Raw genomic sequence first — 81,691 nt, 5'->3', positions numbered from 1 at the left:
TTTGTGTCTGGTGTGTTGGTTTTTTTTTTTATGCGACTGGGGTGGCGCGTTGTAGGGGGCCCCGGCGCGGGGACCGCCGCGGGGGTCGCCCCCCCCGCGCGGCTGTCCCTCAGGGCTCAGGAGCTCCGGTTCTCCCGGTCGCCCGAACGCAGCTCCAGCGTGCAGCACTTCACGCTGCCGCCCGCCTTGAGCAGTTCGGAGAGGTCCACCCCGATCGGGTGGAAGCCACGATCACGCAGCTGTTCGGCGAGGCCCGTCGCGTTGTTCGGCAGTACGACGTTGCGGCCGTCGGAGGTGGCGTTGAGGCCGAAGACCGCCGCGTCGTCGTCCGTCGCGATGACGGCGTCAGGGAACAGCCGCTCCAGTACGGCCAGGCTTCCGGGGGAGAAGGCCGGCGGGTAGTACGCGATGGTGTCTTCGTCCAGTACGGTCAGCGCCGTGTCCAGGTGGTAGTAGTTCGGATCGACGAGCGTCAGGCTGATCACCGGACGACCGAAGAACTCCTGGGCCTCGCCGTGGGAGCGGGGGTCGCTGCGGAAGCCGGTTCCCGCGAGCAGAAGGTCGCCCACGAGGAGGTAGTCGCCCTCGCCCTCGTTGACCAGCTCCGCCGTGCGCGGCTCGGTGAAGCCGTGCGCGTGCAGCCAGTCGCGGTACGCCGGTGCCTCGTCGACGCGTTCGGCGTCACGGAAACGGGCGACGAGGGCTCGTCCGTCGACGACCGTGGCCCCGTTGGCGGCGAAGACCATGTCAGGGAGGCCCGGTACGGGGTCGATGAGCTCGACTGTGTGACCCAGCTCCAGGTAGACCTCGCGCAGCCGCTCCCACTGTGCGATGGCCAGCGGGGTGTCGACGGGCTTCCGCGGGTCCATCCAGGGGTTGATGGAGTAGACCACGTCGAAGTAGGTGGGCCTGCACATGAGGTAGTGCCGGGGACGTGCTGTGCGCATGGGTGTGAGTCCCTGAGGGTCGTAGGGCGTTCGAGAGCCGGCCACCCGTACGGGTGGGCGAGGCGCCGGGGGTCGCCCGAGCGTGCTCCGGCCGGTGCGGCGGCTGTCGGCGCCCCTCGTGGGGCTCCTCCGGTGGTGCCGCGGGAAACGCGCCCAGTAAAGCAAGGCTTACCTAAATATTGCAATGGCGCGCTACGATGGGCTTGTTGTCGGCCGGTCGTGGCTGTGACGCCCGGCCCACCCGCGGTGCCGCTCCGCCGGTGCGCGGAACGACTCATTCCATCCCGGCGCTCTCACACGGAAGGCGGTCGGCATGTCCAGGGACACGGATGCGCTCGCCGAGGACGGCCACCAGACCGTCTCCGAGCTGGACGAGGCGATCATCGACCTCGTCCGCCGGCGTACCGCCCTGTGCGGAGAGCTGGCGGCGCTGCGGCGAGCGGCGGGAGGCCCCGCGATCGAACTCGCCCGCGAGAACGCGGTACTGCGTCGCTATCGCGAGGCGCTCGGGCGCGAGGGCACGTCGATGGCGATGCTGCTGATCGAGCTGCAGCGGCGCACACGATCCGTCCCGGTGCCGACGGCGCGTCGGACACCCCTGGTCGAACGGCTCGTCCCGGCCGAGCGGCACTGAACCCGGCGGGCCCGGACCACCGACTGGGCCCGTGCGCCCGCCGAGCCCGTCGCGGACTCCTCCGGCGAGCCGCACCGCGTGGCCGGATGCGTACCCGTCCGCCGACGGGACGGCCAGTTGCGCGTCGTGCCCGCCTGGGGGCCAGGACACGACGCGCACAACCGCCACGACGCACCCCGCGCCGAGGCCGACGGGTTCGCCGTGATGACCGACGCCCGGGGAATCGCAGCCCCCTCGGCGGCGAGTTCGCGCCGCCCCGTCGTGTGGACCGCGCCGACGCCCTGCTGCGGCAGCCATGTGAGTGGACAGTTCGAGGTCCATCGCAGTCCGTCGCAGCGAGTTCGAGCACCTGGTCCGCGGCGAGCTCGGGGCGGTCGCCGCGGCCCGGGTGCTCTGGAGCGGGCCCCGGTTGTTCTGCTTCCGGGCCAGTCGCGCGGGGGCGTGAAAAGTGAACGGCCATGCGAATGCGCGACGACCTTCGAGCCGTGGGACTCGAGTCGGTTCTTTCCCGTGAGGCAGCCTTTCGACGGGTGGACAGGAAGCGGCGGTGGAGGAACCGTCATCCCGGGAATCGCCGGTCAGGCCGACCGGGGATTCCCGGCTGCCTTTCGCCGCGCGCAGACCATGCCACCAGCGGAGCAGCGGGAGCCGGAGGATCGCCGGCACCTGCTGGGCGGTCCACCGTCGTCACCTCTCGCCGAGGAACTCCCTGGCGCCGCGGAGTCCGATGCCCAGCCGGTGTTGCGTGGCTCGACTGTCGAGGCGCACGTCCAGTGCCCCCGGCGGCCGACGTGTCCGCACGGGCGGCCTGTGGGCAGCAAGGAGGGCGCGATGCCGTCGCGGCGGGCGATGAGCACGCCCGGCGAGTAGCGGCTGAGGGCATCGGAGCCGGCGAGGTGGAAGACGCCGGCCTCGTCCGAGGCCGAGAGCTTCCACGATCGGACCCGGCAGGGAGCGCGGAGCACGCCGAGGTGGCCGGAGGCCGTGGCGGCGAAGGTGCTCGTAGCCGAGCTCCATGACGACGTCGTCCCGGTGGGCGAGGCGCCACGACGCCTCGATCATGGCCGCACTCCTGTCGGACGGCCTCATGGCGTACCGCCACGGACCTTGTCCGTGAACCGGGCGCTGCGCGTCGCCGTCGTTCCTGGCGCCGCAACCACTGCTGTCGCCTCGGGCTTGAAGATCAGATCGTAGACCCGCTGCATGACGGCGACGTCGAATCCGGGATGGCCGTGCCCTCCGTGTTCGTGACCGTCGGCGTGGCCGCCCGGTCCATGCCCAGCGGTCGCCGGGCCCACCCACGGTGTCTCGACGCCGACCCATTGTCCTTGGGCGAACCACGAAACGGCTCCCACGGTCTTGCGGGTGACCTGCCCCGGATGCGCGGCGGCGTGCGCCGCGCACCAATCCTCGATGCGGTCGTCGACCCAGCCGTGCAGTCGCCAGAAGACGGGGTGTACGTGTGACGAGAACGTGTCGTTGAGATCGTCGTAGTAGAACGGCTCGCCGCTGCGCGTCGCCTTGATCCACTTGTCGGACGTATCGGTGGGCGGCCGCCCGCCCGGCAGCGGCATGAGCGGATTCTCGGGATCGGTCGGAAGCGAGGACCACCGGATGTGCATCAGATTGTGGATCAACCATTCGATCTTCGCGCCGAGCTGGTCGAGGGACAGTGTCGCAAGGTAGTGAGGATTCTTGAACCGTCGCTCGAGGAACGTCATCCGTGATTGCCAGTACTCGTCGCTCTTGATGGTTGCCAGTCCCTTGGAGGCGGCATCACCCTGCCCCTGATCCCATGCCTGGGGCACGGAAAATCCGTCGCGATTCCGTGACTGCCGGTTCGGGGAGGGAATGGACGTCCATGCCTGGATCATGGGCAGACCGTGTCCGCTCAGCAGCTTGCGGACTTCTTGGATCATCTGGCGATGCATGTAGAGAAAGTCCTCACCGGCGCCGTTGTCCGGCTCGCGCAGGTCGACGGTTCCGCGTGTGGGGATTTGGTTCGGGTGCGGCGGGGCCCAGCCGAGGTCGGTGATCTCCGCCTTGTCGCTGTCCGAAATATCGCCGTCGCTCGGGGTGGTCCAGTTGTCTCGCAGCCCGTGCCAGATCGCGTGGTGCAGGCGATGGGGCCGCGAGCCCAGCATTTCGAGCAGCTCGGGAGGGAGCGGGATCACCTCGCGCGCCTCGACGAACGCGGGGCGCACCATGATGAACGAGGCGACGCTGCCGGACCGGGCCGCGCGATCGAGCGTCTGGTTCGGCGCGAGGTCGTCGTGGTTCTGGCTGCGCACGACCGAGCCGACGATCGCGTCGATCTGCCGGCGGCCGTTCGGCCATTTGGTGGTGTAGTGCCCGTCGTACTCGTACAACCAGCCGTCGCTCGGCGTTTCGGGCAAGCCGTGGGCGTTCCACTTGATCCAGGTGACTCCGTCGCGATCCTCGATCTTGCCGTTCAGGCGCATGTCGAGCGGACTTTCGTCGGTGCCCATCTCGAACAGCCCTGTGAGCGCGCCCGTGACCGTTGGATGGAACGTCATCACTCCCTGGGCGAAGAGGTAACGGGACCACGTGTCGACGTCGTCCTTCACGATGTGGTCGGGGTCGAGGCCGGGCAGGAGGTCGGCTCGATTGGTGAAGCTGCGGTAGGTCCAGCTGCCGGCGACCAGGTCGTAGATCATGTTTATTCGCCCTTACTCGTATGACTGGTCCTCCACCCGCTGGAGCAGGCGCCGGTCGGACTCACCGCGGGGGACGCGGTATCAGTTCGTCGACGACGAAGTTGAAGTTTCCGGCGGGGCCCGCTTCCGACCTGATCAGGCGGTCGAGGAAGAGCGCGACCCCTGCCGTTCCCGTGGCGAAGTCGGCGCTCTCGCGGACCGCCTGCTCTCCGGGGAATCCCGCTCCCTCCGGGCAGTCGATGCGGAAGAGGAGGACGCCTTCCGCCACCGTCCAGGCGGCGTCGCGGTACTGCGGATCCCCGGTGAACTCCCCTACGTCGAGCAGCACGTTTCCCAGCCCCGACAGGCCGTGGAACAGTTGCGGGAAGACGGCGTACTTGTGATGGACGTTGTCGACGAGGGGCCCCAGCCACTGGTGGAGCCCGTCGTCGGGCCGGACGGCGAGGTAGCGGATCAGCGCGGTGAGGACGCCCGCCGAACCGGAGTCCCAGTAGCACCTCGGCACGATGCGGCCCGCCTCCGTCTCGTGGGGGACCATCGCCGGAAACCCCTCGAACTCCTCCCCGTGCCGGACCGCATGGGCCAGCTCGTGGTCGAGGGCGGAGCGCCCGAGCGCGAAGGCGCGCTCGTCCCGAGCCGCCCGGGACAGGTAGAGCAGGAACAGTGCGATTCCGCTGCCGCCGAAGGCGTAACCGAGAGGCACGTTGCCCTCCTCGTCCGGCCAGTAGGCGCCCTGGGGGCCGCGGACACAGGTGTCCGCGAGTCGCTCGCCCACCCGGACGGCGGCGTCGAGGAAGGAGTCCCCGTACCCGTCGAGCCAGAACCTGAGGCAGGCGATCCCGTAGCCCGCCGCCCCGAAGAGCACGTTCGGCGAGGCGCCGAGCAGGGAGTGCCGGCCGGCCCTTCGCATGAGGTCCGCGGCGGCGTCCGGCCGGCCGATCTCGTGAAGGACCCAGGCGATGCCCGCTTCTCCGAGATAGAGCCCCGGTGGGTACGACTCGTCGGTGACGTCCCGGTCGGCCATCCAGGCGGCCAGGTGGGGCGGAACCTCGAGCCCGGCGTGGTGCAACGCGTGCAGGACGCCCGCGGCGCCGTAGGCGACGGACAGCGGATTGGTCTCGAACACGGCGGGATCCGCGGGGAACAGCCTGTCGCGGCGTTCCGGTGTGGCCGTGCGTTCCAGATAGCGCAGCGCGGCGCTCCGGGTCTCTCCGGCGAGTTCGCGCGTGCCGCGCCTCGGCGGTCGGCGCGGTCCGCGGCTCCGTTCGGGGCCGCCCGTCGCCCGGTGGCCCCGCGGCGTCGGAGCCGGTCCGGTGACGGGGACGTCGGCCAGGGAGGCGATGACCTGGTCGATGTCGGGGGCGTGCCCGGAGGCCGACCGGTCCATGAGCTCGTCGAGCAGCCCCACGAAGCGGTCGGACAGCCTGAGGTCGTCGGTGAGGTCGGCGAGGAAGCGGCGGCGCGACGGCGGGTACAGCTCGGACATCCCGTTCGCCAGCAGGACGCTGCCGAAGACCACGGCTCCCAGCGCGTAGATGTCGTTGTCGCGGTCGCTGGTCCCCGACCGCACCGCCCCGGGCGCCGCCATTCCCGGAGTGTGGAGGCCGACGGACGGGTCCACGCCTTCCTCGACGGCGCATTCGAGGTCGATGACGCGGATCGAGGACGGCTCGGAGACGATGACGTTGCCGAGGGAGAGGTCCCCCAGCACGATGCCGCGGTCGTGCGCCACCTTGACCGCACGGGCCAGCTGCAGCCAGAGGCGGCGGAGGCCGGAGTAGTAGTCGTCCAGGACGGCTTCCGTGATGTTCGTCCGGTAGAGCGGGTTCCTCTTGATGCTGTAGCGACCCAGGTGGTCGCCGGGCAGGTACTCCTCCACCAGGAAGGCGTGTCCGCCCTCTTCGAACATCTCGACCGCGCGCACGTAGAGCCCACAGTCGGAGAGGCCCCGCAGGATGCGGTGCTCCTTCCGGAGCAGTCCCACAGCGTCGAGGCGGCCCCGTCCCACTTCGATGTGGGGCCGCGCTTCCTTGATCACGACGGTCCGGCCGGTGGCCCTGTCGTCGGCGAGGTAGACCCCGCCCCGGTTGGAGAAGTTGAGCGCCGACGTCACGCGGAAGCGGCCGTCGCAGAGCGCGGGCGTCGTTCCCCTCCGCGACGGCTGGGCCAGGACGTGCGGGTCGGTCAGCCAATCGGGCGGGTCCCAGTACGGGCGGCGGACGTCGGGCACGCACGCGCCGTGGGGGTCGACGATGACGAACTGGCGGCTGCCGTCCGGCTGCAGCAGGGTCCGCGGGCTGAAACCGCCGTACCGGTAGTACACGCAGGACGAATCCGGCCACCGTCGGTCGGAGAGGATGTAAGGGCCGGTGAATTCGCTCAGCTGGTCCGCCAGGGCGTTTCCCAGGCGGAGGAACGCCCGGTCGTCGGGCGGATAGAACGTCATGAACTTCCCGCTGGAACCGCGCGGCCACAGCTTGCCGTTGACCTCCGCCACCGTCTGCGCGTCCAGCAGGAACTTGAACGGCACAGACGCGTCCAGAGCGCAACGGATCGCTTGTTCCAGGCAGGCGAGGGAGTCCTGGGAGCGAACCGCCACATGGATCTTCCAGCCCTGCTCGGGCATGGAGACGCGGGGCGACTCCGCGACGTACCACAGACCGCTCCGGCGGACCGTCCAGTCGGGCGGCGCGAGGGCCTCGAACGCCTCGACGTGCTCCGGATCCGGCGTGTACCCGTCCGCGCTCTCGAACCACCTGGGGTGGTACCGCGAATAGGCGTAGACGATTTCCCAGTCGTGCATGGCACCGCCCCGTGCGGTCGTCGTGCGGCGTAGCCGTGCGTACGCGACGCCCCCGAGAACCGCGTGGATCGCTTCACGCCGCCGCTCGGGGGAGCCGCCTCAAGGGGGCGCCGTCACATGATGGTGCCTCCGCCGGGGCCGCCGCAGCTGTGGTGGTCGCAGGAGGTGAGGCTGACGTACGCAACCTCGTGTTGGAACTGCCGGGAGCTCTTCGCACTTTCGACCAGGATCTTCTGCAGTTCGAGGATCGAAGGCATCACCTGCTTGGCGAGTTCCTCTTCTGACTTTCCCGTACCGGTCGGTTCCGTCATCTCACCCACTCCTCGACGAATTACGGGTCGTCTTGAAAGTTGAACCGAGGATTGGTGGCGACCGACCCATCCGGGTCCGGTGGGCCGTCGGCTCTGGGCCGGACGCTCGACAGTCGCAGGCAGTCGTCGCTATCGGTACGACGCCACTTCCAGACTGCGCCACGTACCCTGCTTCCGCAATCTCAGGCCGGTCGTTGAACGCCATGGGACTCGTGCCGGGCCCGTTGGCCGAGCTGCCGGAAGAGGTGGGTCTCCAGCAGCTGGACTTCGACTGACAGGCGGGTGGCTCGGGCGTCGGTGTCGAAGTCGCAGGTCGAGGGGCCGTTTCAGAGAGATCTGAAACGGCCCCTCGATCGCTGGACGAGCCAGGTGACGGCTGTGGCGCAGGCGATCCCGAAGGCCAGGGAGACGACGAACGCCAGGTGCTTCGAGATGCCGTCGAAGACCGGGTAGACCTGCCAGTGCGTCAGATGGATGGCGAGCGAGCTGCCGGTGAGCAGGCCGGCGAGAGGGTTGAGGCGGTGGCTGCTCGGCAGGGTGGGGAACCAGACCAGGAGGACGAAGCCGGCGATGACGAACAGCTCACGGCGAGGCTCGCCGGGGAAGACCCCCGGGACCATGGCCAGCGCGGCGATCGTCACGAGGAGACGCTGGGGCAGGGGGGCGGGACCGCGCGGTCGCCCAGCCGAGGGCGAAGAGCCAGAAGACGGTGACCGCGTCGGTGATCTGGGCGCGGGCGGGCAGGCCCACGCGTTCGTAGCGGGTGAGGAGACCGACGGCGGCCAGGGCGACCGGCAGCCCGCAGGGGAAGCGGCGCTCCAGGCGGTGGACCGGAGGGAGGGCGAGGAGCCCCGGGAGGACGAGCAGGATGTGGACGAGGGCTTCGACGAACCAGAGGTGCAGACCGGGGCCCGTGTCCTCGGGCCACAGTGCGTTGTGGAGGAACAGGAGGTTGGACAGGTCGCAGTCGTCGCTGATGAGGAGCGTGAACGCGGTCCACGCCATGGTGGGGACGGCGGTGCGCGCGGTGCTCCGGGCCGTTCGGCCCATCCGCTCGCGGCGTTCGGCGGAGGGCAGCAGGAAGCGGGCGAAGTGGAAGCCCGCGACGGCGAGCAGCAGATGGGCTCCGCCGCGGATCTCGAAGATCCGGATGTGCGAGCCGACGAAGCGGGATGGCGATCGCGCGCAGGACGACGGTGGTCTCGACGGTCCGTCGCCACGAGCGGCCGCCCCGGCAGGCTGTGGCCTTCCGGCCGAGATCGCGGATCGGCGTCATGTGCAGGCCGGCCGGTCCAGGGCGCGTACGGCCCGGTAGTCGGGCTTGCCCGTGGCCCGACCACAGGTTGACGTACGGGTGACGTCGTAGATCAGGGGCCGTTTCGGAGGAATCCGAAACGGCCCCTCGACTGTTCTCGGAAGCCTTGCGGCGTCCGGGAGCGCCGGCACGAGGCCAGGGGACGGCGAGAGCGTGAGCGGTGACTCGCTCGGAGCAGGTAGCACGCGCGGACATGCTTTCCGGTGGTAAGTGGGGCTTCCCCTGTGTGAATGTGCGGCGGAACGGTGCGGAGGAGAGGGGCCGGACACGACGCGCGCCGAACCGATCGAGATCATCACGCGGCCCGGCCCCGCAGGTCAAGCCCTTGACAGCGACGCGCGACGCCGTCGTGACCCTCCGTGCGGGCGGCTGCCGGCCCCGGGATCACGCCCTCACCCGTCGCCGTCGCGCCGATATCGAGGCACTCGCGGAAGCTTCACAGAATCCCCAAGTGCGTGTCGTTGTTGACGGGTTCGTGGAGGGTGTGCAAATCTCTGCCCGCCCGGGGATCTCCGACACTCCGCCTCGGGCCGCACGTGACTGACCACACTTTGCGCCGGGAAGGGCAGCCCCTCTCAACCAGCAGTGTCCGAAACGCTCTTGACCGAGCGTCACACCCCCCATTCTCCAGCAGCATTTATCGCCTGCGCCAGCCTGCCCTCCACCACCGTGGAGACGCCGGCCGCGCTCAGCCGTGCTCCGAACCACACGAGGGAATCGCATGGGCAAGATCGCCGTACTCACCAACGACCTCCAGGCCGACGTCGTCCACAAGACGCCCGAGCGGACCGCCGCCATGGCCGAGGCACGGCCCCACTTCGTCCGCTTCCTGGAGGAGATGCGCCGCCGTGGGCACGGCATCTACCACCTCCAGCTGGTGAACCTCCCCGACGACCCGAACGTGGAGCGGGACTTCGACGGAACCCTGCCGCTCCAGCGCGGCAGCGAGGGCGCGGCCATCCTGGAGTACTTCCTGGACCCCGCCGACACCGTCGTGGAGAAGAACAAGGACAGCGGTTTCTACGAGACGGAACTGCACGACCTGCTGCAGAAGGACGGCGTGGACACCGTCCTCGTCACCGGCCTGCAGACGCAGATCTGCGTCCAGACGACCGCCGCCGACGCGTTCTTCCGCGGCTACAACATCTGGGTCCCCTCCGACTGCGTGGTGTCCGGCGACCCCGAAGCCCGCGACCGGTCCCTCGAGTGGCTCAGCGGTTACTGCGCCACCGTCGCGACCTCCGAGGAGATCCTCGCCACGCTGGACAGCGACGGCGAGCTCGCCCGCAAGGTCGTCAAGATCCTTCCGTAACACCTCCCTTCCACCGCGCGGCCTGCGCCCACCCCCTACGCCCCGAAGGGAAACCCGATGACCACCCCCACGACCGATCTCGGTGAAGTAGTCCTCGACCACGGCAGTGGCACGCAACTCAGCCACGAACTGCTCGCGCTGATCGTGGAGACGCTCGGCGATGTCTACATCGGCGAGATGGAGGACAGCGCGATGCTGCCCATCGCCACCGGGCAGATAGCCATGACCACCGACTCGTTCGTCGTCGACCCGCCCTTCTTCGGCAACGGTGACATCGGCAAGATCGCGGTCTGCGGGACCGTCAACGACCTTGCCGTGGTGGGCTCCAAGCCGCTCTACCTCACCCTCGGCATGATCCTGGAGACGGGCCTGCCGATCGCCCGTCTGGTGCAGGTCCTCACCTCGATCAGGGAGACCGCGCGTGAGGCCGGCGTCCGGATCGTCTGCGGCGACACCAAGGTCGTGCGCAAGGGCGAAGCGGATCAGATCTACCTCAACACCGCCGGGGTGGGGGTGTTCGAGCGGGCTCCGCTGAGGATGCGGAACGTCAGGCCGGGCGACCGGGTGATCCTCAGCGGCCCGATCGGCAACCACACCGTGCACCTCCTCTCGATCCGCGAGGGACTCGGATTCGAGCAGCGGGTCCTGAGCGACTGCGCCCCGGTCAACGGCATGCTCGACGAGCTCTTCGCCGCCGTCGACGAGGGCGACGTGCGCTCCGTGCGCGACGTCACCCGGGGCGGTCTCGCCGCGGTCCTGCACGAGTACGCGGAGGCGGTCGACCACACCATCCGCATCGAGAAGGACGCGCTGCCGATCCAGTTCGAGACCCTCATGGCCACGGACATGCTGGGCATCGACCCGATCCACTCCGCGAACGAGGGGTGCGTCTGCCTGTTCGTCGACCCCTCCGCCGAGCAGAAGGTCCTGGACGCCCTGCGCTCCCACGCGTACGGAACCGGCGCGGTCGCCATCGGCGAGGTCACCGAGCAGGACGGCGCGCTCGTCCTGATGCGGGACGCCGAGGGCCGCGACTCCGTGGTCGAGGAACTGCTCGGCGCCGAACTCCCGCGGCTCTGCTGACCGATGACCGCCACCGAACAGGATGTGTGCGGAGGCCCTCGACGGGGTGACTCCGCCACGACAGCGAGCGGGACCGCCGGAGACCCCGGCGCGACGCCCGTACGCCGCCTCGCCCGTGTCACCGGAGTGGTCCAGGGTGTCGGATACCGGCCCTTCGTCTACAAGTCGGCACTCGCGCACGGTCTGACGGGCTGGGTCCTCAACGACCCCGAGGGTGTGCTCACCGAGGTCACCGGCCCGCGCGCCGACGTGGAGGCCTTCCTCGCGGACCTCACCGACCAGGCGCCGCCGCAGGCGCGGGTCACCGGGGTCCACGTCGAGGAACTGCCCGTGCCGGCCGACCCGCCGGCCGAGTTCGTCATCCGGACGAGCGTGCACACGGGCAGCAAGGACACCATCGTCCCCGCCGACGGCCACGTGTGCGCGGACTGCCTCGCCGAGCTGCGCGACCCGGCGGACCGCCGGTACCGCTACCCCTTCATCAACTGCACCAACTGCGGTCCGCGTTACTCGATCGTGCGGGCGCTGCCGTACGACCGGGCGCAGACCACCATGGTGGACTTCACCATGTGCGCCGCCTGCGCGGCCGAGTACGGCGATCCGCTCGACCGCCGCTACCACGCCCAGCCCAACGCCTGCGCGGACTGCGGCCCCCAGCTCCTGTCGGCCGACGCCGCGGGGACGGCCCTGCGGGGCGAAGACGCGCTGGCGGCCGCGGTGACGGCGCTGCGCGGGGGGAGGATCGTCGCCGTCAAGAGCGTCGGAGGCTTCCACCTGGCGGTGGACGCCCGTGACGAGGCGGCCGTGCGCGGCCTGAGAGCGGGCAAGCGCCGCGACTCCAAGCCCTTCGCCGTCATGGCCCGCGACCTGGAGACCGCGGCCGGCTTCGCCGAGATCGGACCGGCCGAGGCGGACCTGCTCGCCTCGTCCTCGCGGCCCATCGTGCTCGCCCGGAAGAAGCCGGGCGGGCTGCCCGAAGCCATCGCACCCCGCAACCCGAACATCGGCGTGATGCTGCCCTCCGCGCCCCAGCACCATCTGCTGCTGGCCGAGGAGGGGCTGGACACGCTGGTCATGACCAGCGGAAACATATCGGGGTACCCGATCGCGTACCGCAACGAGGACGCGCTTGAGCACCTTTTCGGCATCGCGGACCTGATCCTGTACAACGACCGCGCCATCGAGACCAGGGTCGACGACTCGCTCGTACGGTGCTCCGACCACCCGGAGCTCGAAGGACCGCTGGTCAGCTTCCTGCGCAGGGCTCGCGGCTACGCCCCCTACCCCGTCGAGGTCGGCGTCGAGCTGGCCCCGATGGTCGCCTTCGGCGCCGAGCTGAAGACCACCGTGGCGCTCTCCCGGGGCACCCGGGTCTATCTGAGCCAGCACATCGGCGACCTGAAGAACGACGAGACCTGGGAGTCCCACCAGCAGACGGCACGCCATCTGGCCGCCCTGCACGAGCTGACGCCCCAGAACGCGGCCGTCGACCTGCACCCGCAGTTCCGGGCCACGCGACTGGCGCTGAAGGAGGAGGGCGCCGGTTACGACCGGGTCGTCCAGGTGCAGCACCACCACGCGCACATGGCCTCCTGCATGGCCGAGAACCGGCTGACCGGTCCCACCCTGGGCGTCGTGTTCGACGGCGCCGGCTACGGCCCGGACGGCACCACCTGGGGCGGCGAGTTCCTCCTGGGAAGCTACCGGGAGGCCCGCCGGGTCGCGCACCTGCGCACCGTTCCCCTGCTGGGCGGCGACCGCGCGGTGAAGGAACCGGTCAGGACCGGCTTCGCGCTCGCCCTCGACGCCCTGGGCGAGCCGGAGGCGGCGGTGGGCGCCTTCCCGGTCCTCGGACAGTGGGACGAGCGGCAGCTGCACGTCTTCGCCACCATGGCCCGGCGGGGCATCAACGCGCCGCTCGCCTCCAGCATGGGCCGGCTGTTCGACGGCGTCGCCGCACTCCTCGACGTCACCACCCACGCCGAGTACGAGGCACAGGGGCCGATCGAACTGGAGGGCCTCCTCGCCAGAGACCTCTCCATGACGGCCCCGGACCAGCGTTATCGCTTCGCGCTCGACGTCGCCGCGGAGACCGTCGAGATCGACCCCAGGCCCGTGGTGCGGGCCCTGGCCCGGGACCTCGCCGACGGCGTGGACCGCGCGGAGATCAGCAGACGGTTCCACTCGGGTGTCGTCGACATGGTCGTCGAGCGCTGCCTGGCCGTCCGCGAGACCGAGGACGCGGACGCCTTCGAGCAGGTGGTGCTCTCCGGCGGGGTCTTCCTCAACGAGTTCCTGCTCGTGAACTGCCTGGTGGAGCTGCGGCGCGCAGGGTTCCGCGCGTACTGCCAGCAGCAGGTGCCCACCAACGACGGGGGCATCGCGCTGGGGCAGATCATGGTGGCCCACGCCCGGCTCACGGCGTCCGACGAGGAGCCGCGCCGATGAGCGGACACGAAGGGACGGGCGGACGCGAAGGGACGGGCCCGGAGCACGTGGTGGTCCTGCACCGCTGGCGGGACCGGCACGCCCGGTACGCCGCCTACCTCGACCACCGGGCCCACCGGGTCACCTACGTCACGACGGAGCTCGGCCGGTCCTCGGTCCCCGAGGACGCGGCGGCGGTGCGGACCGTCCCCGCCACCGACGACCCCGTCGAGACGCGGACCGCGGTCGCCGAACTGATCGAGCGGTTCGGACCGGTGAGCCGTCTGGTGGCACTCAACGAGGGAGACCTCGACACCGCGGCCGAGCTGCGCGTCGCCTTCGGGCTGCCGGGGCAGACCCCGGCGGAACTGGAGCGCTTCCGCGACAAGCTGACCATGGTCCGCCTGGTCGACGCGGCCGGCGTGCGGGTCCCGGAGTACGCCGACGCCGACACGGCCGAGGACGTACGGGCCTTCGCCGAGCGCCACGGCTGGCCGGTGGTGGTCAAGCCACGGCGCGGCACGGCCAGCAGGGGAGTGCTCCTGCTGCACTCGAAGGACGAACTCGACGCTCACGCCGGTGACTTCCTCCCGGACCGGCACGAACCCCGCATCGTGCAGTCCTTCGTCGCCGACCCCGTCCTGCACGTCGACGGGCTCTGGACCGGCGCCGCGCTCGGTCCCTGGCGCGTCTCGCGGTACGTGAACAACTGCGAGGAGTTCACCAAGGGCAGCTTCCTGGGATCGGTCGAGGTCGACGATCCGGAAGTCCTCGGACCGCTGGCCGACTTCACCTCCGTGGCGGCCGAGGCGCTGGGCGACGGCCTCCCGTGGGTGTTCCACATGGAGGTGTTCCTGGGCAGGGCCTCCGACGGCTCGCCCCGGCCGGTCTTCCTGGAGGCGGGGGCGCGGGTCGGGGGAGGGGAGATCCCGTTCGTGTGGCGCGAGGTGCACGGCCTCGACCTGATGTCCGCGGCCGCGGACATCCAGCTGGGGCGCCCGCCCGCCGTGCCCGAGGTCGACCCCGAGCCCGCCGCGGCGGCCGGCCCGCCCGCGCGGGACACGACGCCTACGGACGGGCGGCAGCACACGACCGCGGGCTGGCTGCTGCTGCCGCTCCCCGTCCCGCCCCCGTGCGAGGTCACGGCGGTCAGCTGGGCCGCGGGGGCCGGCGAGGACGGCCCGTACGCGCACGTGGTGCCCGGACCCGGTCACGTGATGCCCGCCGTGGGCGGTTACGAACACGTCGCCGCGCGGTTCCGTTTCCGCGGAGAGTCCAGCCGCTCGGTGGAGGCCGCGATCCGCAAGACCGCGGAGTCCTTCGCCATGAGCTGCCGACCCCGGCCCTGCTGAATCCCCCCACGACAGAAAGTGTGAACCCCGGATGCAAGAGCGCCGACCCCGACTCGTCGTCGTGGGCAGCCGACTGAAGGCCTACCGCGAGTACGCGATGGCCTCCCTGGCCCGTGAGTACGAGATCTCCCTGGTGACCTCCCAGGAACTCACCTGGGAGAAGCCCTACGTCGCGTCCTTCCGGATCGCCGACACCACCCGGGCGGAGACCCTGCGCGAGGCGGTCGACGAGCTGCACGCGGAAGCGGCGGAGGCCGACGGGGCCGACTCCCCGGCCGGTCTGTTCACCTGGGACGAGCTCTCGCTGATCGCCACGGCCCGGGTCGCCGAGCAGCTCGGGCTGCCCCATCTCTCCGCCGCGGCCGCCGAGGCCTGCCGGGACAAGTTCACCACCCGGTCCCTGCTGGACCGGGCCGGCCTGCCCGGGGTCCGGCACCGTCTCGTGCACAGCGCGGAGGAGGCGGCCGCGGGCGCGGCCGAGATCGGCTACCCGGTCGTGCTCAAGCCCCGCTCCCTCGCCGGGAGCATGGGGGTGACGCTGGTGCGCGCCGAATCCGAACTGGCCGCCGCCTACGACCTGGTGGCCGGTACCACGTTCCCCGGCATCCGGACGGAGCGGGGCGTGCTGGTCGAGGAGTACCTGACCGGGCCGGAGATCAGCGTGGACAGCTGCGTGGTCGACGGCGAGGCGGAGCCGGTGTTCGTCGCCCGCAAGCGCCTCGGCTTCGACCCGGCCTTCGAGGAGGTCGGCCACCTGGTCGGTCCCTGGCGGCACGAGCCGTGGGCCGACGAGGTCGACGCCCTCGTCAGGGCGGCCCACCGGGCCCTCGGCGTCGACCGGGGCATCACCCACACCGAGATCCGCCTGACTCCCTCCGGCTGCCGCCTCATCGAGCTCAACGGGCGGCTCGGCGGCGACCTCATCCCGTACGTCGGCACCCTGGCCCGTGGCATCGACCTGACGGTCGCGGGTGCCGCGCTGGCCTCGGGCCGCACCCCGGACCTGACCCCCCGGCACGAGCGGTACGCCGAGGTGCGGTTCCTCTACCCGCCGCACGACGGCGTCCTGGAACGCCTGGAGCTCGGGCGGGCGGGAGAGGTCCCCGGTGTGACGGACGTGGTGCCGCTGGCCGGCCCGGGAGACGAACTCCTGCTGCCGCCGAAGGCGCTCACCCCCCGGACCGCCGCCGTCATCGCGACCGGTGACGACGAGACGTCCTGCACCACCGCGCTCGACCGGGCGGAGGCGGAGATCAGGCCGGTCATCGGCGGGTCCCCCCTCGACGGCCTCGGGGCACTCCTGGAGAACCCGGTCACCCGGCGCTACCTGGCGGCGGAGCGGGAGGCGGCCCACATGGTCGTCCCGGAGCTGCGCAACGACTGGAACAGCTACGGGGCGGGCGGCGGCAAGGCGCTGAACCGGCCGGTCTTCCTCGACTCCTCGGACCGCGTCCGGCTCGAAGCCGACCTCAACGGCCTGTTCGAGCTGCTGACCACCATCCCCGACCGTCTCTTCGACGGCGACCGCCGTGCCTTCGCCCGTGCCGTCGGCATGACGGACACCCAGGTCGACCTGGTGATGCGGGGAGCGGGCCGCCGGATGCCCGCCATGTCCCGGGCGGACATGTACCGCGAGCCGGGCGGCTTCAAGCTGATGGAGCTCAACACCGGCAGCTCCCTCGGTGGTTGGCAGATGGGCGAGTTCTCCCGCCCGGCTGACCGCAACAGGGCGTTCCAGGACTTCGCCCACCGGGAGCGCCTGACCCACCCGGACCCCATCGGACGGATCGCCGGCGTGCTGCGCGCCGAGGCCGCCGACGCGGGGTTCGAACTGCCCGCACGCCCGGTCCTCGCCCTCACCGAATGGCCCGACGGATACGCCTACACCAAGCCGTGGCTGGACTTCGTCGTCCCCGACTGGCTCCGTCACGGCTTCGACGCCGTGGTGTGCAGCCTCGCCGAGTTCGACTACCGCGACGGCGTCCCCCACGTCCACGGACGCAAGGTGGACGTGGTGTACCGGATCTTCCTGCCCGGGGAGATGGCCGACGAGCAGCGCAGCCGCGACCTGGTCGACCCCCTGCTCGACGCGGTCCACGCCGGGGACACCTTCCTGTTCGCCGGACTGGACTGCGAGCTGTACGGCAACAAGGGCAGCCTCGCCATGCTCAGCGACGAGCGCAACCGCGACGCCTTCACCGCCGGCGAACTCGCCCTGGTGGAACGGATCCTGCCCTGGACCCGCTTCCTGCGCGACGAGGCCGTGCACCGCGACGGCGACACCGTCGACCTGCTCCCGTACGTCCTGGCGCACAAGGACTCCCTGGCGCTCAAGCCCACGCTGCTGTACGGCGGCGTCGGCGTCATACCGGGCTGGTCGGTCGGCCAGGAGGAGTGGGAGAAGCACATCAGGGGCGCGGTCGGCGGACCGTTCGTCGTCCAGGAGCGGGTGCTGCCCGTCGCCGAACGCTTCCTGGCCGAGGACGGCTCCGGCTTCGAGCGCATGGTCGTCGCCTACGGCGTGCTCATGGTCGGCGGAGAGTACTCGGGCATGCTGGTGCGCGGGACGCCCGACCCGCGGGTCGGCATCGTCAGCATGTCCAACGGGGCCCAGATCGGCTGCTGCTACCACGTCACCGACGAGCCGGGGGGCGAGGCGTGAGCGCCCGTCGCCCCGGCGGACTGTGGCGGGACGGCGAGTTCCTCAAACTGTGGGGCGGCGAGTCGGTCTCGCTGATGGGAGCGCAGATCACCCAGCTGGCGCTCCCGCTGGCTGCGGTCTACCAGTTCCAGGCGTCGTCCACCCAGCTGGGACTGCTCAACGCGGCCGGCTTCGCCCCCTTCCTCGGGGCGACCCTGTTCATCGGGGTCTGGGTCGACCGCCGGCGCCGCAGGCCCCTCATGATCTGGAGCAACATCGGGCGGGGCCTGCTGGTGGGGAGCGTCCCGCTCTGCGCCTACCTGGACCTGCTGACGATCGAGTACCTGTACGTGACGGCGTTGCTCGTCGGCGTGCTGACCGTGCTGTTCGACGTCTCCTACCAGTCCTACCTGCCCTCGTTCATCAAGCGGGAGCATCTGGTGGAGGGCAACAGCAAGCTCCAGGCCAGCAGTTCCCTGGCGCAGATCGGCGGACCCGGCTTCGCCGGCCTGCTCGTCGGCCTGCTGACGGCACCGGTCGCCCTGCTCGCCAACGCCTTCTCGTACGTCGTCTCCGTGGCGAGCCTGCTCGCCATCCGGCGACCGGAGCCCGCCCCGGACGTCCCCGACGAGAAGACCTCCACCGCCCGGAGCATCGCCGAAGGGCTGCGCGTGGTGCTCCGCAACGGCTCCATCCGGGCCATCGCCCTGGAGGCCGGCACCTACAACTTCTGCTGGATGTCCCTGCAGACCGTCTTCGTGCTGTACGCGGCCCGGGAGCTGGGGATGAACCCCGGCACCATCGGCCTCGTCCTGGGCGTGGGCGCCGTCGGCTCGCTGGTGGGAGCGGTCGCCGCGACCTGGCTGAAGAACCGGCTGGGCCTCGGCCGGGCCGTGGTCGCCGAACTGGTGCTGTGCTGCGCGGCCCCGCTCCTCGTCCCGCTGGCCCCCGGCACGGGACCGCTGTCGTACGCGATGTACGTGACGGCCTTCGCCTGCTGCGGCATCGGCTCGACGATGTCGACCATCCACGTCGTGAGCCTGCGCCAGGCGATCACCCCGGACCGCCTGCTCGGCCGGGTGAACGCGGGCTGCCGGTTCATCGCGTGGGGGCCGCTGCCGCTCGGGGCCCTGGCCGGCGGACTCCTCGGCGACGCGATCGGCCTGCGCGACACCCTGTACGTGACGGCCTTCGGCTTCCTGACCGCGATGCTCTGGATCGTGTTCTCGCCCGTGCCCCAGCTGAAGGACTTCCCCGCCCAGCCGACCGCGGAGCCGGTCGACGAGAAGGCGTGACCCGCCCCGCTCTTCCCACCGCGCGGGAGCCCTTCCCCGGCTCTCCGCCGTCGCCGTACGCCGTCCTCGTCCCGAGCACGGCACACCCCATCGCAGAGGAGACCCCTCGTGTCCACGTCCGCACCCGGACCCCTGTTCCGGACCGCAGGAACCGCCGCAGGTCTGGAGAGCGTCCGGACCCTGATGAACGCGGCCCTCGACATCCTCCAGGAAGTGTCGGCACAGCGCACAGGACCCGTGGCCGCCGGCGGCCCCGAGGGCGCCAGGGCCGCCGCCCGGGAGGCACTGGCCGGCCCCCTGCTGCCGGAGGACGGCAGCGCCCCTGAGACGGCCCTGGCCGACCTCATACGTCCGTACGCGCAGTGGTCGGCCGACCTCACCCACCCGGCCGCCCTCGCCCGCATGCAGCCGCCCCCGATCGACGCCGCCGCCGTCGCCGAACTGGTCGCCGCGGTGCTCAACCAGTCCCTCCACGCGTGGGAGAGCGGCCCCTTCGCCCTGGAGCTCGACCGCTGGGTCGTCGCCAGGCTGGCCGAGCTGGCCGGCTACGACCCCGAGGAGGCGGGCGGCACCCTCACACCCGGCGGCAGCGTGTCCAACCTCATGGCGATGACCATGGCACGGGACACCGTCCTGGCGGAGAAGACCGGCGCGTACCCCTTCCTCGGCGGGATGCGCGCCTGCGCCGGGCAGCCCGTGGTGCTCTGCCCCGTCGGCGTCCACTTCTCCATCGAGCGGGCGGTGCGCCTCCTCGGCATAGGCGAGGAGAACATCGTCACCGTTCCGGTCGACAAGGCCGGCCGGATGATCCCCGAGGAAGCCGACCGGATCCTCCGCGAGCTCCCCGAGGACAGGATCGCCGTCGCCATGGTCGCGGTGGCCGGCTCCACCGACCTCGGCATCGTCGACCCGCTGCCGGAACTGGCGGCCGTCGCCCGGCGCCACGGCGTCTGGCTGCACGCCGACGCGGCGTACGGGGCCGGCGCCCTCTTCTCCCCCCGCCTGCGCGGCCTCCTCGACGGCCTCGCCGAGGCCGACTCGATCACGGTGGACCTGCACAAGTTCGGCTGGGCCCCGGCCTCCTCCGCCGTGCTCCTGGTCCGCCGGGCCGAGACGCTGCTGTCCTTCGGCCTCCAGCCCACCACCTGCCTCAGCGCGGACGACGACACCTGCGCCGGCTTCATCGGACTGCAGGGCAGCTCCCTGCAGACCACCCGCCGGTCCGACGCGCTGAAGATCGCGGTCACCATGCGCACCCTCGGCGCCAGGACCATGGCGGCCATGGTGGACACCTGCCACGACCTCGCGCGGTACGCGGCGGAGCGGATCGACCGCGAGGCGCGGCTCGAGCTCTTCGCCGAACCGCCGCTCACCTCGGTGCTCTTCCGCTACGTCCCGCCGCAGGGCGGCGACGCGGACGCCGACGCGTTCAACGGACGCCTGCGCCGCCGCCTCATGGAGGAAGGGCGCTCCCTCATCGCCCGCACGCACATCACGGGCGAGGACGGCGTCAGCCGTGTCTACCTGAAGCTGATGCTGCTCAACCCGGAGACCACCCCGGAGCAGCTCGACCACGTCCTGGACGACCTGCTGGCCGCCGCCGAGGAGCAGGAGACCGGAGAGCACGCGTGACGCCTCGCGTCACGCGCCGGGAGAGTCCAGTGGAGAGAGACCGGAAATGTCCGAGGTGAACGCCCCGCGTGCGGTGCCCGCGACCGGCCCTGGCGAGCCGGACCCCGTACGCGAATCCATGCAGGTGCTGCCGCGTGCGTTCGCGACGCCGCTCACCCTGCTGACCGGCCGGCCGTACGCGGGACAGCGCCCCGTCCGCCCCACGCCCACCCGGCACCTGGTGAACGCCCTCGTCTCGTGCGCCCTCGGCGTGGCCCTCGGGGTGACGGGCCTGGCGGCCGGCGGCCCGCTGCTCGCCCTGCTCGTGCCCGGCTGGGCCGCGACCCTGCACGGCGCCCGCAACCTGCGGATGATGATCTACCACCAGTGCGCCCACCAGAACATGTGGCGCAAGCGGAAGCCCGACGTACTGGTGGGCCGGCTCATCGCCGCGGCGCTCATGATCCAGGACTTCGACCGCTACAGCGCCGAGCACGTCGGTGACCACCACGCCGTGCACCACATGACGACCCGGGACCCCACCGTCCAGGCCTTCCTGGTGACCCTGAAGCTGCGGCCCGGCATGAGCCGTGGCCGGATGTGGCGCAGGGTGCTGGGCGTCTGCGTCTCCCCCTGGTTCCACGTCCGCTTCCTGGTCGCCCGGGTCCGCTCGTACTACACCTACGCCCCGCCCGCCTGGCGGGTCGGCACCACCCTGGTGTACGCGCTCGTGGCGGCGGTCGTCACGGTGCTCGGCCTGTGGGTGCCGGTCCTCGTCGCCTGGGTCCTGCCGATGACGCTGTTCTTCCAGATCAGCAACGTCTTCCGGCTCTGCGTGAAGCACAGCTTCCCGCAACCGGACCAGGCTCCCCGCCGCGGCAAGGAGTACTTCGCGAGCCTCACCAACGCGATCTTCGTCGGGGAGCGCGCGCCTTCGCCGCGGCTTCCGGTGCTGCGGCGTCACGCGGCCTGGGCGCGCTGGTGGTTCCGCATGCTGTTCGTCCACTTCCCGGCCCGCTACCTGGTCCTCACCGGTGACACGGTCGTGCACGACTACCACCACCGCTACCCCATGAGCCGGGAATGGGCCTCGTACCTCTTCGCGCGGGAGGAGGACCACCGGCGCGGAGCACCCGGCTGGCCCCCGTACCACGAGGTGTGGGGTCTTGTCCCGGCCATCGACCACGTCCTCGACTCGCTGCGGACGGCCGATCCCGAGGAGTTCGATCCCGATCGCCTCGCCGAGGTCAACCACCGCGCCCTGTTCATGGCGTTCGAGGACTGACCGACCACCCACGGGTCCCAAGGACACCGGAATCCGAGAGGAAGCTGCCGATGCACGCGCTGCCAGGCCGGGGTGAACGCCTCGTCGTCCTCGGCGTCGCCGAGAGCGACGCCCACGCCGTCGCCAACCAGCTCATCGCCCTGCAACTGCGGGACTACGGCTTCACCGTGGTCAACCTCGGGGTCTGCACCCCGCTCGGCGACTTCGCCGACGCCGTGGACGCACACCCGCAGGCCGAGGCCGTGCTCATCGGCAGCCTCAACGGTCACGCCCGGCACGACCTCCGGGATCTGCCGGCGCTGCGGGCCGCGGGCCGGCTCCGCCCGCCCGTGATCGTCGGGGGCAACCTGTCCGTGGGCAGCCGTACGACCGAGGCGGACCTGCGGCGCCTCCGGGACCTGGGGGTCGACCACATCCTGACCGACGGCAACGAGATCGTGCTGCTCCTCGACCGGCTGCGGAGCACGGGCAAGGCGGCCGAACTCCAGCATGACTGAGCTCGACGTACTCGAACTGGCCCCGGACGTCGCCGACTCGCTTCCCGACTGGTCCGAGGTCGTGGCCCACCTCGCCTCGCCGCGGCTGCCGCGCGTGGTCGACGTGCTACGGGCCGCGGAGGCCCGGGGCCGCCCCGCCGTACAGCCCCGCTGCGGGGTGGGCGGGCACGGGCCGATGAGGGAGCTGCTGCGCGAACTGGAGGGCGCGGGACCGGACATCCTGTCCGTCACGATCGACTCGCACACACGGCTGCGGAAGTTCCGCGCGGCGCGGGACGTCCTGCTCCGCGACCCGGCCGAGCTCAACGGCTATCCGCTGGTCACCCACGGGTGGCGAAGGGGCCGGGAGCTCGTCGGGACGGTGGGCGTGCCCCTGGAGGTGCGCCACGGTTCACCCGACCCCCGCGAACTGTTCGCCGTCTCCCTGGTCTCGGGCATCACCTCCTTCGAGGGCGGCGGCATCGGCTACAACCTGCCCTACTCCAAGGACGTTCCGCTGTCCCGCTCCCTGCGCGCGTGGCAGCGGGTCGACGCCGTGTGCGGCACGCTGGCCCGCTCCGGGGTCGTCGTCGACCGGGAGCTCTTCGGAACGCTCACCGCCGTGCTCGTCCCGCCGTCGGTGAGCCTCGCCATGACGCTCCTGGAAGGGGCCGCCGCCGTCGCGGAAGGCGTCCGCTGCCTGTCGATCTCCTATCCCCAGAGCGGTGAGGTCCACCAGGACGTCGCGGCCCTGCGCGCGACGCGCACCCTGGCCCGCCGCTACCTCGGCCCGGACGTGGAGGTCTATCCCGTCCTCCACGAGTTCATGGGAGTGTTCCCCACCACCCACGAGTTCGCGGGCGGACTGATCCTGCTGGGCGGGCTGACCGCCCGGCTCGGCGGCGCCACCAAGGTGATCACGAAGACGGTGCAGGAGGCGCGGGGCATCCCCGACGCGGCCGCGAACGCCTCCGGACTGCGCACGACGGCCTTCGGGGCGTCGGACCTGCTGGACTTCGTCCGCGTGGACGAGGACCGGGTGGCGGAGGAACAGCACTGGATCGAGCGCGAGGTGGCCGAGCTCGTCGAGCCGGTCCTCGCGGCCGGCAGCCTCTTCGAGGGCATCGAGGGGGCCTTCCGGGACGGCAGGCTCGACATCCCGTTCAGCGCCAGCGTCCACGCCCGCTCCGAGATCGTGCCGCGTCGCGACGCCCGCGGCGCGGTCCGGTACGGGAGCAGTGGGAACCTGCCCTTCTCCGGTCCGGTGCTGCGCCGCCAGGCCGCGCTGCTGCGCGACGCGGAGGGGACCCCGCCGCGCAGCCGGATGGCGGCGGTCCACGCCGACATCCACCACTTCGTCGCCAGGGAACAGTCCCTGTTCGCCCCCGGCCGCCCGCCCTCCGGCAGCCGTCGGCCCCCGCCCCCCGACCCCTCCCGCACATCGCTCTCCCTACCACCGATCGAGGTACCCATGACGAGCACCGCATCCGGCTTCTCCGCCCCCGTCCCCGCCGGTCTGCCCGATCCGGAGGCCGGCGCCCGCGTCGTCGCCGACGACCGGGCCCACCTGTTCCACTCCTGGGCCGCGCAGGGTGCCGTGAACCCGATGCCGGTCGCCGGGGGAGAGGGCCGCCACTTCTGGGACTACGAGGGCAGGCGCTACCTCGACTTCTCCTCGCAGTTCATCAACCTGAACATCGGTCACGCCCACCCCAAGGTCGTCGCCGCCATCAAGGACCAGGCCGACCGGATCTGCATGATCGCCTCGACCTTCGCCAACGACCGGCGCGGCGAGGCCGCCCGGCTGATAGCGGAGATCGCGCCGGGCGACCTCAACCGGGTGTTCTTCACCAACGGCGGAGCCGAGGCCAACGAACACGCCGTCCGCATGGCCCGCATCCACACCGGACGTCCCAAGATCCTCTCCGCGTACCGCTCCTACCACGGAGGGACGGCGACCGCGATCAGCCTCACCGGCGATCCGCGCCGCTGGGCGAACGAGAACTCCGGCAGCGCGTCGGGGAACGTCGCCCACTTCTTCGGCCCGTACCTGTACCGCTCCCACTTCCACGCGACCACGGAGGCCGAGGAGTGCGAGCGCGCCCTCGCCCACCTCGAACAGGTCATCGCGTTCGAGGGTCCGTCCACGATCGCGGCGATCGTGCTGGAGACGGTCGTCGGCACCGCCGGGATCCTGGTCCCCCCGCCGGGCTACCTCGCCGGGGTCCGGGAGCTCTGCGACCGTTACGGCATCCTCTACATCGCGGACGAGGTCATGTCCGGCTTCGGCCGCACGGGCGCCTGGTTCGCCGTCGACCACTGGGACATCACCCCGGACCTGATCACCTTCGCCAAGGGCGTCAACTCCGGTTACGTGCCGCTCGGCGGGGTCGTTCTCTCCGACGCCGTGCACGAGACCTTCCGCGACGTGGCCTACCCCGGTGGGCTCACCTACTCCGGCCACCCCCTGGCGTGCGCCGCCGCGGTGGCCACCATCACCGCGATGCGGGAGGAGGGCGTCAACGAGAACGCCGCGCGCGTGGGAGCGGAGGTCATCGGCCCGGGCCTCCGCGAGATCGCCGAGAGGCACCCGTCGGTCGGAGAGGTGCGCGGGCTCGGCGTGTTCTGGGCCGTGGAACTCGTCCGCGACCGGGAGACCCGCGAGATGCTCGTCCCGTACGCCGCCGGCGGTGAGCTGGCCCGCCCCGTGGACGAGGTGGTCGCCGCGTGCAAGGAGGGCGGCATGTGGCCGGTGTACAACTACAACCGCATCCACGTCGTCCCCCCGTGCACCATCACCGACGAGGAGGCCCGCGAGGGCCTGGCCATCCTCGACCAGGCCCTGTACGCCGCCGACAAGTACGTGGGCTGACCGCTCGCTCCCGAGTGGGGCGGACGTTTCCACGTCGCGGGTCAGGGGGCCGTTCCGGAGAGATCCGGAACGGCCCCTCGGCCGTTCCCGGGGACCGGCGGAGCCCGGACGGCGAGCGGAGGAACGCCGGGACGGCACCGGTTTCGAGGGCGCGGCGTTACACAGGCACGAGATCCGGGTCCTGTCGAGTGTTGCGTGTACCTCACCAGTGGGTGCTGTTCAAGGAGAGCCCCCGACGGCCAAGCTGAGCGGCGTGCTCCGGATCCTTGCGGACGCACTTCTGATCGAGTCGAGAACACGCCGTTGACGGCCAGAGCAGCGAACGGAGAACACTCGTGATTGTCGGAGTCCTCAAGGAAGCGCGGGCAGGTGAGAGTCGCGTCTCGGCCACCCCGGCCACGGTCGGACAGATCCGCGCACTGGGGTACGAGGTCGTCGTCGACCCGGGCGCGGGCGTCGCGGCCGGCTTCACCGACGGCGCCTACGAGGCCGCCGGTGCGACCGTCGGTGACGCGGCGGGCGCGGACGTGGTGCTGGGGGTCAACGCCCCCAGTCCGGCGCAGCTGGACCGGGTACGGCCGGAGGCGACGGTGATCGCCCTGTTCGCGCCGGCCTTCGACCCGGCGATGGTCGAGGATCTGGGCCGGCGTCCCTTCACGGCGTTGTCCATGGACGCGGTGCCGCGCATCAGCCGGGCGCAGTCGATGGACGTGCTGTCGTCCATGGCGAACATCGCCGGCTACCGGGCCGTCATCGAGGCCGCGCACGAGTTCGGGCGGTTCTTCACCGGGCAGGTGACGGCGGCGGGCAAGGTGCCGCCGGCGAAGGTGCTCGTCGCGGGCGCGGGTGTGGCGGGTCTCGCCGCGATCGGCGCGGCCGGGTCGCTCGGCGCGATCGTGCGGGCGACCGACCCGCGACCGGAGGTGGCCGAACAGGTCCGGTCGCTGGGCGGCGAGTACCTGTCGATCGAGTCCCCGGAGGTGGAGGTCTCCAAGACCGGCTACGCGAAGGAGATGGGCGAGGACTACAAGGCGCGTGAGGCCGAGCTGTACGCCGCGCAGTGCCGCGAGGTCGACATCGTCATCACCACCGCGCTGATCCCGGGCCGTCCCGCGCCGACGCTGATCACCGCGGAGATGGTGGCGAGCATGAAGCCGGGGTCGGTCGTCGTCGACATGGCCGCCGCCAACGGCGGCAACGTCGTGGGCACGGTGAAGGGCGAGAAGGTCCTCACCGAGAACGGTGTGACGATCATCGGCTACACCGATCTCGCCGGGCGGCTGCCGGCGCAGGCCTCGCAGCTGTACGGCACGAACCTGGTCAACCTGCTGAAGCTGATGACGCCCGGCAAGGACGGCCTCCTGATCCTCGACTGGGACGACCCGGTGCAGCGCTCGATCACCGTCGTCCGCGCGGGCGAGTCGGCGTGGCCGCCCCCGCCGGTCCAGGTCTCCGCCGCCCCGGCCCCCGTGCCCGCGGCGCCCGCGAAGGAGCCCGCGCCGAAGAAGGCGCCGATGACGCCGAAGCAGAAGTTCGGCGGCGTGGCCCTGGGCGCGCTGGCGCTGTTCCTCACCGCCGCCTTCGCCCCGGCGGCGCTGCTGCCCCACGTGACGGTCTTCGTCCTCGCGATCGTGATCGGCTACTACGTGATCGGGCACGTGCACCACGCGCTGCACACGCCGCTGATGTCGGTGACGAACGCGATCTCCGGGATCATCGTCGTCGGCGCACTCCTCCAGATCGGTCACACGAGCACGACGGTCACGGTGCTGTCGTGCGTGGCGATCCTGCTGGCCAGTATCAACGTCTTCGGCGGCTTCGCGGTGACGCGTCGCATGCTCGCCATGTTCAACCGGAGCTGACATGACTGCGACCCTCGCCGCCCAGGCGGCCTACCTCGTTGCCGCGCTGCTGTTCATCCTCGCCCTCGCAGGGCTCTCCAAGCACGAGTCGGCCCGGCTCGGCAACGCCTTCGGCATGCTCGGCATGGGCGTCGCGCTCGTCGCGACCGTCGTGCTCGCGGTCGACGGCGACATCAGCACCGCCGGCCTCGGCCTGATGGCCGTCGCGATGCTGACCGGCGCCCTCATCGGCCTGCGGCGCGCCCGCGGCGTCGAGATGACCGGAATGCCCGAACTCATCGCGCTGCTCCACTCCTTCGTCGGCCTGGCCGCCGTGCTCGTCAGCTGGAACGGCTACCTCAACGTCGAGCACGACCCCGACGGCCACGAGGCCACGGCCCTGGACGCGCTCGGCACCCTCGGTATCCACCACGCCGAGGTGTTCATCGGCCTGTTCATCGGCGCGGTGACCTTCACCGGCTCCATCGTGGCGTACCTGAAGCTCGCCGCGAAGATCGACTCCAAGCCGCTGGTGCTGCCGGGCAAGAACGCCCTCAACCTCGGCTCGCTGGTCCTCTTCGTCGCCCTGACGGTGTGGTTCGTGATCACGCCGGAACTGTGGCTGCTGATCACCGTGACCGTGCTGGCCCTCGCCCTGGGCTGGCACCTGGTGGCCTCGATCGGCGGCGGCGACATGCCGGTCGTCGTCTCCATGCTGAACAGCTACTCCGGCTGGGCGGCGGCGGCCTCCGGCTTCCTGCTCGGCAACGACCTGCTGATCATCACCGGCGCCCTCGTCGGCTCGTCCGGTGCCTACCTGTCGTACATCATGTGCAAGGCCATGAACCGCTCGTTCCTCTCCGTGATCGCCGGCGGCTTCGGCATCGAGGCGCCCTCGGGCTCGGACGTCGACTACGGCGAGCACACCGAGATCACCGCCGAGAGCGCCGCCGAACTCCTCACCGCGGCCCGCTCGGTGGTCATCACGCCCGGGTACGGCATGGCCGTCGCCCAGGCGCAGTACCCGGTCGCGGAACTCACCGCGAAGCTGCGCGCCAAGGGCATCGACGTACGGTTCGGCATCCACCCCGTCGCCGGCCGCCTGCCCGGCCACATGAACGTCCTCCTCGCCGAGGCCAAGGTGCCGTACGACATCGTCCTCGAAATGGACGAGATCAACGACGACTTCGCCAAGACCGACGTCGTCCTCGTCATCGGAGCCAACGACACGGTCAACCCGGCCGGAGCGGAGGACCCCAGCAGCCCGCTCGCCGGCATGCCGGTCCTCACCGTCTGGGAGGCCGGCAAGGTCATCGTCTTCAAGCGCTCGATGGCCTCCGGTTACGCCGGCGTGCAGAACCCGCTGTTCTTCAAGGAGAACACCGCGATGCTCTTCGGCGACGCGAAGACCCGCGTCGAGGACATCGTCGGAGCCCTCTGAGCCGGAGCCCTCCGAGAAGCACGACGAGCAGGGGTCTTGCCGTGAGTTCCCCGATGGCAGCCCTCCGCCATGGGCGGTCATCGGGGAACGACCCCCTATCGTTGTCCGCCCGGGTGATCCGCACCCGTACCGCACACAGTTCAGGAGCCCGCGTGCACCACTTCGATGTCGAGGCCCTGAAGGCGGGCCGGTGGCGCAACGGTGGAGGTGCCACGAGGGAGATCGTCTCGTGGCCGGTGGGTGCCGAGGAGTTCCAGTGGCGTGCGAGCGTGGCCGACATCGACCGGCACGGGCCGTTCTCGGCCTTTCCCGGTGTCGACCGGACGTTCACCCTACTGGCGGGCGACGGGGTGCGGCTGACGGCCCCGGGGACGTTCGACCGGACGGCGCGAGCGGAGGAGCCTCTCGGGTTCTCCGGTGACCTGGAGCTGACCGCCGAACCGCGTGGCGGGGCCTGCCGGGTGCTCAACATCATGGTGCGGCGCGGCCACCGGGCGGCACGGGTGGACCGGATCACCGGGCCCGTCGTGCCGCCCAGCGGCCACGCCGCGGTGTTCTACGTACTGCGCGGCCACTGGCGGGCGGGTACCGAAGGGCGCCCGCTGGCCGCGGGCCAGGGCGTGTGGTGGGACGAGAACGACGTCACGCCGGACCGAGCGGCCACACCGCTCTCGCCCGATGCCGTCGCCCTGTGGGCGGACATCGCGCCGGTGAGGTGAGTACGGTGGCCGTCGACGTCGCCCCCCACCCGCGGGGAGCGGAGCGAGAGGCCGTCGAGGAGCGGCGTCCAGTGCTCGCGACGAATCGCTTCGGAGAAACGGCATGCCCCGCACCACACCCCCGCGTCCCGCTGATGTCGAGGAGCTCTTTCCCCGTCTTGCCGAGTTCCGGCGGACAGCGACGCGACTTCACCCGCGCCCCGGCGACCCGAAGGCACGGGACAGCTCCGTCGCAGGCCCCATGCTGTGGCCGGCCGACGAACCCTGGCCCATGTGCACCGCCGTCCACCCCAGGGAAACCGGGCACCTGCTGGCCGACGTCCGACTCGCACGCCGTATCCATGCGGCTTCGGAGGGGCGGAAGAAGACCGAAGAGGAGATCGCTCTCCTCGGCACTCTCCGAGACGGGCCGCACGACCTCGGCATCGACGACGCGGACCCCATCCCGATGTCGGCCGTCGCGCAACTGTGGGCACGGGACATCCCCGACCTCACCGGGCCCGACGGATACGACCTCCTCCAGGTCTTCTGGTGCCCGTTCGAGGCGCACGGCCCCGACGCGAGCGTGGACGTCGTACTGAAGTGGCGCCGCAGCCAGGACATCGGTGCTGTACTCGGCGAACAGCCCGAGCCGCTCGTCGTCGGCTCACCCGAGTGCGTTCCCCAGCCCTGCGGCCTCCACCCCGAGCAGATCGTCGAGCACGAGTACCTCGGCCTGCTTCCCGAGGATCTGCGGGAAGCCATCGCGACGTGGGAGGAGGAGCTCATCGAGGAGGAAGCGGAAGCGGACTTCCCCACCGACTACTCCGGTGACCTGTCCCTCGCCCCCGGCTGGAAGGTCGGTGGCTTCGCCACCTGGCACCTCACCGGCCCGCGCACCGTCGACTGCACCGTGTGCGGCAGTCCCATGCCGCCGCTCCTCACCGCCCATCACGTCGAGTGGGATCCCGCCTCGGAGAGCTGGGCTCCGCCGGAAGACCGCCGCCCCGATCTGTACCGGCACGTCATCACCCCCACGGGCGTGTACCTGGGGCGCGGCCACCTGCGCGTCCACACCTGCCCCGCAGACGCGTTCCACCCCCATCGGCTGAGCTTCCAGTAGCAGGAGGGGAGAGGCTTCCGAGTCGGCAGGGACCCGAAGCCTCCGTGATCACGATGCCGCGGGGGTCTTCGCCGTGGGGGCCGCGAGCGGTGGACCCTGCTGGTAGAAGATGTCGATGTCCACCTCTTCGCCCCCGACGATCAGGGTGTCCCACGCTCCGCTCTCCCACAGCGTGCGCAGGGTCGACGAGCCGAGCGACTCCAGGTGGTTCCGGAGAGTCGGGTCGTCGGGCATGCCGGGTACGCGTGACGCCAGCCGGTCGCGGATCGACCGCAGTCGTTCCATGAGGGCGTCGATCTCCGCGTTCCTGTCGAGGTCCTTCCCCTCCCACTCCTCGATGCTCTGGGCGATCTTCTCCTTGATCGGGCGGCTGACGCCGTTCTCGTCGGTGGTGATCATCGTGTTCCAGGCGCGGCTCTTGTGCCGGTACTGGAGCATGGACATCGCCGCTTCGTGACGTGCGAAGTCGGCGTCGCGGAACGGCCTGCCCGTCCAGGCTCCGTTGAGGGACCGGGCCAGCGAGATGGCGGAACCCAGGCCGCTGTTGAGCCCGCGGCCCGGCCAGAAGTGGATGGCGTTGGCGGCGTCCCCGAGGAGGAATCCGTACGTTCCGGGGGAGGTGGACGTGGACGAGTGCAGACGAGTGGTGAACCTGGGGCGCTGCACCATGTCGAGCCGGAAGGCGGTGACGGCGCTCAGGTCCTTCTCGGCGACGCCGAACAGCGCCAACCCCTCCAACGCCCGCTTCCACAGGGCCGAACCCCTGACCATGGCCGGCAGGAAGAGCGTGCTGTGCGTCGAGCACTGGAAATCGCCATGGTCGTCGCGTCCCATGACGCACGGGCGTGAGGCGATGCACTCCTCGAACACGTGCCGGACCGGATCGATGCCGACCACTTCCGCGGCCTCGGCGTCGGTGAGCCGCATGTTCAGGAATCCCTCGCCGCGAAGGGCGTTGAGGAGAAACCGGTTCTGGGCCACGGTCAGCAGGACCGTCATGGGGTCCGTCAGGGTCGACTTGACGCGTAGCCCCAGGACGACGTCCTGAACATGCTGACCGTGCAGCGAATAGATGGACTTGTCGGCGTTTCCGAACTTGTCGGCGAAATACTCCCGCGTTCGGGAGCGGCCGCCCTCGCAAATGGCGAGTACGTGATCCCTGGTCCCGGACTTCTGGTGCTCGGCCGCGTCGAACGCGGCGGGGACCAGCCGGATACGGTCCGGCTTTTCGTTGGCCAGTTCGAGGAGCGTGTCCTCGATGTAGGCGATTCGGAGGTTCCTCGGGCTGTAGCCGCGGATCGAGTCGGGGCCGACCGGCCACATCTCGGAGTACGCGTCGCCGCGGAACAGTCGTCCCTGGACCTCGTCGGGGAGGTTCAGGTACTGGCGGCTCTGCACCGTGACGACCTGCTGCCGGCGTATGTTGCCCTGGCTTTCGCTCTTCCAGACGACCTTCGCCCCGTCCTGCGTCCAGCGGCCGTCGTACACGGTGATGGCGACACGATGCCCCATGAGGTGTTCCAGGAGCAGGGCGAAACTCAAGCCGACGGGGCCACCGCCCGAAACCGTGACGTTCAGTACCGGCCCCGCCGCCAGGGCCGCCTGGGAGGAGGGACCGAGCGGCCGCAGCACGGAGAGATCGAGGATGGTCTCCATCGCGTCGGCCGCTTCGAAACGGAACGTCTCGGTTCCGATCTCGATGAGATCTCCGGGCTGCAGTTCGTGCGAGGTCACACGCGCGCCGTTGACTTGTGTTCCATTACTGCTGCCACTGTCGTACAGCACGAATCCGTGGCCCTCGCGGCGTACTTCGGCGTGAAAGCGTGAGACGTTCCCGCCGACTATCACTATGCTGTTGTCGCCGTTGCGACCCAGTGTTACCGGTGTGGTACCGATCGGGAACTGCTGTCCAGCCAAGGAGCCTTGATGGCCGACAAGCCGAGGAGGCATGGGTCACCCAATTCCATAAGTCACGGATCCGATGACGAATTGTGAAACCGGTAACTGGAGGCAGCGCCCTGCGTCACACGCCGCGAGTTGCCCGGCACGCAGAGCAATCTTAATGTGGCCGCGACGCCGATGAGAAGGCGTACGGACCGACTGATCACCATACGGTGGTCATTCCGTGAAGATGTAACAGCAAAGGCCCGATGGGGCGGCTGAGTCACAGGTGAATTGTGCGGCAGGAATAGCGTGGCGTGTCCGAGCGGGGGAGCGGGCGCCGGAGTCGGCGAACCGGTCGTCCCTCTTACATGCTTCAGCGGTGATCCCTCCTTCCGGGAAGGAGGGATCAAGTCGAGACAAGCCCCGTTCCCGCCGTGGCCGTCCCGGCGTACCGGACCGCGGTCGACTCCGGGACGGACGGCACCACGCCGTACGCCGACGCGGAGGGCGACACCTGGACCGCCGACCGGGCGTGGCGCTTCCCTTCCCGTTCGGTGCCGGTCCCGACGGCGACGTCGTGCTCGCGGCGGGTGGTGTCGCGGCGGACGGGTGATGACAGCGGGGCGTCGGCAGCAATACCCGTGTGGGTGACTGTGGCGCGGGCCGGGCCGGGTCATGATCATCCGCATGAGGACATCCCTGATTCGCCGCGCGTGCGTGGCGGCCCTGCTCCTGACGACGGCGCTGACCCCCGCGGTGGCCGCCGCAGGCCAACCCGGCGTCCCCCCGGAGAAGTCGGAGCCGCCGCTGAAGGCCCGACTGCTCGGCGAGAAGATCGTTCCGTACAAGCTGGACTTCCAGGGCACCACCGTCGGCGGCCTCTCCGGCATCGACCGCGACCGGTGCACCGGCGAGTACGTGTTCATCAGCGACGACCGCTCGTACCTCCAGCCCGCGCGTTTCTACACCGCCAGGCTGGACGTGGGCGCCGACGGCGTGCGCTCCGTCGACTTCACCGGCACCCACGCGTTCCGCCAGCCGGACGGCTCGGTCTACCCGGCGCCGTCCGCCGCGGACGGCAAGGCCGTCGACCCGGAGGAGATCCGGGTCGACCCGGTCAGCTGCCGCTACTGGTGGGGGCAGGAAGGCGACCGGCCCACGGCGGCCGGCGCCCCGCTGATCCAGCCGTCGCTCCAGTTCGCCTCGCCCACCGGCACCTACCTCGGTCAGCTGCGGCTGCCGCCGAACTACGAGATCTCCGCGGAAGAGCGCGGGCCGCGCCGGAACCAGGGGATCGAGGCGTTCACCTTCGGCTCCCACGGGCGGGTGGTGACCAGCGCGATCGAGGGCCCGCTGATCCAGGACGGCCCGGTGCCCGACCTTCGCAACGGCGCGCTCGTCCGGGTCACGCAGCAGAACCGCGCGGGCCGGACGCTCGGTCAGTTCGCCTACCCCATCGAGAAGATCTTCGCCGAGTCCGACCCCGAGAGCCCGTGGGGCCCGGACACCGGCGTCCCCTCGCTCCTCGCCTTCCCCGACGACCCCCACCGCTACCTCGTGCTCGAACGCACCTGGGTCGCCGGCGCGGGATACAAGATCCGCCTGTACGACGCCACCACGCGCGGGGCGACCGATGTGCGGGCGATGGACTCCCTGGCCGGACAGCGCGTCGTACCGATGCGGAAGAAGCTCCTCGCGGACTTCGACACCCTGGGCCTGTCCACCGTCGACAACACCGAGGGCATGACGTGGGGACCCGCCCTGCCGTCCGGTGAACGCTCACTGATCCTGGTCAGCGACGACAACTTCGACAAGGAAGCGGTCACGCAGATCGTCGCCCTCGCCGTCCGCTGAACGGCCGCGACGAGCAGGGTCAGTTCGTGACGGACCGCCAGGGGGCCTCCGGGGATGGTCTGTCGGGCACCCCCTAAGGGGTGCCCGAGGAAGTCACCGAGGAAGTCACCGAGGAAGGCACCGTGGGAGTCACCGTGGGCGTCCCGGAGACGATCTCCGGGTTGAGCGCGTCGAAGTAGACCACGTCCGTCACGGGGTCCAGGTGGAACGTGCCGTGGTAGAGGGAGCGGGTGACAGCGCTGTCGTAGCCGGGGCTGCGCAGCCATCCGGCTCCGGCCGGCAGGAACTCCGCCAGGGCCTCCGGCGGTGGGACCGGGGTGGAGGGCGCGAAGTCGTGCCCGGACCGCGCGACGATCGCCCCGACCGTTCCCACGGGCAGGTGGGCGGTCCCGACCAGGCGGGTCCGCGGGTCCTGGTCGGGAAGCAGTTCGCGACCCGAGTCGTCCGGGTTGTAGGCCAGCCAGTGGGCGTCGGAGAGCCGGCCGATCGCGGAGAACCGGCGCCGGAGCGGTTCGAGGTCGGTCCGTACCTTCCCGTGCACGGGCGCGTCGCCGTCGGCGGCGGGCCCGCACGCGCCGGCACCGCCCCCCAGGACGACGACCCCGCCGAGCAGAAGCGCTCGACGACTCACGGATCGCGGCATTCCCATGTTCCCCACCCCTGGCTGTACTTCGGCTCTCGGGCCGGGCGAGCGGACGAACGGACCCCGGCCGGTAGACCGGCCCACAGCGTCCCGCACCACTCGCCACGCGCCCGGGGCAGGCCCGTCGACCGCCCCGGGGAACGGTATCCGCCCAGGCGGTGTCTTCACACGATCACCGCTTGTGGATCATGGTGGCGTGATGCGTCGCCATGAACTGTCCGATGCCGAGCGGAGTTCGTCCGGTCGTTGCGGGGGCATGAACGGCTGGACGACCGTCGGGCCCCGAACGGGATCGTGGGGAAGTTCCGGACCGGACGGCCTGACAGGACGTGCCCGATCGTTACGGGCCGCGGGCCACGCCGCGTACGCGTTTTCGCAGATGGGCGGCGGCCGGAACACCGACGCTCGCGGCCGCGCAGCCGCACGCCGTGGTGGCGCCCGCCCCACGCGGCGTCCGACACGGCATCGCGGGCGTGACAGCGACATCTGGTTTTGAGGGTGCCGCGGGTGGCGTAGTGTTGTGCCTACCGACGCGGGGTGGAGCAGCTCGGTAGCTCGCTGGGCTCATAACCCAGAGGTCGCAGGTTCAAATCCTGTCCCCGCTACTGACGTGACATGAGGCCCGGATCCTGTGGATCCGGGCCTCATGCGTGCGGTCCCCGGCGACCCGGACGGCAGGGTTGTCGTCACCGGGCTCAGCCGCCGGGCCGGCTGCTACGGGGGAGCGAAGGGGACGGTGACGGCGGGGTGGTCCTCATGGTCCGGTCGAGGGGTGTCGAGAGCGTTCACGCGGGTGGCCAGACGGCCGATCACACGGCTGGTGAGTGACCCGTCCGGCGTGGCCGTGCCCTCCGGGGGCAGGCGGACTTCGTCCTCGGTCGGGGGTTGCTGCCGAAATGCCGTGCTGTGTCCATGACCTTCCAGGCCTATTCGGAACGACGGGCGGCATCGGACCCGGGGGCTCGTGGGCCGCGGAGCGGGAGCGTCCGGCTGAGGACGAGGTTGGTGGTCGTGCTCCCGAACTCCGCCAGTTCGTCGACGATCTCCTCCAGGTGGGCCATCGACGCGGTCGCCACCTTCATGACGTAGCAGTCGTCGCCGGTGGTGCGCAGGCACTCCAGGATCTCCGGACGCTCCCCGAGCAGCCGACGCAGCGGCTCGTGCCGGGTCCCCGGGCCGGGGTACTTGAGCCGTACCACCGCCAGCACCGGGTGCCCGGTCCGCTCCAGATCTACCTCCGCCCGGTACCCCGTGATCACTCCGGCCGCCTCGAGGCGTCGCACCCGCTCCGTCGTCGCCGAGGTGCTCAGGTTCACCCGCCGCGCCAGCTCCGTGAACGCAATCCGGCCGTTCTTCTGGACCTCGTCCAGGATCGTCCAGTCCGTGGCGTCAAGACTCTCGGTCATGTGGTCAGATTACCGGGAGATCCACGGTGAAACCGCGCCGGTACCGGCAGGAATGCCTTCTGCCAGCCCTGTCTCCTGACTAGGCTCCATTGCATGAAGATCGGCGTCAACGTCCTCAACTTCGGCCCCGGAACCGACCCGGGAGTCCTGCGGAACTGGGCCCGGACCGTGGAGGGCCTGGGATTCGACCTGCTGATGGTCTCCGACCACGTCGCCATCACGCCCGACGTCGCCGAACGCTACCCGGCACCCTTCTACGAGCCCTTCACCACCCTGTCGTGGCTGGCGGGCCTCACCACCCGGATCCGGCTCGGCACGACGGTCCTCGTCGCGCCCTACCGGAACCCGCTGCTCACCGCGCGGATGGCGGCCAACCTGGACGAGCTGAGCGGCGGCCGGCTGGTCCTCGGCGTGGGAGTGGGCTGGGCACGGCAGGAGTTCGCCGCCCTCGGCATCCCGTTCGCACAGCGGGGACGGCTGACCGACGACCACCTGCGCGACATCCGGGCGGCCTGGGCGGACACCGCCTCCTACGGAGGCCGGAGGATTCCCCTGTGGGTCGGCGGCAACAGCGACGCGGGACTGCGCCGGGCCGTACGGCTCGGTGACGCGTGGCATCCGCTGCGCCCCACCCTGCCGTGGCTGCGCGAGGCCGCCGGGAGGGTGGAGGCGTACGCGGACGAGTACGGGCTCCCCGTCCCGGCCCTGGCTCCCCGGATCGCCCTCCGGCTCACCGCGGCGCCGGTCGACGGCCCGGAACGGATCGCCGGTGAAGGCACCGTCGACCAGGTCATGGGCGACCTCGACCAACTGCGTTCGCTGGGAGCCGAGTCCGTCGTCCTGGACACCTACCACGGCGACCCCGGCGAGACCTGCCGCCCGCAAGAGGCCTGGCAGGCCCTCGCCACGGTGGCCGCGCACACACCCCTCGACCGAACGGAGCAGTCATGACCACATCCGACGACCACGCCCTCCTCCGGCGGGCCATCGCGCTCGCGGCCGAGGCGCGCGCGAGCGGCAACCCGCCGTTCGGATCGCTGCTGGTGGGACCGGACGGGACGGTGCTGGCCGAGGAGCGCAACACGACCCTCACCGACGACGACGTCACCGCGCACCCGGAACTGAAGCTCGCGAGATGGGCCGCGCGGGAGCTGGACGCGGAGACGGCGGCGGGCACCACGATGTACACCAGCTGCCGGCCGTGCGGGATGTGCGAGGCGGTCGTCCGGCGGGCCGGGCTGCGACGGGTGGTGTTCGCCCTCTCCGACGAACAGCTCCTGGACATCAGGCCGGGCAGCGGCCTGCCGCCCGTGCCCGAGGAGGGCCCCGCGCTGTACGAGGAGGCGCGGGCCGTGTTCGAGGGGTACTACCGCTGACCCCTCCGGCCCGTCGGGTCCGGTCCGGCCCGGCCGTCCCGGGGGCCGGAGAGGTGGAGGGAGCGCAGGGCCGCCTCCAGGGCGAAGCGGTGGTCGGGGTCGAGGAGCCGGTCGCCGAAGTGGCTGTCCAGGTTCCGCAGCCGGTAGCGGACCGTCTGGGCGTGGACGCCGAGGAGTTCGCCGACCTGTTCGGCGGGAGCCCGGGTGGAGATGTGGACGCGCAGGGTCTCGATCAGCCGGTCGCGCCGGGTGCCGGTCAGGCCGTCGAGCGGGGCCAGTTCGCGGGAGGCGAGCTGGGCCACGAGGGCCGGATCGGACAGTAACCATAACGTTGTCAGGTGGTCCTCGCAGTGCACGACGGGGGCGTCCGCCACGACGCCCTCGTCGATGAGCTCGAGGACGCGCCGCGCCCAGCGGATGGAGTGGGCGGCCTGGCCCGGCGGCACGGTCAGGCCGACGACGGCGGGGGTGCCGGCCAGGGCGTGGCCGAGCATCGCGAGGCGCTCGGCGGTGAGCGGGCCGGGGATGAGCAGGTGCGGTTGGGGGAGGCCGAGGTCGGCGAGGACGTCCCGGTCGAGGCCCGCCTGGACGAGTTCGGCGACCGGCGGGCGGAGGGCGACCAGGGTGCATTCGGCGGGGAGCTGCCAGGAGGCCTCCTGGCACAGTTCGGCGATGGTCGCCCGGGGCAGCGGGGGGCCGGCGACGACGAGGTGCAGCAACTGTCTGCGGAGCGCCGCCACGTCGGTCGCCGCGCGGGCCTGGACCATGACGTAGCCCTCGCGGGACAGGGCTTCGAGCTCTTCGACGTAGGCGAAGAGGGCGTCGGCGAAGGCCAGGATGAGGGTGGGGGAGAGGTTGTACGTGCGGCCGATGCTCCTGGCCCGGCGCAGTGCGATGCGCGCGCCGAGGCGGTAGGCACCCTGCAGGGTGTCGAGGTCACGGCCCTCGTAGGCCTCGACCCGGCCGAACTTGCGCAGGAGTTCGTCCCGGAGGGCCGAGTGCGTCCCCGGGGTGGCGACCCGTTCGACGAAGGCCGCCAGGGCCTGCTCCACGCCCTGGCGGATCGCGTCCGAGTGGGGTCCGTTGAAGAGATGGGCGTACACGGGGTAGGCCCGCTGGATCTCCACGCCTATCTCCTTGATGAGGCCGGGGATCTCCGGCCTCATCAAGTCGGCGAACTCCCTGGGGAGCGGGTCGAGCGGTTCACCGGTGCTCGGTGACTGTGCGATTGCGGGCATGGACCGATCCCTTGCTCTCCTGCGCGACCGGTGGGGGGAGTGACGGCGCGGCCCCCCGACCTGGCGTGGTGGGCGCGGCCTCGGCCGTCAGACGCGTACCGACGTGGACTGCTGAAGCTAGGACACCTGGTGTGTGCTGTACACAACTTGCGCAAGAGTTGGCGTGCCGGAGCGGTGTGCGCCGCGGAGTAGGCCGGGAATCGCCCCTGGTTGGCCGTTAGTTGACCGTGGTCTTGAGCTGACCGCTACCGTCAGTTGACCGCGGAGTGCCAGTTCCGGGACATGACCTTTCCGGCGTCGGGGGCGACGACGCCCGGCGCGTAGAGGCCGGTCAGGTAGGTCTGGGTGTTGTTGAGCGTGAGGCTGTTCTTCCCGGCGGCGGACGGCAGACCCGTCTTGAGGTTGACCGCGCCGTCGATCAGGCCGAACAGCCCGAGGCCGCAGCCGCTGGCGCCGGGGACGGCGAAGGTCTTGTCGACCTGGGTGGAGCCGAGGAGGTTGAGGCGGCTCATGTCGCCTTCCTCGTTCGGGGAGCCGTCGCCGTTGAAGCGCTCGACGGCGAAGGAGGGTGACGTGGCGTTGCTCGGGCGGAGCATGATCGGGTTGGACTTCGTCCCGATGTAGCAGTTGCTGCCGAGGAACGGGTTCTGCAGGTGGATGCGGACCGGGATGTCGACGATCGGCATGTCGGTCAGGACGCCCGCGATCTGGTCGAAGTTCGCGGGGGTTCCGATCGACTCCACGGTGGCGGTGATCTTGTTGAGCCTGGCGTCGGACAGCTGCCGGCAGATGTCGGTGATGAACGGGATGTCGCTCGGGCACATCAGGCCGAGCAGACCGCCGGGGACGGTGGCGGAGTCGGCGATGATCGAGCCGGCGGCGGGGGCGACGACCGTGCTGGTGCCGTCGGCGTTCTGGACGACGCCGATCTGGAGGTCGGTCCTGCCGGTGATCACGGTCGTGTTGCCCAGCTTGATGGAGCCGCTGGCGGAGGAGGAGGAGACGCACTGCGGCGCCTTGTCGAGGCCGTCGGCGGCGAGGAGCGCCGGGGCGTCGACGGGGCAGCGGGTGAACGGCGCCCAGCTGCCGTTCAGCTGGGGGACGGCCGCGGTCGCCGTGCCCATGGAGGCGAAGGCGCCGAGCGCGGTCAGGGCGGAGAGGGTGGCGAGTCTCGTGCGGGAGGAGACGAGGGGCATGGCGGAGCCTTCCGTTGACGGGAGAGGGGAACGAGGGGCGGTGGGGATGGTGGGGGAGCGCCGGCTCAGCGCTCCGGCCTGGGGACGACGTACGGCTGGCGGTCCTCGGTGCACTGGCCCTCGGTGGGCAACTCGACACCCACGGCGCAGGTCTGGCCCTGGATCTGCTTGATGTGGTTGCCGGGGCCGGAGATGGACGCGGTGAGGAGCCGGTCGAGGTTCTCGCCGTCGGCGCCGCAGTTCTTGAAGGCGGGGATGGTCGCCTCGCCGGTGAGCGGACCACCGCTGGTGAGGACGTAGCCGGTGGCGTCGGTGCCGTTGATGAGCTGGCCCTTGCCCAGGAGCACCAGATGGTCCCCGGGGTACTTGGCCGGGTCGGGTTCGGGAGAGGTGAGCGGCTTCGCCGTACGGCACGAGGGGCCCACGTCCAGCCGGACGCCGTTGACCTGGACGTCGAGGACGCGCAGGACGAGGGGCGCGCGGACGTACGTCTCCGCGATGTTGTCGGGAAAGACGAGGAGGACGTCCGACTCGACCGTCATGGGGCCCGTCTGTTCCAGGACCATGGTCGCCGTGGCCGGCATGAAGTCGAACGTCAGGAAGGTGGCCTCGAAGGGCGGGGACTGCTTGCGGCCCTGGTACGAGAGCTCGGCGTCCGACTTCTGGAACATGTGTATGGTGCCGTCCGGCGGGAAGGCGATCTCCGGTGTGCCCTGCTCGATCAGGACGCAGGACACCGGGATGAGCGAGGCGCCTTTCAGTTTCCCCACGTTGGCGTAGCCGGTGATGTACGCGGTCAGCGACGTGGAGGTCGGCTCCTTCTTGACGCAGGGCGGTGCGGCCGGGCGTTCCGTCGGGGCGGCGTCGGGCGCGTCCGCCTCTGCGGTCCTCGGGCCCCGGTCCGGCCGTGGCCCGGACTCCGGGTCCTTCGAAGCCGTCCGCGGTCCGCCCGGGGGCGTCCCCCGTTCCACCGGGGGCGGCGGCAGCGCGGGCCCGGTCGAAGGGGCGGGGGACGAGGGAGAGGACGACGAGGGATCGGCCGACGGCGTGGGGGGCGTGCTTGGTTCTCCGGTGGCGACGGCGCCGATCGGAACCGTGGCCAGTACCCTGCCGCCCTCCGGCTCCTCGACGGGGGCGCAGGTGACGGAGACCGACGGCGGTGTGGTGGCCGTGCCGTCGGCCGCGCTCAGGGCGAGATCGACGCCGAGACCCCCGGCGGTGAGGGTCAGGTCGCCGGCGCTGTCCGTCGTCAGGAGGGGCACGTCGCCGGTCGTCGTGAGGGTGAGGGGTCCTTCGGCGGGTACGGCGAGGGGTTGCGCCGTTCCGCGCCATGTGACGTCCGTACGCTGCCCGTTCTGGTCCGCCCCGACCGTGAGCAGTGTCTCCGCCCGTACGGTGGCCGCCCCGAGCGAGGTCAGGTCGGCCGCGGCCGGGGCCGGGAGTTCCACCGTCGTGCTGACATCGGCCGGCCGGACCGCCTCGCCGACGGCCGCCCGGTCGGGGACGGTCGCCTTGATCCGTACCGTCGCGGGCTGTTGTCCGGAAGGCAGCGCGCAGAGGTAGGGCAGCTCGGCGTCGACCTCGTGCGAGCCCAGCGCGACGGCCGCCGCGGGGAGAAGGGGGGCGAGTGCCACGAGTGCGGCGATCGCCGCACCGCGTGCCTGGGTGCGGGAGAGTCGCGGGGCGGCTCGCCGGCTTCTCATCTGGTGCTCCGCTCGGATCGTGCGCGCGCGGGCGCGAAGGGGAAGGTGGTCGGGGGTGCGGACAGCCCGCGTCCGCCCGGCCGGGGTCGCCGGCCGGACGGACGCGGGTTCCTGCGCCCTACGGGTTGGAGCCGACGATCGTCGGGATGGTGACGGTGCCGGCCTTCTTGACGAGGTAGGTGCCCTTGAAGGTGGGCTTGGCACCGACCGGGACGGCGGAGCCGCAGTTGGTCGACGAGACGACCGTGAGCTCGCCGGCGAGGCTGTTGACGGCGAGCGCGCCCGTCGAGTTGGTGTACGTGCCGGAGGCCTTGCCCGTCACGCGGAAGACGCAGGCGCCGACGGTCACCTTGGCGTCGACGTTCCCGACGTAGCCCTTGGTGACGCCGGTGGCCGCGGTGTAGTCCTGCGCCACCACGGTCCAGGGGGTGGTCGCGACGGTGGTCACGTTGCCCAGGACGCTGGTGCAGGGTGCGCCGGTGGCGCCGAAGGCGATGGCGCTGATGGAGGCGACGGTCGCCGGGTTGCCGGTGGCGCTCTGCATCGTGCCCGAGGCGTTCGACTTCGTACACGTCATGGCGATGCCGTTGACGCTCAGGACGACGTTCCCGCTGTTGACCGCGGTGAAGCTGGACGGCGTCGGGTTGACGGTCCAGACCGTCGAGGGCACCGCGGAGGCGGGGCTCACCGCGAGGGCGAACGCGGCCGTGGCGGCTCCGGCGACGACGGCGATGTTTCTCATGGGCTTCTTCATGGCTCTGGGACTCTCCTTGGGGATTGACCGGCAGAGGGTGGCCGCGGTGGGGGTCGAGCGGCCGGCGGCCCGGTATTTCTCGGCCGCGAAACCTGACGTTACTTGCGGGAAACTTAGCTGAACAATGGCGCAGTCCATGATTCTTTGCAGATGCCTAATTGCCTGTCAGGCGGGTGAGCGGTGACGGTGACGCCCTTGGTTCCGCGGTGCGCAATGTCGACAATGATGATCGATCAGGCGGATTCGAGGAAAGACCGGTATTCGACGCTCTCCGACGGCCGGCGCGGTGTTCTTGCTCTCGCCGGTGACAAGTGGCGGAGGGAAACTGTCTCCCGGCTGACAACTGTTCCGAAGTTCGGTTCCGCCCCGGGAAAACTCGGAATCCGGTATTGCCGAAGAAGGTTACTCGGCCGTAGCGTTCCCGGGGCGGCGAGCAGTCGCAGGTCGGCGCAGCTCTGCAGGTTCGACCTGTCTCGGCGGAGACAAAAGGCAATCGTCGCCTTGTCTCCGCGGTGACAAACGCGGGAGCGGATCAAGGATTTTTCCGCCCGGCTATTGTCCGGGTGATCCGTACCGACTTAACGTGCGCCCGCGGCGCACGCCCGACGCACGCTTGCTGGAGGTGGGATGGGAATCGAAGTAGTCGTTGAGGGTCTGACCATGTCCTTTGGCAAGCAGAACATCTGGCAGGACGTGACACTGACCTTGCCGGCCGGAGAGGTGAGCGTGATGCTCGGCCCTTCCGGTACCGGAAAGACGGTCTTCCTGAAATCGCTCATCGGACTGCTGAAACCCCAGCAGGGACGTGTCCTCATCAACGGGGTCGACATGGTCAGCAGTCCCGAACGTGACATCTACGAGACCCGGAAACTCTTCGGCCTCATGTTCCAGGACGGCGCCCTCTTCGGCTCCATGTCCCTCTTCGACAACATCGCCTTCCCGCTGCGCGAGCACACCCGCAAGCGGGAGTCCGAGATCCGGCGCATCGTGATGGAGCGGATCGACCTCGTCGGCCTGCTCGGCGCGGAGGGGAAGCTGCCGGGCGAGATCAGCGGAGGCATGCGCAAACGCGCCGGCCTCGCCCGTGCGCTCGTGCTCGACCCACAGATCGTGCTGTGCGACGAACCGGACTCCGGTCTCGACCCCGTACGCACCGCCTATCTGTCCCAGCTCCTGATCGACCTCAACGCACGGATCGACGCGACGATGCTGATCGTCACCCACAACCTGGACATCGCCGCCACCGTCCCCGACAACATGGGGATGTTCTTCCGCCGCAACCTGGTCACCTTCGGTCCGCGCGAGGTCCTGCTCACCAGCGACGAACCGGTCGTGACCCAGTTCCTCGCCGGCCGCCGCGAAGGCCCCATCGGCATGTCGGAGGAGAAGGACGCCGCCCTGCTCGCCGCCGAGTTGGTGGACCCCGCCAACCAGCGGGCGGCCGGACCCCCCGTCATCGTCCCGCAGCTGGAACCGTCACCCGGCCTGCCGCCGCGCGCGGCCGTCGCACGACGACGGGAGCGGGTCCTCGGCATGCTCGACAGCCTGCCGCCCGCCGCCCGCGCCGCCATCCGCGACACCTACGCGCGGAGCGCCGCGGCGCCCACCCTGTCCGTGCCGACCCCGGGGAGCGTCTTGTGATCACCCCGACCACGCCGGCCCCGGGGAACGCCATGCCGACCTCCGGGAACGCCGAGCCTCCCCCTGGGAGCGGCTCGTGATCACCGGCGCGCTGCGGCAGACCGGCCGTCTCTTCGCCCTCACCGCCGAGGTGAGCCGGGCCGTCTTCCGGCGGCCCTTCCAGTTCCGGGAGTTCCTCGAACAGTTCTGGTTCATCGCGAGCGTCACCATCCTTCCGGCCGCCCTCGTCTCCATCCCGTTCGGCGCCGTGATCGCCCTCCAGGTCGGCTCGCTCACCCAGCAGTTGGGCGCCCAGTCGTTCACCGGCGGCGCCAGCGTCCTCGCCGTCATCCAGCAGGCGAGCCCGCTCATCGTCGCCCTCCTGATCGCCGGCGCCGGCGGCTCCGCGATCTGCGCCGACCTCGGCTCCCGCAAGATCCGGGAGGAGCTCGACGCGATGGAGGTCATGGGCGTCTCGCCCGTCCAGCGGCTCGTCGTCCCGCGCGTCCTCGCCACCATGGCGGTCGCCGTACTCCTCAACGGGATGGTCTCCGTCGTCGGCACCCTCGGCGGCTACTTCTTCAACATCATCCTCCAGGGCGGCACCCCCGGCGCCTACCTCTCCAGCTTCTCCGCCCTCGCCCAGCTGCCCGACCTCTACATCAGCGAACTCAAGGCCCTGATCTTCGGGTTCATCGCCGGCATCGTCGCCGCCTACCGGGGCCTCAACCCCCGCGGCGGCCCCAAGGGGGTCGGCGACGCCGTCAACCAGTCCGTCGTCATCACCTTCATGCTGCTGTTCTTCGTGAACATGGTGATGACGGGCATCTACCTGCAGATCGTCCCGCCGAAGGGGGGCTGACCGATGGCCTCCCCGTTCGTCTGGCTCGACCGGTCGGGTGACCAGCTCCTGTTCTACGTCAGGGCCCTGCTCTGGATCCCCCGGACGCTGCGCCGCTACCTCAAGGAGGTGCAACGGCTCCTCGCCGAGGTCGCCTTCGGCTCCGGCGGCCTCGGCGTCATCGGCGGCACCATCGGCGTCATGATCGCGATGACGCTGTTCACCGGGACCGTCGTCGGCCTCCAGGGATACGCGGCCCTCGAACAGATCGGCACCGCCGCGTTCACCGGCTTCGTGTCCGCCTACTTCAACACCCGGGAGATCGCCCCGCTCGTCGCAGGACTCGCCCTCTCCGCCACCGTCGGCGCCGGCTTCACCGCCCAGCTCGGCGCCATGCGCATCAACGAGGAGGTCGACGCCCTCGAAGGCATGGGCATCCGCTCCATGCCGTACCTGGTCACCACCCGCATCATCGCGGGGGTCGTCGCCATCGTCCCGCTCTACGCGATCGGCCTGCTCTCCTCCTACCTGGCCTCCCGCTATGTGACGGTCCTGTTCAACGGCCAGTCGCAGGGGACGTACGACCACTACTTCAACCTCTTCCTGTCACCGACGGACGTCCTCCTCTCGGTGTTCAAAGTGCTGATCTTCAGCGTGATGGTGATCATCGCCCACTGCTACTACGGCTTCCGTGCCTCCGGCGGCCCCGCCGGCGTCGGCATCGCCGTCGGCCGTTCCGTGCGCAACGCCATCGTGCTGATCAGCGTCACCGACTTCTTCCTGTCGCTGGCCCTCTGGGGCGCGACCACGACCGTGAAGGTGGCGGGGTGAGATGAGCGACTCAACGGCCGAGATCCTGCGCCGCCGGTTCGCCGGCGTCGTCTTCCTCCTGGTGCCCGCCCTGCTCGCCTGGCTGGCGGTCGCCGTCTACGACAAGAGCTTCACCGCGTCCGACCCGATCGTCGTCGAGACCGGCAACATCGGCAACGAGATGCACCTCGGCGCCGAGGTGAAACTGCGCGGCGTCGTCATCGGCGAGGTCCGCGCCATCGACGCCACCGACGGCGGAGCCCGGCTCACCCTCGCCATGCGGCCCGGAACCCTCCGCCACGTCCCCTCCGACGTACGCGCGCAGATGCTCCCCACGACGCTCTTCGGGGAACGGTTCGTGGCCCTCGTACCGCCCGGGAACCCCTCGGCGGGGACGCTGAGCCCCGGAGCCGTCATCCCGGAGGACCGGTCGAGCAACGCCGTCGAACTCCAGCAGGTCCTCGACAACGTCCTGCCCCTGCTCACCGCCGTCCAGCCGCAGAAACTCTCCGCGACCCTGTCGGCCGTCTCCCAGGCACTCGAAGGGCGCGGCGACAAGCTCGGCGAGACCCTCGCCCGACTCGACGCGCACCTGCGGAAGTTCAACCCCCAGCTGCCCACCCTCACCCGCGACCTGAAAGAACTCGTGAAGGTCAGCCACCTCTACGCGGACGCCGCCCCGGACATCGTCACCGCGCTCACCGACTTCACCACCACCAGCGGCACCCTCGCCGAGAAGGAGGGCGAGCTCGCCGGCACCCTCGGCGCCACCACCCGGACGGCACAGGACCTGACCGCCTTCCTGCGGCAGAACAAGGACAACATCATCCGGCTCAGCGCCACCGGCAGGCCCACCCTGGAACTGCTCGCCGAGTACTCCCCGTCCTTCCCCTGCACCCTGCGCACCCTCGCCCAGTTCGTGCCCGCCATGGACAAGGCACTCGGCAAGGGCACCGACCGGCCGGGACTCCACGTCGACGTGACCACCGTGCCCTCGCGCGGCGCCTACGTCCCCGGCCGTGACCGACCCTCCTACGGCTCCGGCGGCGGCCCCCGCTGCTACCCCGTGCCCTACCTCGGCGTCCCCGCCGCACCCGCCGCACGCGCCTCCGCCGCCGCCGACCAGCAGCTCGGACCGGCCAACTCCCCGCAGGAGAACGACCTCGTCAACGAACTCCTCGCCCCCGCGGCGAAGCAGCGGCCCGGCGACCTGCCGGACTGGAGCAGCCTCCTCGCAGGACCCGCGTTCCGCGGCGCGGAGGTGACCCTCCGATGACGACACGACACGGCCCCACGCGACGACGCGGCCTGACCGGGACACTGCTGAAGTCCCTCGCGTTCGTCCTCGTCACGGCGCTCGCCACCACCGTGCTCGGCTTCAGCATCGCCAACACCGGTGTCGGCTCCGCCACCCGTACGTACAAGGCGCTGTTCACCGACGTCACCGGGCTCGTCACCGGGGACTCCGTGCGCATCGCGGGGGTCAAGGTGGGCGAGGTGACCGACGTGCGCGTCGTCGAACGGCGCACCGCCCAGGTCACCTTCTCGGTCCGCGAGGACCGTTCCCTGCCCCGGTCGGCCACCGCCGCCGTGAAGTACCTCAACATGGTCGGGCAGCGGTACGTCTCCCTCGACCGCGGCAGCGGGGACGTGACCGGCACCCTGGCGGCCGGGGACACCATCCCTCTCGACCGCACCACCCCCGCACTCGACCTGACCCTGCTGTTCAACGGGTTCAAGCCCCTGTTCGAGGGCCTCTCGCCCGCCGACGTCAACGATCTCGCGGGATCCCTCGTGCAGGTCCTCCAGGGCGAGAGCGGCACCGTCGACAGCCTCATGCGGCACATCGGCTCCCTCACGAAGACCGTGGCCGCCAAGGACCAGGTCATCGGCCAGGTCGTCACCCACCTCAACACCGTCCTCACCACCCTCAACGACCGCGAGGCCGCCTTCGACGACCTCGTCGTCACCCTCCGGAAGCTCGTCACCGGCTTCAACACCGACCGCAAACCCCTCGGCGAGGCCGTCCAGGCCGTCGGCGACCTCACCACGACGACCGCCGGGCTCTTCCAGGAAGGGCGCGCCCCCCTCAAGAAGGACATCCGCGAACTCGGCCGGCTCTCGGGCACCCTCGGCGACCACACCCCCGCCATCGAGAGGTTCCTCGCCAACACCCCCGCCAAGATGACGGCGCTCGCCCGGCTGTCCTCGTACGGATCGTGGTTCAACCTCTACCTCTGCGAGGCGCGTGTGAGCGGCGTGACGGCGTCCGACGGGTCGAAGCCGCCGACCGGCATCGCCGTGACCGAACCGAGGTGCCGCGGATGAGCCCCCGCCGCCGGTTCACGCCGGTCAAGGAACGCAGTCCCGTCGCCGTCGCCGTCGTCGGCCTCCTCGTCCTCACGATGCTGGCCGCCCTCGCCTACAACGTGGACCGGCTCCCCCTCGTCGGCGGCGACACCGCCTACAGCGCCGACTTCTCCGAGTCCGCCGGGCTCGACGCCGGCGACGAGGTGCGCATCGCCGGGGTCAAGGTCGGCGAGGTCACCGGAGTCTCCCTCGACGGCCCCAAGGTCAAGGTGACCTTCGAGGTCGGAGACGCCTGGGTCGGCGACCGGTCGACCGCCGCCATCGCCATCAAGACCCTCCTCGGCGAGAAGTACCTGGCGCTCGACCCGCTGGGCTCCGCCCCGCAGGACCCCGGAACCCGTATCCCGCAGTCCCGCACCACGTCCCCGTACGACGTGACGCAGGCCTTCCAGGACCTCAGCGGCACCGTCGACGCCATCGACACCGAGAAGCTCGCGGAGAGCTTCGAGACCATCTCCGCCACCTTCAAGAACTCGCCGCCGCACGTGCGCAACGCCGCCACCGGCCTGTCCGAACTGTCGAGGTCCGTCTCCAAGCGCGACACCGAACTCGACCGGCTCCTGCGGGGCAGCGAGAAGTTCACCAAGACCCTGGAGGACAAGAAGTCCAGCTTCGAGACGCTCATCGAGGACGGCGGTTCCCTGCTCGGGGAGCTCAAGAAGCGCCGCGACGCCATCCGCGCCCTCCTCAAGGGCAGCCGCGACCTGAGCACCCAGCTCAGCGGCCTCGTCGGCGACAACGACCGGCAGCTCGGTCCCACCCTGAAGGCCCTCAGCCGCGTCACCGGCGTCCTGGAGAGGAACAGCGGCCGGCTCGACAGGACACTCGCCCTTGTCGGCCCGTACTACCGGCTCGTCGGCAACACCCTCGGCAACGGCCGCTGGTTCGACAGCTACCTGTGCGGCGTGGTGCCCCGCACCTATCTGCCCGAGGCCTCGCAGCCCAAGACCGGATGCCTGCCGCCGAAACATCCGGCGACGGCCAAGGGGAGCGGTGAACGATGACCAGAACCAGAAAACCCCTCGTCGCCGGGCTCGCCCTCGTGGTCCTCGCCGCCTGCGGTCTCGTCGCCGTACGCGTCCTCGACCCCGGAGGCACCCGCGTCACCGCCTGGTTCGACCGGGCGGTCGGCATCTACGCCGGATCCGACCTGCGCGTCCTCGGCGTACGGGTCGGAGAGGTGGAGTCCGTGGAGCCGCAGGGCACCCGGGTACGCGTCGGCCTCCGCCTCGACGAGGGCGTACGCGTCCCCGCGGACGCGCGGGCCCTCGTCGTCGCCCCCAGCATCGTCGCCGAGCGGTACGTCCAGCTCAGCCCCGCCTACAGCACAGGACCCGCCCTCGCCGACGGCGCCCAGCTGCCCGCCTCCCGCAACCGCGTCCCCGTCGAGATCGACCAGCTGTACGCCTCCATCACCGAACTCAGCGAGGCGCTCGGCCCCGACGGTGCCAACTCCGCGGGAGCCCTGTCCGAACTCCTCGACACCGGAGCGAAGAACCTCAAGGGCAACGGCAAGGCCATCGGCACCTCCATCGAGCAGTTCGGCAAGGCCGCCAAGACCCTCGACGGCAGCAGCGAGAACCTGTTCACCACCCTCCGACAGCTCCAGACCTTCACCACCATGCTCAAGGACAAGGACGGCGACGTCCGCACCGCGCAGGAACGCCTCGACGACGTCGTCGGTTACTTCGCCGAGAACAGGGACGACCTCGCCGGCGCCCTCAAGGAACTCGGCAAGGCCCTCGCCCAGGTCAAGACGTTCATCAAGGACAACCGCGGCGAACTGAAGAAGAACGTCGACCGGCTCGTGCCCCTCACCCAGGCCCTCGTCGACCAGCGCGCCTCCCTCGCCGAAGCGCTCGACGTCGCCCCGCTCGCCGCGGGCAACCTCGTCAACGCGTACGACCCGGACACCCGCACCATCGACGGCCGCGCCAACCTCAACGAGATCAGCATGGGCGGTCCCCTCCTCCCGCTGCCGGCGACCGGCGGCTCCGCGGCGACCGGCGGCTCCGCGGCGAGCAGCGGCTCCGCGGCGAGCACCGGAGAGGGGGAGCGGTGAGACGCGGCACCCCGCCCTCCCGGAAGGCCGTCGGCGCCGGAGCCGTCGGTGTGATCGCGCTCGGCCTCGGACTGGCCGTCGTCCTCGGCGCGCTCCCCGCGAACCCCGTCCGGTTCGACGGCATCGAGGACCTGCCGCTGCCCGGCGGCGCCGACCTCGGCTCCCGCCCCTACACCGTCACCGCCGAACTCGACGACGTCCTGAGCCTCGTCCCGCAGTCCGCGGTCAAGGTCAACGACGTCGCCGTCGGCCGCGTCACCGGCATCGAACTGGGCACCGACACCTGGACGGCCCGCGTCACCCTCCAGATCAACGGCGACGTCCGGCTCCCCGCCGACGCGAGCGCCCGCCTGGAACAGTCCAGCCTCCTCGGCGAGAAGTACATCCAGCTCGTCGCCCCCCGGAAGGACACCGGCGGACGGCTCGCCGACGGCAGCGTCATCCCACTGGCGCGCACCAGCCGCAACACCGAGGTCGAGGAGGTGTTCGGCGCACTGTCCCTGCTCCTCAACGGCGGCGGCGTCAACCAGCTCAAGACCATCACCAGAGAACTCAACTCGGCGCTCGGCGGCCGCGAACCCGAAGTCCGCTCGATGCTGAGACGGGTGAACACCCTGGTGACCACCCTGGACGCCCACCGCGGCGACATCACCCGCGCCCTCGACGGCGTCAACCGGCTCTCCGCCACCCTCGCCGGCCGCAGGAAGGACGTCGACACGGTCCTCACCGGCCTCTCGCCCGGCCTGAAGACACTGGAGAACCAGCGAGGCTCCCTGCTGACCATGCTGCGCGCCCTCGACACCCTCTCCGGCGTCGCCGTCACCACCATCGACGCGAGCAAGAAGGACATGGTCGCCGACCTCAAAGCCCTCGCGCCCACCCTGAAGGCACTCGCGGACGCCGGTGCCGACCTGCCCGAATCGCTCCAGGTCCTCCTGACGTACCCCTTCACCGACGAGGTGATGCGGGGCGTCAAGGGCGACTACCTCAACGCCTATCTGCACCTCGCCGCCGCCCCCGGGACCGAGGTGATCCCCCCGCTGATCCCCCGGGCCGAGCCCGCCCCCACCCCGCCGGCCCCGGCCCCGTCCTCCCTCCGACGTCCCGCGGCGGGCGACACCGCCCTGCCACTGCCACTGCCACCGGTCGCGACGGGAAGCCGGCCGGAGCCCGCCACCCCCTCCAAGGACGGAGGCGAGAACCCGTGATCACCCGTACCGTACGGCTGAAGAACCTCGCGTTCCTCGTCATCGCCGTGCTCGTCCTCGGCTTCGTCGGCGTCCGCTACGCCGACCTCGGCCGCTACGCCGGCGTCGCCGACCACTACACCGTCCGGGTCCACCTCGCCCGTACGGGAGGCCTGTTCACCCACTCCGACGTCACCTACCGGGGCGTCTCCGTGGGGCGCGTCGGAGCCATCGACCTCACCGCCGAAGGCGTCGTGGCCGAACTGCGCATCAAGAAGTCGGCCCCCCGGATCCCCGCCGACGCGCGGGCCGTCGTCGCCGGACTCTCCGCCGTGGGCGAGCAGTACATCGACCTGCGCCCCGAGAGCGACGACGGCCCCTTCCTCGCCGACGGAGCCCGCATCGAACAGTCCGACACCCAGGTACCGGCCCCCGTCACCGACGTGCTCGCCGGCATGAACGACCTCACCCGCTCCGTACCCCTGGAGTCCCTGCGCACGGTCGTCGACGAACTCGGCAAGGCCTTCGAGGGACACGGCGACGACCTCCAGATCCTCCTCGACAACGGCAGCGACTTCGTCCAGGCCGCCGACAGGTCGCTGCCGTCCACCACCCGGCTCATCGACGACGGAGAGGTCGTCCTGCGCACCCAGGCCGAAGAGAGCCGCGCCATCAGGGACTTCGCCACCGGCGCGCGCGACCTCGCCGCCACCCTCAAGGGCTCCGACGCCGACCTGCGCCGCCTCCTCGCCGTCACACCCGACGCGGCCGGCCAGGTCAGCGGCCTCCTGCGCGACCTCGACCCCAGCCTCGGCGTCGTCCTCGCCAACCTCCTCACCACGTCCGAGATCGCCGTCACCCGCCAGCGCGGCACGGAGGAACTGCTCGTGAGACTCCCGGCGGCCGTCTCGGCCGGAGCCACCGCCGTCGACGGCGGACGCCTGAACATCGGCATGGCCGTCACCTTCTTCAAGCCGCTGCCCTGCACCTCCGGATACGGCGGTACGCGCTACCGCAACGGACTCGACCTGGGGACCGCGCCCGCCCTCAACACCGGTGCCTCCTGCACCGCTCCCGCGGCGGCCGGCGTCAACGTACGCGGCTCGGCCCAGGCACCCAGGGGCGGCCGCGTGCCCGTGCCCGCCAAGCCCGGCTCCCTGCCCTCGGGCAGCGCACGCCCCACGACGGACACGCGGGCGACCCTGCCCGGCGCGCTCGCGCTGCCCGGCCAGGCCGGCGGACCGACCGACATGGCCGGTCTCCTCGGCCTGAACACCGGGAGCACGCGATGAGACGGGCCGGGGTCCTCGGCGCCGGTGCCCTCGTCGTCGCCCTGGGCTTCTGCGGAACCGGTGCGTGGACCTACGCGCAGGCCCGCACCGACCAGGAGCTCGCCTTCGGTCGCGAACGGGACACCGCGCTCGCCGAGGGCCGGCGGCTCGTCACCGTGCTGAACACGCTCGACGCCTCGACCCGCGAGCGCGCCGAAGCGGGCATCCGGGCCTGGCGCGACGCGTCCACCGGACCGCTCCGCACCGAACTGGGGCGCACCGAGCCCGCGGTGGGCGCCTCGGCGCGCGCCACGGTCACCGAGGCCGCCCTCACCGCGCTCGACGCGAGAACCGGTACGGCGAAGCTCATCGCGACCGTGCGCGTCGACGTCACCCCGCGCGGCGCCGCCGCGACCACCGACCGCAAGCGCCTGGAGGCCGTCCTGACGCGCACCGGCGAGGACACGTGGCGGGTCGCGGCACTGAGCGCGGTGCCGGTCGCCGGAGCCGAGGGGAGCGAGGACGAGTGACGCGACTGCTGCGCGGGGCGACCGCCCGGACACCGGGAACCGCCGGGGGAGAGCGCCCGGACGCCGCCCGGGACGAACCGCCGGAGCCGACCGAGAAGAAGGCGGGCACCACCGGGGCCGCGGCCGAGGACGGGGACGGGCCGGGGAGCGCGGCCGAGGTCGGGGACGGGCCGGGAAGCGCGGGCGCAGGCACGGACGGGGACGGGCCGGAGGCCGCGGACGTGACGGGCCGCCGGTCTCCCGCCTTCTGGCGGAAGGCCGCCCTCGTCACCGCCGTCGCCGCCCTGCTCCTCGGCGGCGGTGCCTTCTTCCACGCCGCCCACCAGCTCCGGTCGACCCCGTCCGCGCGCAACCTCGCGCTCACCGACACCGGGGCCACCACCCGCGTCAGCGGCGACGTCGGCGAAGGCCTCGCCCGGGTCTTCTCCTACGCCCCCGCGAGCGCCGACGCCGCCGAACGTTCCGCCCGCACCGTGCTGGCCGGACGCGCCGCCCGTCAGTACGGCGACCTGTTCGCCCAGGTCCGCGCGAGTCTGGTCGAGCAGCGCGTCACCCTCACCACCCAGGCCGTCCGCACCGGAGTGATCGAGCTCGACGGGGACAGCGCGCGCCTCCTCGTGTTCCTCGACCAGACCTCGCGGCGGGACAAGGCCCCCGCCACGTCCGCCGCGGCCCAGCTCACCGTCACCGCGAGGTTCCAGGGCGACCGGTGGCTGATCGTCGACATCAAGGCCCGCTGACGTTGAGCGGGAGACGGGAGCACCCCATGACACGCGTGCCGCGCACCCCGGCGGGCATCCGGCCGGCCCTGGCCGGCGCCCTCGCGCTCACCCTCCTCGCGGGTGGCTTCGCGGCCTGGGCCGGCCGGGACTGGTACGCCGCGGCCCACGACGACTCCGCCGCGTACGCCGTGCAGCGCGACCGGGCGCTCGCGGCGGGGGAGCAGGCCGTGCAGAACCTCAGCACGCTCGACCACCGGCGCGTGGAGCAGGGCCTCGACCTCTGGGAGTCCTCCACGACCGGTGAACTGAACAAGCAACTCGTCGAAGGGCGGGCCGAGTTCACCACCCAGGTGAAGACCGCGAAGACGGTGACCAAGGCCCGGGTGCTGTCCGGCGCCGTCACGGAACTCGACGACCGGGCCGGGCGGGCCCGGGTGCTCGTCGCGCTGCGGATCACCGTCACGACGCCCGACAGCAGGAGCACGGAGAAGGACAGCCGCATGCTGGGCGAACTCACCCGCACCGACGGCCACTGGAAGCTCAGCGGCCTGGGGCAGGCCCCCGTGGGCGGCACGGCGACCGGCTGACCGGGCCGTACCGCGAGAGCCACCCGCACCCGAAAGGACACGCACGATGCCGACGCCCCGCCACCACCTCAATCGCCAGCGCCGCCGCCAGGCCCTCGCCGACCAGCCGGTCCCCGCCTCCGCCGGGCCCGAGGACTCCGGCTCCCGGCCTTCCGCCGGCGGCAGATCCCGTACACCGGTGGGTCTCCTGGCCGAGCCCGCCCCACGGACCCGGCAGCGGCCGGCGGTGGCGTCCGCGCGAGGAACGACCGGAAGGCCGAAGCGGGAGACCGCCGACGAGAACGACGAGAACACCGGCCGCCCCGCGGACGGCACGCGGAGCGCGTCGACCTCCGCCCGTGGCGCCGGGGACGCCCGGGGTGCCGAGGCCCCGGCACGGCCGCGGCACCTCGTGCCCCTCGTGGTCCTGTGCGTCCTGACGCTCCTTCTCGGCGGCTTCGCCGGATGGGCGTACAGCAGGGCGGCGGAGCTCCGCGACGACCCCGCGCGCGGCAACACGGCCCTCACCGACCTCGCCCGCACCAGTGAGATCAAGGGTCAGACCGCGGCCGCCGTCGCCGCGCTCTTCTCGTACGACCACGCCGACACGGGTCCCTTCGAACAGGCCGGGAAGACCCTCCTCACGGGCAAGGCCGTCGCACAGCACCGGACGCTGCTCGGCGGGGTGCTCGCCCAGGCCGCCCGGCAGAAGACGGTGATCACCACGACGGTCACCGACAGCGCGGTCGAGCGGATCGACGGCGACCGCGCCCGGGTCCTGGTCTACGCCGACCAGAGCAGTGTGAGTACGGCCGGGACCGGCGGGAAGCAGCAGTCGAAGGCCCAGGACCAAGGGGTCTACGCGGGCGCGATGTTCGCCGTGGACGTCGTGCACCGCGACGGGCGCTGGCTCGTCGAGAACATCGACACCTTCGGCCGCTGAGCCCTCCCGACCCTAGGCCTCTCCGCCTTGAGGAGCCCGCTGCCGGCGCACCATCTCGGTGATCCAGACGGGCGCGTAGGGAGAGGTGCAGCCCGGTGACGTCGGATAGTCCTTGAGCACCTCCAGGCGCTCGCCGATGTCGAGAGCGCGGGCGCGGTGCTCGGGGTGTGCGATCCCGATCTGGGCCAGGCAGTGGTTCATCGCCCACTGGAGGCGGTCCGGGGCGTCCTTCATCTCCGCCTCGACGACGTCGAGCAGCCCCGCCAGGTCCAGGCCCTCGGGCTTCTTCGCCACGCGGTCGGTGGTCAGCGCCCAGCCGGCGCTCGCGACCACCGGATCCGGATCGGCGGACCAGGCGGGGCGCAGCTCCTCGGCGTGCGGACTCTTCCTGACCACGTAGTTGACGAGCCAGTCGTGCACCTTGGGGGCGCGCGCCTCGCGCACCATGGTGTCCAGCTCGTCCCGCCCGAACGCCTTCGGCCGGCAGATCAGGAGCGCGAGCAGCCGCGCCGCGGTGTCACCCGTCTCCCAGAGCCGGCACGCGAGCTCCTGCTGCGTCTTCAGCCGCTTCGCGAGCGCGCGCAGCCTGCTCAGGTTCACCCCGTGGTCGTCGCCGTGCCTCTCGTTCACCGCGCGTGCCTTCGGGTCCTCCAGGGAGGCCAGCTCGGCCATCACCTCGGCCACCGTCGTCCCGGCCTGCGTCGTCCCGGTCACTTCAGCCTCCTGTCCCTGGCGTACGGGGCCCACCCTACGGCGGAGGTCCGACAGCGTCCGGGTCGCGGCGGGCCGTGAGGGGGTGGCAGCCTACCAGCGAGGACGGGTCCAGGACGGAAATTCACACACTCTCCGCGCCCGACTGTGTTCATGCGGTAGTCATGGCGCCGGGAGGGAAACACCTTGATCTTCAGTCGCAGCCGCCGCCGGAAGTCCGCCCCCAGCACGGGTACCTGCCCCCACTCGTCCGGGGACCCGGCCGTCACCGTCCCCGAGCGTCCCGCCCCGCCGCCGCACCTCTCGGACCGGCAACAGGCGGAAAGGTTCATCCGACAGTTCCACGACGAGCAGCCGGGCGCCGGAGAACGGGAGAGCCGGGTCCGCGAGGTGCTCGCCGAGATCGACCGCACCGGAACCTACGAGCACACCCCGGCCGAGCTCGCCTTCGGCGCCCGCGTCGCCTGGCGCAACGCCGCCCGCTGCATCGGCAGGCTGTACTGGCGCAGCCTCGTGGTGCGCGACCTGCGGCACGTCACGTCCGCCGACGACATCGCCGCCGCGTGCTTCGAGCACCTGCGGCTGGCCGGAAACGGCGGCAGGATCCGCCCGGTGATCTCCGTCTTCGTCCCCGACCGGCCGGGCCGCCCCGCGCCCCGGATCGTCAACGACCAGCTGGTCCGGTACGCCGGACACCGCACGCCCGAGGGCAGCCGGTGCGGCGACCCGCGCGGCGCGGCCCTGACGGCGCACGCCCGCGACCTGGGGTGGAAACGGGACGAAGGGCACTTCCAGGTCCTGCCGTTGATGGTGCGGGAGCACCCGGGCGAGCGGCCGGAGTGGTACGAGCTCCCGGACGACGCCGTACGGGAGGTGCCGCTGACCCACCCCGAGCACCCCTGGTTCGCCGAGCTCGGCCTGCGGTGGTACGCCGTGCCCGCGATCAGCGACATGACGCTGGAGATCGGCGGCGTACGGTACCCGGCGGCGCCGTTCAACGGCTGGTACATGGGCACCGAGATAGGCGCCCGGAACCTCGCGGACGCCGAGCGGTACGACCTCCTTCCGGCGGTGGCCGACCGGCTGGGCCTCGACCGGTCCACCGAGCGCACCCTCTGGCGGGACCGGGCGCTGGTGGAGCTCAACCTGGCGGTGCTGCACTCCTTCCAGGAGGCGGGGGTGACGATGGCCGACCACCACACCGAGTCGCGACGGTTCCTCCGGCACATCGCCCAGGAGAGCCGCCACGGCAGGGCCACGCCCGCCGACTGGAGCTGGATCGTCCCTCCGGTGTCCGGCTCCGCCACCCCGGTCTTCCACCGGTACTACGCCCCGGTGGACCCGTCGCTCCGGCCGGCGTTCCTCCCGCGTACGTGAGCGGGGTCCCCGCCGTCAGCCGCTCGCTCCGGGGACCCAGTGGTTGTGGACCCGAAGGATCCGGGGCTCGCTCTGTGTCACCGGCCAGCCGAGTCCGGTCGCCACCGGCATCATGCGTTCGGCGAACGCGTTCATCTGCTGCTCGGACTCCCACACGTCGAAGACCTCCAGACCGTCGTCCGTCGCGACGCACGCGTGGGACACACAGCCGTCGAAGATGTCGGGCGTCTCCTGGAGCTTGGCGTTGAGGGTGTCGTACTGCTCGGTGGTGACACCCGAGAGGACGGCGTGCACGAAGATCGCCATGGCGGACTCCTCCTCATGAGGCGGGGCATCCCCCTACCAGCCAGCACATCACGACCCGCCGGGAACGGCATCCGATCAGGCCGGTGCTTGACCTCAACCCCGGTTGACGTACGAGAGTCGTGCCATCGAACGGCGAGACGAGGAGATGGCGATGACACAGCCCAGGATCCTGGTGACCGGCGCGACCGGAAAGGTCGGCGGCGCCGTGGTGGCCCAACTGCACGCGGCGGGCGTGCCCGTACGGGCGCTGGTACGAGGGGAGGCGGACCTCCCGGAGGGCGTGCGGGCGGTACGCGGCGATCTCGGTGACCCCGCGTCGCTGGGCACGGCTCTGGAGGGCGTCGACGCGGTCTTCCTGGTGTGGCCGTTCCTGAGCGCCGAGGGCGCGCCGGACGTGATCGACGCGATCGGGAAGCACGCCCGACGGGTGGTGTACCTGTCGTCCGCCGGGGTCGGGAGCGAGAGGGAGGAGCCCGGCGAGGCGATCACCATGTTCCACACGGAGCTGGAGCGGCTGATCGAGGCGTCGGGCCTGGAGTGGACGGCGCTGCGGCCCACCGGGTTCGCGAGCAACACGCTGGGCTGGGCGGAGGAGATCCGCGCCACCGGTGCGGTACGGGCGCCGCTGGCGAGGCTGGCCCGCCCGCTGATCCACGAGGCGGACATCGCCGCGGTCGCCGTCCGGGCGCTGACGACCGACGCCCTGCTCGACGCCCGTCTTCTGATCACCGGCCCCGAACCGGTCACCCAGGAAGGGCAGGTGGCGCTGATCGGCGAGGCGATCGGGCGGCCGGTCCGGTTCGAGGAGATCGGGCTGGACGAGGCCGTCGAGCAGATGAAGGCCGCAGGCTACCCGGCAGAGCTGGTGGAGGCCATCCTGCCGGCCCAGGCGAAGATGCTCGACGATCCGGAGCCGGTCAACGACGAGGTCGAGCGCATCACGGGCACCCCGGCCCGGTCCTTCCGGGAGTGGGCGGTGGACCACGCGGCGGACTTCCGCTGAGAGGGACGTCCGTACACGCCGACGCGGACGACCGTGCGGGTCGAGAGGGCATCTCGCGGCTGTGGCGTGCCGTCACCCGGAAGGATCCGCACCCCCGGCGGGTCGCCGGATCAGCGGCGCCCCAGGACCTCTGCGACCCGGGTGAAGCCCTCCGCACCGTGGCCGAGGCCCACCGTGCGGCGCGCCAGGCCCTCGGCGGCCCGCATCACGCTCGCGTCGATGCCGTGCGCCTCGGACGCGTGCACGATGTGCGCCATCGTCGACACCGCCGAGGTGAGCGGATTCCCCTCCCCGGAGTACGTGCCGCCCTCCACGTCCTCGGCCAGCTCCTGGAACAGCGGCGGCAGGATCGCGCCGATGCCCTGGGCGAAGGGTGCCAGATCGGTCGGGGAGATCCCCTCGGCGCGCGCCACCGCGAGGGCGTGGACATAGCCGGCCATCGACGTCCAGAAGATGTCGAGCAGCGCGATGTCGTACGCCGCCGCCCGGCTGATCTCCTCCCCGAGGTGGGTGTGGGTGCCGCCCAGGGCGTCGAGCACCGGCCGGTGCTCGTTGTAGAGCGCCTCGGGACCGCTGTGCAGGAACACCCCGGCCGGCGTCCCGATGGTGGGGGCCGGGGTCATGATGGCGCCGTCGAGATACCCGATGCCGTGCTCGTCGGCCCAGCGCCCGCTGTCCCTGGCCCGCTCGGGGGTGTCGGCACTGAGGTTCACGACGGTCCGCCCCTTGAGCGCGTCCGTCACGCCCCCCTGCCGCAGGACGGAGTCGGTGGCGTCGTAGTTGACCAGGCAGACCACGGTCAGCGGGCTCGCCGCGACCGCGTCCTCGGCGCTCGCGGCCGACAGGGCACCGGCGGCGACGAGGTCCCCGTCCCGGCCGGGCGTACGGTTCCACACGGTGGTCCGTACGCCCGCCGCCAGGAAGGCGGCGGCCAGCGCCCGTCCCATCGGTCCGAGACCGAGAACCGTGACGGCGTGCTGTCCGGAAGAGGGCATGGCGGAAGAAGACACGGATGAACTCCCTTGTAGAAAGGTGAAGGTAAGAAACGCCGGAGGAGAAGGAGAAGGACGCGGATGAATCGCGCCCGGGCCCAGGACACCAACGTCTGCGGAGTGAGCGCCGCGATCGTGGTCATCGAGGGCAAATGGAAGACGGCCTTGCTGTGGCTGCTCGAGTCCGGCCCGCACCGCCCCGGCGAACTGCGCCGGAAGCTTCCCGAGATCAGCGAGAAGGTGCTGACCCAGGCGCTGCGCGAGATGGAGGACGACGGCCTCGTGCACCGCGAGGTGTACGACGTCCTGCCCCCGAAGACCGTCTACTCCCTGACCGACTTCGGACTCGAACTGTCCGAGGCGCTCGCCCCGTTGTCCGACTGGGGGCACCGTCGCCTGGACCGGCTCACGGCCGTGCCCACCGCTTCCTGAGCGAGGCCCTGTCGTTCTTCTCCCTTCCTCCGGGCCGCTCCCAGCTTCGCCCGGGGCACGCACCCCCGTCGAGTACGCACAAAAAAGTGGGTATGCCGGGGAGCGCGAAAAGGGGGCCTTCCCGAAGGAAGGCCCCCTGAGCGCAGAGTCGTCGTGTCAGCCGCGCCGCTCCCCGAAGGCGTCCAGGAGGCGATCGGCGGCCAGGGTCGCCGTGAGCTCCCCGGCGCGGACCCGCTGTTCCAGGGCGGGCGCGAGGTCCCGGACCGCCGGGTCGGTGTGGAGGCGGCGCAGGAGTTCGTCGCGGACCATGGTCCAGGTCCAGTCGACCTGCTGGTCCTGGCGCTTGGCCGTGAGGCGGCCGGTCGAGTCGAGCAGGGTCCGGTGCTGCTGGAGCCGGCCCCAGACCTCGTCGAGGCCGGCGGACTCACGGGCGCTGCAGCTGAGGACCGGCGGCGTCCAGAAGGAGTCGGCGCCGTGCATGAGCCGCAGCGCGCCCGCCAGTTCACGGGCCGCCGCCCGGGCGTCCCGCTCGTGCGGGCCGTCGGCCTTGTTGACGGCGACGACGTCGGCGAGTTCCAGGACGCCCTTCTTGATGCCCTGGAGCTGGTCGCCGGTGCGGGCCAGGGTGAGCAGCAGGAAGGAGTCGACCATGTCGGCGACGGCGGTCTCGGACTGTCCGACGCCCACCGTCTCGACGAGCACCACGTCGTATCCGGCGGCCTCCATCACCACGATCGACTCACGGGTCGCCTTCGCGACACCGCCGAGCGTGCCGGCGGTGGGGGAGGGGCGGACGAACGCCGCCGGGTCGACGGCGAGCCGCTCCATCCGCGTCTTGTCGCCGAGGATGGAGCCGCCGGTGCGGTTCGACGACGGGTCGACGGCGAGCACCGCGACCCGGTGGCCGAGCCCGGTGAGCATCGTCCCGAACGCGTCGATGAACGTCGACTTGCCGACACCGGGCACTCCGCTGATCCCGATCCGCACGGCGTTCCCGCTGTGCGGAAGGAGTTCCGTCAGGAGCTCCTGGGCGAGTGCCCGGTGCTGGGGGCGGGTCGACTCGACGAGGGTGATGGCGCGGGCGACGAGCGCCCGCTTCCCCTCCCGTACACCCCGTACGTACGTGTCGAGCTCGATCACCGCTCGTGCCCGAGGTCGGCCGACAGACGTGTCACCAGGTCGTGGGCCGCGTCCGGGATCACCGTCCCCGGCGGGAACACGGCCGCCGCGCCCATCTCCAGGAGCGTCGCCACGTCCTGCGGAGGAATCACCCCGCCGACCACGATCATGATGTCCTCGCGGCCCTCCGCGGCCAGCTCCTCCCGGAGCGCCGGTACGAGGGTGAGGTGCCCCGCGGCAAGCGACGAGACCCCGACGATGTGCACGTCCGCCTCGACGGCCTGGCGGGCCACCTCGGCCGGGGTCTGGAACAGCGGGCCGACGTCGACGTCGAAGCCCAGGTCGGCGAAGGCGGTGGCGATGACCTTCTGGCCTCGGTCGTGGCCGTCCTGGCCCATCTTGGCGACCAGGATGCGCGGCCGGCGTCCCTCGGCCTCGCCGAAGGCGTCGACCAGGGCCCGGGTGCGCTCCACGGAGGGGGACTCGCCTGCTTCGGTGCGGTACACACCGGAGATCGTACGGATCTGCCCGGCGTGCCGCCCGTACACCTTCTCCAGGGCGTCGGAGATCTCGCCGACCGTGGCCATCGCGCGGGCCGCGTCCACCGCGAGTTCGAGCAGGTTGCCCTCGCCGCCGGCCGCCCGGGTGAGCGCGGCGAGCGCGTCCTGGCAGGCCTGCTCGTCGCGCTCCTCGCGCAGCCGCTTCAGCTTGGCGATCTGCTGGGCGCGGACGGAGGAGTTGTCGACCTTGAGGACGTCGATCTGCTCGTCGGTCGCGACCCGGTACTTGTTGACGCCGATGACCGGCTGCCGGCCGGAGTCGATCCGGGCCTGGGTGCGGGCCGCGGCCTCCTCCACGCGCAGCTTGGGGATGCCGGCGTCGATGGCCTTCGCCATGCCGCCGGCCTGCTCGACCTCCTGGATGTGCTTCCAGGCGCGCCGGGCGAGGTCGTGGGTGAGCTTCTCGACGTACGCGCTGCCGCCCCACGGGTCGATGGTCCGGCAGGTGCCCGACTCCTGCTGGATGAGCAGCTGGGTGTTGCGGGCGATCCGGGCGGAGAAGTCCGTCGGCAGGGCGAGCGCCTCGTCGAGGGCGTTGGTGTGCAGCGACTGGGTGTGCCCCTGGGTGGCCGCCATCGCCTCGACGCAGGTGCGGGTGACGTTGTTGAACACGTCCTGGGCGGTGAGCGACCAGCCGGAGGTCTGCGAATGGGTCCGCAGCGACAGGGACTTGGCGTTCTGCGGATCGAACTGCTTGACCAGCTTGGCCCAGAGGAGACGGGCCGCGCGCAGCTTGGCGATCTCCATGAAGAAGTTCATGCCGATCGCCCAGAAGAACGACAGGCGCGGCGCGAACGCGTCGACGTCGAGCCCGGCCTCCCGGCCCGCGCGGATGTACTCCACGCCGTCGGCGAGGGTGTACGCCAGCTCCAGGTCGGCCGTGGCCCCCGCCTCCTGGATGTGGTACCCGGAGATGGAGATGGAGTTGTAGCGCGGCATCCGCTGCGAGGTGTACGCGAAGATGTCGGAGATGATCCGCATCGACGGCCCGGGCGGATAGATGTACGTGTTGCGGACCATGAACTCCTTGAGGATGTCGTTCTGGATGGTCCCGGCGAGCTTCTCGGGCGGAACGCCCTGCTCCTCGGCCGCCACGATGTACAGCGCGAGCACGGGCAGCACGGCGCCGTTCATCGTCATCGACACCGTCATCCGGTCCAGCGGGATGCCGTCGAACAACTGCCGCATGTCGTAGATCGAGTCGATGGCCACACCGGCCATGCCGACGTCACCGGTGACCCGCGGGTGGTCGCTGTCGTAGCCGCGGTGGGTCGGCAGGTCGAAGGCGACCGACAGGCCCTTCTGGCCGGCCGCGAGGTTGCGCCGGTAGAAGGCGTTCGACTCCTCGGCCGTGGAGAAGCCCGCGTACTGCCGGATCGTCCACGGCTGGTTGACGTACATCGTCGGGTACGGGCCGCGCAGGTACGGGGCCATGCCCGGGCGGGTGTCCAGGAAGTCCAGGCCCTCCAGGTCCTGCCCGGTGTACAGCGGCTTGACGCCGATGCCCTCCGGGGTCTCCCAGAGCAGGTCGTCGCCGCCCGTGGCCTTCTTGACGGCCGTGCGCCACGCGTCGGGACCGCCGTCGGCGGTCGGCGCCCCGAGCTCGATCCCGGAGAAATCGGGGATGGACATCAGGACACTCCCATGCGGTCGAGGGCGGTGGAGAGCAGGGCGACGGCGTCACAGCCCGCGAAGAGGTACGAGTCGACACCGGGGTGATCCCCCGGGCGACCGGCGAGGAGGACGTGCTCGGCGCCCGCCGCGCGCAGCTCGGCCGCCACGGTCCCGGCCCGCTCCGCGTACAGCGCGTCGCTGGAGCAGAGGCAGACCTCGCGGGCACCGCTCTCCTCGAACGTGCCCTCGGTGACCGTCTCGATGCCGCCCGCCTGGAAGAGGTTCGCGGCGAAGGAGAGGCGGGCCGAGTGCGCCGCCGCCGGGCCGAGCGCGGCCAGATAGACCCGGGGCCGGGCGCCGGTCGCCGCCAGGTGGGCGTCGGAGCGGGCGCGCAGCGTCTCGAAGGCCTCGTCGCGCCGGACCCGGGGAAGGCCACCGGCCGGCGGCGCGGGCGCGGGCGCGCGCTCGACGGGCTTCTCCCCGAGGTTCGGGAACTCGCTGACGCCGGTGATCGGTTCGCGTCGGGTGGCGAGCTTCGCGCTGCGAGCCGACCAGGTCTCGGCGAGCCGCTCACCGATCGTCCCCGACCGCAGCGCGGCCTCCTGGCCGCCCGCCCGCTCGATGTCCTGGAAGAACTCCCAGGCCGCGTGGGCGAGTTCGTCGGTGAGCCGCTCCACGTACCAGGAACCGCCCGCCGGGTCGATCACCCGGGAGAGGTGCGACTCCTCGATGAGGACGGTGGAGGTGTTACGGGCGATCCGGCGCGCGAACGCGTCCGGCAGACCGAGCGCCTCGTCGAAGGGCAGCACGGTCACGCTGTCGGCGCCACCCACCCCGGCGGCGAGCGTCGCCACCGTGGTGCGCAGCATGTTCACCCACGGGTCCCGGCGCGTCATCATCACCGGCGAGGTCACCGCGTGCTGGCGCTGCGCCCCCGCCTCCCGGGCGCCGCAGACCTCGGCCACCCGGGCCCACAGCCGGCGCGCCGCACGGAGCTTGGCGATGGTCAGGAACTGGTCGGCGGTCGCCGCGTACCGGAACTCCAGCTGGGCGCAGGCCTCGGCGACGCCCAGTCCGGCGTCGGTCAGACCCCGCAGGTAGGCCACGCCGGTCGCGAGCGAGCAGCCCAGCTCCTGCGCGGCCGAGCCGCCGGCCTCGTGGTACGGCAGCGCGTCCACGGTCAGGGCGCGCAGCCCCGGGTGGCGGTCGGCGCAGCGGCGCGCGAGACCGGCGACGGACGCCAGGCCGTACGCCGGGCGGCCGGTGCGGGCCTCGTGGCCCAGGGGATCGGCGCCCAGGTTGCCCAGGGCCGCGTCGTCGGCGACGCCCCGCTCCTCGTACAGCCCGAGGAGCCGTTCGGCGGCCGCCTCCGTCTCGTCGCCCGCGTCGAGGACGACGGGTGCCAGGTCGAGGTAGACGCCGTCGAGGACCGTGTCCAGGGAGGCGACCGGGATGCCGGTGCCGCCGACGCCCAGCCAGAGGGAGGTGACGCCGTTCTCGAGGTCGGAGAGGACCGCGTCGCGGTCGGCGGCGAGATGGCGCTGGCGCACGTCCCAGCCGCCGAGGGCGGTGCCCTCGGCGCGGCCACCGCGCGTGAACGGCGCGAAGCCGGGAAGACCGGCGTCGGGCACGGAGTCGCGTGCCGTGTACAGCGGACGGATGTCGAGTCCGTCCTCCAGGAGCGTGGACAGGGCGTCCTCGGCGGCGTCGCCGGAGACCTCCTTGCCCGATTTGCGCAGGACACCCGCCACGAGGTGTTGCCACTGTTCGTGTGGCGCGTCAGGGAATTCGGACGCCAGGGAGAGCCCGTCGTCAGGCAGGACCGTCATGCTCGGATGCTAGGGGAGAGCGCTAAAGCTGCAGGAGGGTGTACGACTGTGACCTTCTTCTCCTCGACCTGCGGCGTTCCGTGTGGTGGACACGTTCCTCGGCGTCGTCAGGAGTGGCGTTGTCAGTGGTGGCTGGCACGCTGGACCGTATGGACAGGGACGAGGAGCTGCTCAGGGGCCGGGTCTACGGCCAGGACCACGACGACCCCCGCCCGGGCCCCCGCCCCGGCCGGGTCTACGCCGAACTGGTCGGCGGGCCGCTCGACGGCCTGCTCCTCGACGTCACCGGCTGGACGGCGGGGGAGCGGGCCGCCGGCGCGGTCCTGGAGACGGAGCTCGGCCGCTACGCCGCCGGCCGCTCCCTCTACGAGCCGCGCCCCGGCGACCCCCGCCGCTTCGACTGGTCCGGCGACGCGCCCTGACCCGGCGTGAGCGGCGCCGGGCCGGGCGGATGCCGGGCGGCGCCGGGTCAGCCCGGCACGCCGGGGCGGCGGGCGTAGCAGAAGAGGTGCTCCTCCGGGGCCGCCCGCTCGTCCTCCGGCCGGAAGACCGACACGTCGTGATGGAGGACGTCGAGACCGCAGTCCTCCCGGAGCCTGCGCAGGTACTCCTCGGCCGAGAAGCTGGAGACCCTGACCGGCCGGCCCATCCACTCGATCTCCACGCCGTCCACGTCGGCGGGCACCGTGGCGGTCACCAGATGGCCGCCGGGCACCAGCCAGCCCGCCATCCGCTCCAGGGCGGCGCCCGCCTCCGCCCGGCTCATCATCAGGAGCGGGAAGAAGGCGCACACGGCGTCGAAGCTCCCCGGCGGAGCGTCGAAGTCGCGGACGTCGCCCCGCTCGAACCGGGCGCCGGGCACCTGCTCACGGGCCAGGTCGACCATCGTGCCGGACACGTCGATGCCGGTCACCGCGCACCCCGACCGGACGAGCAGCTCCGCGACCGGCCGCCCGGTGCCGCTGCCGACGTCGAGCACCCGGGCCCCCGGGCCCAGGCGGGCCGTGAGCCAGTCGACCGCCGCCAGCTGGGCCGGCAGGTGCCCGAAGGCCCGCTCGTACGCGAGCCCCAGACCGTCGAACAGCTCCGCCGCCGACAGTGGTCTCCGCTCGGAACCCTCTTCCCGCATACCGCTCCCCTTTCCCGGGTGTCACGGGGCGGACTACCCGCCGGGGGAGCGGTTCTACCCGGGGTCTACCCAGGGTCTGCCGGGGGTCTGTCGAGGCCTGCCGGGGGCCTGCCGGAGTTCCGGCGGACTCAGCGCAGGACGGACGAGAAGTTGTCCAGCTGGATCCAGGTCACCTTGTTCGTGGACTGGGGACCGTAGACGTTGACGGCGCCGGCCGTGTTGGCCTCGATGCGGACGGCGTTGATGCCCTGGCTGTTGTTGCGGGGGCAGACACCGCGGGTCAGCTTGGGCGGGCGGATGGTGGCGGGCAGCGTGCCGAGCCGGCCGTCGGCGGCGAAGTCACAGGTGACCGTGCCGCGCAGCTGGAGGAACTCCGTCCCCGCGAGCCGTATCACGCGGGCCTCGGCCGGCGCGCCGGCCACGTTCGTCACGGCCGGGTCCAGGGCGATCGCCGTCCAGTCCACGACGGTCTGGCAGCCGTCCACGGGGTCCACGGCGGCGGCCGGGGTGGCCGTCAGGAGCGGGGCGGCGACGGCGACGGCGGGTGCGGCCAGTGCCGCGGTGAGCAGGGAGCGGCGGCTGGTGGTGTGCTGGGTCATGCTCGATCCTCCGGATCGGGTGAGGCGGGTGGTCGGGGGGACGGGCGCGGCGGGTCCTGGGTGACCCGCGGGGAGGCCGGTCGCGGTGCGGCCGGCGGTCATCGCCAGGCGACCGAGACGCCGTCGAGGTCGATCCAGGTGGTGGCGTTGTCGCTGGTGGCGCCGTACGCCCAGAGCGCGCCGTGGACGTCCGCCTCGATCCGGCACACGCAGCGGCCGGTGTTGTTGTTGCGGGGCACGTTCTGGCGGGTCAAGTGGGTCGGGCGCAGCCGGTGCGGAAGGGTCCCGATCCTGCTGTCGGCGGTCAGGCCGGGGGAGCAGGTGAGGGTGCCGCGCAGCTGGAGGTAGGTGGTGCCGGCGAGGGCGATCAGCCGTCCGCGCGGGGGCTGTGCGCCCGGGGACACGCCGGGCGCGAGGGCGAGGTCCTCCCAGTCCGCGAGCACCTTGACCCCGTCCACGGCGGGCTTCGTGGGGTACCAGCCGATCGTGACGTCACGCGAACCCGTGGTGCCGGGGACGGTGTTGCTGAAGCCGAACAGCAGCCGGGTCTCCGCGGTCGCGGGGTCGACCTCGACGGCGACGCCCTCGGGCTCGCGCCGGGTGAGGCCGTCGGCGTTGGTGACCACCTGCCGGTCGAGGCGCGCGCCGGTCGTCCACGAGTACGAGGTGAGGAAGGCGATCCCGGGGAACTCGCTGGGGACCGTCGTCGGGTTGTTCTCCTTGTCGTACGGCGCCCATTGGTACGAGTAGAGGACGTCGCCCAGTGCGGTGAAGCCCTGGGAGACGAGGGTCTTTTGCAGCGGGTAGGGCGACGGCACCGCGGGGGTGACGTCCTCACCGGCCGGCATGACGAAGGTGGTGCCCACCGGGACCCATGAGCCGGCGGCGGCCGCGGCGGGGTCGTACCGGGTGAAGTGCCGCTTTCCGTCCTTGTGGTACATGACGCACAGCAGGTTGTTCACCGGGTCGAGCGACGGGCCGACGCCCGAGGTGCTGCCGGGCGGCGTGAACTTCCGCTCCTGCGGTACGAGCGCTCCGTCGAGGACCGAGCCGTCGACGAACCGGAACCGCGTGACGGCCTTGCCGAAGGTCGTGCCGTCCGAGGTGACGTGCAGCGGGCCGACCTCGGTCCAGAGGTACGTGTCGGCGCCCACCGGCTCGGCGCCCATCGAGAGCCCGTGTCCGAAGCCCTTCAGCTGCATCGAGCCGGTGACCGTGCCGGTCCGGCGGTCGATGCGGTTCAGGTACAGGTTGCCCTGCGGTGCCGTGGCCGAGCTCTCGACCTGGAGCACGAAGACGTGTCCGTTGACGGTGTCGGTGGCGATCGCCTGAGGGGCCGGGCCCTTCACCAGGTCGACCGTCTGGATGAGCCTGCCGGTGACGCCGGACAGGTCGACGCCGTTGGCGTCCGTGTATGCCATGTTCTCTCTCCCCAGGGATCCCCGCGGATCCGCTCGACGAAGAAGAGATCATCACATGGGGCGTCGATCGCCCTTCCGGGTGGCCATGAGTGCCCCGTCCGGGTGGCCGCGGGTGCCCCTTCCATCACCATCGGCGATAGGTTAGCTTAGGCTTACCTAAGTCACAGTGTCTCCGTCACCTGTCCCGGGAGAACTCGGATGCGTCCCTTCACCCCCCGCGCCACGCGGCCCACCCCCGCCGAGCGCGTGCGATCGATCCTGGCGGCCGCCCACTCGATGACCGTCGTCTCCGACGGAGTCCACCAGGAGGTGCACCTCCTCGACGGCACCGGGCCGATGGGGCACGTCCACCTGCACGACCCGTCCGAGGAGAGTCACGCCGGACAGGCCGCGCGGATCCCCGTACGCCTGGAGTTCACCGACATCGCCCCCATCCCCGTCCGCGAACGGCTGCGCGCACGCGTCACCCTGACGGGGCTCCTGGCCACCCCCTACGAGCCGGAGTCGAACGCGAGCATCTGCATGGAGTTCGGCCAGGCCCTCCTGGAGGAAGCCGACGGCCGGACCTTCGTCACCCTCGAAGAACTCCACGGGACCGACATCGACCCCATGGCCACCTGCGAGGCGTCCATGCTGACCCACCTCGTCGACGGCCACGGCGAACTCGTGCCCCTGCTCCTCCGCCTCGTCCGGCCCCGCCCCGACCGGGACATGGTCCGCGCCCTCCCCGTCGCCCTCGACCGGTACGGCATCACCCTGCGGCTCGAACACCCCGCGGGCCACCAGGACGTCCGGCTCCCCTTCCCCACCCCCGTCACCGACATCGACCAGGCCGGCCCCCGGATCCACGCCCTCCTCGCCGCGGCCCGCCGCTCCTCCCACTCCAACCACCTGCTGACCTGACCCCCGGATCCGCGCCCCGCGATGATGGGGCGATGAAGACACTCGCCGAGGTGGACGCGCTCGCCGGCCGGGCGCACGCCGGACAGACCGACAAGATCGGTGTCCCCTACGTCGCACACGTCCGCGCGGTCGCCGCAGGCCTTGAGCCGTTCGGCCCCCACCTGGTCATGGCCGGGCTCCTCCACGACGTCGTCGAGGACACCCCGTGGACGGCGGAGCGGCTCCGCGCCGCCGGCGTCCCCGACCGGGTCGTCGACATCGTCGAGGCCGTCACCAACCGGCCCGGCACCCCCTACGAGGAGAAGATCCGCCGCATCACGGAGGATCCCGACGCCACCCTCGTGAAGATCGCCGACAACGCGCACAACAGCCGCCGGGACCGGGCCGCCGCGCTGCCGCCCGACCGCCGGGCCCGGCTCGCCGCCAAGTACCGGTCGGCACGCGAGGTGTTGTGGGCGGCGGCCGATCCCGGGCAGGTCGCGACGATCCTGCGCGTGGTCAACCCCGACCTCCTGGAAGAACTGACCTCCTGGTGTGACCGTCGTCACGGGAACCCGTCCCCGGGCCCGGACAGACGAGAGACGTGAACACAGACACACGCGCACGGATCCGGGACGGAGACCCCTCGGCCTTCGCCGAACTCTTCGACTCCTACGCCCGGAGCGTCTACAACCACGCCTTCCGGCTGACCGGAGACTGGTCGGTCGCCGAGGACGTGATGGCGGCGACCTTCCTGGAGGCCTGGCGGCTGCGGCGGAAGGTGGACCCCGAAGGGGGTTCGCTCCGGCCCTGGCTGCTCGGCGTCGCCACCAACGTGGCCCGCAACCACTGCCGGGGCAACCGCCGCTACCGGGCCGCCGCCGCCGCGTACGCCGCCGCGGGCCCGGCCGAGGCCTCCGTGCCCGACCACGCCGCCGAGGTCGCCGGCCGGCTCGACGACCGGCGCCGCATCGCGGCCACGCTCCGGGCCCTCGGCACGCTCCGCCGCACCGAACGCGAGGTCCTCGTACTCTGCCTCTGGGAGGGCCTCGCCTACACCGACGTCGCCAGAGCCCTGCGCGTCCCCGTCGGCACCGTCCGCTCCCGGCTCTCCCGCGCCCGCGCCAGGCTCCGGGCCGGCGCCGAGGCCGAACTCGCCCTCGAATCAGAAGAACTCGCCAAGGAAAAACGGGAACCCGCGTCCCGCCCCCGACAGACAACAGGTGATCGCGTGAACGCGGTCCGGCCCGCGCAGGAAGGAATCCGATGAACCCCGACCCGAACCAGCCCCGTACGGCGAACCGGCTCGCGAGCGGAGACCTCCCGGCGACCGAGGAACACGACCTTCCTCCGGGCCGCCACCAGTTCCACAAGGAGCGCCTGATGAGCCAGATCCACGACGACCGCCGCGCCGCCGCCCGGCGCAACCCCTTCCTGCGGAAGGCGGTCCTCCTGCCGGCCGCGACCGCGCTCGCAGGCGCACTCGCCGTCGGCGTCCTCGTCCTCACCCCCGGCGGACCCCAGGAGCCCGCCGAACTCGCCGCCGGACCCGCCCTCACCACCAGCATCGGCGCCGTCGACGCCCACGGAGCGCCCCGCTTCCTCGACCGGATCTCGCTGGCCGCGGCCGGGGCGGACGCCCCGAAGAGCCGCGCGGGCCAGTACGTCTACATCGAGACGCGGACCGCGGGCACGCACGTGAGGACCGTCGACGGCGTCAGCAGCGTCGTCAGCCGGCCCCTGCACACCCGGCAGTCCTGGCGCTCCCCCGACGGTCTCAGGGGCTGGCTCATCGAGCCCGGCACCACCGGCCCCGAGGGCATCACCCTGGAAGGCACCGACGAGACCGGCAACACGCCGAAGCCGCACCTCGGAGCCCCCTCGCACGACTACCTCGCCACCCTCCCCACCGACCCCGATGCCCTGCTGCGGAAGATCTACGAGGAGACCGAGGGGCAGGGCAACGGCAAGGACCAGCAGGCCTTCACCACCATCGGGGACCTGCTCGTCGAGAGCTGGCCGACTCCCCGGCTCACGGCGGCGCTCTACCGGGCCGCCGCGAAGATCCCCGGCGTCGTCCTGGTGGACAGCGCCACCGACGCCGTCGGCCGCAAGGGAGTCGCGGTCGCGCGGCTCGACGAGACCAGCGGGGCACGCACCGAATGGATCTTCGACAGCAAGACCTTCACCTTCCTGGGGGAGCGCACCGTCCAGGTGAAGGGCGACGACGGCCTCATCAAGCCCGGAACCGTCATCTTCACCGCCGCGATCATGGTCCGGTCCTTCGTCGACGACATCAAGGTCACGCCGTAGGGGTACGGACCACGCGCGGAACGCCGGGCGGGCCGACGGCCGCTCAGACCGTACGGCCGGCCCACCAGCCGCCCAGCTCGGTCGGACGGTTGGTGATGATGCCGTCCACGCCGAGCGCGTCCAGGGCCTTCCAGCGGGCCGGCCTGTCGACCGTCCACACGTAGACGGCGAGCCCCGCGGCGTGCAGTTCGGAGACGAGCCCCGGACGGGTGGACAGGGCGGCGTCCGAGGCGTTGTACGCGGCGAGGCCCAGCTCCTCGGCGAGCGCGACCGGGTCCGCGTCCAGGGTGTCGCGCAGCAGGCCCAGCGGCAGTTCGGGAGCGAGCTCGTGGGCGTACCGCAGGGAGGAGATGTCGAAGCTCTGGACGAAGACCCGGTCGGTCATGCCCTGGCCGCGGATCTCCCGCACGATCCGGTCCACGTCGGCGCGGCTGTGCCGGCCCTTGATCTCCAGGAGCAGCTTCCCGCCGCGCTGCCTGAGGTCCGCCAACTGGGCGGCCAGGGTCGGGACCCGGACCCCGGCGTAGGCGGGGGCGAACCAGGAGCCGGCGTCCAGGGTGTCCAGCTGCGCGGAGGTCAGGGAACGGATCGGGCCCGTGCCGTCGGTCGTCCGGTCGACGGTCGGGTCGTGCAGGACGTACGGCACGCCGTCCTCGCTGGGCTGGACGTCGTTCTCGATCCAGACGGTCCCGCCCCGCCGGGCCACCTCGCCGGAGACCAGGGTGTTCTCGGGGGCGGCCGACGAGGCACCCCGGTGGGCGATCACCGTCGGCGGCCCTCCGGGCACCCGCATCCAGGGGCTCGCCGGCGTCGTCGCCTCCGGTCCGGGGCGGGGCGCGGACCGGGAGGGCGGGTCGGCGGCGAAGGCCGTCGCGAGGCCCGCGACGGCGGTGGCCAGGGCGACGGCGACCAGGCCGGCGGTCCTGCGCCGACGGGACCGGGAGGCGGGCGGTTGAACGTCTCTCATGTTCCGACACCCTAAGGCGCGTTTTGCCCGCGACACGACGGAGGAGGCAAGCCCTTCGCCGGAATCGTCCGGTCTGCGGCATGGTGGGAGGCAGGCCCGGAGCCGTGCCGTCGGGGTCACGGCCGGGCGTGCGGAGTCGGGGGGACTCATGGACACCGGTGAGGGACGTGGAGCGGGCAGAGACGATCTCGGCCGGGCACACGCCGGCGTACGGCGACCGGAACGCGGCGGCCGACCCGGCCGGGCCCACGCCGACACGGAGGCACGGGCGCACGGCGGCGCGGAGGCGCGGCTGAGCGGCGACACGGAGGTACGGGCGCACGCCGACGCGGAAGCGCGGCTGAGCGCCGGCGGCACCGGGCGGGAGCGTGGCCGGGGAGTGCTGGAGGGGGCGTTCGCGCTGCTCGACGCCCTGCGCCGGAGCGGCGACGAGGCCGGGGTGACCGAACTGGCGCTGGCCTGCGGGGTCCCCAAGGGCAGCGTCCACCGGCTCCTCGACCAGCTGGTCACGCTCGGCGCCGTCGAGCGGAAGGGCAACCGCTACCGGGTCGGCCCCCAGCTGTACCGCCTCGGCCAGGCCTGGGAGCCGCACCCCGGTCTGCGGTCCGCCGCCCGGCTGCCGCTCCAGCGGCTCAGGGCCGCCACCGGCGCGAGCGTGGTCCTCGCCGTGCTGCGCGAGGACATGGCGATCACCGTCGGCTCGGTGCCGGGGGACCTCGAACCGCTCTTCCCGGTACGGGACGGCATCGCGTTCCGGCTCGACACCGCCGCGGGAAAGGCCCTGCGGGGACCGCTCCGCGGCGGCGCGATCCTCGACCGGGAGGACGTGATGGACGGCGTGTGCTGCGCCTCGCTGCCGGTCCGCACCCCGGACGGGCGTACGGTCGGGGCCCTCGCCGGCATGGTGCAGGCGGGCCGGCCGCTCGACGCGCTCGCCCGGGCCGTCACCGAGGCCGGGGCCGCGGTCAGCCGCGCGCTCGCCCGGAGCGGCGGGCCGCGGAGAACGCTCCCGCCCGCCGCCGCCCCCGTGCTCTGAACCACCGTCGAACGGCGCTGTTCCGTCCAGCGGAACGCGCGTAGAACCGGGCGCGCCGGACGGGCACAGTAGGTGATGTGCCGAGGGGAACGGCACACCGGACCCGCCCGGAAGAGGCGGGCCGGAACCACCGTCACACGAGTGACCCGACATGTGGGGGGACCACATGCGCAAGAACCGATTCGTCCGCACCGCGGCCACCGCGCTCCTCGCACTCGGCAGCGTCGCCGCCTTCGCCGGCACCGCACAGGCCGAGCCGATCGACTACGTGCGGATCGAACTGGTCGAGCTGCACTGCCAGAAGAACAGCGAGGGCGACCACGACGAGGCGTACCTCAAGATCACCGACGCCAACGGCAACGCCGTCAAGGTCTGGCCCGGCAACGGCATCAAGTACCAGACCATGGGCAGCGGTTACGTCCGCTCCATGGCCGACGGCAACGGCAACGCGGCCCTCATCCTCGGCAAGGAGCAGGCCCGCACGATGACCCTCTGGGACTACGACTCGACCAGCGGCGACGACAAGCTCGGCGCCACGCTCGTCACCGGCAGCGAGGTCGGCGCCGAGACCCAGTGGCGCTCCGTCGAGGGATCCGGCGGCGTGTACGTCATCGGCTACCGGGTCATCGACATCTGACCGACGCCCACCCCGTGAAGGAAGGCCGTGCCGGCGAACCCGGCACGGCCTTCCCCGTCGTGGGACGTCAGGACGCGGCATCAGGGGCGTGCAGCTCACCCGTCCGCGCCACCCGCGCGTACCAGCGGGCACTCGACTTGGGGGTCCGCTCCAGGGTGTCGTAGTCCACCCGGACCGCCCCGAACCGCTTCGCGTAGCCGTACGCCCACTCGAAGTTGTCGAGCAGCGACCACAGGAAGTAGCCGCGCACGTCCACGCCGTCGCTGATCGCCCGGTGCACGGCCTCCAGGTGCGCGTGCACGTACGCGGCGCGCTGCGGGTCGTGCACCGAGCCGTCCGGGGAGACCACGTCCTCGTACGCCGCCCCGTTCTCGCTGATGACCAGCGGGAGTTGCGGATACGCGTCGGACACCCGCTTCAGCAGGTCGTAGAGGGCGCTCGGGTCGACCGCCCAGCCCATCGCGGTCGGCTCGCCGGGACCCCGGTGGAAGGCGACCGAGTCGGCGCCGGGCCACGGCGAGAACTCGCTGTTGCCGTGACCGTCGTCCTGGGGCTTCTCGGCCCCCTCCGGGACCTCGGAGACGATGGTCGGCGCGTAGTAGTTGATGGCGAGCAGATCCAGCGGCTGGTGCGCCGCGGCCGTGTCGCCGTCCCGGACGAAGGACCAGTCCGTGAGGTGCGCCGTGTCGGCGATCAGGTCCTCCGGGTAGGCGCCCTCCAGCATCGGGCCCAGCCAGATCCGGTTGCCCACCGCGTCGATCCGGCGGGCCGCCTCCGCGTCCGCCGCCGAACCGGTCAGCGGGCGCACCTCGTGCAGGTTGAGGGAGACCGAGATCTGACGGTCCGCCGGCATCGCGGCCCGCAGCGCCTGGACCGCGAGACCGTGGCCCAGGTTGAGGTGGTGCGCGGCCCGCAGGGAGGCGACCGCGTCCGTGCGGCCGGGGGCGTGGACCCCGGAGCCGTACCCCAGGAAGGCACTGCACCAGGGCTCGTTGAGCGTGGTCCACCGCTTGACCCGGTCGCCGACCGCGTCGGCGACGATGCCCGCGTACTCGGCGAACCGCTCGGCGGTCGCCCGCTCGGGCCAGCCGCCCGCGTCCTCCAGCTCCTGCGGCAGGTCCCAGTGGTAGAGGGTGAGGGCCGGCTCGATCCCGGCGGCGAGCAGCTCGTCGACGAGCGAGCGGTAGAAGTCGAGGCCCTTCTGGACGGCGGGCCCCCGGCCGGTGGGCTGGACCCGGGACCAGGAGACGGAGAACCGGTAGGCGTTCAGGCCGAGTTCGGACATGATGCCGACGTCCTCGCGGAACCGGTGGTAGTGGTCCACGGCGACGTCGCCGGTGTGGCCCTCGAAGACCTTTCCGGGGGTGTGCGAGAAGGTGTCCCAGATGGACGGGGTACGGCCGTCCTCCGCCGCCGCTCCCTCGATCTGGTACGCGGCGGTGGCCGCGCCCCAGAGGAAGTCGGACGGGAACGAGCGGGTGGCGGTGAGCGGCCGGGTTTCGGACGCGGTCATAGGAGAGAGCTCCCAACACGGGTACGGGGTCGGTACGTTCGGTACGTGCGGTACGACAGAGGGCGTGCGGCCCGGAGCGGGTGTGCGGCCCGGAACGGGCAGGCCCTGCGGAGAGCGGCCGGTCAGCTCTTGACGGCGCCGGCCGTGATGCCGCCCACGATGTGCTTGCCGAGGAAGGCGAAGACGAGCAGCAGTGGCACGGTGGATATCAGGGCGCCGGTCAGCACGATGGAGTGGTCCACCGTGTGGTTTCCCGCGCCGAGTCCGGCGAGCGCCACCTGAAGGGTGGGGCTGCCGTCCGGGGTGAGCGCGATGAACGGCCAGAAGAAGTCGTTCCACGCCTGGACGAAGACCAGCATGCCGAGCACGGCCATGGCCGGCCGGGCGATCGGGAACACCACGTGCCAGATGATCCGCAGGCTGTGCGCCCCGTCCATCCGGGCCGCCTCCACCAGCTCCATCGGCAGGGCCTCCACCAGGAACTGGCGCATGAAGAACACGCCGAAGGCGGCGACCAGGGAGGGCAGGACGACCGACTGGAGCTGGTCGAACCAGCCGAGGTCGGTGATGATCTGGTACAGCGGGATGACGCTGAGCTGCGGCGGGATCGTCATGGTGGCGACCACCAGGGAGAGCAGCATGCCCCGGCCCTTGAAGGGCAGCTTGGCGAAGGCGAAGCCGGCGAGGGTGGAGAACAGCACGGTGGACAGTGCCACCAGGCTCGCCACGATCGTCGTGTTGATCAGCGCCTCGCCCATGTCCACCTGGTTCCAGGCGAAGCTCAGGTTGTCCAGGAGGCGTTTGCCGGGCAGCAGCGGCGCCGGGGCCTCCACGACCCGCTCGCCGGTGTGCGAGGCGGCGACCACGTTCCAGTACAGCGGGAAGAGCGAGACGAACGCGGCCACGGCGAGCAGGACGTAGGTCAGCGGTCCCGCGTGGTGCTGGCGGCCGGCGGACTGCCGGAAGCGGAGTCCGGACCGGGCCGCCGGGGCCTCGGCCTCGGCCGGCGTCGTGTCGAGTGTGCGGGCCATGAGGTCAGCCCCCCAGCTTCTTGCGGTTGTGGCGGGAGACGAGCGCCTGGACGCCGCCGATCAGGAGCAGGAGCAGGAGCATGACCCAGGCGATCGCCGAGGCCTGGCCCAGCGCGCCGGTCACCCACCCCTTCTCGTACATCAGCAGGCTCAGCGTCTGGAACTGGTTGCCGCTGCCGCCGCTGATGCCGACGCTGCCGCCGAAGAGCATCGGCTCGCCGAAGAGCTGGGTGGCGCCGATGGTGGAGACGATGATCGTGAAGAGGATGGTCGGCCGGATGGAGGGGATGGTGACGCTGATGAACTGGCGCCAGCGCGAGGCCCCGTCCAGGGAGGCCGCCTCGTACAGGTCCTGCGGCACCGCCTGCATGGCGGCCAGGTAGATCAGGGCGTTGTAGCCGGTCCAGCGCCAGGTGACGATCACCGAGATGGCGATCTGCGCCGGCCACTTGGACGACTCCCAGTTCACCGGGTCGAACCCGAACCAGCCCAGGACGCCGTTGATCATCCCGTAGTCGGTGTTGAACAGCTGGGCGAAGACCAGCGTCGCCGCCGCGATCGAAGTGGCGTACGGGGCGAGGATCGCGACCCGGAAGAAGCCTCGGCCGCGGAGCTTGTAGTTGAGCAGGTGCGCCAGGCCCAGGGCCATGAGCAGCTGGGGAACGGTCGAGATGATCCCGATGGTGAAGGTGTTGAAGAGCGCGTTCCAGAAGAACTCGCTGGTCGCGAGGTCGGTGTAGTTCTCCAGGCCCTTCCAGGTCGGGTCGCCGCCGAGTTCGACCCGGTTGAGCGAGAGCCAGCCGGTGTAGATCAGCGGGAAGAGCCCGAAGGCGGCGAAGGTGAGGAAGAAGGGGGCGATGAAGACGTACGGGATCGCCTTGAGGTCCCAGCGGTAGAGCGTGCTGCGCCAGCCGCCCCGGGCGGAGTGGCGGCCACGCGGGCCGGAGGAGGAGGGCGGTGCGGCGGGCGGCGGGGAGCCGTCCGGCCTCGCCCGAACGGAGGTGGCCACGGGGGCGTCCTTCCAGGTCGATGCGTGCGGTGGTGCGGACGGTGCCGGTCCGCCGCCCACGGGCGGCGGACCGGCAGGCGCCCCCGCTACTGGTCGATCTTGTCGTCGACCAGCTTCTTGACGTTCTCCCAGGCCTTCGCCGGGTCGGTGCCGCGCTGCTCGATGTCGAGGATGCCGTTGTCGGTGAGGAAGGTCTTCACCTGGCCGTCGTAGCGGCTGATCACGGCGGGGGTGATGCCGGCCGCCGCGCTGGAGAAGATCTTGCCGACCGGGGTCTCGCCGAAGTACGGCAGCTTCGCGTCCTGGACCGCCGAGGAGGAGAGCGTGTCCTTGGACGAGGGGATGTTGCCGTTGACCGCGAACACCTTCGCGTGCTGCTCGGGCGCGGTCAGCCAGGCGGCGAGCTCGGCGGCCTCCTTGGTGTGCTTGCCGGCCTTCGGCACGGCGAGGAAGGAGCCGCCCCAGTTGCCGGCGACCGGAGGTGCGGCGATGTCCCACTTGCCCTGGTTGGCCGGGCCCGCCTGGTCCTTGATGATGCCGGTCATCCAGCTGGGGCAGGCGACGGTGGCGAACTTCGAGTTCTTGAAGCCCGCGTTCCAGGTGCCCTTCTCGTCGAACTGGCGCAGCTTGGCGGTGAGGCCGCCCTGGGCCGCCTTGACGGCCGTGTCCCAGGCCTTCTTCACGCCGGGGCTGTTCTCCCAGTCGAGCTCGCCGCTGGTGTTGGCGTACTGCACCGGGTCGCTGGAGACGACGGCGTTGAAGAGGCCGCTCGCCGAGTCGTGGAAGGAGGTGCCCGCGGGCGCGGCCGCCTTGTACTTCTCGCCGATCTCGATGAACTTGTCCCAGTCGCCGGCCCACAGCTTGGCGACGGCGTCGCGGTCGGTGGGCAGCTTGGCCTTGGCGAAGAGGTCCTTGTTGTAGCAGACGGCCATGGGGCCGATGTCGGTGCCGAGGGCGATGAGCTTGCCGTCGGCGGTCGTCGCCTGCTTGACCTTCCAGTCGAGGAAGTCCTCGGGCTTGGCGCCGCCCTCCTTGCTCAGGTCGACCCACTTACCGGCCATGGCGGTGCCGGTCGCCTCGGCGATGTAGCCGACCTCGACGGCCTGGATGTCGGCGACGCCGCTGTTCTGGGAGAGGCGCAGCTTCAGGGTGTCCCAGTACTTCTGGCCGTCGGAGACGTTCGACTCTTCGATCTTGATGTTGGGGTGGAGCCGCTCGTACTCGGCGTAGAGCTTGGCGCCGGTCTTGTTGTCGTAGCCGAAGGAACCGAAGGTCCCGATCCGCAGCGTGATCTTCTCGCCGGGCTTGGCGCCGGTGCCGCCCTTGCCGTTGTCCTCGTCGCTGCCGCAACCGGTGAGCAGGGTCGTGCCGGTCACGACGACGGCGACCGCCGCGATCGCCGCACGGCGTCCGCGTCTGCTGCTGGAAGTGCGCATTCCACTCTCCTCGTCCAAGGTGGTGCTCGTTGTGCGCCAAGAGGCCCGGCCGGCTGATCGCGGCTCGGCGGCGCCTGCCAGGACCTGATGAAGGCTGTACGCGTTCCCGAATGGGAGCGCTCCCACGTCGTTGCCGGAAGGTTGCTGCCTGGCGGGTGCGGGTGTCAAGACATGAACGCGGATTCGTTACCGGAAGGTTTTCCGGGGGTTTCGGGGCCCGTTGTGTGGACGGTCGCGTCATCTCCTGAACGCACGCTCATGGCGCACGGGTGCGGAAGTGGACTATCGTGGGAGCGCTCCCACCTCTGCTTCCGTCCCCGGAGGGCCGTGGTGAGCTGCACGTTGTCCTACGAGGGGAGTTCGGGAGTTGTGAGCGCACGGCAGAGCGGCAGACCCACTCTGGAGCAGGTGGCCGCCAGGGCGGGGGTCGGCCGGGGCACGGTCTCCCGGGTGATCAACGGCTCCCCCCGGGTGAGCGAGCAGACCAGAACGGCCGTCGCCAGAGCCGTCGCCGAACTCGGCTACGTCCCCAACCAGGCCGCCCGCGCCCTGGCCGGCAGCCGTACGGACGCGATCGCGCTGGTCATCCCCGAGGCCGAGGCCCGGCTCTTCGCCGAGCCCTACTTCCTCGACCTCATCCGCGGCGTCAGCGCCGAACTCGCCGAAGCCGACAAGCAGTTGCTCCTCACCCTGGTCCGCAGCGAACAGGAGCGGCAGCGCTTCGAACAGTACCTCGCCGCCCAGCGCGTCGACGGGGTGCTGCTCGCCTCCGTCCACGGCGACGACCCGCTGCCCGACCGGATCAGGGAACTGGGCATCCCGGTGGTCATGAACGGGCGCCGCGCGGAGGCGGAGCCCGTGCCGTACGTCGACTCCGACAACATCGGCGCCGGACGGGCCGCGGTCGCCCACCTCGTGGCACGCGGACGGAGCAGGATCGCGACCGTCACGGGACCGCTCGACATGTACGTGGCCCGCGCCCGCCTCGGCGGCTACCGGGCGGGCCTCACGGAGGCCGGACTCGGGCCCGACGAGGCACTGGTCTCGACCGGCGACTTCACCGAGGAGGGCGGCCGGCGGGCCATGCGGGAGCTGCTCGACCGCAGCCCGGACCTCGACGCCGTCTTCGCCGCCTCCGACGTGATGGCGGCGGGCGCGCGCGGGGCGCTGCGGGAGGCGGGGCGGCGGGTGCCCGAGGACGTGGCACTCGTCGGGGTCGACGACTCGCCGGTCGCGCGGCTGATGGACCCACCGCTGACGAGCGTGCGGCAGCCCATCGAGGAGATGGGCCGCACGATGGCGCGGATGCTGCTCCGGGAGATCGCGGGCGCTCCGGAGAGCGCCGGCCGCCATGTCCTCCCGACGGAGCTGGTGGTGCGGGAGTCCTGCTGAGCGCGGGCGGACCGGGCGCGCGCTCCGGCTGGGGCGGCCGGGCGGTGCTCCGGCGGGGACCGCCGGGAGGACGCTCCGGCGGGGCCGGCCGTCGGGGCACGTCGCTTCGACGGAGTCGCCGGTACGGGAGTCCTGTCGGGCGCGGGCGGGCCGGGGTCGTGGTCCGGCGGGTGCCTGCCGCCGGGGTGTGTCACGTCGGCGGAGCCGGTGGTGCGGGAGTCCCCCCGAGCGCGTCCGCGCTCAGGGGGACGGGTGTCAGATGCCGCAGCTGGGGGCGGACCAGAAGCGGCTGTCGCGGTGGTCGAGGTGGGTGTGGTCGTCGTGGCCCGCGTAGCCGGGGCCGAGGATCCCGTTGAACCCGTGGTTGCGGGCCTGCTGGGCCAGCCGGCACAGCGAGTGCGGGCCGGCGCCGAGGTCGGCCGCGTCGCCGTACAGGTGACGGCTCGACGAGGCGCCGCCGACCGCGTCGTTGCAGGCGTGGCTGCGGAAGCCGCTGGTGACCCGGATCGACGCGTCGCCGAGGGCGTGCCGCAGTGCCTCCAGCTTCCACATGGTCCGCAGGGCGTTGGACTTGGCGGTGGCCGCGCTCACCGCGCCTCCCGCCCAGGTGCTGTTGCAGTTGTTCAGTTCGGCGTAGGAGAAGTGGATCGGCGTGCAGTCGTCGTCCTGGAGCCCGTAGATCTTCGAGAAGGTCGCGGGTCCCGCGACGCCGTCGGCGGCGAGGCCGTACGCGGTCTGGAAGCGCTTGACGGCGGCGACGGTGGCGGGCCCGTAGGACCCGTCGATCGCGAGCACGCCTCCGTAGCCGGGGTACCCGGCCACGCGGATCTGCAGCTGGGTCACGTCGGCGCCGGTGGCGCCCTGGGACAGGGTGCGGGACCAGGTGTAGCAGGCGTCCGCCCGGGCGGTCCCGGCGGTGGCGACCACGCCCGCCATGCCGGTGACCAGCAGGGCGAAGGCGAGCAGGAGTCTGGGGAGGAGTGAGGTGAGAGCGCGTCCGGGCATCGTGCGGGCCTCCGTCGGTGGGTTGATGTGCACCTGCCATGCGTGCTGCCGTGTGCAGCGTGGCCGCTGGAGTCGACGCGCGTCAACCGCCCGGAAGCACCGTCATTCGTCCGGACCAATGACGGGCGCCGGCGCGCACGAAGGTGCCGCATCCGTCCCGCCGGACGGATGCAGCACCGGATGGGAACGTGTTCCCCAACAGCTGTCGCTGATAAACATCTGTAGCTGCCGACATTAGGGTTGTGGGAGATATAGGT

Annotated in this window: 70 protein-coding genes, 1 tRNA gene and 1 pseudogene; 44 read left to right on the top strand and 28 right to left on the bottom strand. The window is 71.5% G+C overall.

The window, feature by feature from the left end; all coding sequences use genetic code 11:
- Window positions 1-116: 116 nt before the first annotated feature.
- Complete coding sequence (ddaH, locus tag ACFWUY_RS27105; RefSeq protein ID WP_384114698.1) at window positions 117-947, bottom strand: dimethylargininase; 831 nt, start codon at window positions 945-947, stop codon at window positions 117-119.
- Between the two features lie 313 nt (window positions 948-1,260).
- On the opposite strand from ddaH, the gene ACFWUY_RS27100 reads away from it, so the two are divergent.
- Window positions 1,261-1,581, top strand: a complete 321-nt coding sequence (locus ACFWUY_RS27100) for a chorismate mutase (RefSeq protein ID WP_384114695.1) — start codon at window positions 1,261-1,263, stop codon at window positions 1,579-1,581.
- A gap of 1,085 nt (window positions 1,582-2,666) precedes the next feature.
- Here the strand turns inward: ACFWUY_RS27100 and ACFWUY_RS27095 are convergent.
- From ACFWUY_RS27095 to ACFWUY_RS27075, 5 genes are all read right to left on the bottom strand, one after another.
- On the bottom strand, window positions 2,667-4,259 hold the full coding sequence (locus tag ACFWUY_RS27095) for a hypothetical protein (RefSeq protein ID WP_384114692.1): 1,593 nt from the start codon (window positions 4,257-4,259) through the stop codon (window positions 2,667-2,669).
- A 61-nt stretch (window positions 4,260-4,320) separates the two neighbouring features.
- The gene (gene lanKC, locus ACFWUY_RS27090; protein WP_384114689.1) at window positions 4,321-7,062 is read right to left on the bottom strand and encodes a class III lanthionine synthetase LanKC; all 2,742 of its coding nucleotides are present in this window, start codon (window positions 7,060-7,062) and stop codon (window positions 4,321-4,323) included.
- Window positions 7,063-7,175: 113 nt separating this feature from the next.
- The gene (locus ACFWUY_RS27085) at window positions 7,176-7,373 is read right to left on the bottom strand and encodes a hypothetical protein (RefSeq protein WP_384114686.1); all 198 of its coding nucleotides are present in this window, start codon (window positions 7,371-7,373) and stop codon (window positions 7,176-7,178) included.
- A gap of 326 nt (window positions 7,374-7,699) precedes the next feature.
- Entirely contained in the window at window positions 7,700-8,014 is a 315-nt protein-coding gene (locus ACFWUY_RS27080; RefSeq protein ID WP_384114679.1) for a hypothetical protein, read from the bottom strand.
- Complete coding sequence (locus ACFWUY_RS27075) at window positions 7,956-8,378, bottom strand: hypothetical protein (RefSeq protein WP_384114673.1); 423 nt, start codon at window positions 8,376-8,378, stop codon at window positions 7,956-7,958. Before ACFWUY_RS27075 ends, ACFWUY_RS27080 begins: the two co-directional genes overlap by 59 nt.
- Before the next feature lie 1,031 nt (window positions 8,379-9,409).
- Between ACFWUY_RS27075 and ACFWUY_RS27070 the strand changes: the two genes are divergently transcribed.
- From ACFWUY_RS27070 to ACFWUY_RS27000, 15 genes and pseudogenes are all read left to right on the top strand, one after another.
- Entirely contained in the window at window positions 9,410-10,000 is a 591-nt protein-coding gene (locus tag ACFWUY_RS27070) for a cysteine hydrolase (protein ID WP_384114666.1), read from the top strand.
- Window positions 10,001-10,057: 57 nt separating this feature from the next.
- Window positions 10,058-11,083, top strand: a complete 1,026-nt coding sequence (gene hypE / locus ACFWUY_RS27065) for a hydrogenase expression/formation protein HypE (RefSeq protein WP_384114661.1) — start codon at window positions 10,058-10,060, stop codon at window positions 11,081-11,083.
- A 3-nt stretch (window positions 11,084-11,086) separates the two neighbouring features.
- Complete coding sequence (gene hypF / locus ACFWUY_RS27060) at window positions 11,087-13,531, top strand: carbamoyltransferase HypF (protein ID WP_384114657.1); 2,445 nt, start codon at window positions 11,087-11,089, stop codon at window positions 13,529-13,531.
- A complete protein-coding gene (locus tag ACFWUY_RS27055) occupies window positions 13,528-14,862 on the top strand; it encodes an acetyl-CoA carboxylase biotin carboxylase subunit family protein (RefSeq protein ID WP_384114654.1) in 1,335 nt (444 codons plus the stop codon). The genes hypF and ACFWUY_RS27055 overlap by 4 nt, the downstream gene beginning before the upstream one ends.
- A 31-nt stretch (window positions 14,863-14,893) precedes the next feature.
- Window positions 14,894-17,524 (top strand): ATP-grasp domain-containing protein, encoded by a 2,631-nt coding sequence (locus ACFWUY_RS27050; RefSeq protein WP_384114651.1) that lies wholly within the window; start codon window positions 14,894-14,896, stop codon window positions 17,522-17,524.
- On the top strand, window positions 17,521-18,798 hold the full coding sequence (locus tag ACFWUY_RS27045) for an MFS transporter (RefSeq protein WP_384114648.1): 1,278 nt from the start codon (window positions 17,521-17,523) through the stop codon (window positions 18,796-18,798). The genes ACFWUY_RS27050 and ACFWUY_RS27045 overlap by 4 nt, the downstream gene beginning before the upstream one ends.
- A gap of 108 nt (window positions 18,799-18,906) precedes the next feature.
- Entirely contained in the window at window positions 18,907-20,430 is a 1,524-nt protein-coding gene (locus tag ACFWUY_RS27040; RefSeq protein WP_384114643.1) for a pyridoxal phosphate-dependent decarboxylase family protein, read from the top strand.
- A 46-nt stretch (window positions 20,431-20,476) separates the two neighbouring features.
- Window positions 20,477-21,694 (top strand): fatty acid desaturase, encoded by a 1,218-nt coding sequence (locus ACFWUY_RS27035; RefSeq protein ID WP_384114637.1) that lies wholly within the window; start codon window positions 20,477-20,479, stop codon window positions 21,692-21,694.
- A gap of 50 nt (window positions 21,695-21,744) precedes the next feature.
- Entirely contained in the window at window positions 21,745-22,191 is a 447-nt protein-coding gene (locus ACFWUY_RS27030) for a cobalamin-dependent protein (protein WP_384114629.1), read from the top strand.
- Window positions 22,184-23,431 (top strand): annotated as a pseudogene (locus ACFWUY_RS27025) (methylaspartate mutase); the annotation flags it as partial. The gene ACFWUY_RS27030 and the pseudogene ACFWUY_RS27025, both read left to right, overlap by 8 nt.
- 210 nt (window positions 23,432-23,641) lie before the next feature.
- A complete protein-coding gene (locus ACFWUY_RS27020) occupies window positions 23,642-25,042 on the top strand; it encodes an aspartate aminotransferase family protein (RefSeq protein ID WP_384114707.1) in 1,401 nt (466 codons plus the stop codon).
- Window positions 25,043-25,377: 335 nt separating this feature from the next.
- Window positions 25,378-26,904, top strand: coding sequence for a Re/Si-specific NAD(P)(+) transhydrogenase subunit alpha (locus ACFWUY_RS27015; RefSeq protein WP_384114624.1), 1,527 nt, complete (start codon window positions 25,378-25,380; stop codon window positions 26,902-26,904).
- Between the two features lies 1 nt (window position 26,905).
- A complete protein-coding gene (pntB, locus tag ACFWUY_RS27010; protein ID WP_384114617.1) occupies window positions 26,906-28,324 on the top strand; it encodes a Re/Si-specific NAD(P)(+) transhydrogenase subunit beta in 1,419 nt (472 codons plus the stop codon).
- 152 nt (window positions 28,325-28,476) lie between these two features.
- Complete coding sequence (locus ACFWUY_RS27005; RefSeq protein WP_384114610.1) at window positions 28,477-29,043, top strand: HutD family protein; 567 nt, start codon at window positions 28,477-28,479, stop codon at window positions 29,041-29,043.
- A 103-nt stretch (window positions 29,044-29,146) separates the two neighbouring features.
- A complete protein-coding gene (locus tag ACFWUY_RS27000) occupies window positions 29,147-30,145 on the top strand; it encodes a hypothetical protein (protein WP_384114603.1) in 999 nt (332 codons plus the stop codon).
- 48 nt (window positions 30,146-30,193) lie between these two features.
- Here ACFWUY_RS27000 and ACFWUY_RS26995 read toward each other — a convergent pair whose 3' ends face one another.
- Window positions 30,194-32,095, bottom strand: a complete 1,902-nt coding sequence (locus tag ACFWUY_RS26995) for an FHA domain-containing protein (RefSeq protein ID WP_384114595.1) — start codon at window positions 32,093-32,095, stop codon at window positions 30,194-30,196.
- A 621-nt stretch (window positions 32,096-32,716) separates the two neighbouring features.
- On the opposite strand from ACFWUY_RS26995, the gene ACFWUY_RS26990 reads away from it, so the two are divergent.
- The gene (locus tag ACFWUY_RS26990) at window positions 32,717-33,883 is read left to right on the top strand and encodes an esterase-like activity of phytase family protein (protein ID WP_384114588.1); all 1,167 of its coding nucleotides are present in this window, start codon (window positions 32,717-32,719) and stop codon (window positions 33,881-33,883) included.
- A 73-nt stretch (window positions 33,884-33,956) separates the two neighbouring features.
- Here the strand turns inward: ACFWUY_RS26990 and ACFWUY_RS26985 are convergent, their stop codons facing one another.
- A complete protein-coding gene (locus ACFWUY_RS26985; RefSeq protein ID WP_384114583.1) occupies window positions 33,957-34,514 on the bottom strand; it encodes a hypothetical protein in 558 nt (185 codons plus the stop codon).
- 543 nt (window positions 34,515-35,057) lie between these two features.
- Here ACFWUY_RS26985 and ACFWUY_RS26980 point away from each other — a divergent pair.
- Window positions 35,058-35,131: transfer RNA gene (locus ACFWUY_RS26980), tRNA-Met, on the top strand.
- A 321-nt stretch (window positions 35,132-35,452) separates the two neighbouring features.
- Here ACFWUY_RS26980 and ACFWUY_RS26975 read toward each other — a convergent pair.
- Window positions 35,453-35,932, bottom strand: coding sequence for an Lrp/AsnC family transcriptional regulator (locus ACFWUY_RS26975; protein ID WP_384114577.1), 480 nt, complete (start codon window positions 35,930-35,932; stop codon window positions 35,453-35,455).
- A gap of 93 nt (window positions 35,933-36,025) precedes the next feature.
- On the opposite strand from ACFWUY_RS26975, the gene ACFWUY_RS26970 reads away from it, so the two are divergent.
- Together ACFWUY_RS26970 and ACFWUY_RS26965 are read left to right on the top strand one after the other, a co-directional pair.
- Window positions 36,026-36,883 (top strand): LLM class flavin-dependent oxidoreductase, encoded by an 858-nt coding sequence (locus ACFWUY_RS26970; protein WP_384114572.1) that lies wholly within the window; start codon window positions 36,026-36,028, stop codon window positions 36,881-36,883.
- Complete coding sequence (locus tag ACFWUY_RS26965) at window positions 36,880-37,308, top strand: nucleoside deaminase (RefSeq protein ID WP_384114565.1); 429 nt, start codon at window positions 36,880-36,882, stop codon at window positions 37,306-37,308. The genes ACFWUY_RS26970 and ACFWUY_RS26965 overlap by 4 nt, the downstream gene beginning before the upstream one ends.
- Here the strand turns inward: ACFWUY_RS26965 and ACFWUY_RS26960 are convergent.
- The 4 genes from ACFWUY_RS26960 to ACFWUY_RS26945 form a co-directional block, all read right to left on the bottom strand.
- Window positions 37,299-38,546: a helix-turn-helix domain-containing protein gene (locus ACFWUY_RS26960; protein ID WP_384114560.1), complete on the bottom strand. Its 1,248-nt coding sequence runs from the start codon at window positions 38,544-38,546 to the stop codon at window positions 37,299-37,301. The genes ACFWUY_RS26965 and ACFWUY_RS26960 overlap by 10 nt on opposite strands.
- 251 nt (window positions 38,547-38,797) lie before the next feature.
- On the bottom strand, window positions 38,798-39,742 hold the full coding sequence (locus ACFWUY_RS26955; RefSeq protein ID WP_384114553.1) for a hypothetical protein: 945 nt from the start codon (window positions 39,740-39,742) through the stop codon (window positions 38,798-38,800).
- A 65-nt stretch (window positions 39,743-39,807) separates the two neighbouring features.
- Window positions 39,808-41,445, bottom strand: a complete 1,638-nt coding sequence (locus ACFWUY_RS26950; RefSeq protein ID WP_384114548.1) for a DUF6801 domain-containing protein — start codon at window positions 41,443-41,445, stop codon at window positions 39,808-39,810.
- 118 nt (window positions 41,446-41,563) lie between these two features.
- Window positions 41,564-42,199: a hypothetical protein gene (locus ACFWUY_RS26945; RefSeq protein WP_384114541.1), complete on the bottom strand. Its 636-nt coding sequence runs from the start codon at window positions 42,197-42,199 to the stop codon at window positions 41,564-41,566.
- 627 nt (window positions 42,200-42,826) lie between these two features.
- Between ACFWUY_RS26945 and ACFWUY_RS26940 the strand changes: the two genes are divergently transcribed.
- The 13 genes from ACFWUY_RS26940 to ACFWUY_RS26880 all read left to right on the top strand — a co-directional run bounded on the left by ACFWUY_RS26940 (window position 42,827) and on the right by ACFWUY_RS26880 (window position 55,121).
- A complete protein-coding gene (locus tag ACFWUY_RS26940) occupies window positions 42,827-43,840 on the top strand; it encodes an ABC transporter ATP-binding protein (protein WP_384114536.1) in 1,014 nt (337 codons plus the stop codon).
- Window positions 43,841-43,916: 76 nt separating this feature from the next.
- Window positions 43,917-44,681 (top strand): ABC transporter permease, encoded by a 765-nt coding sequence (locus ACFWUY_RS26935; protein ID WP_351214226.1) that lies wholly within the window; start codon window positions 43,917-43,919, stop codon window positions 44,679-44,681.
- Window positions 44,682-44,684: 3 nt separating this feature from the next.
- Window positions 44,685-45,491, top strand: coding sequence for an MlaE family ABC transporter permease (locus ACFWUY_RS26930; RefSeq protein WP_384114526.1), 807 nt, complete (start codon window positions 44,685-44,687; stop codon window positions 45,489-45,491).
- A gap of 1 nt (window position 45,492) precedes the next feature.
- A complete protein-coding gene (locus ACFWUY_RS26925; protein ID WP_384114519.1) occupies window positions 45,493-46,746 on the top strand; it encodes an MCE family protein in 1,254 nt (417 codons plus the stop codon).
- Complete coding sequence (locus ACFWUY_RS26920) at window positions 46,743-47,798, top strand: MCE family protein (protein WP_384114513.1); 1,056 nt, start codon at window positions 46,743-46,745, stop codon at window positions 47,796-47,798. The genes ACFWUY_RS26925 and ACFWUY_RS26920 overlap by 4 nt, the downstream gene beginning before the upstream one ends.
- Entirely contained in the window at window positions 47,795-48,844 is a 1,050-nt protein-coding gene (locus ACFWUY_RS26915) for an MCE family protein (RefSeq protein WP_384114506.1), read from the top strand. Before ACFWUY_RS26920 ends, ACFWUY_RS26915 begins: the two co-directional genes overlap by 4 nt.
- On the top strand, window positions 48,841-49,902 hold the full coding sequence (locus ACFWUY_RS26910; RefSeq protein WP_384114499.1) for an MCE family protein: 1,062 nt from the start codon (window positions 48,841-48,843) through the stop codon (window positions 49,900-49,902). The genes ACFWUY_RS26915 and ACFWUY_RS26910 overlap by 4 nt, the downstream gene beginning before the upstream one ends.
- On the top strand, window positions 49,899-51,110 hold the full coding sequence (locus tag ACFWUY_RS26905; protein ID WP_384114491.1) for an MCE family protein: 1,212 nt from the start codon (window positions 49,899-49,901) through the stop codon (window positions 51,108-51,110). The genes ACFWUY_RS26910 and ACFWUY_RS26905 overlap by 4 nt, the downstream gene beginning before the upstream one ends.
- Window positions 51,107-52,381 carry an MCE family protein gene (locus ACFWUY_RS26900; protein ID WP_384114486.1) on the top strand — a complete coding sequence of 425 codons (1,275 nt, stop codon included), beginning with the start codon at window positions 51,107-51,109 and terminating at the stop codon, window positions 52,379-52,381. The genes ACFWUY_RS26905 and ACFWUY_RS26900 overlap by 4 nt, the downstream gene beginning before the upstream one ends.
- Complete coding sequence (locus ACFWUY_RS26895) at window positions 52,378-52,890, top strand: hypothetical protein (protein ID WP_384114481.1); 513 nt, start codon at window positions 52,378-52,380, stop codon at window positions 52,888-52,890. Before ACFWUY_RS26900 ends, ACFWUY_RS26895 begins: the two co-directional genes overlap by 4 nt.
- The gene (locus ACFWUY_RS26890; RefSeq protein ID WP_384114472.1) at window positions 52,887-53,630 is read left to right on the top strand and encodes a hypothetical protein; all 744 of its coding nucleotides are present in this window, start codon (window positions 52,887-52,889) and stop codon (window positions 53,628-53,630) included. The genes ACFWUY_RS26895 and ACFWUY_RS26890 overlap by 4 nt, the downstream gene beginning before the upstream one ends.
- Before the next feature lie 26 nt (window positions 53,631-53,656).
- Window positions 53,657-54,199 carry a nuclear transport factor 2 family protein gene (locus tag ACFWUY_RS26885; protein ID WP_384114466.1) on the top strand — a complete coding sequence of 181 codons (543 nt, stop codon included), beginning with the start codon at window positions 53,657-53,659 and terminating at the stop codon, window positions 54,197-54,199.
- A gap of 46 nt (window positions 54,200-54,245) precedes the next feature.
- Window positions 54,246-55,121, top strand: coding sequence for a hypothetical protein (locus ACFWUY_RS26880; protein WP_384114461.1), 876 nt, complete (start codon window positions 54,246-54,248; stop codon window positions 55,119-55,121).
- Window positions 55,122-55,133: 12 nt separating this feature from the next.
- Here ACFWUY_RS26880 and ACFWUY_RS26875 read toward each other — a convergent pair whose 3' ends face one another.
- Entirely contained in the window at window positions 55,134-55,793 is a 660-nt protein-coding gene (locus tag ACFWUY_RS26875) for a DNA alkylation repair protein (protein WP_384114704.1), read from the bottom strand.
- A 225-nt stretch (window positions 55,794-56,018) separates the two neighbouring features.
- On the opposite strand from ACFWUY_RS26875, the gene ACFWUY_RS26870 reads away from it, so the two are divergent.
- The gene (locus ACFWUY_RS26870; protein ID WP_384114456.1) at window positions 56,019-57,209 is read left to right on the top strand and encodes a nitric oxide synthase oxygenase; all 1,191 of its coding nucleotides are present in this window, start codon (window positions 56,019-56,021) and stop codon (window positions 57,207-57,209) included.
- A gap of 15 nt (window positions 57,210-57,224) precedes the next feature.
- Here ACFWUY_RS26870 and ACFWUY_RS26865 read toward each other — a convergent pair whose 3' ends face one another.
- Complete coding sequence (locus ACFWUY_RS26865; RefSeq protein WP_384114451.1) at window positions 57,225-57,515, bottom strand: hypothetical protein; 291 nt, start codon at window positions 57,513-57,515, stop codon at window positions 57,225-57,227.
- 151 nt (window positions 57,516-57,666) lie between these two features.
- On the opposite strand from ACFWUY_RS26865, the gene ACFWUY_RS26860 reads away from it, so the two are divergent.
- Entirely contained in the window at window positions 57,667-58,518 is an 852-nt protein-coding gene (locus ACFWUY_RS26860; protein ID WP_384114448.1) for an NAD(P)H-binding protein, read from the top strand.
- Window positions 58,519-58,628: 110 nt separating this feature from the next.
- On the opposite strand, the gene ACFWUY_RS26855 is transcribed toward ACFWUY_RS26860, so the two are convergent.
- Window positions 58,629-59,513: an NAD(P)-dependent oxidoreductase gene (locus ACFWUY_RS26855; RefSeq protein ID WP_384114446.1), complete on the bottom strand. Its 885-nt coding sequence runs from the start codon at window positions 59,511-59,513 to the stop codon at window positions 58,629-58,631.
- A gap of 78 nt (window positions 59,514-59,591) precedes the next feature.
- Between ACFWUY_RS26855 and ACFWUY_RS26850 the strand changes: the two genes are divergently transcribed.
- The gene (locus ACFWUY_RS26850) at window positions 59,592-59,942 is read left to right on the top strand and encodes a winged helix-turn-helix transcriptional regulator (RefSeq protein ID WP_384114443.1); all 351 of its coding nucleotides are present in this window, start codon (window positions 59,592-59,594) and stop codon (window positions 59,940-59,942) included.
- 156 nt (window positions 59,943-60,098) lie between these two features.
- On the opposite strand, the gene meaB is transcribed toward ACFWUY_RS26850, so the two are convergent.
- Genes meaB through ACFWUY_RS26835 form a run of 3 tightly spaced genes read right to left on the bottom strand, consistent with a single transcriptional unit; the run spans window position 60,099 to window position 65,064 of the window.
- Entirely contained in the window at window positions 60,099-61,082 is a 984-nt protein-coding gene (gene meaB / locus ACFWUY_RS26845; RefSeq protein ID WP_384114440.1) for a methylmalonyl Co-A mutase-associated GTPase MeaB, read from the bottom strand.
- Window positions 61,079-63,253 carry a methylmalonyl-CoA mutase gene (gene scpA / locus ACFWUY_RS26840; RefSeq protein ID WP_384114437.1) on the bottom strand — a complete coding sequence of 725 codons (2,175 nt, stop codon included), beginning with the start codon at window positions 63,251-63,253 and terminating at the stop codon, window positions 61,079-61,081. Before scpA ends, meaB begins: the two co-directional genes overlap by 4 nt.
- Complete coding sequence (locus tag ACFWUY_RS26835) at window positions 63,253-65,064, bottom strand: methylmalonyl-CoA mutase family protein (RefSeq protein WP_384114433.1); 1,812 nt, start codon at window positions 65,062-65,064, stop codon at window positions 63,253-63,255. Before ACFWUY_RS26835 ends, scpA begins: the two co-directional genes overlap by 1 nt.
- Window positions 65,065-65,213: 149 nt before the next feature.
- Between ACFWUY_RS26835 and ACFWUY_RS26830 the strand changes: the two genes are divergently transcribed.
- Entirely contained in the window at window positions 65,214-65,486 is a 273-nt protein-coding gene (locus ACFWUY_RS26830) for a hypothetical protein (RefSeq protein WP_384114428.1), read from the top strand.
- Between the two features lie 47 nt (window positions 65,487-65,533).
- On the opposite strand, the gene ACFWUY_RS26825 is transcribed toward ACFWUY_RS26830, so the two are convergent.
- The 3 genes from ACFWUY_RS26825 to ACFWUY_RS26815 form a co-directional block, all read right to left on the bottom strand.
- Window positions 65,534-66,193 carry a class I SAM-dependent methyltransferase gene (locus tag ACFWUY_RS26825; RefSeq protein WP_384114421.1) on the bottom strand — a complete coding sequence of 220 codons (660 nt, stop codon included), beginning with the start codon at window positions 66,191-66,193 and terminating at the stop codon, window positions 65,534-65,536.
- 128 nt (window positions 66,194-66,321) lie between these two features.
- A complete protein-coding gene (locus ACFWUY_RS26820) occupies window positions 66,322-66,792 on the bottom strand; it encodes a hypothetical protein (RefSeq protein WP_384114417.1) in 471 nt (156 codons plus the stop codon).
- A 98-nt stretch (window positions 66,793-66,890) separates the two neighbouring features.
- Window positions 66,891-68,213, bottom strand: a complete 1,323-nt coding sequence (locus ACFWUY_RS26815) for a hypothetical protein (RefSeq protein WP_384114412.1) — start codon at window positions 68,211-68,213, stop codon at window positions 66,891-66,893.
- Window positions 68,214-68,411: 198 nt separating this feature from the next.
- Here ACFWUY_RS26815 and ACFWUY_RS26810 point away from each other — a divergent pair, with 198 nt between their 5' ends.
- The 4 genes from ACFWUY_RS26810 to ACFWUY_RS26795 are packed head-to-tail and all read left to right on the top strand — an operon-like array spanning window position 68,412 to window position 71,408.
- Window positions 68,412-69,116, top strand: coding sequence for a DUF2470 domain-containing protein (locus tag ACFWUY_RS26810; protein WP_384114404.1), 705 nt, complete (start codon window positions 68,412-68,414; stop codon window positions 69,114-69,116).
- A gap of 32 nt (window positions 69,117-69,148) precedes the next feature.
- Window positions 69,149-69,703 carry an HD domain-containing protein gene (locus tag ACFWUY_RS26805; RefSeq protein WP_384114400.1) on the top strand — a complete coding sequence of 185 codons (555 nt, stop codon included), beginning with the start codon at window positions 69,149-69,151 and terminating at the stop codon, window positions 69,701-69,703.
- Window positions 69,700-70,365 carry an RNA polymerase sigma factor gene (locus ACFWUY_RS26800; protein WP_384114395.1) on the top strand — a complete coding sequence of 222 codons (666 nt, stop codon included), beginning with the start codon at window positions 69,700-69,702 and terminating at the stop codon, window positions 70,363-70,365. The genes ACFWUY_RS26805 and ACFWUY_RS26800 overlap by 4 nt, the downstream gene beginning before the upstream one ends.
- The gene (locus ACFWUY_RS26795) at window positions 70,362-71,408 is read left to right on the top strand and encodes a CU044_5270 family protein (RefSeq protein WP_384114390.1); all 1,047 of its coding nucleotides are present in this window, start codon (window positions 70,362-70,364) and stop codon (window positions 71,406-71,408) included. The genes ACFWUY_RS26800 and ACFWUY_RS26795 overlap by 4 nt, the downstream gene beginning before the upstream one ends.
- Window positions 71,409-71,451: 43 nt before the next feature.
- Here ACFWUY_RS26795 and ACFWUY_RS26790 read toward each other — a convergent pair whose 3' ends face one another.
- Window positions 71,452-72,375, bottom strand: coding sequence for a glycerophosphodiester phosphodiesterase (locus ACFWUY_RS26790; protein WP_384114384.1), 924 nt, complete (start codon window positions 72,373-72,375; stop codon window positions 71,452-71,454).
- Between the two features lie 148 nt (window positions 72,376-72,523).
- Between ACFWUY_RS26790 and ACFWUY_RS26785 the strand changes: the two genes are divergently transcribed.
- On the top strand, window positions 72,524-73,411 hold the full coding sequence (locus ACFWUY_RS26785) for an IclR family transcriptional regulator (RefSeq protein ID WP_384114379.1): 888 nt from the start codon (window positions 72,524-72,526) through the stop codon (window positions 73,409-73,411).
- 166 nt (window positions 73,412-73,577) lie between these two features.
- Entirely contained in the window at window positions 73,578-74,048 is a 471-nt protein-coding gene (locus ACFWUY_RS26780; protein WP_384114376.1) for a hypothetical protein, read from the top strand.
- Between the two features lie 67 nt (window positions 74,049-74,115).
- Here ACFWUY_RS26780 and ACFWUY_RS26775 read toward each other — a convergent pair whose 3' ends face one another.
- The 4 genes from ACFWUY_RS26775 to ACFWUY_RS26760 all read right to left on the bottom strand — a co-directional run bounded on the left by ACFWUY_RS26775 (window position 74,116) and on the right by ACFWUY_RS26760 (window position 79,037).
- Window positions 74,116-75,561, bottom strand: coding sequence for a GH1 family beta-glucosidase (locus ACFWUY_RS26775; RefSeq protein WP_384114373.1), 1,446 nt, complete (start codon window positions 75,559-75,561; stop codon window positions 74,116-74,118).
- A gap of 122 nt (window positions 75,562-75,683) precedes the next feature.
- Window positions 75,684-76,592 (bottom strand): carbohydrate ABC transporter permease, encoded by a 909-nt coding sequence (locus tag ACFWUY_RS26770; RefSeq protein WP_384114370.1) that lies wholly within the window; start codon window positions 76,590-76,592, stop codon window positions 75,684-75,686.
- 4 nt (window positions 76,593-76,596) lie between these two features.
- Window positions 76,597-77,601, bottom strand: a complete 1,005-nt coding sequence (locus ACFWUY_RS26765) for a carbohydrate ABC transporter permease (protein WP_384114367.1) — start codon at window positions 77,599-77,601, stop codon at window positions 76,597-76,599.
- An 86-nt stretch (window positions 77,602-77,687) separates the two neighbouring features.
- Complete coding sequence (locus ACFWUY_RS26760; protein WP_384114364.1) at window positions 77,688-79,037, bottom strand: ABC transporter substrate-binding protein; 1,350 nt, start codon at window positions 79,035-79,037, stop codon at window positions 77,688-77,690.
- Between the two features lie 369 nt (window positions 79,038-79,406).
- Between ACFWUY_RS26760 and ACFWUY_RS26755 the strand changes: the two genes are divergently transcribed.
- Window positions 79,407-80,429: a LacI family DNA-binding transcriptional regulator gene (locus ACFWUY_RS26755; protein WP_384114361.1), complete on the top strand. Its 1,023-nt coding sequence runs from the start codon at window positions 79,407-79,409 to the stop codon at window positions 80,427-80,429.
- Window positions 80,430-80,684: 255 nt separating this feature from the next.
- Here the strand turns inward: ACFWUY_RS26755 and ACFWUY_RS26750 are convergent, their stop codons facing one another.
- On the bottom strand, window positions 80,685-81,365 hold the full coding sequence (locus ACFWUY_RS26750) for a D-Ala-D-Ala carboxypeptidase family metallohydrolase (RefSeq protein ID WP_384114701.1): 681 nt from the start codon (window positions 81,363-81,365) through the stop codon (window positions 80,685-80,687).
- Window positions 81,366-81,691 lie beyond the last annotated feature (326 nt).

The organism is Streptomyces sp. NPDC058664 (assembly GCF_042716635.1).
GTDB lineage: Bacteria > Actinomycetota > Actinomycetes > Streptomycetales > Streptomycetaceae > Streptomyces.
The sequence above is the reverse complement of the archived record's forward strand: the minus strand, read 5'-3'. Positions and strand labels throughout refer to the sequence as shown.

Coding starts and splice junctions, on each gene's coding strand:
- ddaH (WP_384114698.1), bottom strand. CDS start 947: ATGCGCACAGCACGTCCCCGGCACTACCTCATGTGCAGGCCCACCTAC.
- ACFWUY_RS27100 (WP_384114695.1), top strand. CDS start 1,261: ATGTCCAGGGACACGGATGCGCTCGCCGAGGACGGCCACCAGACCGTC.
- ACFWUY_RS27095 (WP_384114692.1), bottom strand. CDS start 4,259: ATGATCTACGACCTGGTCGCCGGCAGCTGGACCTACCGCAGCTTCACC.
- lanKC (WP_384114689.1), bottom strand. CDS start 7,062: ATGCACGACTGGGAAATCGTCTACGCCTATTCGCGGTACCACCCCAGG.
- ACFWUY_RS27085 (WP_384114686.1), bottom strand. CDS start 7,373: ATGACGGAACCGACCGGTACGGGAAAGTCAGAAGAGGAACTCGCCAAG.
- ACFWUY_RS27075 (WP_384114673.1), bottom strand. CDS start 8,378: ATGGCGTGGACCGCGTTCACGCTCCTCATCAGCGACGACTGCGACCTG.
- ACFWUY_RS27070 (WP_384114666.1), top strand. CDS start 9,410: ATGGGCAAGATCGCCGTACTCACCAACGACCTCCAGGCCGACGTCGTC.
- hypE (WP_384114661.1), top strand. CDS start 10,058: ATGACCACCCCCACGACCGATCTCGGTGAAGTAGTCCTCGACCACGGC.
- hypF (WP_384114657.1), top strand. CDS start 11,087: ATGACCGCCACCGAACAGGATGTGTGCGGAGGCCCTCGACGGGGTGAC.
- ACFWUY_RS27055 (WP_384114654.1), top strand. CDS start 13,528: ATGAGCGGACACGAAGGGACGGGCGGACGCGAAGGGACGGGCCCGGAG.
- ACFWUY_RS27050 (WP_384114651.1), top strand. CDS start 14,894: ATGCAAGAGCGCCGACCCCGACTCGTCGTCGTGGGCAGCCGACTGAAG.
- ACFWUY_RS27035 (WP_384114637.1), top strand. CDS start 20,477: ATGTCCGAGGTGAACGCCCCGCGTGCGGTGCCCGCGACCGGCCCTGGC.
- ACFWUY_RS27030 (WP_384114629.1), top strand. CDS start 21,745: ATGCACGCGCTGCCAGGCCGGGGTGAACGCCTCGTCGTCCTCGGCGTC.
- ACFWUY_RS27020 (WP_384114707.1), top strand. CDS start 23,642: ATGACGAGCACCGCATCCGGCTTCTCCGCCCCCGTCCCCGCCGGTCTG.
- pntB (WP_384114617.1), top strand. CDS start 26,906: ATGACTGCGACCCTCGCCGCCCAGGCGGCCTACCTCGTTGCCGCGCTG.
- ACFWUY_RS27000 (WP_384114603.1), top strand. CDS start 29,147: ATGCCCCGCACCACACCCCCGCGTCCCGCTGATGTCGAGGAGCTCTTT.
- ACFWUY_RS26995 (WP_384114595.1), bottom strand. CDS start 32,095: ATGCCTCCTCGGCTTGTCGGCCATCAAGGCTCCTTGGCTGGACAGCAG.
- ACFWUY_RS26990 (WP_384114588.1), top strand. CDS start 32,717: ATGAGGACATCCCTGATTCGCCGCGCGTGCGTGGCGGCCCTGCTCCTG.
- ACFWUY_RS26975 (WP_384114577.1), bottom strand. CDS start 35,932: ATGACCGAGAGTCTTGACGCCACGGACTGGACGATCCTGGACGAGGTC.
- ACFWUY_RS26970 (WP_384114572.1), top strand. CDS start 36,026: ATGAAGATCGGCGTCAACGTCCTCAACTTCGGCCCCGGAACCGACCCG.
- ACFWUY_RS26965 (WP_384114565.1), top strand. CDS start 36,880: ATGACCACATCCGACGACCACGCCCTCCTCCGGCGGGCCATCGCGCTC.
- ACFWUY_RS26960 (WP_384114560.1), bottom strand. CDS start 38,546: ATGCCCGCAATCGCACAGTCACCGAGCACCGGTGAACCGCTCGACCCG.
- ACFWUY_RS26955 (WP_384114553.1), bottom strand. CDS start 39,742: ATGCCCCTCGTCTCCTCCCGCACGAGACTCGCCACCCTCTCCGCCCTG.
- ACFWUY_RS26950 (WP_384114548.1), bottom strand. CDS start 41,445: ATGAGAAGCCGGCGAGCCGCCCCGCGACTCTCCCGCACCCAGGCACGC.
- ACFWUY_RS26945 (WP_384114541.1), bottom strand. CDS start 42,199: ATGAAGAAGCCCATGAGAAACATCGCCGTCGTCGCCGGAGCCGCCACG.
- ACFWUY_RS26940 (WP_384114536.1), top strand. CDS start 42,827: ATGGGAATCGAAGTAGTCGTTGAGGGTCTGACCATGTCCTTTGGCAAG.
- ACFWUY_RS26930 (WP_384114526.1), top strand. CDS start 44,685: ATGGCCTCCCCGTTCGTCTGGCTCGACCGGTCGGGTGACCAGCTCCTG.
- ACFWUY_RS26925 (WP_384114519.1), top strand. CDS start 45,493: ATGAGCGACTCAACGGCCGAGATCCTGCGCCGCCGGTTCGCCGGCGTC.
- ACFWUY_RS26920 (WP_384114513.1), top strand. CDS start 46,743: ATGACGACACGACACGGCCCCACGCGACGACGCGGCCTGACCGGGACA.
- ACFWUY_RS26915 (WP_384114506.1), top strand. CDS start 47,795: ATGAGCCCCCGCCGCCGGTTCACGCCGGTCAAGGAACGCAGTCCCGTC.
- ACFWUY_RS26910 (WP_384114499.1), top strand. CDS start 48,841: ATGACCAGAACCAGAAAACCCCTCGTCGCCGGGCTCGCCCTCGTGGTC.
- ACFWUY_RS26895 (WP_384114481.1), top strand. CDS start 52,378: ATGAGACGGGCCGGGGTCCTCGGCGCCGGTGCCCTCGTCGTCGCCCTG.
- ACFWUY_RS26885 (WP_384114466.1), top strand. CDS start 53,657: ATGACACGCGTGCCGCGCACCCCGGCGGGCATCCGGCCGGCCCTGGCC.
- ACFWUY_RS26880 (WP_384114461.1), top strand. CDS start 54,246: ATGCCGACGCCCCGCCACCACCTCAATCGCCAGCGCCGCCGCCAGGCC.
- ACFWUY_RS26875 (WP_384114704.1), bottom strand. CDS start 55,793: ATGGCCGAGCTGGCCTCCCTGGAGGACCCGAAGGCACGCGCGGTGAAC.
- ACFWUY_RS26865 (WP_384114451.1), bottom strand. CDS start 57,515: ATGGCGATCTTCGTGCACGCCGTCCTCTCGGGTGTCACCACCGAGCAG.
- ACFWUY_RS26860 (WP_384114448.1), top strand. CDS start 57,667: ATGACACAGCCCAGGATCCTGGTGACCGGCGCGACCGGAAAGGTCGGC.
- ACFWUY_RS26855 (WP_384114446.1), bottom strand. CDS start 59,513: ATGCCCTCTTCCGGACAGCACGCCGTCACGGTTCTCGGTCTCGGACCG.
- ACFWUY_RS26850 (WP_384114443.1), top strand. CDS start 59,592: ATGAATCGCGCCCGGGCCCAGGACACCAACGTCTGCGGAGTGAGCGCC.
- scpA (WP_384114437.1), bottom strand. CDS start 63,253: ATGTCCATCCCCGATTTCTCCGGGATCGAGCTCGGGGCGCCGACCGCC.
- ACFWUY_RS26835 (WP_384114433.1), bottom strand. CDS start 65,064: ATGACGGTCCTGCCTGACGACGGGCTCTCCCTGGCGTCCGAATTCCCT.
- ACFWUY_RS26830 (WP_384114428.1), top strand. CDS start 65,214: ATGGACAGGGACGAGGAGCTGCTCAGGGGCCGGGTCTACGGCCAGGAC.
- ACFWUY_RS26825 (WP_384114421.1), bottom strand. CDS start 66,193: ATGCGGGAAGAGGGTTCCGAGCGGAGACCACTGTCGGCGGCGGAGCTG.
- ACFWUY_RS26820 (WP_384114417.1), bottom strand. CDS start 66,792: ATGACCCAGCACACCACCAGCCGCCGCTCCCTGCTCACCGCGGCACTG.
- ACFWUY_RS26815 (WP_384114412.1), bottom strand. CDS start 68,213: ATGGCATACACGGACGCCAACGGCGTCGACCTGTCCGGCGTCACCGGC.
- ACFWUY_RS26810 (WP_384114404.1), top strand. CDS start 68,412: ATGCGTCCCTTCACCCCCCGCGCCACGCGGCCCACCCCCGCCGAGCGC.
- ACFWUY_RS26805 (WP_384114400.1), top strand. CDS start 69,149: ATGAAGACACTCGCCGAGGTGGACGCGCTCGCCGGCCGGGCGCACGCC.
- ACFWUY_RS26795 (WP_384114390.1), top strand. CDS start 70,362: ATGAACCCCGACCCGAACCAGCCCCGTACGGCGAACCGGCTCGCGAGC.
- ACFWUY_RS26790 (WP_384114384.1), bottom strand. CDS start 72,375: ATGAGAGACGTTCAACCGCCCGCCTCCCGGTCCCGTCGGCGCAGGACC.
- ACFWUY_RS26785 (WP_384114379.1), top strand. CDS start 72,524: ATGGACACCGGTGAGGGACGTGGAGCGGGCAGAGACGATCTCGGCCGG.
- ACFWUY_RS26780 (WP_384114376.1), top strand. CDS start 73,578: ATGCGCAAGAACCGATTCGTCCGCACCGCGGCCACCGCGCTCCTCGCA.
- ACFWUY_RS26775 (WP_384114373.1), bottom strand. CDS start 75,561: ATGACCGCGTCCGAAACCCGGCCGCTCACCGCCACCCGCTCGTTCCCG.
- ACFWUY_RS26770 (WP_384114370.1), bottom strand. CDS start 76,592: ATGGCCCGCACACTCGACACGACGCCGGCCGAGGCCGAGGCCCCGGCG.
- ACFWUY_RS26760 (WP_384114364.1), bottom strand. CDS start 79,037: ATGCGCACTTCCAGCAGCAGACGCGGACGCCGTGCGGCGATCGCGGCG.
- ACFWUY_RS26750 (WP_384114701.1), bottom strand. CDS start 81,365: ATGGCGGGCGTGGTCGCCACCGCCGGGACCGCCCGGGCGGACGCCTGC.